Consider the following 107,025-nt stretch of genomic DNA (forward strand, 5'->3'; position numbering starts at 1 on the left):
CGCGCTGACCACCTACATGACCTCCACCACCGACTACGCGGCGGCCCGTACCGCCACCCTCAGCGCGGCCACCGACCTGTACGGTGCGGGCAGCACCGAGTACAACCAGGTCGCCACCGCCTGGGCCGGGGTCAACGTCGGCTCGCTGCCCAGCGGCGGCGTCACCGTCACCAACCCGGGCAACCAGAGCACCGCCCTCAACGGCTCCGCCAACCTGCAGATCAAGGCCACCGGCGGCACCGGCACGCTGACCTACTCGGCCACCGGCCTGCCGACCGGTCTGTCGATCAGCTCCAGCGGTCTGATCACCGGCACCGCGACGGCCGCCGGCACCTACAACGTGACCGTCACCGCCAAGGACTCCTCGGGCAAGAGCGGCGCCGCCAGCTTCACCTGGACGGTCAGCACGGGCGGCGGCGGCAGCTGCACCCCGGCCCAGCTGCTCGGCAACCAGGGCTTCGAGTCCGGCACCGCCCCCTGGACCGCCTCCAGCGGCGTGATCGACAACAGCTCGGGCCAGGCCGCCCACAGCGGCTCGTACAAGGCTTGGCTGGACGGCTACGGCTCCAGCCACACCGACAGCCTCTCGCAGACCGTCACCATCCCGGCGGGCTGCAAGGCCACCCTCAGCTTCTGGCTGCACATCGACACGGCCGAGTCCGGCTCGACCCAGTACGACAAGCTGTCGGTGCAGGTGAACGGCACCACGCTGAAGACCTACTCCAACGTGGACGCCGCCGCCGGCTACCAGCAGCGCACCTTCGACCTCTCGGCCTACGCGGGCCAGACGGTCACCCTGAAGTTCACCGGCACCGAGGACTCCTCGCTGCAGACGAGCTTCGTGATCGACGACACCGCGGTCCAGACCGGCTGATCCTGAACCGGTAGCCAGGTGAGGGCCCGGCGGCTTCGGCCGCCGGGCCCGACTGCGCTGCGCGGGTCAGGAGTTGCCCGGCGAGGGGGTCCCGGGGACGGCGGCGGTCGGCCGGTCGGGCACCTGGAACCGCCAACGGGGGCTGCGGGCCAGGGCGGTGAGCTGGTCGGAGGTGAGCGGCGGCCTGGACCGGACCGAGCGCGACTCCTCGTCACCGGACAGCCCGTGGCGGCCGTTGTAGACGCGGATCAGCAACTCGCTGCCGTCCGGCCGGGTCAGATCGACGGAGTCGGAGTAGAGACCGTTGGCGTCGGCGGTGGAGACCGTCGACCACCCGGTACTGCCGTCGGGGAAGCCGACGGTGTTGCACCTGGCCGGCTCCGCCCCGTACGGCCGCTGTTCGCCGTTCCCGTTCCCGCCCCCGATCCCGGGCCGGCAGGGGGCCGACGCGGCGCCGGTCGCCCTGGCGTGCAGGGACAGCTCGACGGTGACCGGGCTGAGGCCGTCGTCGTAGTCCACCGTGAGGCCCGCGAACTCGCCGGGCTCCTCGCCCTGGGCGGGCACGGGCTGGGAGATCCGCCCGTCGGGCAGCAGCTCGGTGAGGACCGCGAGCAGTCCGGCGCCGGTGACGGGAGTGGGCTCCCGGCTGTCGCTCGGTGCCGGGCGGGGGTCGGCGGCGGGCGGGGCGGCGACCGGGCGCAGGCCGAAGGCGGCGACGGTACCGGCCAGGGCCGCGACGGCGACGGTCGCGGCGGCGATCTGCAGCCGGCGGCGCCGGCGCAGCCTGCGGCCCCGGCGGTCGGCCTCGGCGAGGATGGCGGGGAGCGGGGGTGTCAGGCCGACCACGCTCTCTTCGAGCATGCGGCTCAGGTCGTGCTCAAGGTCCACGGCCGGATTCCTTGGTCTGTCGGTGTCGGGGGACGGGGCTGGGGTCAGCCGCAGAGGAACAGCTCGCGGTCGTTGCCGAGGATCGCCCGCAGCTTGGCCAGCGAACGGGTGTTGAGGCTCTTCACGGCGCTGGTGGAGATGCCGAGCAGCTCGGCCACGGCCTCGGTGCTGTGGTCCTCCAGGTAGCGCAGGACCACCACCGCCCGGTTGCGCGGGGGAAGTTGGGCGAGTGCCGCGACCAGGGTGAGCCGTAGCTCGGAGCCGGTGCCGTGGACGGCCGGTGACTCCGGCAGCTCGTCGGTGACCAGCTCGCTGGAGCGCCGCAGCCGCTGCTGGGAGAGGTAGGTGCGCAGCAGCACCTTCCGGGCGTAGGCGTCCAGGCCGGGTTCGTCCCGGCCGCGCCGCAGGCGGCCCCAGGCGGAGTACATCTTGGCGAGGGTGGTCTGCACCAGGTCCTGTGCCTGGTGCCAGTCCCCGCACATCAGGTACGCGACCTGAAAGAGCCGGCGGGCTCTGCTGCTCGCGAACTCCTCGAAGTCGAGCGCCTTGTCCATCTGGTCGTCCCCCGCGCATCCGGTGCTGCTGTGCGGCACCCGTCGTGGTGCCACCGGTACTAGATGCGCCGACGGGGCGTTAGGTAGCACCCGACCCGTCGGGGATATCGAACTGTTGCTCTCCAGCGCCTTGACGTCCCGTTGACACGCCCATAAATTCGGCGCACTGAAAGTTTCCTGCAAGTTTCACAGTGCTTGCAGCAAAAGCCGCCCGGCCGTCAGCGCCGGGCATCGCAGGCCCCCCACCCTGCCTCTGGAGACACCGTGGTCACCACTTCCCCCACCCGTGCGCGCGCCCGCGCGCTCGGTGCGCTGAGCGCCGCCTGTGTACTGGCCCTCCCGCTCTGCACCGCCCTCACCCTCGCCCCGGCCGCCCAGGCCGCCCCGCCCGGCGGCAAGGACGTCACCGCCACCCTGTTCGAGTGGCGCTTCGACTCGGTCGCCAAGGCGTGTACGGACGCGCTCGGCCCCAAGGGGTACGGCTTCGTCGAGGTCTCCCCGCCCCAGGAGCACATCCAGGGTCCGCAGTGGTGGACCTCCTACCAGCCGGTCAGCTACAAGATCGCCGGACGGCTCGGCGACCGCACCTCGTTCCAGAACATGGTGTCCACCTGCCACGCGGCGGGCGTCAAGGTCATCGCCGACTCGGTGATCAACCACATGTCGGCCGGTTCCGGCACAGGCACCGGCGGCACCGTCTACAGCAAGTACAACTACCCCGGCTACTACCAGGACCAGGACTTCCACACCTGCCGGCAGCCGATCACCAACTACAACGACCGCTCCAACGTGCAGAACTGCGAGCTGGTCAACCTCGCCGACCTGGACACCGGCAGCGCGTACGTCCAGCAGACCATCGCCAGGTACCTCGACGACCTGGCCTCGCTCGGCGTGGACGGCTACCGGATCGACGCCGCCAAGCACATCGCCGCCGCCGACCTCGCCGCCATCAAGGCGAAGACGGCCAACCCCAACGCGTACTGGGTGCAGGAGGTCATCTACGGCGCGGGCGAGCCGATCCAGCCGTCCGAGTACACCGGCACCGGGGACGTGGACGAGTTCCGCTCCGGCACCTGGCTCAAGAGCGCCTTCGACGGCGGCCGGATAGCCGATCTGGCCACCTGGGGCTCCGGCCTGCTGCCGAGCAGCCAGGCCCGCACCTTCGTGGACAACTGGGACACCGAGCGCAACGGCTCCACCCTCACCTACAAGTACGGCAACACCTACACCCTGGCCAACGTCTTCATGCTGGCCTACCCGTACGGCTCGCCCAACGTCTACTCCGGCTACGCCTTCTCCGGCAACGACGACGGCCCGCCGAACGGCGGCACCGTCAACGCCTGCTACCAGGACGGCTGGAACTGCACCCACGCCTGGCAGCAGATCGCCGACATGGTCGGCTTCCGCAACGCCGTCTCCGGCACCGGGCTCAACAACTGGTGGTCCAACGGCAGCAACGCGATCGCCTTCGGCCGGGGCGGCAAGGGCTACGTGGCGATCAACCACGAGAGCGGCCCGGTCACCCAGACCTTCCAGACCTCGCTGCCCGCCGGGACGTACTGCGACGTCGAGCACGGCGACCCGAGCGGCGGCGGCTGCACCGGGCCGACGTACACGGTCGGTTCGGACGGCAGGTTCACCGCCACGGTCGGCGCGGGCGACTCGATCGCGCTCTACGTCGGCGCCCCCGGCTCGGCCGCCCCGGTCGGCAGCGGCACCTCCTTCGCGGTGAACGCGACCACCGTGCCCGGCCAGAACATCTACCTGGCCGGCAGCAACGCCGCCCTCGGCGCCTGGGACACCGGCAAGGCCCTGCCGCTCTCCTCGGCGGGCTACCCGGTCTGGACGGTGAACGTGCCGCTGGCGGCGGGTACTTCGTTCGAGTACAAGTACATCCGCAAGGACGCCGGTGGCGCGGTCACCTGGGAGAGCGGCGCCAACCGCACCGCCACCGTGCCGGCCGGCGGCGGGCTCACCCTGAACGACACCTGGCGCAACTGACCGCCCGTCGGCCGAGGCCGCCCCTCCTCGCCCGGTGGGGCGGTCTCAGCCGCGGCCGATGTACGGCATGGCGGTGGCCAGCACGGTGGCGAACTGGACGTTGGCCTCCAGCGGCAGCTCGGCCATGTGGCGCACGGTCCGGGCGACATCGGCCACGTCCATGGTCGGCTCGGCGGCGATCCGCCCGTCCGCCTGGCGCACGCCGACGCTCATCGCGGCGGTCATGTCGGTGGCCGCGTTCCCGATGTCGATCTGGCCGCAGGCGATCCGGTACGGGCGGCCGTCCAGCGAGAGCGACTTGGTGAGGCCGGTGACCGCGTGCTTGGTCGCGGTGTACGCGATGCTCTGCGGGCGCGGGACGTGGGCGGAGACCGAACCGTTGTTGATGATCCTGCCGCCCTGCGGGTCCTGGCGCTTCATCAGCCGGAAGGCGCCCTGCGCGCACAGGAAGGCGCCGGTCAGGTTGAGGTCCACCACGGCGCGCCAGTCGGCGAGGGCGAGGTCCTCGACGGGGGCGGCGGCACCGAACGTGCCGGCGTTGTTGAAGAGCAGGTCGACCCGGCCGAAGTGCCGCTCGGCGGCGGCGAACAGCGCGTCCACGGCGTCCGGGTCGGTGACGTCGGTCGGCACCGCCAGGGCCGGTGCGCCGGAGCGCCCGGCCAGTTCGGCGGTCCCGTGCAGCGGCTCGGCCCGGCGCCCGGCGAGCACCAGCCGCCACCCGCCCGCCGCGAGCTCCAGCGCCACGGCGCGGCCCACGCCGCTGCCGGCTCCGGTGACGACGGCGATCTGCTCGGGCATGGCGCTACTCCTCGGGGTGCGACGACCCCACGATGATCGCCGATCGCCGGTGCCGCGTCACTGGTGCAAGCGTCCAAGAGCCGGCCGGGAACCGGTGCTCCCGACTGGTGGGACGGCCGGGTTCCGGCGCCTCGCTCCGCACCGGTCGCCGCTGCCGTCCACCGCCCGATCCACGCGCCGGGGCCCGGCGTCGGCGCTCGGGCCCCGTCCAGCCGCCTCACCGCCAGCCGCCCCGATCAGTCGCCTCGACACCGACACGCCGGCCGCTACACCGTCCGGACGGACCTCCGGGCCGGGGTGACCGCCGCCGCCGATCCCTCGGGTGGCCTCGGCCGTTCGGTTCGGCTCACCCGGGGCGCGGCCGCCACCACGGCGGTCGCCCGCTGCACCGCTCGGACGCCGGGACCCGCGAGGCGGGCTCCGGCGGAGTGACGGTGGTCACGGAGGGCACCGAGGGGCCCTCGGCCGCCCCGGCGGCCCGGATGCGGGCCCGGGCGCCGGGTGCGGCGGCTCCGGCGCGCGGCTCCGCGCCGGACGGGATGACCGCCTTTCCGCGCCGCCCGTAGTGCTCGGACCGTCCGGGCCGACGCACTCGCCCGCGCGTCGCGCGGCCGGACCGCGGACGCCGTAACGACCGGTCAGTCTCACGCCGTGACAACTGGTGTACCACCTGGTCACAGTCGGTCCGGGACCCCCGCCGATCGGCGGGGGCGGGTTCGACGAACGGCGGGTAAACGAATGGTATGGCGGTGCCACCGCAACTGCCGACGGCCGAAGTCGCGTCATAGGATCACAGGACGGCGCGCCACTCCGCTCGGAGACAGGGGCGCCGTCCTGAGGTCGGGAGGAGTACGTCCCCGGCAGCCCAGCCGCCGGTACGCCGGAACACCGCTCGCGACCTCCCCTCAGCGGCCCCACCCGGGGGCCACCGCCCGGATCCGTCCGGCCGGGCGTGATATCGGTCGGAGAGATTTCACCGTGCAGCCGCAGCAGCCGCAGTCGCAGTCGCACTCGCAGCCCACCCGCACCCGCGCCGTCCTCGCCGGTATCACCGTGCTCGCCCTGTCCGCCGCCCTGGCGGCCTGCGGCAGCGGCGGCAAGCCGGCCCCCGCCGCCAAGAAGGGGGGCGACGCCGCAGCGGTCGTCCCCGCGGCGGCGAGCAGTGCGCCGCCGAAGGAGAGCAAGGTCTCGATGCCGACCGGCACGCCGGCCGAACTGAAGAAGGTCCGCGACACCGCCGCCGGGCCGATCTTCAAGACCACGCTGGCCGGCAAGAAGTCGGGTGTCACGGCGGACGTCTGGGTCTGGCTGCCGCCGGAGTACAACGACCCGAAGTACGCCAAGTTCGGCTTCCCCGTGCTCACCCTCTACGCGGGCGGTCAGAGCAACGGCTACAACACCTGGACGGACAACCAGCTGCCGATCCAGGAGCAGGACGCCAAGCTCGTCAAGGAGCAGAAGGCGCACCCCTTCATCATGATCATGCCCGTGCAGAACCTGACGAGCGACGAGAAGCGGGCCTTCGACTGCAGCGACATCCCGGGCCAGCCCAAGATGGGCACCTGGATGTCCCAGGACGTCCCGGACTTCGTCCGCACCAACTTCCGCACGCTGAAGGGCCGCGACAGCTGGGGCGTGATGGGCGCCTCCACCGGCGCCTTCTGCAGCGCCAAGCTGGCGATGCAGTACCCGGACGTCTACAAGGTCGCCGTGCCGATCGACGGCTACTGGGACCCGGACTCGCTGCTCTGGAAGGGCCACGAGGCCGAGCGCGAGGCGAACAGCCCCGGCAAGCTGATCGAGACCAGCAAGGCCGACGTCAAGATGCTCGCCACCTCGGGCGGTGCCAACGGCTACGAGGTCAACCTGGTCAAGAAGTGGGTCGCCAAGGCGCAGGCGCCGACCACCGTCGAGTACTACGAGCAGCCCGGCGGCAAGCACCTCACCTCGGACTTCAAGAAGATGATCCCGATGACCCTGGAGTGGCTCACCAAGAACCTGACCGGCCCGCAGAGCGACGGCTGACGGACGGTCGGCCCGAGGGGCATCCCGGCGGAACGCCGGGATGTCAGTGCTCGACTTCATGATGTGAGGGACCTGAACCGCGCGCCGGCCAAGCTGCCGGCGCGCGGGCGTATCCGGCCTCTGACCTGCGCGTCAATCAGACATTGATTCGACTCTGATGAGCTGTCATCACCCTGGAGAACCGGGGTCGGGGCGCAGCCGTCGAAGCGGCGCCACCGGACCGGCCCAGTCTCAGCGAGTCATGAAGAGAGCCCGATGCCCAGCCACCTGCTGCCCGTCGAGTCCCCCCAGATCCCCGCCCAGTCGGGCGGCGAGCACGACGTACAGCCTGCCCCCTCCGGCGTGGAGCTGATGCCCTTCGCCGGTCTGCGGCTGGTGCACGCCGCGCTCCGCCGAGACCTGGCCCGGCTGCCCAACGCGCTGCGACTGCTCCAGCCCGGTGACACCGCCGCCGCCGAGGCGCTCCAGCGGCACTGGGACTTCCTCACCGCCATGCTCACCTGCCACCACGAGCAGCAGGACACCCGGCTGTGGCCGCTGCTCCGCCGCTTCGCGCCCGAACTGCGGCTGCTGCTCAACTGGCTGGAGTCCGACCACCACAACCTCGACCACTCCTTCACCCGGGTCACCACCCTGGTCCGGATCGCCACCCGGGACCCGGCCAGCAGCTGGCCCGTCGCGTACGCGGTGGAGGAGCTGGCCGCCCGGCTGGAGACCCACCTGCGGATCGAGGAGCAGCAGCTGCTGCCCCGGATGTCCGGTGTCTTCCCGGCCGGTTCGCGGATCGGCACCCTGCCCGAGCTGCTCGACCTGCTCCGGCTCGCGGAGGGGCCGGGCAGCTCCGACGCCCTGGTCTGGCTGCTGGAGGGCGTGGACGAGCGGCAGATCGACCGGCTCCTCGCGGACTGCGACGACATGACGGTCCGCCACTGGCCGCACTGGCGAGACACCTACGCCCGGGTCAGCGGCCGGCTCTGGGGCGCCACCACCTCCTGACCGGCCCCCGGTGGACCTGCGGCCTGCGTCCGCGGTGCTTCGCACTCCGACGAACTCACCCCTGCCGGAGGGCCGGTGGGCTGCTCTTTCCCCCGGCGGGCGGCGGTGCCTTGGTACCGTCCCCGGATGTTCTCGCTCTCCGAGCCGCCGCTGCTCACCCGGTTGAAGACCGCCGAACGGATCCTGATCGCCGGGGCCGGCGGCGGCTTCGACGTGTACGCGGGTCTGCCGATCGCCTTCGCGCTGCGCGCGGCGGGCAAGCAGGTGCACCTGGCCAACCTCTCCTTCAGCCACCTCTACGGCCTGCCCGCCGACGTCTGGCTGGCGCCCGAACTCGCCGAGATCCGCCCGGACACCGCCTCCGCGGAACCGTACTTCCCGGAGCGGACGCTGGCCCGCTGGCTCGACCTGCACGGGCAGCCCGGCACCGTCTGGGCCTTCGGCTCGGTCGGCGTCCAGCCGCTGCGCGCCGCCTACCGGGCGCTGGCCGAGCACCTCGCCGTCGACGCGATCCTGTTGGTGGACGGCGGTACCGACATCCTGATGCGCGGCGACGAGGCGGGGCTCGGCACGCCGGAGGAGGACATGGCCAGCCTGGCCGCCGTCGCCGGGATGCCGGAGATACCGCTGCGGCTGGTCGCCTGCCTCGGCTTCGGCATCGACTCCTACCACGGCGTCAACCACTCGCTGGCGCTGGAGAACCTGGCGGCCCTCGACCGGGCCGACGGCTACCTGGGTGCCTTCTCCATTCCGCGCGACTCCCGGGAGGGTGCGCTCTACCTGGATGCCGTGGCCCATGCGCAGGCGGCCTTCCCCGAGCATCCGAGCATCGTCCACGGTTCGGTGGCGGCCGCGCTGCGTGGACAGTTCGGCGACGTTCGCTTCACTGAGCGAACGCGGTACAGTTCGCTGTTCATCAACCCGCTGATGACCCTCTACTTCGCGGCCACGGTCGAGGCGCTCGCCGCCAACCACCTCTACCTGGACCGGCTCGAACAGACGTATCTGATGCGTCAGATCGGCTCGGCCATCGAGGAGTTCCGGGACGAACTGCCCGTCCGCCGCCCGCCTCGGATGTTCCCGCACTGATCCGCCGGTGCACGAGGGGAGCGTGAACGAGCGATCGAGCGCCCCGCGTGTGCGCCGTGTGCGCCGGGCGCCACGGCGAATCGGAGCAACCGTGCGGGGTCTCCGGCAGGTGTGTCGCACAGGGGAGTTGGGCACGCTACGCGCCGATCATGACCAAGTGCGAGAGAGGCGGGGGCGGCTGTGAGCCAACCCTTCGAACTGCCCGATTTCTACCTGGCATACCCGGCGAGGCTGAACCCTCATCTGGAGGAGGCCAGGGAGCACACCAAACGGTGGGCCCGCGGCATGGGGATGCTGGAGGGCTCGGGCGTCTGGGACGAGCACGACCTCGACTCCCACGACTACGCGCTGCTCTGCGCCTACACCCACCCCGACTGCGACGGGCCCGAACTGTCGCTGGTGACCGACTGGTACGTGTGGGTGTTCTTCTTCGACGACCACTTCCTGGAGCTCTTCAAGCGCACCCAGGACCGCCCCGGCGGCAAGGCCTACCTGGACCGGCTCCCGGCGTTCATGCCGATGGACCTCTCCGTCGGCACCCCCGAGCCGACCAACCCGGTCGAGGCGGGGCTCGCCGACCTGTGGGCCAGGACGGTGCCCGCGATGTCGATGGACTGGCGGCGCCGGTTCGCCCTGAACACCGAGCATCTGCTCAACGAGTCGCTCTGGGAACTCTCCAACATCAACATCAACCGGATCCCCAACCCGGTCGAGTACATCGAGATGCGCCGCAAGGTCGGCGGCGCGCCCTGGTCGGCCGGTCTGGTGGAGCACGCCGTCGGCGCCGAAATCCCGCCCTCGGTCGCCGGGTCCCGCCCGCTGCGGGTGCTCAAGGACGCCTTCTCCGACGGCGTCCACCTGCGCAACGACCTGTTCTCGTACGAGCGGGAGACCCAGGAGGAGGGTGAGCTGAGCAACGGGGTGCTCGTTCTGGAGACCTTCTTCGGCTGCTCCACCCAGGAGGCCGCCGACTCGGTCAACGACCTGCTCACCTCGCGGATCCAGCAGTTCGAGAACACCGCCCTCACCGAACTCCCGCCGCTCTTCGCCGAGAAGGGGCTAACCCCGGACGAGTGCGCCGCCGTCCTCGCCTACGTCAAGGGCCTGCAGGACTGGCAGTCGGGCGGCCACGAGTGGCACATGCGCTCCAGCCGGTACATGAACGGTGCGAGCGCCGGCAGCGCGCCGAGCCCGTTCTCCCTCCGGCCGCAGGGCCTCGGCACCTCGGCGGCGGACCTCAGGGCGCTCGCCGGGCTGATCGGCGCGGGCCGGGCGCGCAGCTTCACCCATGTCCCGTACCAGCGGGTCGGCCCGTCCCGGATCCCCGAGTTCACCATGCCGTTCACCACCACGCTCAGCCCGCACCTGGCGAACGCCCGGCGCAACAACGTCGAATGGGCCCGCCGGGTCCGCCTGCTCGAAGCCGACCCCGGTCTGCCCGGATCCGACGTCTGGGACGAGCCGCGGCTGATCGACATCGACCTGCCGCTCTGCGCGGCCGGTATCGACCCGGACGCCACCCCGGAGGAACTCGACCTGTCCTCGGGCTGGTTGACCTGGGGCACCTATGCGGACGACTACTACCCGGTGGTCTACGGACGCACCCGGAACCTCGCCGGTGCCAAGCAGGCCAACGAGCGGCTCTCGCTCTTCATGCCGATCGACGGCGAGCCCGTGCCCGCACCCGCCACCGGCCTCGAACGGGCGCTGGCCGACCTCTGGCAGCGCACCGCGGGCCCGCTGGACATCGAGGCGCGCCGCGACTTCCGCACCGCCGTCGAGGTCATGACCGAGAGCTGGCTATGGGAGCTCGCCAACCAGCTGCAGAACCGGATCCCCGACCCGGTCGACTACCTGGAGATGCGCCGCACCACCTTCGGCTCCGAGCTCACCCTCAGCCTGAGCCGGATCTCGCACGGCCGGCAGATCCCGGCGGAGATCTACCGCAGCGGCCCGATGCAGTCCCTGGAGAACGCCGCCATGGACTACGCCGCGCTGATGAACGACGTCTTCTCGTACCAGAAGGAGGTCGAGTTCGAGGGCGAGGTCCACAACGGCGTGCTGGTGGTGCAGAACTTCTTCGACTGCGACTACCCGACCGCGCTCGGCATCGTCAACGACCTGATGACCTCCCGGATCAACCAGTTCGAGCACGTCGCCGAGCACGAACTGCCGATCCTGTACGACGACTTCGGCCTCGACGGGAAGACCCGCCAGGCCCTCGACCACTACGTGCAGGACTTCCGGTACTGGCTGGCCGGGATCAAGACCTGGCACGAGGACTGCGTCCGCTACCGCGAGGCGGACATCCTGCGGCACAGCGGCCGAGGCGGCCGGCACGCCACCGCGGCACGGCAGTTCGCCGGACCGAGCGGGCTGGGGACGTCGGCGGCGCGGGTCCTGGCGACCTCCCTGCGGCCTACTTCCGTGCGGCGTTGAGGATCTTCACCGTGGTGTGGAAGAACCGCGAAGTGCCCTGACCGCGGTACGACTTGGGGAAGGCGGTGGCCGGGTTCCCGCCCAGCCGCCCCTTCCGCAGGTGCATCACCACGAAGGCGGCGCCCGGCACCGCCCCGACGATCTCCCAGTCGCCCCTGGGGCCACGGAGGGGGAGGGCGAACTCCTCGGGCAGCGGCTCGGAGAGGAAGACCACGCACAGCCGCAGCTCCGGTGTCACCTCGATGCCGGCGAACGGGTCGGCGGCGACCAGCTCCGCCACCTCGTCCACCGTGCGCAGCATGACCGGCACCTGGTAGCCGAGCGCGGCCGCCAGGTGCTGCTCGATCCGCGCGGTCAGTGCGGCCCGGTCGCTCTCCTCGGTGCTGAAGAAGACGTTCCCGCTCTGGATGTACGAACGGACCTCGCGCAGGCCCAGCTCGGTGAAGTGCCCGCGCAGCCGCTCCATGGTGACCGTCCGCCCACCGACGTTGATCGCGCGGAGAAATGCAATGTAGGTCGTCTGTGCCATCGGGCCAGTCTGGCAGCGGGCACCGACAGCGCCCGCCGGTCACCGCACCGGGCCGCTGTCGGTGCCCGCTGCCAGACTGGGCACCATGGCTACCTGGCAGGATTTCGAGCATGAGGCACCCGACCTGGCCCCGGCCGTCCGGGCCCGATTCGAGGCCCACCGGCACCATGTGCTGGCCACCCTGCGCAAGGACGGCTCGCCCCGGGTGAGCGGTACGGAGGTCTAGTTCATCGGCGCCGACCTGACCATCGGCTCGATGCCGGGCGCGGTGAAGGCCCGTGACCTCCAGCGCGACGGCCGCTTCTCGCTGCACAGCAACCCCGCCGACGAGACCATGACGGACGGCGACGCCAAGGTCTCCGGCACCGCGGCGGAGATCCTCGACGAGATCGAGCTCTCCGCCCACGTGTCCGATCTTCCCCAGCCCCCGCCCGGCCCGTTCCACGCCTTCCGGCTGGAGCTCACCGAGGCCGTCCTGACCACGGTGGAGGGCGACTGCCTGGTCATCCGCTCCTGGCGCCCGGGCGAGCCCGAACGCACCATCCGCCGCCCCTGACCTGCCGTGCGGTGCGCCGGTTCAGCCCGGGAGTACCGAGCGCAGCGCCTCCGGCGTCCGCGCCACCACCGCGTGCCCGTCGTCCGCCGTGATGATCGGCCGCTGGATCAGGATCGGGTGCTCGGCCAGCGCGGCGATCCACCGCGCCCGGTCGGCCTCCGTCCTGCTCCACTCCTTGAGCCCCAGCTCCTTGCCCACCGCCTCGTCCACCCGGGCGATGTCCCACGGCTCCAGTGCCAGCCGCTCCAGCACCCGCTCGATCTCGGCGGCGGTCGGCGGGTCCTCCAGGTAGCGGCGGACGGTGTACTCGGCTCCGACGGCCTCAAGCTCGCTGATCGCCGTACGGCACTTCCCGCAGCGCGGGTTGATCCAGATCTCCACGGCGTAAGGGTAGCGAGCCGACCCCCGGATCCGCCCCCCCGCCCCGGCGTGCCGGCCGGGGCAGTTCCGACCACCGGCGTACCGGCCGAAATTCCCGCCGGCCGGGAACTCGGCGAGCCTACCGGTCAGTTGACCCGCCAGTAGCCCAGTCGAAGGGAGCGTTCATGGACGGCGCGGCGATCATGGAGCAGCTGATGTCGGCGGAGGGCCGGGCCGACCCGTACCCGCTGTACGAGCTCGCCCGCAAGCTCGGTCCGGTCGTCCCCGGCGGTGACGGACTGGGCATGGTCGTGGGGTACCGCGAGGTGCACCAGGCACTGCGCAACCCGGGCCTCGAAGTGGCCGACGCACAGCTGTGGGAGCGCTGGGCGCCCGACTACGCCGAGCACCCGGCCAAGCTCCTGTTCTCCCGCTCGATCCTGGAGGCCAACGCCCCGCACCACCACCGGATGCGCTCGCTGATCGCCTCGGTCTTCACCGCCCGCCGGGTCGCCGCCCTGGCGGAGCCCGTCACCGCCGCCGTGCACCGGCTGCTCGACGAGATGGCCGAGCAGGGCGCCGACGGCTCACCGGTGGACTTCATGGACGCCTTCGCCTACCGGCTCCCGGTCGGCGTGATCTGCGAGCTGTTGGGCGTCCCGGAGGCCGACCGGGCCCGGTTCCGGCCGCTCGCGGCCGACCTCACGGCCGCGCTGGAACTGTTCGCCGACGAGTCCGAACTGGCCGCCGCCGACCGGGCGGCCGAGGAACTCACCCAGTACTTCGCGCACCTCGCCGCCAAGCGCCGGGCCGACCCGCAGCCCGACCTGGTCAGCGCCCTGGTCGAGATCGCCGACGCCGACCCCGCCCGGCTCTCCGGCCGGGAACTGCTCGCCAACCTCGTCCTGCTGCTCGGCGCGGGCTTCGAGACCACCACCAACCTGCTCGGCAACGGCCTCGCCCTGCTCTTCGGCCACCCCGAGATCCTGGCCGCCGTCCGTGCGGGCAGCGTGGATCCCGCCCTGCTGACCGACGAGGTGCTGCGCCACGACTCGCCCGTCCAGCTCACCGTCCGGGTCGCGACCGCTCAGGGCCTGCGCATCGGCGACAGCGCCATCCCCAGGGACGGCGGAGTGTTCCTGCTGATCGGCGCCGCCAACCGCGACCCGCTCCGCTACCCGGACCCGGCCCGCTTCGACCCCACTAGAGCGGACAGCCAGCCCCTGAGCTTCGGCGGCGGCCCGCACTACTGCCTCGGCGCCCAACTCGCCCGGCTCGAATCCGCCGTCGCCCTGCCCGCCCTGCTCACCCGCTTCCCGGCCCTCGCCCCCGCCCCCGGCGCCACCCGCCGCGACCGGCTCGTCCTGCGCGGCTTCCGCACCCTCCCGGTCACCCTCCGCTAGCAGGCGGGCCCCGGGCCCCGGGCCGGAAACGGAGTCCTTGGTCCCGGTGCACCGGGACCTCCGGGCGCGCGTTCCGGACACCGTCTCGGCGACCATGGAAGGAGTTGTACGCCGCCTCGCCCGGCACGGCACGCGAGGCGGCTCCTCGGCCGAGGAGGTCAGTCTTGACCGTGCCCATCCGCCCCCGGTCCGGCGCACGGCAGCAGAGCACAGCCGGCATCGCCGCCCGCTGGAACCTCGCCATGGCCGAGGCCGCCAAGGCGCCGGGCACCCACTCGCCGACCGGCTGGCCGCGCTGCGCACCATCACCCCCGAGGCCGTCGTCGCCTTCCTCGACCAGGACGTCCGCGCCTACGCGGGCCCGCTCACCGACGACCTGGCCGTCCTCGCCCTCAGCCCGACCGCCCTCCCGTCCTGACCGGATCCTGCGAGCGGCGGACAGCGTCTTCACGTCCAGACACGCCAAGCGCCCGAACAGGCGACCGGGTTTCCGCGACACTGGGAGGCGTGTCCGATCCAGCCCTGATCCCGCCCCCGCCGTCCCGCCTCCCCACCCGCATCCGCTGCCGCCGGTGCGGTCGCCTGCTCCATGACCCGGAGTCCCGCATGCTCCGCCTCGGACGCGAGTGCCGAGCCCCCGAGGCCCCGGTCCACGTAGTCCCCGGCGAACAGGACCCACTACCGGGCCTCTGACGGACACCCGCACGCCGGCGCAGCGGAGGACGGCGCACGACTGCGCCATCCGGCCGTGCCGACGACGGCCGTGGGCCGCTGCTCCGAGATACGGAGCAGCGGCCCACCCGGGTGATCGGGCGACGCCGGGAACATCGCCGCGGGCGGTCGCCGCGGTGGCGCGGAACAGCGAGGCCGAGGTGGAGAATCCGACGATTGAACTCGCGCCGCTGTGACCGGGCCAAGAGCCGGTGCCCAGTCGCTTTGGCGGTGCGGGTACATGGTCCGAACCTGTTGGCATCCCGCTCCGTGTTCAACCAGCGAAGGCTCCCCAGGGCTGGTCGGATGGTGTCCCGGGGCGAACTGACGGGCGATAATCTTGGCGGCCGGGGGAGTGAGCAGGCCGGCCAACCCCGGGGAGTAACGAGAGTGGCGGAAGAGAGACAGAGCCCGGCCCTGGTCGGGCGGCAGCGTGAGACGGAGCTGCTGGCCTCGGCCGTGGCGCAGGCCGAGGGCAACGGGGTCGGCTCCGCGTTGTTGCTGCGTGGCGAGGCCGGGGTCGGCAAGAGCACGCTGCTGGCCTGGGCGGAGCGGGCGGCCCGCGAGCGGGGGTTCACCGTGCTGCGGGCGGTCGGTGCCGAGGCGGAGACCGACTTCTCGTTCGGCTCGCTGCACCAGGCACTCTGGTCGCTGCTCCAGCGGTCGAAGGTCCTGTCGGCCCACCAGCGCGAGGCGCTGGAGAGTGCGTTCGGGGCCCGGGCCGGGACGCCCAGCGGCTTCGCGGTGGGGGCCGCCACGCTGGCGCTGCTGGCCGAGGCCGCCCAGGCCGCCCCCGTCCTGCTGGCCTTGGACGACCTGCACTGGATCGACTCCTCCAGTGCGACCGTCTTCGCCTTCCTGCGCCGGCGCTGCGCCGAGCTGCCCCTGGTGATCGTCGGCGCCGGTCGCCCCGACGGGCCGGCCGCGCAGACCTGGTCGGCGGACCCGGTCGATGTGGCGGGCCTGCCCCCGGCGGACGCGACCGCGCTGCTGGCGGCCTGCTACCCCGAGCTGGCGGCGGCCACCACGGACCGGGTGCTGGCGGAGGCGGCCGGGAACCCGCTGGCGCTGGTGGAGCTGCCCCGGCAGCTGGCCGACGCCCAGCGGCGGGGGATCGCACCGCTGCCGGACCGCCTGCCGTTGGGGCGCAACCTGGAGCGGATGTTCGCCGAGCGGCTGGGGGCGGTGACGCCGGCGGCCGCCCGGCTGCTGCTGATGGGCGCGCTGGCGACCGGTACGGACTTCAGCAGCCGGGTGCCGCAGCTGGGCGCGGGGTTCGCGGACGCCCTGGAGCGGATCGAGGCGGACGGGCTGGCCCGGCTCGATGCCGGCGGGCGGCTGGTGTTCCGGCACCCGCTGGTCCGTACCGCCGTGATCTCGGCGGCCTCGGACGCCGAGCGGCGGGCGGCCCACCGGGCGCTGGCCGGTTCCCTCCCGCAGCAGGACCCCCGGCGGCTGGTGCACGAGGCCGCCGCCGCGCAGCTCCCGGAGGAGGGCCTGGCACACCGCCTCCAGGAAGTCGGGCGTGGCCTGGCCGCCCGTGGCGGTGACGCGGAGGGGGCCCTGCTGCTCGAACGCGCCGCCGCACTCAGCCCCGACCCGGCCGACCGGGCCCGGCGGCTCACCTGGGCCGCCGTGATGGCGGCCCGCGGCGGGCAGCTGCGGCACACCGCCGCCCTGGTGGAGGAGTTGAAGGCCGCCCCGGTGCCGACGGACGTCGCGCCGCTGTTCGCGTATGCGGTGGTCTACGCAGACCAGAGCCACCACATCGACTTCGCCTCCTCCGCCACCCTGCTGCCCGGCGTCCTCGACCGGCTGACCGCGCCCGGCGCCGACACCTTCGGGTTGGTCGAGCAGGCCTTCTTCAAGCTGCTGCTGGCCGCCACCTACACCGACGACCCGTGGGCCTGGCGGGCGCTGGAGCGCCACCGGGAGCACGTCTCCGAGGCGGGCCGGCTCTGCCTGCGGGCCTGGACCGATCCGGGCCCGGGCGTCGCCGAGGCGCTGCGGGCGGTGACCGCCGGCATGACGCAGGAACAGGAGGCGGGCGCGGCCTGGCTGCTGCTGTGGACCGCTTCGGCGCTCGACAGCCCCGAGGGCGACCTGTGGCGGCGCTCCACCGGGCTGCACAGCTACGCCACCCAGGGCTCGGTGGCCAAGGCCAAGTGCCACCAGGACTACCTGCTCGGGCACTGGGACCAGGCCGAGGTCTGCCGGCGCGAGGCCGAGATCGCGGACGAGCTCGGCTACCACTGCAACGCCCTGATGTTCCGCCAGTACCACGCCCACTTCCTGGCCGGGCGGGGCGACGAGGCAGGGCTTCGCGAGGTCGAACGGATCATCAGACCGGCCGCCACCCGGGCCCGGATGCGGTTCGTCCTCGACCGGCTGGCCCACCTGCGCGGCCTGGCCGCGCTGGCCCACGGGCGGTACGAGGAGGCGTACGCGCTCTTCGGCGAGCTCACCCCGCCCGGCCGCCTGGCCGGCGGCCCGCCCTGGCACCACGCGTTGGTGTTCGACCTGGTGACGGCCGCCGTGTACACCGGCCGCCGCGAGGAGGCGCGGGCCCACGTGGCGGCCGGGGCGGCGGCGGGTTCGGCGGAGATCTCCGGCCGGCACGCCTTCCTGCTGGCGGCCGCCGCCGCGCTGGCCGCCGAGGACGAGGAGGCCGAGGCCGCCTACCAGCGGGCCTACGCCGTGCCGGGGGCCGAGCGTTGGGTGTTCGACCTCGCCCGGCTGCGGCTGGCTCACGGCTCGTGGCTGCGCCGGCGCCACCGGCCCGGGGCCCGGGAGGTGCTGCGCGCCGCGCACCACGCGTTCCGCCGGCTGCGGGCCGAGCCCTGGGCGCGGCGGTGCGAGGAGGAACTGCGCGCCGCGGGCGACTCCGTGGCACCGCCGACCTCCCCGGAGGCGGCCGGGCTGACCGGCCAGGAACTGCGGATCGCCCGGCTGGCCGCCACCGGCCTGAGCAACAAGGAGATCGGCCAGCTGCTCCAGCTGTCGCCCCGGACGGTCGGGGCGCACCTGTACAAGGTCTTCCCGAAGCTCGGCATCACCTCGCGGGCCGCCCTCGGCCACGCCCTCGGCGGCGACTGACCGTGCTCCCGGCGCAGCCGGGCAGTCAGATGACCTAACAGGCTCAGCGGCCGACCACTCAGGCTGACCGCGCGGGGTTGCGAGGGAAGGACGGTCCGATGGGTGTGCGGGTGACGACCGCGTCGGTGCCGGAGGAGGAGCGGGCGGCGTACTGGGGCGGCGCGGTGTCGCGGGCCCTGGTGCCGGTGGAGGTGGTCCCGAGGGTCGGGCAGCCGTTCGACGGACGGCTGGAGGCGCACCGCCTCGGGTACGTCCGGATCTCGACCCTGGAGGCGGACCCGGCGCGGGTGTCCAGGACGGCGGCGCTGATCGCCCGGGCCCCGCAGGCCGAGCCGCAGGTGGGGGTCGCGGTGCAGGTCTTGGGCCGGGCCGTGCTGGAGCAGGACGGGCGCCGGGCGGAGGTGCCACCGGGCGGGCTCGTCCTGTACGACACGGCGCGGCCGTACCGGGTGGACTTCCCCGAGCGCTTCCGCACCCACCTGTTCCACCTGCCGCGTCGGCTGCTCGGCGTGCCCGAGCGCGAGCTGCGGCAGGCGGCGGGGACGGCCGTCGGCCCGGCACAGGGGTGCGGGCCGGTGCTGCTGCCGTTCCTCGGCACCCTCGCCGCCTCCGCGCACGAGTACCCCGCCCCGGTCGGCGACCGGCTGGCGGGCAGTGTCGCCGACCTGGTGAGCACCCTGGTCGCCCAGCTGACGGCCGCGCACCCGGACGACGGGCCCGGTGCCCCGAACGACCACCTGGTCCGCCGGGTGCGGGAGCACATCGACCGCCACCTCGGCGAGCCGGAGCTGTCGCCCGAGACGATCGCCCAGGCCCACCACATCTCCGTGCGCTACCTGCACCGGCTGTTCGAGGGCGAGGGGGTGACGGTGGGCCGGCTCGTCCAGCAGCGCCGGCTGGAAGCCTGCGCCCGGGAGCTGGGGCGGCGCGGCCGGACCGCCCCGACGGTGTCGGCGGTCGCGCAGCGGTGGGGCTTCGTCAACCCGGCCCACTTCAGCCGGGTGTTCCGGGCCGCCTACGGCGTCTCCCCGCGCGAGTGGCGCGAGCTCAGGACGGCCGACGCGGGCTGACCGTCCGTGTACACCCGGTCGGAAACCGTGCACGGAGAGAGCACTGCGGCCGCTGCCCGGCCGGTACGGTCGAGCGGCGTGTGCACGGTGCGGGACGGCGTGCCCGGCGGGCGCCGGGCCCCGGTGCGGCCCGGCCCGCGCCGCTGTGACCGCCGATCACGCCAGGAGCGATGCGTTGTCCCACACCACTGACGAGCACGGCCGCCGGCCGGTGCTCGACCGGCCGCTCCAGGAGTTCCTGGACACGGCCGCCGGCCGGGCGGCGGAGCTCCCGGACCTTTCCCTGCTGGCCGGGCCCGCGGAGCCGGGCCCGGACGGCCCGGACGACCCCTCCGCCACCACGGCGGAGTGGCTCGCCCTGCCCTGCGGGCCGACCGGACGGGTGCACGTCCAGGTGATCCGGCCGGTCGGCGCCGCCGTACCGAGCCCCGTGGTGCTGTTCCTGCCCGGCCTCGGCTGGTCGCTCGGCGACGCCGCCGCCTACGCCCGGCTGGTCCGGGAGTTCGCCCTGGGGACGGACGCGGCCGTGGTGTACGTCGACTACGCGCGGGCCCCCGGGGCCCGCTACCCGGTGGCCGTCGAGCAGTGCTACGAGGTGGCCCGCTGGCTCGGCGCGCACGGCCACGAGCTCGGCCTGGCGGGGGACCGGATCGCCGCCGTCGGCGACTGCGCCGGGGGCAACCTGGTGGCGGCGCTGACCCTGCTCGCCCGCGAGCGCGGCGACGTCCACCTGGTGCACCAGGTGCTGCTGTGCCCGGTGACCGACGCCGACTTCGACACCCCGTCCTACCGGCGCTTCGCGACCGGCTACTTCCTGCACCGGGAGCACATGCGCCGGTTCTGGGACGACTACCTGCCCGAGGAGGACCGGCGGCGGGAGGCCACCGCCGCGCCGCTGCGCGCCGCCCCGGAGCAGCTCGTCGGACTGCCCCCGGCGCTCGTGGTCACCGCCGAGGCCGACGTGCTGCGGGACGAGGGCGAGGCGTACGCGGCCCGGCTCCGGGCGGCGGGCGTCCCGGTGGTGGCCACGCGCTACCAGGGCGCCGTGCACGGCTTCCTGCTGCTCGACGCGCTCCACCCCACCGGCACCGCGCGGGCCGCGCTGATCCAGGCCGTCGACACCGTGCACCTGGCCCTGCACCGCCGCCCCTGGTGAGGGGGCGTCCGGTTTCTGCCTGCGGTTCTTCCTGGTCCGGGGCGGTGGCCGCAGGTGTGATGGTCGGGACCGTCCGACCGCGCGCCGAGGAGTACCCATGCCCGTCGTTCTCGACACCGCCCCGGTGCCGACCGTCGAACGAGCCGAGTACTGGCACGAGGCGGTCTCGCACACCTTCATCCCGCTGGACGTCTCCCTGCTGGAGGCCGCCCCCGCCGCCGCGACCATCACCAGCCGGCAGGTGGGCGCCCTGCAGGTCTCCCGGGTGCAGGCCGGACCGCAGCGGGTGGTGCGCAGCGCGGAGCTGATCGCCCGGGGCGGCGAGGACCACCTCACGCTCGCGCTCCAGCACCGGGGGACCGCGCGGCTGGAGCAGGACGGGCACCAGGTGCTGCTGCGGCCGGGCAGCTTCGCGATCTCGGACGCCGGGCGGCCGTTCGCCAAGGAGCTGGCGGAGCCCTTCGAGTTCACGGCCTTCCACTGGCCGCGCGCCGCCGTGGGCGTCCGTGACGAGGACCTGCGGCTGCTCACCGCGACGGCCTTCGGGACCGGCGGCGGCACCGCCGCGCTGGCCGCCGCCTACCTGGAGCGCCTGGCCCGCTCGGCCGACTCGCTGGAACCGGCCGTGGCAGGGCGCCTGGCCACCACCGCCCTGGACCTGCTCGCGGTGCTCGCCCACGAACTGCGCGGCCGGTCGGTGCCGGACGCGCCCGAGGCGGCCGGGGCCACGCTGGCCCGGGTGAAGGACCACATCCTGCGCCACCTCGGCGACCCCGGGCTGTCACCCGAGCGGATCGCGGCGGCCCACCACCTGTCGGTGCGCTACCTGCACAAGCTGTTCCACTTCGAGGGCGTGACGGTGGCCCGCTGGATCCAGCGCCAGCGGCTGGACATGGCTCGGCGGGACCTGGCCCGCCCGACGGCGGGTCACCTGACGGTGGCGGCGGTCGCGGGCCGCTGGGGCTTCGTGAGCGCCAGTCACTTCAGCCGGGCGTTCCGGTCCGCGTACGGGGTCTCCCCGAGCGAGTGGCGCGAGGGCATCGGGTACGCGGTGGCGGCCTGACGCGGGTCAGCTGAAGCTGGTGGGCGGTGCGGGCGTTCCGGCGGCCAGGTCGGCGAGCGCCGTCCGGGCCAGCCCGACCAGCTCGGCGGGGACCTGCTCGGCCAGGGTGAGCACGGTGCCGTACTCGGCGGCCGCCGCCTCGTGCTCCCCGAGGTGGACGAGCGCGTCCGCCAGGTGCAGGTATGCCTTGGCCGCCACCCGGTGGTAGCCGAGGGGCTCGAACCGTCCCCGGACCGGGCGCAGCGTCTCGACGGCCTCGGCCCAGTGGCCCTGGTTGAGGTGGACCAGGGACAGGTAGTAGGCGGCGATCAGGCCGGTGAGGGTGCGCATGTTCTCCGGTATCCGGCCGGCGTAGGCCGGATCGGCGAGTACTGCCAGGACCTCCCGGTGGGTCTCGACCGCCTCCTCGAAGCGGCCGGCCATCTCCAGCAGCCGCAGGTTCATGTTGCAGGCGGGCAGGTAGCCGTTGACGTCGTCCACCGCCATGAACAGGTCCATCGCCCGGCGGCAGTGGTCGGCGGCCGAGGAGGGCTCGCCGGCGGCGGCGTCCAGCACGCAGAACCGGTTGTGCGCCCTGGCCTGCTGGGCCAGGTCCCCGCAGGAGCGGGCCAGGTCGAGGGCGGAGGTCGTGGCGGCGACCGCGTCCTCGTGCCGGGCCTCGCAGACCCAGTACGCCCAGGCGAGGTCGTTCAGGTGGGCGGCCTGGCGCGCCGGGTCGCCGAGCGCGGCCGCGGCCCGGGCAGCGGCGGTGAAGACCTCGATCCAGTGGTCGGCGGAGACCCAGCTGTCGGAGACCTGGCGCATGGCCCCGCCCACCGCGTCCACCTGGGCGTGCTCGCCGAGCCGGGCGGCCTCCCGGAAGGCGGCCAGCCAGTTGTCGCGCTCCGCCTTGAGCCAGCCCATGGCCTGCTCGGGGCTCGTCAGGGTGACCAGCCGCGCGCCGTCCCGGGCCGCCGGGCGGTGGTCCGGTTCGTGCCACCGGCCGGCCAGCACGGCGGTGTCGAGCAGCCAGGTGCGCAGCCGGGCCCGGGAGCCGGCCGACTGCGGCTCGCCGTCCTCCTGGCGCAGCTGCGCCCTGGCGTACAGGCGCAGCAGGTCGTGCAGGCCGTACCGGTCCTCCCTGTGGGTGGTCAGCAGGCCCGCCTCCAGCAGCTCCTCCAGCAGGTCCTCGGCGTCGAACAGGGGGACCTGCGCGAGGACGGCGGCCAGCGGGATGCTGAAGTCTGGCCCGGGTATCAGCGAGAGCAGCCGGAACATCCGGGCGGTCGCCGGGGCGAGGCGTGAGTAGGACAGCGAGAAGGCCGAGTTGACGCGCAGGTCGCCCGCGCTGAGCGAGTCCAGCCGGCGGTCCTCGTCGGTGAGCCGGGTGGCCAGCCGTTGCAGGCTCCAGTTCGTCCGGGTGGCGGCCCAGTTGGCGGCGACGCGGACGGCGAGCGGCAGGTGGCCGCACAGCTCGGCGATGGTGCGGGCCGCGTCCGGCTCGGCGTCCACCCGGGCGGCCCCGACCACCGCGCGCAGCAGGGAGCCGGACTCCTGCGGGTCCAGGGTGGGCAGCTCCACTCGCTGCACCCCTTCGAGACCGGCCATGGTGTGACGGCTGGTCACCACGACCAGCAGCCGCCCCGAGCGCGGCAGCAGGGGCCGCACCTGGGCCTCCTGCCCGGCATTGTCCAGGATCAGGACCCCGTGCAGCCGGGCCGCGGCCTCCTGGTAGCGGGCCAGCCGTTCATCGGCGCTCAGCCGGACCAGGTCCTGGTCACCCGCGCCCCAGGCCGCCAGCAGCCGCAGTACCGCCTCCTGCGGGGAGAGCGGCTGCTCGTCCAGCCCCTGCATGTCCAGCAGGAACGCCCCGTCCGGAAGCTCCGGGGCGAGCTGTTCGGCCAGCCGGACGGCCAGCGAGGTCTTGCCGCTGCCCGGTGCGCCGAACACCACCGCCACCGGCGGGGCCCCGGCGCCTTCCTCCGCCGCGCTCCGGTGGGCGAGGTCGCGCAGCGCGGCGAGCTCGGCCTCCCGCCCGACGAAGTCCCGGACGCCCCGGGGCAGTGCGCAGGGCGAGACCTTGGCGACGGCCGCCGGGCCGCTGCCCGGGCGGCCGGCGCGGGCGAGGGCCAGCAGCTCGGCGTGCACGGCCTCGTCGAGCCCGAGGCCCTGCGCGAGCGCGGTGACGGTGCCGCGCTGCGGGCGCAGGCTCCGCCCCCGCTCCATGTCGCCGATCGCCCGCCCGGAGACTCCGGAGACCTCCGCCAGCTCCTCGATCGTCAGCCCACGGGCCTGCCGCAGCTCCCGCAACAGCCGGCCGAACCGCGTCCCGCCCGTGTCACCCATCGCACTCCAGTCCGTCCTGCCGAGGTCATCCGCACCATTCATACCGTCCGGGAGGACGTGGACGAAATGTACGAGTGCGCGGATCGGACGGAGGGTGTGCGCCGAGGGGACAGTGCGCCGCCCACGCATTCCTAGGTTGGTGACCACCACTCAGCACGACCAGAACCAGAGGTGATCACCATGTCCGAGTCGAAGCTCGCCGGCCCGACCCTGGAGCCCGAGGCCCGTGCCTTCGCCGAGGCCACCGCGAACCCCCCGTACCTCTTCGACCTGGGCCCGGCCAAGGGCCGCGAGGCGGTCGACCAGGTGCAGTCCGGCGGCACGGCCGGCCCGGAGATCGACGAGGAGTGGATCGAGGTGGCGGGCGGTCCGACCGGCTCGGTGCGCGCCCGCATCGTCCGGCCGGCCGGGGTCACCGGCCCGCTGCCCGTCGTGCTGTACATCCACGGCGCGGGCTGGGTGTTCGGCAACGCCCACACCCACGACCGGCTGGTGCGCGAGCTGGCCGTCGGCGCCGGGGCCGCCGTGGTCTTCCCGGAGTACGACCTCTCGCCCGAGGTCCGGTACCCGGTCGCCATCGAGCAGAACTACGCCGTGGCCCGCTGGATCGTCACCGACGGCGCCGGCCGGGGGCTGGACGCCGGCCGCCTCGCCGTTGCCGGTGACTCGGTGGGCGGCAACATGAGCGCGGCGCTCACCCTGATGGCCAAGGAGCGCGGGGACGTCCCGCTGGTGCAGCAGGTGCTGTTCTACCCGGTCACCGACGCCGCGTTCGAGACCGAGTCCTACCACCGGTTCGCGACCGGGTACTTCCTGCGCCGCGACGCCATGCAGTGGTTCTGGGACCAGTACACCACCGACCCCGCCCAGCGCGCCGAGATCACCGCCTCCCCGCTGCGGGCCACCGCCGAGCAGCTCACCGGGCTGCCGCCCGCGCTGGTCATCACCGGCGAGGCCGACGTGCTGCGCGACGAGGGCGAGGCGTACGCCGTGAAGCTGCGCCAGGCCGGTGTGCCGGTGACCGCGGTGCGGTTCCTCGGCACCATCCACGACTTCGTGATGCTCAACGCGCTGCGGCCCTCGCGCTCGGCGCAGGGCGCCATCGCGCTCGCGGTCCAGACGCTGCGGGACGCGCTCCAGGACACCCCGAGGGACGCCGAGTGACGACCAACGACACCCCCACAGTGGTGCTGGTGCACGGCGCCTTCGCCGACGCCTCCAGCTTCGCCCGGGTCGTCCCCGAACTGCTCGCCGACGGGCTGAAGGTGCTGGCCCCACCGGTGCCCAACCGCAGCCTGACCGGTGACGCCGACTACCTGGCCTCGGTGGTCCGGCAGATCCCCGGGCCGGTCGTGCTGGTCGGCCACTCCTACGGCGGTGCCGTGATCACCGTGGCCGGTGCCGAGGAGAACGTCAAGGCGCTGGTGTACCTGGCGGGTTACGCGCTGGAGGAGGGGGAGAGCCTGGGCGAGCTGCAGGCCCGCTTCCCCGCCTCGGAGCTGGCCGACGCGCTGGTGTACGCGCCGTTCCCGCTGCCGGACGGCTCGGGCGAGGGCACCGACGTCTCGGTCGAGGCGGAGCGCTTCCCGGAGATCTTCGCCGCGGACGTGGACCCGGCGCTCGCCCGGGTGCTCGCCCGCTCCCAGCGCCCGCTGGCCGCCGCGGCCTTCGCCGAGGCCGCGCCGGTCGCCGCCTGGCGGACCAAGCCGTCCTGGGGGCTGGTCGCGGCCGCCGACCGGACCATCAACCCCGAGGTCGAGCGGTTCGGCTACCGGCGCGCCGGGATGACCACCGTCGAGGTCGACTCCTCGCACCTGGTGATGCTCTCCCAGCCGGAGCAGGTGGCCGAGCTGATCCGCACCGTCGTCCGCTGCGTGACCGCCTGACCGGGAGTATTCGATGACCAGCCAGCCCCGACTCCACCAGCACGGCCCCGAGGTGCAGGCGTACGGCACCGTCACACAGTTGCCGATCGCGCTCGCCCACGACACCCGGCAGTACTCCTGCCAGCGGCTCAACCGCCTGCTCGCGGACACCCAGTTCCTGTACGCGCTGTACAAGAAGCACCACTGGGGCGCGCACGGCCCGACCTCCTACCAGCTGCACCTGTTGTTCGACAAGCACGCCCAGGAGCAGCTGACCCTGGTCGACGCGCTCGCCGAGCGGGTGCGGATGCTGGGCGGCGTCCCCGTGGGCGACCCCCGGCACGCCGCCGAGATCACCGGTGTGCCGCGCCCGCCGGACGGGGTCGAGGACGTGCCCGCGATGCTCTCGCGGCTCCTCGACGCCCACGAGGCCGTCCTGGCCGAGGCCCGCGACGCGGCCGGCCGCACCGCCCAGCTCGGCGACGACGGCACCCAGGACCTGCTGGTCTCCCAGCTGATCCGCACCGGTGAGGCCCAGGTCTGGTTCCTCGCCGAACACCTCGTGGTCACGCCCCGTCCCGAGGCGTGACCGACCGGGCGGGGCCGGTCCTCGGCGGGCCCCGCCCACTTGCCCGAATCGTCACCACCTCGGAGGTACCCGTGTCCGGCCGCCACCCGATGCACGATCAGGGGCCTGCGGCCGGCGCGGACTCCACTGTGCTCCCGCTGGAAGCACAACTGTATGTAGGAGAGGGACAATTCATCGACCTGCCGGTCCCCTTCCGGTACTGCCGGGACGCGCCGTTCGCCGTCGTCCTGGAGTTCCCCGAGGCGGAGGAGGCCGTCGGGACGTGGGAGTTCTCCCGCGACCTGCTGTGGGAGGGCCTGCACAAGCCGGCAGGGCTCGGCGACGTGCGGATCTGGCCGCCGTGCCAGTGCCACGGCCGCACCCTGCTGCGGATCATGCTCATCGGGCCGGACGGCACGGCCCTGCTCGACCTGCCTCTCAAACCGCTGCGCAGCTGGCTCCGCAAGGAGAGCTACGCCCTGGTGCCGCGCGGTACCGAAGCCGAACTCATCGACTGGGAGGCCGAGTCGGCCCACCTGGCCGGTGATCACTGATTCAGGAGGAACACCCTCATGCGCTCCCGCTTCCCCGTCCGGCTGCGCCTCGCGGCGCTGGCCACCGCACTGCTCGCCCTCGGCCCGGCCACCGGCCTGACCGCTCAGGCGGCCGAACCCACGATCGCGGTGGGCACGCAGTACGACACCACCCACGTGTATGTGACCCCCGGTGCCATGGACGCCTTCGTCACCAGCTGGGAAGCCGTCTTCGGCGGCCACCACACCCAGAAGGCACTGGTCACCGTCACGCCCACGCCCAGCAGGACCTACTCCGAGCTGGTCCTCTCGCCGGTCGGCACCCTCTCGGTCTTCGACTACCAGACGCCCGCGCCCTACCCGTTCGGGGCGGAGCGCACCGGCTGGCTGGTCAAGGACCTCGACCGGGGCGTCCGCAAGGCCGAGCAGGCCGGGGCCGCCGTCGTGGTGGCCCCGTTCGACGACCCGATCGGGCGGGACGCCGTCGTCCAGTTCCCCGGCGGCATCGACGCCCAGCTGTACTGGCACACCACGCCCCCGTCCTACCCGGCGCTGGCGACCGTGCCGGAGAACCGCCTGTACGTCCCGGCCGGCTCGCTGCACGCCTTCCTGCGCAGCTACCTGCGCTTCACCGGCGGCCGGGTGGTCTCGGACGACTCCCGTGCACCCGGCGCCGAGCTGGGCCTGCCCGGCAGCACCTACCACCGGATCAGGATCACCGGCCCGTTCGGGGACACCGCGGTGCTGGCCACCGACGGGCACCTGCCCTACCCCTTCGGTCGGGAGCTGACGGGCTACCAGGTCGACGACCTGACCGCGACGCTGGCCCGGGCCCGGACGGCCGGTGCCCAGGTGCTGTGGGGACCGCAGACGGCCGGTGGCCGTGACTCCGCGCTGGTGCAGTTCCCCGGCGGCTACCTGGCCGAGCTCCACGACCTGCGCCCGGGGCGCTGAACGACGGGAGGGCGGCCGGAGGAATTTCCTCCGGCCGCCCTCCCGTGCGTGGTTCAGCCGATGAAGCTCAGCAGCTCCTCGTTGACCTCCTCGGCGTGCGTCCGGATCAGGCCGTGCGGGCCGCCCGGCACCACGGCCAGCCGGGTGTCGGTGATCAGGGCGGGCAGGCGGGCGGCGGTTGCCGACAGGGGGAGGGTGCGGTCGGCGTCGCCGTGGATGACCAGGATGGGGACGTCGATCTTCGGCAGGTCCGCGCGGAAGTCGGTCAGCCAGGCCGGGACGCAGGCCAGGGTGGCGTGGGCCGAGGCGCCGACGGCGACATTCCAACTCGCCTGGACGGCCTGGGGGCTGATCCGGTCCGGCAGGGCGTCGGCGTTGTAGAAGTCCTGCAGGAAGGCGCTCAGGAAGGCCGGGCGGTCCGCCGCGATGGCCGCCTGGATGCCCTCGAACACGGCGCCGTCGACGCCCTCCGGGTTGTCCTCGGTCTTCAGCAGGAACGGCGGGACGCCGCTGATGAGCACGGCCTTGGCGACCCGGGCGGACCCGTAGCGGCCGAGGTAGCGGGTCACCTCGCCGCTGCCCATCGAGAAGCCGACCAGTGTCACGCCCTGGAGGTCAAGGTCGGTCAGCAGCCGGTCGAGGTCAGCCGCGAAGGTGTCGTAGTCGTAGCCGGTCGTCGGCCGGTCCGAGCGGCCGAAGCCGCGGCGGTCGTAGGTGATGACGCGGTGGCCGGCCGCCAGCAGGGCGGCCGTCTGCCGCTCCCAGGACGCGCCGTCCAGCGGCCAGCCGTGGATCAGCACCACCGGTCGGCCGCTGCCGTGGTCCTCGTAGTACAGCTCCACATCGGCCGAGTTCTCCCGGTCCACCGTGAGGAAAGGCATGGTGTGTCGTCTTTCTGACGTGGGGTCATGGTACGGCTCACGCTAGGAGGCGGTGGGGCGGCGGAATTGTCCGCCGACGTACCGGAGCTGTTCCGTGCGTGCGCCGCTCAGCCCCGGTAGGTCTCCAGCAGGCGCAGCCAGACCTCGCTGACGGTCGGGTAGGCGGGGACGGCGTGCCAGAGGCGGTCGAGCGGCACCTCGCCGGCGACCGCGACCGTCGCGGAGTGGAGCAGCTCGGCGACCCCGGCGCCGACGAAGGTCACCCCGAGGACGGTCTCCCGGTCCAGGTCGATGAGGGCCCTGGCCTGCCCCCGGTACCCGTCGGCGAAGAGCGCGGCCCCCGCCACGTCGCCGATCCGGTAGTCCACGGCCCGCACGCGCCGGCCGCTCGCGGTGGCCTCGGCGAGGGTGAGCCCGACCGAGGCGACCTCCGGGTCGGTGAAGACCACTTGCGGCACGGCCACCCGGTCGGCGGTCGCCACGCTGCGCCCCCAGGGCGCGAGGTCGAGCTCGCGGCCGGCCGCCCGGTCGGCGATCACCGTGCCGAACACCCGGCCCTGGTACTTGCCCTGATGGGTCAGCAGCGCGCGGCGGTTGACGTCACCGGCCGCGTAGAGCCAGCCGCCGGGCACGCCCACGGCCAGCCCGGTGTCGTCCACCTCGATCCAGCCGCCGGGCTCCAGCCCGACCGTCTCCAGCCCGAGCTCGCCGGTGGCGGGCCGTCGCCCGGTGGCGAACAGCACCTCCTCGGCGCGCAGTTCACCGTGCTCGCCGAGATCCAGCACGAGCTCGCCGCTGCGGGTGAGACCCTCGACCGACACGCCGAACCTGAGGTCCACTCCGGCCTCGCGCAGCGCCTCGGCGACCAGCTCGCCCGCGAAGGGTTCCAGCTTCGGCAGCAGGGCCTGGCCCCGGACCAGCAGGGTGACCCGGCTGCCGAGCGCCTGCCAGGCCGTGGCCAGTTCGACGGCGACCGCGCCGCCGCCGACGATGGCCAGCCGGGGCGGGGCCTCGGCTGCGCCGGTCGCCTCGCGGTTGGTCCACACGCCCGCCTGCTCGATCCCGGGCAGGTCGGGGAGGGCGGCGCGAGTGCCGGTGCACAGCGCTACGGCGTGGCGGGCCGTCAGGGTGCGACGGCCGCCCTCGGGCAGGTCCACCGCCACCCGCCGCTCGCCGTCCAGCCGGCCGTGTCCACGGACCAGGGTGATCCCGGCCGAGTCGAGCCAGGCCACCTGGCCGTCGTCCTGCCAGTGCGCGGCGAAGGCGTCGCGCCGGCGCAGCACGGCGTCGGTGTCGAGCTCGCCGCCGGCCGCCGCCCGGGCGCCGGGCAGCCGCCGGGCCTGCTGCAGGGCGGCCGGGGGCCGGAGCAGTGCCTTGCTCGGCATGCAGGCCCAGTAGGAGCACTCGCCGCCGACGAGCTCCCGCTCGACGATCGCCACGCTCAGGCCGCCGGCCCGCGCGCGATCGGCGAGGTTCTCCCCGGTCGGGCCGGCCCCCAGCACGATCAGGTCGAACGCGTCCGCGTTGCTCATCCGGTCACTGCCTCTCTCGGTGTCCGACGGTCGGGGACCGACGTTAGGCAGTCCGGCGGGGGCGGCCTGTTCCGTGAGTGCCCGGTGTTGTTCCCGGAGAGAACAGGGGACGACAAATGTTGAGTCTTCAACTAAAGTCTCTCCCGTCGGTCCGAGCGGGCCGCCCCGATGTAGGAGGAACCATGGAGCAGTCCGTCGTGGACAACGCCGAGAAGTCGCGCTTCGAGATCCGCGAGGCGGGCGAGCTCGCCGGTTTCGCCGAGTACCACCGCTCGGGCAGCGAGATCGCCTTCATCCACACCGAGATCGACCCGCGCTTCGAGGGCCGGGGCCTGGCGGGCAAGCTGGCTCGCACCGCCCTCGACACGGCGCGCGAGCAGGGGTTGGCCATACTGCCCTACTGCCCCTTCATCCGTGGCTGGATCATCAAGCACCCCGAGTACATCGACCTGGTCCCGGCCTCCCACCACGCCAAGTTCGGTCTGCTGGCCGACTGAGCGCGGGTCAGAGGCCCTGGGGCCGGGCTGCGACGGCGTGGGTCACGACCGGGTCCTCGGCCGCGAACCGGCGGGCCGTGCGCTCGAATTCGTGATCGATCCCGGTGTAGCGGTCGTGGTGCTGGGCGCGGTGCTCGGCCCAGGAGGAGACGGTGAAGACCTCGGTGAACCGCTCCGGGGCGGCCGCGTCCCGGTACAGGCCCCAACCGATGGCGCCGGTGCGGCGGCGCGAGGCTTCGATGGCCGCCATCGCGCGGGTGAAGTCCGGGGCGTCCGGGACGGCGACCCGGTAGGTGGCGGTGACCAGGACCGGGCCGTCCTGCGGGGCGGGCTCGACGGTCAGCCGTGGTTCCGGCCAGGTGTCGGAGAGGGCGGGATCGGCCCGGCCGTTCAGCAGGGGGAGGCCGCGCAGTGAGACCACGCCGAGCAGGAGCAGCCCGGCGGGGACGGCGAGGGCGGCGGTGAGCCCGGCGCGCTGGGCCAACTGGCCCCAGACGAGGGCGCCCAGCGCGTTGCCGCCCTGGAAGACGAGCAGGTAGCAGGCGACCGCCCGTGCCCGGACCCAGTTGGGGACTTCGAGCTGCAGGGCGGCGCTGAGGGTGGACAGTCCCCAGATCCAGGCCGCGCCCGCCACCGCGAGGGCCGCACCGGCCGAGGTGGCGTCCCTGCTGACGGCGACGACGAGGAGCGCGCCCGCCGTCAGGGTACCGGCCAGGGCCAGCATGCCGGTGGCCCCGAGGCGGGCACCCAGTCGGGGCAGTGCGGCGGCGCCCAGGACGGCCCCCAGCCCGACGGCGCCGAGCAGCACGCCGTACCCGGAGGGGCCGAGGCCCAGCCGCTGGACGGCGGCCACCGGCAGCAGCGCCCAGAGGGCGGCGGCCCCGGGGACGAACAGCGCGCTGCGCAGCAGGATCCGCCGGACGCTCGGCGCATTGCGTACGTACCGCCCGCCCGCGCGCAGTGCCGCGAGGGCGTGTTCGCGTTCCTGGCCCCGGCGTGGCGTCTGGGCGGTGGGCCGCCACCGCAGCAGGACCAGCAGGATGCCGAGGAACGAGACGGCGTTGACGGCGAAGGTCCAGTCGACCCCGGCGGCCGCGACCAGGGCGCCGCCGAGGGCGGGCCCGGCCGCCCGGGCCAGGTTCATGTTGACCGCCCCGAGGGCCGATGCCTGCCGCAGCTGCTCGCGCGGGACCAGGCTGGGCTGGAGGGCCTGCCAGGCCGGGCCGCCCAGGGCGGTCAGGCAGCCGAGCAGGAAGGTGAGCAGGAGCAGCGACCACACGCCGAGGGTGCCGAGCAGGGCGAGTGCGGTGAGGACGGCCGCCGCTGCGGCCATCGCCGCCTGCAGGCCGAGCAGCAGACGGCGGCGGTCCACCAGGTCGGCGAGAACGCCGGCCGGCAGGGCGAGGAGCAGCACGGGCAGCCCGGCCGCGACCTGTACCAGCGAGACCAGCGCCGGCCCGTGGCCGACCAGCAGCCACTGCGCGCCGACGGTCTGCACCCAGCCGCCCACGTTGGACACGAACTGGGCCAGCCAGAGTGCCCGGAAGACCTTCTCCCGCAGCGGGCTCCAGGCAGGGCCGGCGGCTGCCGGGGTGGCACGGGGCTGCATCGGATTGCCTCCGGGAGGTGCGTGGGGCGGGCTCTTCGGATCACGGTCGGCTGAGACATCGGCCGCCGGTGCCGGTGGGCCCGTCCTGCCCGCTGGCGGGAGGGGCGTGCATCGGTGGCGGCTGGTCGGGGTGGTCGGGAGGAGCTGTCCTGGCGGGGGCGGACGGGTGTGGGCCCCGAGGCGGGGGTGCCTTGGGGCCCACGGGGGGTGCCTGGGGTGTCAGTTCCGGTGCAGGGCGAGCCGGGTAGCCAGGCCGCCGCCGACGCCGAGGGCCACGGCCACCGGCAGCCACCACAGTGGCCAGTGGGCCAGGCCGAGTGCGCCGTCCAGCGACCACTGGCCGGGGCCGGTGGCGGTGAGCACCGCGCCGATGACGATCAGGACGAGCGGGTACTCGAACCCGTCGTGCTGCACCCAGAGGCCGTGCGGCCACTTGACGGTGAGCGCGACGGTCATCACGCCCATCGCGCCCGCGCCGGCCAGCGGGGTGAGCAGGCCGAGCGCCAGCATCAGCCCGGCGCCGAGCTGGGTGCCGCCCGCGGCGAGGGCGGTGAGCACCCCGCCGCGGAAGCCGTCGCCGCGGAACTCCGCGGTGCCGCCGGCCAGTCCGCTGCCGCCGAGGTGGTAGCTGATCTTCTGGATGCCGTGACCCGCGATCAGCAGTCCGGCGACCAGACGCAGCAGGAGAAGGCCCGTGTTCATGAGGGAGCTCCGGTCAGGGTCGCGGCCGGTCAGCCGGCGGCGTGCGGGTCGATCATCGACTGGGCGTAGACGATGCCCATGCCGTAGGCGCCGGCGTGCTCCTTGACCAGGTCCGTGACGGCCACGTAGGTCTCGGTCCGGGCCCAGTCGCGCTGCAGCTCAAGGAGCACCTGCACCCAGGTGACCGGCACGGCACCGGCCGCGGTCATCCGCTGCAGGGCGTGCTCGTGCGCCTGCGGGCTGACGCCCCCGGAGGCGTCCGCGACCACGTACACCTCGTAGCCCTGCTCCAGCGCCGACAGGGCGGGCAGGACCAGGCAGACCTCGGTCCACAGGCCGGAGAGGATGATCTTGCTGCGGCCGGTGGCCTTGACCGCCTCGACCAGGGCCTCGTCCTCCCAGGCGTTCATGCTGGTGCGGTCGACGACCTCCTGCTTGGGGAACACCGCCTGCAGCTGCGGGAGGATCGGACCGGAGAAGGACTCCGCCGCCACGGTGGAGAGCACCACCGGCACGTCGAAGATCTTCGCGGCCTTCGCCAGACCGACGGTCGCGTTGATGATGGCGGTGCGGTCGCCGCTGCCGGTGCCGAAGAACATCTGCGGCTGGTGGTCGACGAACAGCATCATCGCGTTGTCCGGGGTGAGCAGGTCAGGGCTCGGGGCGGCGTGGACGGCTGCGAGGTCAACCATGGTTCTTCTCCTTTGTGCATACGGAAGTTGACGGAACATCAGCGCACCCGGCCGGATCGGCGGGGCGCCACGTCCGGTGACGTTAGTGCGGGTTCTCCGCTCCGGCTGCTCGCTCCGTGCCCGACCCTGTTCCGACACTGCACCGTGCTCGGGTGCCGGGCGGGCTGTGCACTGCGGGGCAACCGGCGGTGCGCTGCGGAGGCACTCCGGGAGCGGTCGGCGGCCTAGCTTCGCCGGGTGGCCCCATCGGGCCCGTTGTCAGTGGAAAGGCGGAACTCCCGTGCAGTTCGGGATCTTCAGCGTCGGCGATGTGACCGTCGACCCCACCACCGGACGCGCGCCGTCCGAGCAGGAGCGGATCAAGGCGATCCTGGCCATCGCGCTCAAGGCGGAGGAGGTCGGACTCGACGTCTTCGCGACGGGTGAGCACCACAACCCGCCGTTCGTGCCGTCCTCGCCCACCACCATGCTCGGCTGGATCGCCGCGCGCACCGAGCGGATCGTGCTGTCCACCGCGACCACGCTGATCACCACCAACGACCCGGTGAAGATCGCCGAGGACTACGCGATGCTGCAGCATGTCGCGGACGGCCGGGTGGACCTGATGCTCGGCCGCGGCAACACCGGCCCGGTGTACCCGTGGTTCGGCCAGGACATCCGCCAGGGCATCCCGCTCGCGCTGGAGAACTACGCGCTGCTGCGCCGGCTGTGGCGGGAGGAGGTGGTGGACTGGGAGGGCCGCTTCCGTACCCCGCTGCAGTCCTTCACCGCCACCCCGCGCCCGCTGGACGGGGTACCCCCGTTCGTCTGGCACGGCTCGATCCGCAGTCCCGAGATCGCCGAGCAGGCCGCGTACTACGGCGACGGCTTCTTCCACAACAACATCTTCTGGCCGCAGGAGCACACCCGGCAGATGGTCGCGCTGTACCGCGACCGCTTCGCGCACCATGGCCACGGCACGCCCGAGGAGGCGATCGTCGGGCTCGGCGGGCAGGTCTTCATGCGCCCCAACTCCCAGGACGCGGTACGCGAGTTCCGTCCGTACTTCGACAACGCGCCGGTCTACGGCCACGGCCCCTCGCTGGAGGAGTTCACCGAGCAGACGCCGCTGACCGTGGGCAGCCCCCAGCAGGTCATCGAGCGCACCCTGGCCTTCCGGGAGGTGGTCGGGGACTACCAGCGCCAGCTGTTCCTGATGGACCACGCCGGGCTGCCGCTGAAGACGGTGCTGGAGCAGCTGGACATCCTCGGCGAAGAAGTGGTGCCCGTGCTCCGCAAGGAGTTCGCCGTCGGACGGCCGGTGACCGTGCCCGACGCCCCCACCCACGCCGCGCTGCGGGACCGCACCCCCGACGCCTCCTGACCCCGACGGAGCCCCACGATGGCAACCACCTCGCCGCTCACCCTGGCCGTGGTCTCGGCCGGGCTGAGCCAGCCCTCCTCCACCCGCCTGCTCGCCGACCGGCTCGCCGCCGCCACCTCCGCGCACCTCGCCGAGGCAGGCCGTGAAGTACAGGTACAGCGCCACGAGTTGCGGCCGTTGGCCACCCTGATCTCGCACCACCTGCTGTCCGGCTTCCCCGCGCCCGCGCTGGCCCAGGCACTGGAGCAGGTGAGCGGGGCGGACGCGCTCATCGCCGTGTCACCGGTCTTCTCGGCCTCCTACAGCGGTCTGTTCAAGTCCTTCTTCGACCTGTTCGAGCCGGGCGCGCTGGCCGGCAAGCCGGTGCTGATCGCCGCCACGGGCGGAACGGCCCGCCACTCCCTGGCACTTGAGCACGCACTGCGTCCGCTCTTCGCCTACCAGCGCGCACTGCTCGCCCCGACCGCCGTCTTCGCCGCCTCCGAGGACTGGGGCGGGACGGGCGACGCGCTCACCGACACCCTGCCGGTACGGATCGAGCGGGCCGGGGCCGAGCTCGCGGCCCTGGCCGTCGCCGCCGCGTCGGCCCCGCTATCCGCCGCCCCGGCGCTGCCGTTCGCCCCGCCGCCGGCCGCGCTCAGCCCGCACTGAGCGCCCGCACCGACCCGTCCGCCGTCCTCGATCGAAGGAGAACTCCGTTGTCCAGCACGCCCGTTGCCGGAATCCGCCCCGGCAGCCCGGACCAGCCCGCCGACCTGGTCCTGCGCAACGCCAAGGTGTACACAGGCGACCCCCGGCGCCCGCAGGCGAGCGCTCTGGCCGTCCTGGACGGGCTGATCAGCGCCGTCGGTGACGACGCGGACGTCGCCGCGCTGGTCGGCCCGGACACCCGGGTGGTCGATGCGTTCGGCCGCCGGGCCGTGCCCGGGCTCAACGACGCGCACCTGCACGTGATCCGGGGCGGCCTCAACTACGTGCTGGAGCTGCGCTGGGACGGCGTACCGACGCTGCGCCAGGCGCTGGCCATGCTGCGGGAGCAGGCGGAGCGCACCCCGCCGGGCCAGTGGGTGCGGGTGGTCGGCGGCTGGTCGGCCGACCAGTTCGCCGAGCGGCGGCTGCCCACCCTGGCGGAGCTCAACGCGGCGGCGCCCGACACCCCCGTCTTCGTGCTGCACCTCTACCAGTCGGCACTGCTCAACCGGGCCGCGCTGCGCGCCGCAGGGTTCACCCGGGACACCCTGGACCCGGCCGGCGGCCAGATCGTGCGCGGCCACGACGGTGAGCCGACCGGCATGCTGATCGCCGCGCCCGGCGCACTGCTGCTCTACTCCACCCTGGCCAAGGCGCCGATCCTGGACGAGGCCGACCGGGCCGGCTCCACCCGGCACTTCCTGCGCGAGCTGAACCGCTTCGGCCTCACCTCCGCGATCGACGCCGCCGGCGGCTTCCAGAGCTTCCCGGAGAACTACGGCACCGTCATGGCGCTGGCCGAGCGCGGCGAGCTGACGCTCCGGATCGCCTACCACCTCTTCCCGCAGACCGCGGGGCAGGAGCTGGACGACCTCAACCGCTGGGTCTCCACGGTGCGCCCCGGCGGGGGAGACGCCTGGCTGCGGCTGAACGGCGCCGGGGAGAACCTCACCTGGGCGGCGGCCGACTTCGAGAACTTCACCGAGCCAAGGCCGCAACTCGGCGCGTACGAGAGCGAGTTCGAGAAGGCCGTCCGGCTGCTGACCGAGCACGGCTGGGGCTTCCGGCTGCACGCCACCTACGACGAGACCATCCGCCGCGACCTCGCGGTGTTCGAGAAGCTCGCCGCCGAGGGCCTCTTCCCGCAGGGCAGCCGCTGGCTCTTCGACCACGCGGAGACGGTGAGCCCGGAGAGCCTGGACCGGATCGCGGCGCTGGGCGGCGCCGTCTCGGTGCAGAACCGGATGTCCTTCCAGGGCGAGGCGTTCGTCAACCGCTACGGGGCGGCCGCCGCCGCCGAGGCCCCGCCGCTGCGCGCCATGCTGGACCGCGGCCTGACCGTCGCGGGCGGCACCGATGCCACCCGGGTCTCCTCCTACAACCCGTGGGTCGCCCTGCACTGGCTGGTCTCCGGCCGCGCCGTCAGCGGGCGGCGCCTCGCCGCCGAGCGCAACCGGCTCAGCCGCGAACAGGCCCTGGAGCTCTACACCCTGGGCGGCGCCCGCCTGACCGGCGAGGAGGAGGTCAAGGGCCGCCTGAAGGTGGGTAGTTACGCCGACTTCGCGGTGCTGAGCGCCGACTACTTCAGTGTGCCGGAGCCGGACATCGCGCACATCGAGGCCGTCCTCACCGTGGTCGGCGGCCGGATCGTGCACGGCTCCCAGGAGCACGAGGGGCTGGCCCCCGAGCTGCCCGCGATCGCGCCCGCCTGGAGTCCGGTCACCCGCTTCGGCGGTTACCACGCCACCCCCGCCCCGAGTCTGGCCGGCTTCCGGCAGGCCGAGCGGGTGGTGGAGGCCGCGGCGGCCTCCGAGGAGCAGCGCGCCTGGCGCGAGGCGCGCGGTCTCGTTCGGCCCGGCCAGGGCGAGGAGCCGCTGGACCCATGCTTCGCCTGACCTCCCGTCACCCCTGAGAGGACCCCACCGTGACCACGCCCGCAGCCGACCGGCCGAAGCCGATTCCCGGCCCGCAGGTCCGCGACCGCCATCCGCTGGCCCTGGCCCTGTTCACCCTCACCGTCGTCAGCGGGCTGATCGACGCCGTGAGTTACCTCGGCCTCGGCCACGTATTCACGGCGAACATGACCGGCAACGTCGTCGTCATCGGCTTCGCCCTGGCCGGGGCACCCGGGTTCTCCGTCCTCGGCTCGGTGACCTCGCTGGCTGCCTTCCTGCTCGGCGCGGGGGTGGCGGGGCGGCTGGCCAGCCCGCAGCCCGACTCCGGCCGCGGGCGGCGGCTGCGCTCCGCACTGGTGCTCGAGGTGGTGCTGCACGGTGCGGCCGCCGCGGTCGTCCTCGCCTGGGGCACGGCCGGGGCGGTGCAGTACGCCGTCATCGCGGTGCTCGCGCTCGCGATGGGCATCCGCAACGGCACCGTGCGCGGCCTCGGCGTGCCGGACCTGACCACCACCGTGCTCACCCTCACGCTGGCCGGCCTGGCGGCCGACTCCCGCCCGGCCGGCGGCGCGGCGCCGCGCCAGCGCCGCCGGCTGCTCGCGGTCGCCACCATGCTGGCCGGCGCCGCGCCGGGCGCCGTCCTGGTACTGCACGGGCAGATCGCCTGGGCGCTGGTGGCCAGCGCCGTGCTGGCCGGCGCCACCGTCCTGCTCTACCGGGAGTAGCCCTCACCCGCCCCCCGTTTCACACCTTTCCACCGGAGACCTCATGGCCTCACCGGCTGCCATAGAACTGTCGAGATGGCAGTTCGCCATCACGGCGATCTTCCACATGTCCTTCCCGGCCCTCACGGTCGGCCTCTCCGTGCTGCTCGCCGTCGTCCAGACCGCGTACGTACGCACGGGCAACCCGCTCTACCAGCAGATCTTCCGGTTCTGGAAGAAGATCTTCGCGGTCGGCTTCGGTCTCGGCGTCGTCGCGGGCACCGTGATGACCTTCGAGTTCGGCCTCAACTGGGGTGTCTTCGCCCACGCCGTCGGACCCGTCATCGGGGTCACCATCGGGATGGAGGTCATCACGGCCTTCTTCCTGGAGGCCGGCTTCATCGGCGTCATGCTCTACGGCGAGGGCCGGGTCAAGCCCCGGACCATGGCGCTGGCCGCCTGGATGGTGGCGCTGGGCACGCTGCTGTCCACCACCTGGATCCTGTCCGCCAACAGCTGGATGCAGGACCCGGTCGGCTACACCGAGACGGCCGGCCAGTTCCACCCGAGCGACTGGACCAAGGTCCTGCTCAACCCGGCCTTCACCTACCGGTTCCCGCACATGCTGCTGGCCGTGCTGATCAGCGCGAGCTGGTTCGTCGGCGGCATCTCCGCCTGGTACCTGGTCAAGCGCCGCCGGGCCGCCCTGCCGCTGGCCCGGCGCTGCCTGTCCATCGCGCTCGGCGTGCTCGCCGTGCTGATGCCGGTCCAGTTGTACCTCGGTGACGCCACGGCCATCTTCATGGCCCAGCACCAGCCCGCGAAGCTGCAGGCCTTCGAGGGCAACTGGCGTACCGACAACAACGGGTACAACCTGGTCGTCGTCCCCGACACCGACCGGGGTGAGAACTCCTTGCGCATCACGGTGCCGCACCTGGGCGCGGTGATCGGCCACGACCTGTCCGGCCGGGCCGAGGTGCCCGGCCTGTTGCAGACCCCGCCCGATGAGCGGCCGAACATGTGGAGTGCCTTCTACGGCTTCCGCGCCATGTACTTCACCGCGCTGGCCATGTTCGCCACCGCCCTCGCCGGGCTGGTGCTGCGCCTGCGCAGACGGCTGTTCGACTCACCGCGCTTCCTGCGCTGGCTGGTCTGGATGACCCCGGCCGGTGTCATCGCCATCACCGGCGGCTGGATCACCGCCGAGACCGGGCGCCAGCCCTGGGTGGTCTACGGCAAGCTGCGCACCGCCGACGCCCTCTCGCACCTGACCACCGCCGAGGCCGCCACCTCGCTGGCCGCCTTCGTGCTGCTCTACTCGGCCCTGCTGGTCATCTGGGTCCGCTACATCGTCCGCACCGTCAAGGCCGGCCCCGAGGTGCCGGAGCCGGGGGTCTCCGTTGCTTGAGTACGCCACCTACGCGCTCGTCCTGCTCTCGCTCGGCATGTACGTCGTCCTGGACGGCTACGACCTGGGCGTCGGCATGCTCAGCCTGTTCGCCAAGGGGGAGCGCCGACGCGAGTACAGCGAGCTGATCGCCACCGCCTGGGACGCCAACGAGAGCTGGCTGGTGCTGGCCGGGGTCGCCCTGTGGGCCGGGCTGCCGGGCGTCTACGCGACGGTGCTGCCGGGGGTCTACCTGCCGCTGATCGGCCTGCTGCTCTCGGTCATCCTGCGCGGCATGGGGCTGGAGTTCCAGAGCGCCGCCGAGGGCTACCGACGGGGCTGGGCCCTGCTGTTCGGCGGCTCCTCGGTCGCCGCGACGCTCTGCCAGGGCCTGGTGCTCGGCGGGGTGCTCTCCGGCCTGCGGCAGCAGGGCGGTTCGTTCACCGGTGGCGCCTTCGACTGGCTCACCCCGTACAGCGTGCTGTGCGCGCTCGGGGTGACGGTGCTGTACCTGCTGGCCGGTGCCGCCTGGCTGCAGGACAAGACCGAGGGCGAGGCCCGGGAGCGGGCGGGGCTGGCCGGGCGTCCGCTGCTGGTGGCGACGGCCGTGGCCGCGCTGGTGCTCGGCTTCGGGCTGGAGGTCGCCGACCCGGCGAGGTTCCACTTCGACGAGCCCGTGCGGGCGGCGCTGTACTGGAGTGCGGTGGCCGGGGCGGTGGCCGCGGGAGCCGTGACCTGGCACGGCTTCGGGCGGCGGCCGGACTGGCGGCCCTTCGCGGGCGTGGTCGCGGCCCAGGTCTGCGGGCTCCTCGCGCTGGTGGCCGCGACCGCTCCGGTGGTCGTGCCGCCGGGGCTGACCCTCCAGCAGGCCGCCAGCCCGCACGGCTCGCAGACCTTCCTGGTGGTCGGCGTGGGGCTGTGCATGCCGGTGGTATTCGCCTACAACGCGTACGCCTGGTGGGCGTTCCGGGGCAAGTTCACGCAGCCGCCTCAGGCTCCGCTCGGCCCGCTGCGGGTCCGGGAGGGGGAGGTGGTCCGGGCCCGGCCCGAGCGGGGTGGCGCGGTGGTGCTCGTGCGGCGGGCGGTGCTCACCGTGCTGGGCATCGGTCTGGCGGCCGTGTCGCAGGACGTGTTCGGCGGTGTGGCCGACTGGATCGACCCGGTGGGTGTCGCGCTGCTGTCGGCGGCGGCGCTGGCCGCGTGGATCGCCGGGGACCGGCGCGACCACCGGGACGGGGTCTTCGACCTGGACCCCGCGGGAGGCGAGGGGTGAGTACCTCGACGGTGCTGTTGGCGGAGCTCGGCGAGCAGAGTGACGAGGTGTCGGACCGGTTGGCGGAGTGGGCCGGGCCGGGGTTGTGGGAGTTGCGGCGGGCCGGGCTGCTGCGGGGGGTGGCGCCGCTCGGCACCGTGCTCTGGGCGGCCGGGCTGGCCTGGGCCGCGCAGCGGGGGCTCGACGGGCGGCCCGGGGAGGTGCTGCCCGGCGCGGGATTGGTGCTGGCGGGGGTCGCCGTACGGTCCGGCCTGCTGGCGGCCGCCGACGCGGCTGCCGCGCGGGGGGCCCGCCGGGTGCGGGCGGTGCTGCGCGGGCGGCTGCTTGCGGCGGCGCTGCCCGCGCACGGCCCCGCCCGGCCGGGGCCCGGTGACGCGGGGTTCGGCGAGTCGGTGACGGGCGAGGTGGCCCGGCTGACCGAGTGGCTCACCGAGTACCTGCCGGCCCGTACCACCATGCTGCTAGGCAGCGGTCTGGTGCTGGCCGCGATCGCCGTCCGCAGCTGGTTCGTGGCCCTGGTGCTGGTGGCCGCCACCCCGCTGCTGCCCGCCAACCTCAAGGTCATCGGCCTGGGCACGCAGGCCGCCGTCCACGCGCAGCTCACGGCGGTGCGCCGGCACGGCGAACGGCTACTCGACCACCTGCGCGGCCTGCCCACCCTGATCGGCCTGGGCGCCCGGGAGGCCACGGTGCTCACCGTGCGCGAGGACGACGAGGAGCTGGCCCGCCGGACCCAGGCGGTGCTGCGGGTCGCCTTCCTGGCCACGGCCTGGATCGAGCTGCTGATCACCGGCACCCTCGCCGTGGTGGCGACGTACTGCGGCCTGGCGCTGCTCGGGTACCTCGAACTTCCTCTGGTGCCCGGACAGTTGAGCCTGGGTACTGCGCTGTTCGTGCTGGTGCTGACCCCCGCCTACTTCGCCCCCGCCCGCGACCTGGCCCGGGGCTACCACGCCCGCGCCGAGGCCCGGGCGGCAGCCGAGCTGATCGCGCCCCTCCTCGAGGGCGGGGAGCCGGGCCCGTCGGCGGATCCCCGCCGCAGCTGCGGCGCGCTCGGGGTACGGCTGGCCCAGGTGACGGTCCGCCACCCGGGCCGGGCGGCTCCGGCCCTGGACGGGGTGAGCCTCCGGCTCGCCCCCGGCGCCTTCCTGGCCGTCACCGGGCCTAGCGGCGCGGGCAAGTCGACCCTGCTCGCCCTCGCCGCCGGGCTGGCCGAGCCCACTGGCGGGGTCGTCACCCACGAGCGGGACGGCCTTGGCGGTCCGCCCTCCCCAGCCTCGGCGGCCTGGGTCGGCCAGCCCGCCCACCTGCTGCCCGGCACCGTCCGGGACAACCTGCTGCTGGCCCGGCCCGAGGCCACCGACGCGGAACTCACCGCCGCCTTCGGCACGCTCGGTTTCGGCGAGCTGCTCGCCGACCTGCCGGGCGGGCTCGACACTCCTGTCGGCGAGCGCGGCAGCGGGCTCTCCTCCGGCCAGTCCCAGCAGCTCGCCCTGGTGCGGGCCCTGGTGCGGGACGCCTCGCTGCTCTGCCTGGACGAGCCCACCGCCCACCTCGACCCGGTGGCGGAGGCCCGCGTGGTCGCTGCCCTGCGCATGCTGACCCGGGGCCGGACCGTGCTGCTCGCGACCCACAGCCCCGTACTGCTCCCGCTCGCGGACCAGGTGATCCGCCTGGACCACGGAAGGCTCCGTTGAACGCCCGACACCTGCTCCGCCGCACCATGCCCCGCCGGGACCTGGCCCTCGGCATCGCCACGGCCGCCGTTGCCGAGCTGAGCGCGGCGGCGCTGCTCGGCCTGTCCGGCTGGTTCCTGACGACCTGTGCGCTGGTGACCCTGCTGGCGAACACGACCTGGTCGTGGCTGTACCCCTCGGGCGCGGTCCGCGCCCTCGCGCTGCTGCGCACCTCGCTGCGCTACCTCGAACGGCTGGTCAGCCACCGGGTCGTCCTCGCCACTACGGTTAACCTGCGGAGCCGCCTGATCCGAGGCGCGGGCGAGCTGAGCGCGCGTGACCTGCGCGCCCGGCGCGACGGTGCCCTGCTCGCCCGGCTGACCACCGACGTGGAGTCGGTGGCCGGGCTGCCCGCCCAGGTGATCGCGCCGGTGGCCGGCTGCGGGGTGACCGCCGTGCTGGTGGTGGCGCTGCTGGTGCGGGCGAGCCCGCTGCTCGGCGCGGCCGAGCTCGGCGTGTTCGCGGTCGGCGCCTGGTGGACGGTCCGTACCGGCCGCCGGGCCCGGCGGCACCTCGCGGTCGGCGCCGCCGCGCGGGCCTGCGCACGGACGGAGCTGCTCGCGGCCCGGGCCGCCTTCGACGAACTGCGCTGGCTGGACGCGGTGCCGCAGGCCCGGAACGCCGTGGCGGCGGCGCTGGAGCGGGCGGAGGCGGCCGACGCCGCTGCGGCGGCGGAGCAGCGACGGGGGCGGCTGGGCCTGCGGCTGCTCGCCGCCCTCGGTCAGGGGCTTGCCCCGCTGCTCGCGCTGCAGCCGGGTGGCTGGTCGCAGCCGGTGCCCGACGCCGTCGGTGAGGTGCTGCTGCTCGCGGCGGTGTGGGAGCTGCTGGAGCGCCTGCCGCAGCTGCACCAGGAGCTGGCCGCGGCCCAGGACGCCGCCGCGCGGCTCGGCCCGCTCGCCGGGGACGGGGGCACGCCCGCGCCGGCGCGGCGGGATCGGGCGTCGGAGGGGGCGGGCCTGGCGGACGGGTCGGAGCGAAGCGGGTCGGCGTGCGTGGTGGTGGAGTCGGCTGGTTGGTGGTCGGGTGCGGGGGAGGCCGGGGCAGACCCGGTCGGTGGGCGGCGGTCCCGGGCGGGCTGTGGTGGTCCTGAGCTGAGCGTGGTAGGCGTGCGAGGGGTCGGCGGGCGGGTGCTCTCGTTCACCCTTCGTGCGCCCGGGCTGGCCGTGGTCACCGGCCCGAACGGCAGCGGGAAGTCCACCCTGCTCGCCCAGCTGGCCGGCCGGGTGCCGGCGGGCTCCGGAGCGGTACGGCTGGGCGCGGCCCCCGTCGCGGAACTGCCCGCCGACGCCGTCGCCGAGGTGCTCACCCTGGTCGAGGCCGACGACTGGCTCGCCGACACGACCGTCTCGGCCAACCTGTGCCTGGCCGCCCCGCTCGCGACCTCGGCGCAGGTACGGGCGGCCCTGGCCGTAGTTGGGCTCGGTGCCCTGCCGTTGGACGCCCCGGTCGGCCCGGGCGGCCGCGCGCTGTCCCAGGGGCAGCGCCGTCGGCTCGCCGTCGCCCGCGCCGTCCTGCGCCGCCCGCGCATCCTGCTGCTGGACGAACCCACCGCCGGGCTGGACCAGCTGACCGCCGAGGCGCTGCTGCGCGAGCTGCGCCGGGCGCTGCCGGACACGGCGCTGGTCCTGGCCCTGCAGGACCAGGACCTCGCACTGCTCCCGTGGCGTCCGGACGTCACCGTCGAGCTCAGCAGCCTGACGTCGGCTCAGCTCACCTGATGCCGGCTCAGCCGGACTGCGCCGCCGGGGGGTTGCCGCGTGGTGTGAGGGTGGTGTGCGGCAGGACGGGGGCCGGGAGGCGGTCGCCGGGGTAGCCGGTGACGCTGCCGAAGCGGTCGGCGGCGCTCTGCCAGGCCTCGCGGGCCTCGACGATCTCCTGGTGGTCGCGGCCGATGAAGTTCCACCACATCACGATCCGCTCCTCGAACGGGGTGCCGCCGAGCAGGATCAGCCGGGCCGGGGTGGGGCCGGTGTTGGCGATGGTCAGTGTGGTGGGGCCGGGGGCGAGGTAGCCGAGTTCGGCCGGCTTCAGCGGGGTGCCCGCCATGGTGACCTCTCCCTGGTCCACCAGCAGACCGTGCTCGAAGGCGGGGTCGACCGAGAGGGTGGTGCTCGCGCCCGGGCGGAGGGTGAGTTCGGCGCCGAGCAGCGGCGTGAAGGTGGGGACGGGGGAGGTGTCGCCCGCGAGGGTGCCGAGGAAGACCCGCGCCTCGCCGCCGTCCAGTGCGACGGGCGAGGGGACGTGGTGTCGGAAGTCGCGAGAGGTGTGCCGGTGCTCCTCCGGCAGGGCCACCCAGAGCTGGACGCCGTGCAGCACGGTGGTCCCGGGGGTGGACACCTCCGAGTGGCAGATGCCGTACCCGCTGGTCATCAGGTTCACCTCGCCCGGCCGGACGAAGGCGTGCACGCCGAGGCTGTCGCGGTGCTCGATCTCGCCGCTGAACAGCCAGCTCACCGTCTGCAGCCCGATGTGCGGGTGCGGGGCGACGTCCATCCCGCCGGTGGCGGCGACGTCGTCCGGGCCGTAGTGGTCGACGAAGCACCACGCGCCGATCAGCGTCCGGGCCCGCTGCGGCAGGGTGCGCCGGACGGTCATCGCGCGCGGGCCGCCGAGCGGGACGTCCCGGGCGGAGAGGAGCTCCACCTGCGGGTCGACGGGGTGGGTCTCGATGGTGCTCATGGTGGTGCACGCTCCCGCTCTGCCACTTGGCCACTTGCCAAGGTGGTTTTAGTTTCAACTATCATGGCACGGCGAAGTGACGGGCGAAAGCGATGGGCCGGAGGATTCCAGGTGAGCGCAGTGACCAGCGAGTCGGCAGAGGCCTCGGCGCACCGGCGGGTGTACGTCGACAAGCAGAGCCCCCAGGCCTACCGCGCGCTGCTCGCGACCGCCGAGACGGTCCGCGCGGTCGCGGCGGAGGCCGGACTGGACCGCAGGCTGGTGGAGCTGGTCAACCTGCGCGTCTCCCAGCTCAACGGCTGCGCCTACTGCCTTGACGCGCACACCAGGGCCGCCCTCAAGGCCGGTGACACCGCGCAGCGCCTGGGCGTGCTCGCGGCCTGGCGTGACACCGAGCTGTTCACCCCGCAGGAGCGCGCTGCCCTCGCCTTGGCGGAGGCGACCACCACCCCGGCCGACGCCACCGCGCAGGACAGCGCCTACGCCGTCGCCCGCGAGGCCCTGACGGACGACCAGATCTCGGCGGTGGTCTGGGTGGCGGTCACCATCAACGCCTTCAATCGGGTGTCCATTCTGAGCAAGCACCCGGTGCGGCCGGCCTAGAGATCGTCTTCAAGGGGTCAGACATCGTGCAGGGCGCGCTGTTCCTCGAGGCTGCCCCAGTCCTGCGGCACCTGCTGCCGGGCCGGCTGAGCCTGGTCTTCCTGGTCCTGGCGGTGGTCCCTCGGGGTGGGGATCATCCTGGTCGGCCTGGTGCACAGTTCCCCGGCGGCGGACCGGGCCGTCCGGTGACCTCGGTCCCGCCCCAACCCGGTGCGCGCTGCCCGCTCCATCCGGACAGCTGCCGAGGCCGTCAGCTGATCGGCAGTCCCGGTCGGCCGGGGCCACTCATCGCTGATCCGTTCGCGCATTCCGCAGGGCAGCGCGGTGCTGACCTGCGGAATGCGCGGCAGCGGACGCCCCGCAACTCGATGGCCCGGGGAAGCCGAGGAGGGAATGGCCCGGCCCTGGCGGTGTCAGCTGACCGCCCTGGCGGCGTCGTCGATGAGGTCGGCGACGACCCTGGGGTGGCTGAGCATCACGACGTGGGAGGAGGTCGGCACTTCGACGACCTTGCGTGCGTTGGCGCGGCTGTACATCCAGCGCTCGCACGCCGGCGGGACCGCCTTGTCCCGGCCGGCGACCAGGCCCCAGGTCGGAATCGTCTTCCAGGCCGCGGCCGTCGTCGGGAAGGTGAACGAGTCGGCGTCGAAAGGCCGTTGCGTGGCCTGGAGGATCTGGAAGTCGGCGGTGGAGAGGTCGGCGGCGAAGGCCGCCTGGCCGTTCTTGCCCAGGTAGAGGTCGGTCCCGGTGGTGCCGTCGGCCTTGGTGTACGGCAGCGGCACGCTCACCGGGCCGACCTCGCTGCCGGGGAACTTGGTGATGAGCTCGCCCTGCGTCTCGCCCACGTCGGGCACGAACGCGGCGACGTACACCAGGGCCTTGACGTTCGCCTTCCCGGCGGCGGCGTTGGTGATGACCGTTCCGCCCATGGAGTGGGCGACCAGCACCACCGGTCCGGCGATGCTGTCCAGCAGGCTGGCGATGTAGGGGGCGTCGGTCGGGATGCCGCGCAGCGGATTGGACCCGCAGATCGTGGTGTAGCCCTTGCACTGCAGCTCGCCGATGGTGGCGTTCCAGCAGGACGAGTCGGCGTAGCCGCCGTGCACCAGGACGACGGTGGGCTTCACTCTCGGGTTCCTCTCGCCGGTACCGCTCGGGGCCGCGGCGGCGGCCGTTCCTCCGACACCTGCCGCGAGCGCGGCCGACCCGGCCAGCACCGCTCCCGCGGCCAGCACCTTGCGGCGGGTAACTTCCGTACTCATGGGGCTCCTCATGGCTTGAGACCGGGGAGACCGCCGGGCTGGGGTCAGCCGCGCGCGGCCTGCTTGATCAGATCGGCGGTGGCGGCGACCTGGGAGAGGTACACCGAGTGGCTGCCGGGTGCCTCGACGGTGGTGGCACCGATCCGCTCGGCCATCGCGCGCTGGGCCGGCGGCGGGATCATGCGGTCGTCGGCGGCGACGAGGTACCAGGACGGCTTGAAGCGCCAGGCCGGCTGCGACACCGCGCCGTTGAGGGCGTCCAGGCCCCAGGGGACCTGGGAGTCGGCCATGAACCGGGCCTGTGCCGTCGGCAGGTCGCCGGCGAAGGACTCGGGGAACTTGTCCCGGTCCAGGAACAGGAAGCCGTCGACCGGCGGCAGGATCGGCGGCACCGGCGCACCCGGCGGCGGGTCGGCGATCAGGGTGGCCACCGACTCGCCCTTGTCAGGGGCGAAAGCGGCGATGTAGACCAGCGCCTTGACCTTCTCGTGGGTGCCGGCCTCGGTGATGACCGCGCCGCCGTAGGAGTGGCCGACCAGGGTGACCGGACCGGGCATACCCTCGATCACCTGGTGGGTGGTGGCCACGTCGCCTTCCAGGGAGAAGGTGGGATTCTGCACGACGGCCACGTTGTAGCTGTCGGCCTTCAGCGCGTCGTAGACACCTTGCCACCCGGAGCCGTCCACGAAGCCTCCGTGGACGAGTACGACACTGTCGCGTGCCTGGTCCATCTCTCCTCCAGTCATGTGCGGGGCCGGATGCCCGGCCTGCCAGTGACGGTAGGAGCGCCGACGGAAGGCCCGCTCCCGTCATATGACGTAGTGGCACCTCGCGGTCGGCCCGAACCAGCACTTTTGCACGTCGTTTTGCCTGGCTCGCGGACTCGCCCGGCGACTTCAATGAGGGCATCTCGAACGCCTGAGTCGGAGGCACGGCAGCATGCTCGACGAATCGCCCCCGGACACGACACCGGACACCCCGCACGGGTCGCTGGTCGGCCGGTCCGAGGACCTGGCGCGGTTCGACGACTTCGTCGCCGGTATCCCGGACGCGGGTGGATCCGTGGTGCTCCTCGGCGAGCCCGGCGTGGGCAAGACGGCACTGCTGGGCGCTGCGGCCGCCAGGGCGACGGCCGGCGGGCTGCGGGTGCTGCAGGCCACCGGCGTCCAATACCGCGCCCAGGCCAGCTACTCGGCCCTGTTACAACTGCTGACGGCCACGCCCGAGCTCCGCGGCGCCGCGGCCGAGGTGCTTGTCCTGGCCACGGCGCTGGGCATCGAGCCGGGGATCGCCCCCGGCCCCGACGCGGTCGCCGAGGCCGTGGTCCTTCTGCTCAAGAACCTGTCCGACAGCCTGCCCGTCCTGCTGGTGCTCGATGACGTGCAGTGGCTGGACCGCTCCAGCGCCGCGGTCCTGGAACGTGTCGCCCGCCGACTCGCCGGGACCGGCGCAGGGCTGGTGTGCGCTGCGAGGCCGGGGGAAGAGAGCTACTTCGACCACAGCGGCCTGCCGGTCCACGAACTGCGCCCGCTGAGCCCGGCAGACTCCGAGGCACTCCTCACCCGCCGATTCCCGGCGCTGGCCGCGCGGGTCCGCCGCCGGCTGGTCGCCGACGCCGAGGGCAATGCGCTGGCGCTGCTGGAACTGCCCGCAGCCCTCACCGACCCGCAGCGCACTGCGGCCGCGCCGATGCCGCGGCGCATCCCGCTGACCCAGCGGCTGCAGGCGGCCTTCGCCGCCCGGATCAAGGCCTTGCCGGCCCCGACCCGGCACCTGCTGCTGGTCGCAGCGCTGGAAGGCAGCGGCAACATGCAGGTGGTGCGGCGCGCCGTGGTCGGCCGGTGCAGCCTGAAACACCTGGCGCCGGCCGAGCGTGTGCAACTGGTCCACGTCGACGACGCCACCGGCCGACTGGGCTTCCGGCACTCGCTCATCCGCTCGGCCGTGGTCGACCTGGCCGCCAGTGATCAGCGACGTGGCGTGCACCGCGCGCTGGCCGAGGCGTGGATCGGAGTACCCGAGCAGCGGGCCTGGCACCTGGCGCAAGCCTCGATCGAACCCGATGCAGAGATCGCGGCCCTGCTGGAGGAGGCCGCCGAGGTCAGCGCTCATCGCGGCGACGGGCCGAACGCGGTGGGGGCCCTGGTCCGTGCGGCCGAACTGAGCCCGACCGGGGCGGAACGGGCCCGCCTGCTGGCCAAGGCGGCCTACGTCGGCGCCAACCTGACCGGGAGTCTGCGAGAGGTTCCCCGCCTGCTGGAGGACGCCCGCAGGGCCGACCCCGACGCCGACTCCCTGCCCGCGGCGATGGCCGCCTCGGTGTTCCTGCTCAACAGCTACGGCGACGTCGACACGGCCTTTCGGCTGCTCAGCGGGGCCATCACCCAGCAGCGGCAGTCGGCCCGGACCCCGGACGCGGCGGTGCCAGAGGCGCTCGCGGCGTTGCTCATGGTCTGTGTGTACGGAGGGCGTCCCGAACTGTGGGCGGATTTCGACGCGCTGGCGGCCGGACTCGACACGGTGCCGGACACCCTTCACTTCATGCGGACCGTCTTCGGGGACCCGGTGCGGGCCCGGCTGTCGGACTGGGAACGGCTCGACGCCGCAGCCGCGGCGCTGACCAGGGAGCGGGACCCGGGCCGGATCTTGAAGGTGGGTACCGCCTGCGCCTACGGCGACCGCCTGGGCCTGGTCGACGAGCCGCTGCGGCGCATGGCGGCCGGGGGCAGCGGGGGCGAGAACATCCTCCCGGCGATCCAGGCTCTGTCCCTGCTGAGCAGCCGTGCCTGGTTCTCCGGGCAGTGGCCGGAGGCGCGACGCCTGTGCCGGGAGGCGTTGGACCTGTGCGAGGAGTTCGACTATCCGCTGCGATCGTGGACGGCGAAGTTCACCCTCGGCTGCGTGTCCGCGGCCTGCGGCGACTTCGACGCCGCCCGCGTCTTCGCCGACCAGATGGACCAGTGGGCCGGCTCTCGTCGGGCCGAGGCGGTTCGCCGGTACGCCGCACAGGTCAGGGCCACGATCGCCTTGGCGCAGGGCGAATTCGAGCAGGCATACCGGCACTTGTGCGTCATCTCCGCGCCGGGAACGCTGGCCCCCTTCGTCGGGCAGGCCCTGTGGGTCTTCCTGGACGCCGCCGAGGCCGCGGTACGCACCGGGCGACACGACCAGGCGCTGAAGCACGTGGCCGCCGCGCGGGCCGCAGGCCTGGACACGGTCTCGCCGCGGCTGAAGATGGTCATGCTCGCCGCGGCCGGCCTCGCCGCCTCGGACGACGGCGAAGCCGTGACGCGGTATCAGGAAGCGCTGACGGTCGGGGACTCTGAGCGCTGGCCGTTCGAACAAGCCCGGATCCGCCTCTACTGCGGTGAACGCCTGCGCCGTACCAGAGCCCCTGCCCAGGCCCGGAGCCACCTCACCGCCGCGATCGAGGCCTTCGGCTGGCTCGGCGCCGCACCCTGGGCCGAGCGCGCTGGCACGGAACTGCGTGCCTGCGGCGCCCCGGCCCACGGCGTCGGCGACCGCGGCCTTCTGACTCCTCAACAGTGGGAGATCGCGCGCCTCGCCGCCCAGGGACTGTCCAACAAGGAGATCGGCGCCAAGCTCTACCTTTCGCCCCGCACCGTCTCCACCCACCTCTACCAGGTCTTCCCCAAACTCGGCATCACCAGCCGAGCCGCCCTCCGCGACGCACTGGGGCAGGTGGAACCTCCGGTGCGCTAGGTCCTCGTCGTGCTCATCACGGGTCGCTCAGCTGCCGTCGGTGCCGCTCCACGCCTTCAGCAGCTCCTCCGTCGCCGTGATCTCCTCGGTGGCATTCACTTCCCTGAACCGTTCTCGCGCCAGCTCCAAGGTCGACGTGGCTTCAACAAGCCGGCCCTGTTGGTGCTGGAGCTGGGCCAGCTTCAGCTCGACGCGGCCCTGGTGGAGTGTCATGCCGGTGCGGCCGGCGTTGTCGGCGGCGACCCGGTAGGCCGATTCGGCCAGCTCGTACTCCTGCACCGCCTGGTGTGCCGTGGCCAGGTAGAAGTGGCCGGAGGTCAGCAGAACGTCGGCGATGGTCTGCCATGCCTCACCCGCCGGCGGGCGGGCGATCTCCAGGCCCGAATGAAGCTTCTCGATCGCGGCACCGGGCTCGCCGAGGCTCAGCAGCGTGACGGCAACCGACATCAGGACGGTGGTCCGGCCCGTCCAGTCGCCGACCTGGGCGAAGAGCTGCTCCGACTGCTGGGAGTAGGGCAGCGATGCCGCAGGATCGGTGGTCATCATCGCCCGCGCCGCGAAATGCAGGGCCCAGGCCTGCTGACGTGCCGCGCCGGCCTGCTCGGCGATCCGTGCCGCCTCCAGAGCCGAGGCGACGGCCTCCTCTGTCTCGCCACGCTGGGCCTTCGCCCAGGAGAGGTTGTACAGCTGCGTCGCCTGCGCGACCGGGTCGCCGACTCGCTGCGCCGCCGCAGCGGACAGTGTGAACAGCTCGTGCCAGTGGGCCCACAGCATCCAGTGATTGGAGAACCAGTGCACCGCGTCCGCGGTCTCGACGACGATGCGATCCCAGCCCCGCGCGGCGGCGATGCGTACCGCGCCGAACCAGTTGTCCGACTCGGCCCGCAACCAGGCGGAGGCCGCCTCGGAGGTGGACAGGTCGACCGGATGCCGCCAGGCCGGCGGCTCGGCGCCGTGATCCGGGTCGAACCACAGACCGGCGGCCACCGTCACCTGCAGCAGCCACTCGACCGTCGTCCGCATCAGGGTCGTGCGCTCGGCCGGGTCCTCCTCGGCCGCGAGGCGTTCGGCGGCGAACAGCCGGATCAGGTCGTGGAAGCTGTAGCGGCCGTCGTCGGACTGGGACAGCAGTCCCAGCTCGTGCAACTCGTCCAACACCTCCTCGGTGTCCAGCACGTCCGCGGTCCGCGGCGACGGTGACCCGCCGACCACCGCGGCCAACGCCACGTCGAAGTCCGGGCCCGGCACCAACGACAACCGTCGGCACAGGCGCCTGGCCGGCGGGCTCAGCTGGTCGTACGACATCCGGAACGCTGCCGTGATCTGCAGGTCGCCGGCGCGGATCTGCTCCAGACTCCGCCCGGAGTCGGCCAGCCGGTGCGCCAGCTCCCTCGCGGTCCACGCCGGGCGGGTGGCCAGCCGGTTGCCGACGATGCGCAGCGCCAGCGGCAGCCCGCCGCACACCGCGGCCAGTTCGCCAAGCCCCTCGCCGCGCCGGCCTTCGACGTCACCGATGATCGACCCCAGCAACCGCAGTCCCTCCGCGTCCTCCAGCGTCGGCACGGGCATGCGGTGGACGCCCTCCAAACCGGTCAGCAGTCTGCGACTGGTCACCAGCACAAGCCCCGTCCCCGCACCGGGCAGCAACGGACGCACCTGCTCCTCGTCGCGGGCGTTGTCCAGGATCAGGACGGCAGGATGCTGCTCGAACAGCGTACGGAACTGCCCGGACCGGCCGTCGATGTCATCGTGGACGTCCCGGTCTGCGACTCCCAGCGCCTTGAGAAGGCGGAACAGCGCCGCGTGTGCGTCCAACGGCTCGGAATCCAGCCCGCGCAGGTTGACGTGGAACACTTCGAGGCCGCGCGAGTCGGCGATCAGCTGCGCGGCCCGCACCGCGAGCGTGGTCTTGCCGATGCCACCCGGGCCGGACAGCACCGCGACCGGTGCCCCGGAGCCCGCCGCCGACACCGTCGCAAGGCGCGCGAGCTCAGCCTCCCGCCCTGCGAAATCCGCGACAGGTCGAGGAGGAACACACCAGCCGACCGGCGCCGTCACCGGCCGCGGACGTCCGGCCTCCGCAAGCTGCTCCAGGCGGACCCGGTCCGTGTCACCCAGTCCCAGCCCGTCCGCCAACGCAGTCACCGTCCTGCGCTGCGGCCCTAAGCTGCGCCCCCGCTCCAGCCCGCCGATCGCCCTCACGCTGATTCCAGAGGACTCCGCGAGTGCCTCCAGCGTCAGCTGAGACCGCTGCCGCAGTCGCCGAAGCTCCGCAGCGAACGTGTTCCCGGAGTGCTCCTCGCGTCTGCCAGCACTTGCCATCCCGGGCAGCCCCCTCCAGCACAAGATCAGTGGCCCGACTGTAGCCGAGGTCGCTGAACTGCGAAGGTCGAACAGCCTGCCAGGTATCTGCGCTTCGAGGTGGGCCAGCAGGATCCGGCCGTATTCGGCAGGTGGTCGCGGACGGCGTACAGGCGCGGGTGTTCGTCGGCAGGCACGGTGCCGTGGACGTCCTGCCAGGCCCTGGCCTCGTCGGCCCCGAGCGCGCGCAGATCGAACTCAGTGCACTCCCATTTCACATCACGAGTCCCAGAGCCCTCGACGTGAGTTGGCCGCACAGCGTTTCCGCAGGTCACAGACGTGCCGACCTGCGGAAACGACAAGAGATCGAACTGCGTTTCCGCAGGTCAGAGGCACTCCTACAGGTCGAAGTTCTGATCGAACATGCCCCTGACCTGCGGAAACAGAGGGCTCGTGGAAGATCATTTCACAATCAGTGCACATGCGGCGGCCTCAACGGATGAGAGGCGCCGAGATGTGTCGGGTGGTGCTGGCAGGTCGTGCTGGTGGCCCGTTGCACGGCACTACGGAGTGCTACGAGGTTCGAACCCCACTTGATCTTGTCAAGTGCAGACCGTTGCTCCTTCTGGCGATCTTGACGGCGCGTGAGGTTGTGCGGCGACTCTGCGATGTAGGTCTTGTTCTGCCGGGATCATCCTCGCGGGTGTGGGGACTGGAGCCGACGCCGCGAGTTCTCATCACGGACCGCTGGGGGCGGTGTACGTGATCCCGAGGTCTCCGGCGGAGGCCGCGGCCAAGGCCACGACCTTCCAGATGGCGATGGGGATGTTTGCTCGGGGACCGTCGTACGTTCCGTTGAGTAGGTCTACGGTCAGGGCTTTGGGCTTGCCGTCCGTCCCCTTGGCCGAGAACGTGACCTGCTGCGCCGACCACGGAGCCTGCTGCACGCCGGCGAACGCCACCGAAGCATGGTAGGGCTCATAGGCCCTGCCTCCGCAGGTGAGGGCGAGTGTGCCGGGTCGTAGGTCGATTCCGATCTGAACCTGGGTGTCTTCCCGGGTAATGACCGGCTCGCCGGTGGCGCTCAGGTCCATGGATTGATCCTCTCGTTGATGGTCGCGGTCTGACCGGCGCTGCGCAGCTCGTGCAACGCTCTCAGGCGACGTCGCTCGGTTGCCAGCCGGGCGGGAGCTTTGGTAGTCCGATCAGGGCGTCGATGCCGAGGTGTTCGAGGAGCAGGGCTTTCAGGTTCCGGCCGTCGATCAGGTCCAGGCGCTGGCCATTGCGGTGCACGGTCTCCCAACTGGATTTGCCGTACCAGGAGGTGGTGACGAGGACGCCTCGGGCGGCCTGCTTGTCCTGGAGCGTTCCGAGCAGGGCCCGGACGACTTCGGGGCTGACGACGTTCTTGGTCCGCTTTGCCTGGACGGCGATCACGGTGACGCCCACCGGATCGCGTCTGACCGCGACGGCGTCGAGGCCGTCGTCGCGGGAGTTCTGGGTGCGCCAGGTCTCGTAGCCCATGGCGGTGAACAGTTCGCGGACCAGGTGCTCGAACGCGAACGGGTCCATCTGCAGGAGGTCGGGTCGGCTGTCGAGCGGGCCGACGACGGCAGTGTCCGCCGCGATCTTGAACCGGGCCGGGTCGAAGTCGACGATCGGCGGTACGGGTTCCAGGTCGTGCGGGTGTCGGGAGACCACCGCGCCGAGGTTGCGTAGGCAGCGCTGCGGGTCCAACTTCGGCTCGTCCAAGACGAGTTCGGCGAAGTCCGCGCGCTCGACCACCATGCTTACCACGCACGGGCGCACGGCCCGCCCAGTGGCGGGGTCGGTTGTGGAGACGTGCCCGTTGATGACGACCGTGTCCACCAGCCCGATCGGTGTCACAGAGAACGCCTCGTCCAGCGCCCGCAGGGCCAGCCGCGCCAGGAGCCGCCGGTAGGTCTCCTGGAGGTCGGCCTCCTTGACCGGCTGCGGGACGACCTCCCCGCGCTGGGTGACGAGCCGGTACCCGGAAACGGCGGGCACCACGTCCTGCGAGGGGAGCGCCACATCGACGAGCAACTGCCCGGCCTCCGGCACGTACCCGACAGCGGCATCCTCGCGGCACCCGGCGGGCACCGGCGAGCGGCGCAGCAGGTCCTCCACCACCTCCGCCACCCCGGCGGCCCCGTCGTGCGCCAACGCGCGCTCGACCAACGGGTGCCAGTCCTCCAGGCCGTCCGGCCGGTCGCGCAGCACCGCCTCCAGTTCGTCGAGCACGGCCGCGACCTCACGGCTGCGCCGCTCGGCCTCCTCCTTCAACCGCTGCTTCAACGCATCGCGTTCGGCCCGCTGTCGCTCCCGCAGCGCACGCTCCTGTTCCCGCTGCCGCTGCTGCGCCTCGCGTTCGCGCGCGCTCTGCCGCTTGGCGAGGTCGGCCTCGATCCGGGCGGCCTCCTTGGCCTTCGCGGCGTCCTCCTTGGCGAGGAGCTTCTCCCCGGCGGCCAGCAGCCGGGCGTGCTCGGCGGCCGGATCGGGCCGGCGCGGCGTGAGCGGCCGTCTCGCCGGAGCGGGCTTCGACGCGGCCGCCTGCCCGGCCCCAGCCTGTGCGAGCTTGGCCTGCTGCTTGGCCAGGAGCGCTTCCGCGAGCAGCTCCGGCACCGTCTTGCGCCGCGCCAACGCGACCCTCCCCACCCCCGGCCGCCCGACGACGGCACCCACCCGACCTCCGCGAGGCCTACCCACCCGCGCCCGCACCGAACCTGTGGCATTCGGCCAGCGGGCTGGCCGTCCGTACCACGGCGAATGCAAGACCTTGTCGGCGGCGCCGTGTCCGTCAGGCCGTCTACAGTTCCGCCTCGCGCGGATTGGGAACCGGTCGGCGGTCACGATGATTCCGGCGGAGGCCGCCGTTATCAACACCAGCCCTGGAGGGGATGAGAGCTTCGACCTGGCTTCTCATCAGGCACGGTGATACTCCACTCTGCTATTCCTCCTGGACAGGTCTCGCGCTGAACCGTACGTCCGCTCAGAGGCTGACTATGGACCAACCGTCGTGCACCAAGGCGTCGAGGTGGGGGTTTGCGCGGTCTTCGTGGACGGCGAGTGCGAGCAGGTGCTTGGCGCGTGTGGCCGCGACGAAGGTGGTCATCGCGGCGTGCCGACCGGTGGCATTGAGTTTGCCCACGGGAGTCTCTCCGGTGATCACCGGGAGGAGGCTGCCGAGATCGTGGCTCCTCCCGTGCCTGGTGGCGCATTCGAGGACGAGGGTCGCGCAGTGCGTCTCGCCCTTCGCGCTCGCGACGGTGGCTGTGAGTATCGGTGGCAGAGCTTCTTCCGAGGCCTGCGGCAGTGGCGTGTGGGATAGCCAGAAGGCATAAGTGGCTCTGTCCACCGGGACGGGTGCGCCGATGGCCTCCCGTACCAGCCTCCCGAGGCGGTTGACGAAGTCCTCCCAGGCGGCAGGGGTGTCGCAGTCGTTGTGCAGTGCCTTGACCAGGAGCACTCGCAGGTGGTGGCCTGGCATGCCTGGTCTGCGGTCGAGCTGAGGGAACGGCGGCAGACTCTCCGGGAGGACAGGGGCCGTGGTCGGTGCCTGCAACTCCCAGAGCAGAGCGCGGACGGCTCCCCACAGAACAGTGACCGCAGAGCCGACCTGGCCTGTGTGCAGCAGAACCGCCCTGGCGCGCCGGTAGGCCTGCAGTAGCCGACTCACTTCCACCGCCGCCCCGATACCCGGCTGGGGCAGGTAGCAGCCGACTGCGCGGGGGAAGAGCTGTGAGGTTCCAGGGCTCTCGCGAGCGCCGAGGACCTTCGGCGGGTGCGCGGCGACGGCTTCGGGTGGCACTGTTCGTCGGACGAGTTCGTCGAAAGCGGGCAGGACCCGGACGATGCTGTCCTTGGTGAAGGTGATGAGGGCGAGAGCGCTCTCGGGTCCGTGGCCGCGGATCTCCTGCGGGCGGTGAACCGCGAGTCTGCTCGCCACTCTCGCGGGCCCCGCGCCGAAGCGCAGGCTCACCGGGAGCTCCATCGCCTCCTCGTCCAGGAAGCTCCCTGCCGCAGGTCCGACACCATCTGCACTGAGGATGCGCTGGTTGACGTCTCCTACACACTGCACGACGGTGCCGTCCTTGAACACCGCTTCCAACAGGCGGCGCTGTTCCTCACCGGTGTCCTGCATCTCGTCGATCAGGACGAACGGGAACCGGGAGCGCAGGCCGGCGGCCAGGCGGGGGTGCTGGTGCAGGTGCCGGGTGGCGATCGCGTACATGTCGGCGTAGCGGAAGACACCGCGCAGGAAGAGGTGCTCCTTCAGTTTCATCAGCTGCTTGTAGCTGGCGGTGCCGCGCTTGAGGTTGTCGACCCGGACCTGCAGTTCCGGCTCGGCGGGGTCGAAGACGTACGTGGCTTCGGTGACCATCTTCAGCCCGTCGGCCCGTTGCCGCGTGAAGGCCTTCAGGGTCTTGAACGGGCCCAGATCCAGAAGTCTGCGGGCCTGGGCGGCGAAGGCCTGGTCGTCGACGGCTCGGGTGGCGACCTTCAGCGAACGCAGGGCCGGCAGAGCGAGGAAGGTGTGGACGAAGCTCTGGAACGTCCCGACGAAGTGCGGGTAGTGCTCCAACCGCCGTGCCCGTCCGGTCAGTCGGCTCGCGATCTCCTGGGTGGCTGTGTTGGTGTGGGACAGGACGCAGATGCCCTGGCGGTCGGACGACCAGCCGTCTGCCACCAGTGCGAGTTTCAGAGCGACGAGGGTGGTCTTGCCCGAGCCTGGGGCTGCCTGCAGGTGCAGTGGGCCGCGGGCTTCCAAGAACGCGAACTGCTCGGGAGACGTCAAGGCGAGGCCCATGCTCCGGGCCTTGGCTTCGATGCTTTCACGGTCCAGGGCGGTGGGGGACAGGGGCAGCGTCACGACCGGGCACTCCCGCGCAGGTAGCCGATCGCCTCCACCAGGTAGCCCGGCAAGTCCTCGGGAGCGATACCGGATGTCTCCAGCAGGCGGGCAGCGTGCTGGGCCGCGATCGGCTTACTGGTGTTTCCCACGCGCAGCGGACGGTAAATCCTGAGCGCGCACTCCTCCAGCGAGAGGCGATCGTCCTCCCGCCACTTCTTCACCTCCATAGCCGCGATCTCCTCGATTCCCACAAGATCCTCCGCCTTCGGCCACTTGGAGCGCTTGGCCGCGCTGATCGCCTGGTGCATCAGCGTCGCCATCGGCCACGAGGAGCGAGCCAAGTCGTATTCGAGGGTCCACCAGTTCGACACGAAGGTCCGGACGGCCCCGCCATCGCGCTTCTGCTTATTGACGACGCGTTCGCTCCGCTCCTCCGCAGTGAGGCTGCTCCACCGCGTGAGCTCCTTGGTCATTTCCTTGTCGGCTCCATCGGGAGCCAGGTCCATGTCCGTGATGCAGGCCACGCGTACCGGCGGCAGGGTGGAGTCCTTGCGCTGGAAGATCCGGGAATAGCGGAACAGACCGGTACTGCCGACATTCACGATGCTGACTCCGTTCTCGGCGAACGAGTGGCCGGTGACACGGGCGAGTGCGGGGAGGAGCAGGACCTCCGCATCTCCCTCGACCATGGCGACGGCCCGGGCGAAGAAGAGGTTCGCCTTGGTGGCGTCCAGGAACCGGCTGAGGAACGCGTAGTCCGAGGAGTCGAGTTGGGTGCATTCCGGCCGAAGAGGGAACGTCCGGCCCCGCGCCACGAGGGTCAGGTGCTCCACCGGCACACTGGAGGCGACGTGCGGGCTGTGCGTGGTGGCGATGATCTGGACGGGGGACTCGCCCCGGCTGCGGTCCTGGAGCAGCTCGACGACGCGGGTCTGCAGCTGCGGGTGCATGTGGGCCTCGGGCTCCTCGATGAGGAGGATGGGGGAGGTGCTTTCCCGGCCCAGCAGGAGGAGTTCGGCGGCCATGAACAGGGCGTTGTTGTAGCCGAGGCCGTGACGGGTCGACTCGGTGAGGCCGGGGTCGGGTGCGAAGGCCAGCTCGAGGCGCTCAAGAACGCTTTGGAGCGATGCGGTCGTGGCGATGCTGATCGCGCCGGAGAGGGTGTCCTGGCCGATGGCGAACCTGTTCAGGTATCCGCTGTTGAGCTCGTCCCGGGCTTTCTGCACCAGGGCGTTGGCGTTGATGTGGTGGTCGGCGCGCTGCAGGATGCCCACCAAGGTGCCGGCGCTGTCCTCGGCGGAGTCGAAGTCGTCCTCCCGCTGCTCGTGCATGCCGGGGTACTGGGTGAGGATCTGCGACAGCCGGGAGTTGCGGCCGGCCCGCATCTCTCCTTCGGCGTCGCGCAGCGGCCGAAGGTATGTCGCACGCAGACGCTCGCGGGCTTCGCCGTCGAGCGGGGTCTCGCCCGCACGCACCCTGACGGACATGCGGTGGGGCACATCCGGGTCGAACGGCTCTGCCCGCAGGGTCACGGTCAGCCGGGAGGCCTCTCCCGGAAGCGAGGTCAGGAACTCGCTGAAGGAGCCGAGTTCCTGGTCGTCGAGGCCTTCGAACGTACAGCTGATCTGCAGGTAGTCGGCTCTGCCACCGGCACCGTAGTGGAGGTCGTCCGCTGTGATGCGGGTGAAGTCGGCGCTCGACGTCAGGCACAGCCGGATCGCGTCGACCACCGCGCTCTTGCCGCTGTCGTTCTCTCCAACCAGAACGGTGAGGCCCGGCTGAAGAGTGAGGTCCAGAGCCGACCCCAGATCCGAGTCGGTGGCAGGCCCGCCGAAGATACGGAAGTTCTCGGCTTGCACGCGTGCCAGATACATGAACCCCTCTAATGTCCGCTGGCTGCCGCAGGCAGCCGCCACTCCCCGTACCGGCACGCTAGAGCGGCTGCGCTCCGCGGCGCAGCGAAGTAATCATGATGAGATGAAGACAACCAAACCGCTGACCGGCCCTGTGAGCGCAGCGACCGGCCCCTCGTTCGGTGACGGACTATGAGGGCTTCTCCGCCCCGCAAGGACCTGCTCGGTCAGCGGGGTACCGCGGGGCCCTGGCCCAGTGAGCTCCGTCCTCAACCTTTTGGTTGAGGAGCCGCCGTCGTCAGTTGCGTCCGCGCGGCGGCTCGTTGTGTCGAAGCCGACGTCGCGGATGCACTGGACCTCAGGGCGATCAAACCAGGCTTAGACGCGGCCGCTCGCCGACTGGAGCAGCAAATGAATCCCGGCCGCCTTCTTGCGCTGTGACGATGAGGCCGAATACGAGATCGTTCAAGTCGCCGGTGCGCAGATGAAGCTCGCGGGCGACATCCGGGAATTTGACGCCCTCTTGGCGCATCGCGCTGAACACCTTCGCAAGGACCTGGGATGTCTCGTGCCGCAGCCCGCGAGGCTCGGCCTTGCGGTAACCGAGCCGGCCGAGGTCGACGCAGTGGGTGCGGTACTGCCAGTCGGTGGTACGACCAAGTTCGTGAAGGCGGTGGGCGAGGGCCATCGCGGCGACCCGCCAGTGCTGTTTGGCGGTGAGGATCCAATCGGTGGTCGCGTTCTTCGGCGCTCGGGCGAGGATGTCGGGGGCCGGCATAAGCAGGGCCGCGGCGAAGCGGTGCGCTTCCGCCTCCGCGTCCGGGCCGTGCGGGATCTGTTCTTCGCCATGAAGGACCAGGTGACCAAGTTCGTGAGCGGCGTCGAAGCGGCTGCGCTCGGCAGTCTTCGTGGTGTTCAGCAGCACAAAGGGCGTGCCGCGATTCCAGAACGAGAACGCGTCCACGTCCTTGCAGTCGCGGGACAGCGAGAACACGCGGGTTCCGTGCGCTTCGAGAAGATGCAGCATGTTCCCGATCGGGGCGTTCCCGAGGCCCCACCGAGCCCGGACCAGGTTTGCTGCTTCCTCGGCCGGCGGTAGGCCCTCGGAGGCCTGTCCTGGCATCGGGATGTCGGCGACGTCAGTACGGCAGCGGCTGAAGGAGGTCAGCGACGGCAGGTCGTGATCGAGGAGGCGAAACCGTTCGCCGATCCAATTCTGGAGTTCCCACGCCATGCGCCCGTTACTGAGAGCGATGTCTCGCTGAGAGGCAGTCATCTTGCTGGGCGCACGGAAACTCACCGCGTCCGGGGGAAGGTCGGCGACCTCGTCCGCGTGGAAGAACGACTCAGGGAAGTCCAGAGTCTGGGCGAGAGAGGCGAGCGACGCCGCGGAGGGTGTGGCCTTGCCGCTCTCGAAGTCGCCCAGCCGCCGGGTGGTGATCCCGGCGAGCTGGGAGAGGCGGGTGACGGTCAGGCCCCGGCGCTTGCGCGCCAGGACGAGCCGGGATGCGGTAATCATGGGAGGAGCACGTTTCGGGGGAGAGGGCGGACGGGTACTTCGCTCAGCCCAGTCGTTCGACCGGAATGTCGAACCCGCTGTTCGGGTCGATAGCGTCCTCGAACGGGGTGAAGCCGTCGAAGTCGATCTCGGGAAGGATAATCCGCTCGTTCCACACATCGATCTTTCCGTGCTCGCCAGCGCCCTCCGGGAGAGACAGCTCAGCGTGCAGACGGACACCGGACTTCGTGCTCACGTGCTGATATAGCAAGAACCACGTCGGAATCCCGTCGCCGACCTCCACGTCCTCCTCGCCGAAGCCGACACCGGGGATCAGGAGCTGGCGGTTCGTCGCTACCCGTCCCATCACGGCCGTGCCCTTGGAGTAGCGGGTCGTTGGCTTCAGGGCGCCGAAACCTGTCTCGCGGCTCCCGCTGGAGACGGTGATTGCGAACTCTTCGGACGGGGCGACGAGCAGTGGGACGTTGCGCGGACTCGCGGCGGTCCAGCCATGCGGCAGATAGGTCTCGCGGAGGAACCGTACAGTGCGACCCCAGAAGATGTTGCCGGGCAGAGAGATGGGGTCCAGGCCGGTGCAGAAGTTTCGTTCGGCCTCGGCACGCTGCAGCGCGGTGTCGATGTTCTCGACAGCCGATGGCGTGCCCTCGGGCGACAGGCCGAGCTTCTTGAGGCGTTCCTCGACCTCGTGCACGTCTGTCCACACCACGGTCATTTTTGCGCCGCCCCTCTGGATCACCGCCAACTTCCGGATACTCTCCCTCATGTGAGGTAGAAAATCAAGAAGTGGTGCTTGTGGGGGCGGGTGTCGACGAGGTCAGGTGCATCCCGGAAGTGAGGGTCGCCCGCTGATCGAGGCGGTGAGGTGCGTGGAGTATGGCCGAGGCCAGGCGGTGTTGGCGACGCGTCCGACGACAGCGCGAGCGTGTTAGGGACACCACCCCTCGGGGGTCCGACGGTCCTGGACACCCATGGAGAGGTCTCCGAGTCGGTCGCGCAGGACCATGAGGGCCGGGATAACAGTGATGAACTGAGCTGTCTGGTCCTGAAGGTCGCTGTAAGCCGCCGGCTCCCTCCGGGCCTGAGACGTCTGTGAAGCCCTTGATCACGAATTCCTGCCGAACAAGGTCGAACACGCCCGTGCCAAGCTGAAACGCCTCGTCAAGCTAGACGCCCTCTAAGAGTTCTCCATGCCGCTGTCCTGCATCACACGGCCCACCAGGTGGTCCGCCCAGGCGACCACCGTCGCGTTCTCGGCGGCGCTGCTGACCTCCGCGCTGGCCGGAATCCCGATCGGCCGCCTGCTGGACCGGCGGCCCGAGGGCGGTGATGACGGCCAGATCCGCTCTTGGCGAGCATGGGTGACGCTTTGCCCGAGAGAGCGGCAGGGCTGGCAAAGGATCGAACCAGTTGAGTCGGTAGCCCACGAGCGATGACTACTGAAAGTAGCGAGATGGCGTATTGCCCAGTGCTGGCAAGGGCAACGGGGTGATCATCGCGAGTTCGATCTACGCGTGCTCATTTCACACTCATTTCACATCGCGAGCCCCAGAGGTAGTGCAGCCGCCCCCTCTCCAGGCGTTTCCGCAGGTCAGGGCCTTGCCTGACCTGCGGAAACGATGAGAGATCGAACTGCATTTCCGCAGGTCAGATGGGGTCCTACAGGTCGAAGTTCTGATCGAACATGCCCCTGATCTGCGGAAACGGCGGTCGCATAGAAGATCATTTCACAACCAGTGCACACGCGGAGTCCTTGGCGATGAGACACAGCGAGAGGCGCTGAGCAGCGCCGAGTAGGCCGCCAGCGCTGTCCAAGTCGGTCGCTACGCAGTGCCACCGGCGGGAGCGGCGTGAGGACGGCGTCGCCCTCGGATAGTGCTGTGACCGGAAACGTGCACCGGGTTGGTGGGTTGGCTTCGGAGTGCCTGGCACCGGTTGGATGGCTGTAACGTCCACCGAGTGTTTGGGGGTCGGGTGTCGCTGAGCCATCGCAAATGGTCGCAACCTTTGCCACGGGCAGTCACCGAATGGTCTACTTGGCCGATCCTGCAGTGGATCGATCAAAGGGGTGGTGTTGGTGAATCAGCGGCCAACGCAGCCGTCAGACAGCTCTTCGCGGCCCTGCAGGCGGTTGAAGGATCGAGGTCCCTTTGTCGCTGGCGCCAGCTGACGGTGGGCGCCGCAGTCGACGCGGCTTCGCCTACCAGGACGCGGTCACTCTTCTCGACTGCCTCGATATGCACGAGGGTATGTGGACAAGGGTCTCTTGGGAGGATCTAGAGGACATCGTCTGCACTGACGGCGACGTTCCCGTTTATCGCCAGGTGAAGACCATTGAAGAGGCCGGGAAGCGCCACAGCGTCGCTGATGTTTGTCGCCCGGACATCGCCAAGAAGCCTGAAAGCAGTCATCTGGGCAAGTTATTCCTCGGCAAGCCCCTCCCGGATGACACCCGCTTCACCTTCATTGTCAACGAGAGTCCTCAATCAGACCTTCACGCGTTCGTCGTCGAACGGGGACAGGCGCGCGGTGTTATCCCTCCGCTGATCACCACCGACATTGTCAACAGGCTCAAGGGAGTGGCTCTACCGGACGGCCGCGATATCGGCTGGTGTGTGGACCGCCTGGAGGTCCTTGTGGAGGGCCGCACAATCGATCAGGTCGAAGACAGGGCACTACGCCGGCTCGGGCCGATAGTAGGCAAGAGCTTGGGACAGCCGCCTCTCATCACTGAGGTCGAGGAAGTCTTGGTCTGGCTGGGGGTTCGGATCGCGCGGGACGCGTTAGCGCCTCAGCCGCGCGCAGTGGACGCTGCGGAATTCCACCAGATGCTCCAGGAAGCCATCGCCAAGGCCACGGGTCGGCGACCCGATCGCAGTACTGCCCCTTTGACCAGGCTGACGGACAAGCTCGCGCTTACGGGCATCGTTGGCTCCCTCGATCTGCCACGACCGCTGGCTGGCTGGCGGCCCGAGCGGCTCGGCGTGCACGCGGCGATCGCCGATCCGTTGCGAAAGGCTGCGACGGGCTTCGTGCTCCCGGCATACGTCGCCCGCCGCCACGACCACGAGCTGCGGGACCTGCTGACGGATGCGGCGTCCGGAGAGGGGCCCGTGCTGCTCGTTCTGAGCGGGCACAGCTGCACTGGCAAGACCCGCACTGCATACGAGGCGGTCGCAGCCTGCCTCGCCGACTGGGAGTTGGCGTATCCGAAGGATGCCGACAGTCTGTGCCGACTGCTAGCCGCCGACGTCCTTGGCCCGCGCACCGTGCTGTGGCTCAACGAGGCCCAGGAACTGCTCGGCGGCCATGGCGGTGAGGCCGCCGCTGCCGCACTGCGCCGACGGTTGGAACAGCCGGGGCCGTTGGTGGTTATCGCCACCCTTTGGCCAGGCCATCGACACGAACTGACCGATCGTCCGATTGGCGTCCGGGACCGCCACCCTCAGGCCAGAGCACTGCTCGCGGCGGCGCGCGTGATCACCGTTCCTACGGTTTTCGACGGCTCGGTATTGAGGAGGCTGCACGAGACGGACGACGGGTCGCTGGCCGTCGCCGCGCGAACCGCTCCGGACGGATCCATCACCCAGACCCTGGCGGGCGGCCCAGCCCTGGTCCAGTGGTACGAGCAGGCGGACGGAGCTCAGGACTGCTACGGCAAGGCCGTTGTCTCGGCCGCGATGGACGCGCGCCGACTTGGTCACACCTCCCCGATCCCGCTCGCGCTGCTGGAAATGGCCGCGCCTGGCTACCTGACGGACGCCCAGCGCGCCGCCGCGCCAGCAGACTGGTTCGAGACCGCGCTGGCCTTCGCCCGGACCAGGATCAAAGACGTGGTGGCGGCGCTTGGCGATGTCGCCCACGATCACGGGATGGGGGCTCAACGAGGAGTGTGTCGACTCGCGGACTACCTTGACCACTATGCCCGGACGGCTCGTCATGCGTTCTTCCCACCCGCCTCGTTCTGGCACGCCGTTGAGCACCACGCGGCGACCGCTGCTGATCTGTATGAACTGGCCCGCTCCGCAGAGCACAGGGGCCGCTTGCATCTGGCCGCCACATTGCTGCGCCGCGCGGCTGATGGCGGGCACGGTCCAGCCTGGACGGCGATCGTGTCGATGATGGCGTACCGGGATCTGACCGATGAAGCCGAGGTTCTGGCGCGGTCCGTCCTCCAGAAGGGAGACCCGGAGCCGATTCTGAACCTGGCCTGGACGCTCGATGAATTCGGTCACCCTGATGAGACCGAACGGCTGGTCCGCGAGGCGGTGGCAGCTGGGCATGCCTCCGCGCTGATCTCCCTGGCCACGGTGCTGTCTGACGGCCCGGAGGCAGAAGAGGCGTTGACAGTGGCCGTGGCACTTGGAAGTCCTGAAGCTCCCTTTCTCTTGGCTGAGTTGCGTCGGAACGCGGGTGACCTCGTGGAGTACGAACGGCTCCTGTGGTTGGGTGCGTCGGCAGGTGACGGCAATGCCAGAGGCGAACTGGTGTCGCTCAAGTGTCAGGCCGACGAGTGGGAAGAGGCGGAACGCCTGGCCCGATCATTCGCGGAAGGCGGCGACGGGTTCGAACTGGCGATGATGGCGGTGAAACGGATCGATGACCGGCCCGAGGCCGAACGGCTGGCTTGGGCGGTCGTCGAGCTGGCCGACCGGAACGTCCTCGACGCAGGGGCACAGCGTTGGCAGGGCGGGACGTTCGCGGCAGCCATGACACTGGTGGGACACGCGGATGACGAGGCTGGTGCGGAGGCCGTTCTGCATCGCCTGGCAGAGTTTCGGAACCCGCAGACCTGGGCGGTGGCGGCCTGGCAGCTGGAGGGGCACAACCCGGGCTGGGCTGAGGCTCTGCACCGGCGTGCGGCAGAGCGGGGGAACCTCTACGCGCTGGAGCGGCTAGCCATGATGGAACGTCACGGCAACGCAGTCGGTGCCGAGCGCACGCACCGGGCCGCAGTCGATGCCGGCTGTGGCCTTGGCCCGCTCGCTGCTCTCTGGGAGGCTGAGGGCAGAACGGAGGTGGCCAAGCAGGCTCGTTGCTACGGCCTGGAGATTGACGGTTCGATCGCCGAACCCTGGATGTTCTAGCCGCCGTGGCCCGGCACTGGTTCCTGTCACCAAACGGCGCAGGCTGTCCGTGGAAGTGGCCGCCGGAGGGCCTGGTACGAGTTCGATCTCCGCGTGCTCATTGCACACTGATTTCACATCGCGAGTCGGCCACGGGCCCTCAGCGGGTGTTTCCACAGGTCAGAGGCCCTCTGCAGGTCGTAGTTCTGATCGAACATGCCTCTGATCTGTTCGTGCGGTTGGGGTCAGCGCAGATCCTGCGCGGCGTACAGCGGACCGACGCCGCAGTGCCAGGAGCCGAGCAGCAGGCGCAGGGCCGTCTCCGGCGGGTGCGGCCGCAGGTGGCACCGACGCAGCCGCCGACCAAGCCGCCCTGCGCACGGCGGCCACTGCCGGCACGGCACCCCTGCCGACCCGCGCATCCGCCTGCTCGGCCACAGCGGTTGGACCGGACCCGCCTCCACCACCATCACCGGCGTCGGCCGCACCGCCGTAGCCGAGATCGCGGTGGACCCCGGCGACGGCGTCCCACGTTCGGGGCGGTGGCACAGCTCTGGAGCAGGGGCACGGCCGTCGGCACCGGTCGCTATCGTGAGCGGATGGTCGAAGTCCCGTGGGGCAAGCTGGGCTCGCAGCCCAAGGTTTCCGAAGCCCTCATCGCCATGCTGGTCCTCCGGCTGCGTCCGCAGGCGTTCCCAGTTGACGGGGCCGGAGGCGACGGAGGTCGCGATCTCTTCGAGTACACGGAGCGCTCCGAGCTCATCAACTACGAGGCCAAGTCGTTCGCTGGCCGCATGACGAAGGGCCGGCGCAGGCAGGTGGTCGACTCCCTGGTCTCCACCGCCCGCCACCAACCCGACCACTGGGACCTCCTGGTACCGATCGACGCCAACCCGTCCGAACAGCAGTGGTTCGACGGCCTCCGCAGCGAGTTCCCCTTCGTCCGGCACTGGCGAGGGCTCAGCTGGCTGAACACCCAGATCGCCGCCTTTCCCGACCTGGTGCGCTACAGCCTGCACAGCACCAGCGACGAGATCCTGCGACACATCGCCGAGTCCAGAGCCGAACGCGACACCCTGATGCGCGGGGTGCCGGACTTCGCGCTGCGCTACGCCGCGCTGGCTGCCCGCGCTCAGGAACTCTCCCCCCACTACGGCCTGCACGCCACCACCGCCCCGGACGGGGCACCGGTCGTCGAAATCGTCCCAAAGACCTGGCACATCCCGACGGAAGAACTGATCAGCTTCAGCGGCCAGGTCTTCTTCAAAGAGAACGACGCCGAGCACACCCGCCTCCGACACCGCTTCGAACGGGTCATCCGGTTCGGAGGCGACGACGTTCACTTGCCCGGAGAACACCTGCGGGACATCACCGTGAACGCGCCGGCCGCACTCGGCATCAGTGGTCCCGTGGCACAGGGTGAACTCCACATCTCCGCGCCACGCGTACCTCTCGACCCTCCGACCGTCGCCTCCATCATCGTGCGGGCGGAGAGCGGCCTTCCGGCCGCCTCCCTGCAGGTCAGGTTCACCCAGCGGTCCACAGGCACCAGCGGAGGGTGCCTCTACGGGGCCGACTCGACCGGTGTTTTCGAAACCAGGCTGAGGCTGGATGCGTCCTCCCAGCGCATGCAGTTCCGGATGACCTTCGTCCCACCCAACCTAGCTATGCCCTCTGCCTACGTACCCGCGCTGCGGCTGATGGCGCAGATGCTTCCCGGCCGCTTGATGGAACTGGCCATGGGAGACCGGGACAGACCCGAACTCAGTGAACCGATTCCGGACTCGGTCTGCCTGATGCCTCCCGAAGAGGCACGGCGGTGGGCCGACGCATTCGACGGCCTCGCACGCCTCCAGAGCCTCACCGGCCACTTCTTCCCGATCCCCGACGGCTTCACCCTGCGCGACGCACTTGACGTCGAGGACGCGCTCACGCTCCTCAACGGCGGCCGGACCCGGTCCTACGGCGGCACGGCATCCCTCGTGGTCGTCAGGCGCGAAGCCCTCGACCGCTTCTCGGCCGCGGCCGGGCCGCTGCGCATGGCGGCTGTCTACGAATGCATCACCTACGACTTCGGCGGCAACCGGATCGACCTGGGACCGATGGTCGAGGAGATCCGCGTGGAGCGCTTCCTCAACCTGCCACAGGCCCTGCGCCAGTTCGACGAGGAGGGCGAGGCCACCGTCCAGATCCAACTCGCCCAGGACGACTCGGTGGTCCGGTACCTGGGCAGCAAGCCGCCGGACTGAGGGCCTCGGCGGGCCCTGGGTCAGCCGACCACCGCACTGCGGCGCTCGATCAGCAGGACGTCCCGCCACACGCCCGAGGGAGAGGCAGAGCTGGCAAAAGATCGAACCTGTTGAGTCGGCAGCCCGCGAGCGATGATTACTGAAAGTAGCGAGATGGTGCACTGCCCAGTGCTGGCAAGGGCAACGGGGTGATCATCACGAGTTCGATCTACGTGTGCTCATTTCACACTCATTTCACATCGCGAGTCCCAGAGGGGTTGCAGTCGACTCCTCTCCAGGCGTTTCCGCAGGTCAGATGGGGTCCTACAGGTCGAAGTAGTGATCGAACATGCCTCTGACCTGCGGAAATGATGCCCTCACGGAAGATCATTTCACGGCTAGTGCACATGCAGCACTGATGACGATGAGCTGCGGTGAGAAATGCCGAGCGGTGATGAACACGCCATGGCGACTGCTCCTGTCAGCCGCTACACAGGGTTGCCGGGGGATACTCGTGGTGGCCCGCGTGGACGGGGCTCAGCGTCCAGGGCGAGGAGGGCGCTGACGAGTCTGGCGTCGTACGGGTGGGGGCGGTACCCCCGCCGCCCGGTTCTACGCCGCACACCGCTACCTCGCCGCCCTGCTCGAGGGCTTGCGCCCGACACCACCGAGCGCGTAAGCGACCCGCACCATGGTCTATCGGAAGCCTCCACCCCCACCCAGCTACGCAAGATCGATCGTGACCCCCCCCGGGGAATCCTGACCGCACGGGGGAAATTCCGTGACGCGGAACCGATCGAAGATAGGGAATTACGTGATCGCCGACATGGCCATGGCGGACCCTAACGAGTGCATGTCAGTGGTCATCTGTACCCTCCCCCAGTGCACATTGATCGATCCCTCTCCGTACTTCCCACCCGCTATGCCAACCGCAACCTACGGCGGTGGATGGGCGCCCAGATCGCCGTTGCGGATCACGCCGCCCTCCTCGCAACGTGGCTGTGGAACGAAGAGGGATACTTCCTTCTCGATGCGCATGACGCGCTGAACGAGCATCACCGCACGGTGGAGGCTCTACTGCAGGACGCGCTACGCAGGAAGCAAGCAGAGGGCTACGGTCTCGGCCCGCACTATGGCCCAGTACCGGCGGCTGTCGCGGAGGGCATCCAGGCTGCAGAGCTCAAGCTGATGGTGTCGCTGAGGGAAGCCAAGACCTCGGGCAGGCAGGCTGCCGATCTCGCGGAGAGGCTGTGGAATGAACGAGGCACCCTCTTCGGCTACGACGTCCGTGATCAATATCAGCGCGACAGCCGCTCCTCACAGTGGACACGCCGTCTTGAGGGAGTAGCAGACCTCTACTTCGGGCTGCCGAGAGCGCGGGAGCAACTCAGGCAGATCCTCAGAGAACACTGCGACGCAGTTCACGCCGTAGCTCTCGCGGAGGCCGCCCGCCAGGCCCACCTGGACTCTGCCATGGGCATCAGCACTGAAGGACGGTATCTGCGCAGCATCTATGACGCTCTGCGGCTTCACTGGTCCACGGTGGTGAGTGAGGTTGATGACGCGAGCCGCCGTGCAGCAGCGAGATTCCGGTGCCCAGCAGGCGACCAGGTGCCGTCGGAAACCGTGGAGGCCTTTGACACGGCAACCAAGGCCTTGCGCACCAGCCTCTTCGAGGAACGCGAACAGGCCGATCTAGCGGTCCGGGAGTGTTCCGAGCTCTGGAGCGGCGCTGCGAGCGCGTTTGGTCTGATTCCTGGAACGGACTCATCCGCCCCGTCCCACGGGCCAGCAACAATGGAAGCAGTGGCTGGCCTCTCGTACCGGCTATACGCGGCCCAAGTCCGCCTCGCGGAGCTCCTGACGAACCACGCAATCGCCTGCCAGGGCATCACGCTGACTGAAGACCGGCGCATCGGCTACGTCAGGTCAGGTGCTGGCACCAAGTGGTGGGACCTGACGAGGATGCACCACCGCGACTTTGAGGATCTCGTAGCCACACTCTTCGAGCGGGACGGCTTTACGATCATCCAGCGGCGGGGCGGGCCAGGAGACCTCGGCGCCGACGTCATAGCGGTGAGCCCGTCCGGACAGCGGTGCGTAGTGCAGTGCAAGTTGAGTTCCAAGCTGCACAAGGTCGACACCGGAGCGCTCCAACGCTTCAACGGGACCGCCAAACCCCAACACGGTGCCGACGTAGCGATCCTGGTAACGAACGCGGGGTTCACGAAGCCGGCCCTGCGCTTCGCGCGTGCGCACAGCATCAAACTGATGGGTGGCTGGGAAGTCCAGCGATGGGCCCAATGGGGCATCCCAGCACCCCAGCTACTTCATCTGCCATAGCGCCTGCCGCACGAACACGGCGCACCGATTCTTGACACCGGCGCTGCGCCAGCCTGTCCCCGTGTACGGCTGGCCGCCAGCCACCATGCCGACACAGGGGATGCGGGCCGTTGCGCCCGGCCGCAACTGGCGGCGTTGCACCATGGCTGCTCGTCTGCGGGAGATTCAGGGCTGGGGTCTGTGGTTCGGTGAGCTGAGCTGGGCGGCGGCCTGCTCGGCGTGTGTGGCGATGGCTGCGGGTTCCTTTGGCGGGGTGCCGGTGGTGCCATTTGTTCCCCCGCGCCCTCGAGTCATGGTCGGCAAGTGCGACTGTCCCACTGTGGCGTGCTTGCTCCGTCCGCGTCCAGCTCCGAACTGCCGTCGGCGCCTCGGATACAGCGGCTTCATCGGCCGCCTCGGCCAGGGCCTCGACGGCGTCCTCGCGAGCGATGACCGCGCGCCGCGCGGCCTCCTCAACCTCCGCGACAGCGGCTTGAAGCCGTTCCAGCTCGGCCCTCAGCTCCTCCGCCCGAGCCAACGCCACCCATTCACGCCGCTCCCGGACCCCCAGCACCGACGCCATCCGCCACCCCCAGCAAGCCCCGCACCGATACGACGGCCCGAGCATGCCTAACGAGCGACGGCCACCCCCTCACCTGGGCAAACGTGACCCTACCTCCGGTTAGGGAGTCGCTTCTCATCTCCTGCGGCCCACAGCCGGGCTTGGCTAGTGGCCTAGGCTGTTGCCCTGTCACCTCGACCGCCGCTACCGTCCAGGCGTGATCGGAAAGCTGGTGGGCGCAGTCCTCGGGTTGGTGGCTGCCGGGGTGGCGGCGCAGCGGCGCACGGCGGCCCGCAGGCCGGGACCGACCCCCCGCATTCGGATGTGGTACTACTGGCGCTGCGTGTGCGGCGGGCATTCTCGTGGCGGCTTCACCACCCGAGACGAGGCGTGGTGGGCCGGTGACCGGCACAGGATGCGCAAGGAAGCCGGCCATCCGACGGCGGAGATCTACACGACCGAAGAGGAATAGAACTACCCCGATGACTGAGGGGTAGGCCAGCAGCTCATGCGCCCCCATGGTTGGCATGCCGCCCGGCGCAACCTCCCTTTCCGGGCGGGCTCTTGGCGTACTGCTGATAGCATCAACGGCCAACCGGGCACCTTCCGGCGCATCAATCGCAGGAGGCACTGTGCTGCACCAGCCGGTCCAGTCCACCAATGTCCTGTCCGTCGGCTACGACGACTGCTCCAGCACCCTGCAGATCGCCTTCCACAGCGGATCCCTCTACGAGTACACGCGCGTGCCTGCGGAGGTGCACACCGCACTGCTGGCCGCAGCGAGCAAGGGCGGGTTTGTGGCCCGGCATATCAAGGGGCGCTACCCGACTCGCAAGCTTGCGGGCTGATCCGGTCCCTTTGAGTCCCACCCGTTCCTGGCCAAGTCGAGGCGTGCGTGCAGATTTGTGATGTGTCGGTCGAGGGTTTCCGCTGCCTCGCGGAGATCAAGCAGGTGCCGGTCTTGCGGCAGACTGTACTGACCGGCCAGAACGAGGGCGGGAAGACGGCGCTGTTGGATGCCCTCGCGTTCTTGTTGGAGGGCACAGCACTAAGTGAGCGTGACCTGACCTACCTCGGCGAGGGCGAAGCCGAGGACGCCGACGCGCCGGCGCGCTTGGCACAGGCGGTGGTCGAGGGCTCCTTCGCGCTGCGTCCCCACGAGCAGGAAGTCCTGGGCCTGCCCGAGCATGTGCGGATCCGGCGCCGCTACCGGCCGGAGGCGGGCTCGTTCCTGGAGGTGCGGCGCCGCGTGTGCGAGGAGGCGGCGCTGCAGGACCTCGCGTCACTCAAGCTCCCTGCCTTGAAGGCGACCGCGAGCTCCTATGGCGTACTCCCGGTCGGCCCGGCCACCGCGCGCGACAGCTGGGAGCAGCCGCTGCGGCAGCTTGCCGACACCATGCCGCAGGTCGACGCGTGGGTAGCAGCGGACTCTTCCGTGGAGGCCGCATTGCCGTCGCTCGTGTACTTCCGCGGCGATGCGGTCCAGGCGCCTGAGACGGTGATCCATACCTTGCTGGGGTCTCGCCTGCGGGAATACAGCCGATCCGATGACGCCGCCAAACGGGTCGAGGAGCTTGAGGAGTACCTCGCGAACTCGCTGACTGCGGACATCGACCGCATCCGCGAGCACATCGCGGACCGCTGCGAACTGCCGTCGGTCGAGCTCGACCCGAAGGTGCAGGTCAAGCCCGCCCTGACTGGCGTGGAACTGACCATCGTGGACGCGGGCGGACGTCGCATCCCGCTGTCCTCGGCCGGAACGGGCCGCTCCCGCCGTATCTCCCTGGCTCTCTGGGAGAGCAGCAATGAGCTGACCCAGAACGACGACGGCACCACGAGCGACGTCGTGTTCGTCTACGACGAGCCGGACACCCATCTGGACTACACCCGCCAGCGGCGGATCATGTCGCTCATCCAGGGGCAGTCGGCGCAGCCGAACGCCCGGGTGATCGTGGCCACCCACTCGCTCAACCTGATCGACGGGGTCGACATCTCCTCCGTGGTGCACCTGCGCACCCACCAGGGACGGGTCTGCGTGGAGGTCCTCGATGAAGGCGGCGCCGACGTGGACGTGCGCCGCCACCTATCGACCATCGCGACGACACTCGGGTTCCGCAACAGCGTCCTGCTGCACGAGCGGTTCTTCGTCGCTGTGGAGGGCGTATCGGAGACGTCCGCGTTCCCGATCCTGTTCCGCAAGCACGCCGGCGTACCTATCCAGTCCGCAGGCGTGTGTTTGATGGCCGGCGGCAGCAACGAGGGCGCGCTGCGCTTCGCGCAGTTCCTGGCCGACCACCGTCGGGCCGTGGCATTCGTGGTCGACAAGGACAGCCGCACGAACCAGAAGCAGGTCTTCCGCGACGACAAGCTCAAGCAGTATGGCTTCACTCCCGACGAGCACTGCTTCTACCTGGGCGCGCCCAACGAACTGGAGGATGTGTTCCAGAACGCGGACTGGGCTGACACGGCCAACGCCCTGTGGCCGCGAACCGACGGCTCGGGGCCGTGGCAGCCCGGCGACGTAGCCGAGCTGCGGTCGGGCAAGAAGTTCAGCTCCGCGCTGCTGGCCATGTTCAAGACCGGTTCCCTGGAGGGGCCTCAGTCCAAGGAGGACTTGATGGTCGGGATCGCCGCCCACCTGCCCAAGGAGCGCATTCCTGAGGACCTCACCAAGCTCTTCGACGATCTGGTCATCCGCGCCCGGAACGCGGGGCCGCATCTGTGGTGACTGCCGCGGACGCGGCCTGCCGGGCCGCCCGCCGCGCCTGCATGCGGCGAAGCCGCTGCTCGGTCGTCGGCTCCGCCCAAGTGTGCTGACCGACCGAGGCCACCCACTGAGTGCCGTGGTGGCCTCGGGCGTCGCCGCACCACCGACAGCCGTTCGGATCGGGTGGTAGGACTCTGTTCGTGCGTATCACCCGTGCGCCGCCCATGAGACACCGTCCGTGTGTATTGGGGCACCTTCGTTGGGAGTAGTTACCCCGGAGCGTCATGTTCAAAGAGTCCCACACACCACCGACAAGCGGATTTATGCAGTCCGAATAGTCACGCTACTGACCGCGCGCTACTTCAGTCCGATGCTGGCCACCTGGGCCCTCGGACTGGGCGGCCGGGGGCAGACGCTGGGACGCATCCGGTACACACCGCTCGCTGCCCGGGCGCGCGCCAGCGTACTGATCGCCGCCAGCAGGGCCACTACCTTCGCCCTCGCCGCGACGCCTGGTCTCGCCGCCCTGCTGATCACCCTGCCCATACTGGCCGGCGCCGTCGGGGGCAACCGGAACTCCTCCAAGCCACCGTGGGGTACCGCTTGCTACCGGACGACTGAGCGCCCTCCTGGGAGGCCCTGGCCACCCTGGTCGCTGCCCTCGCCCCATGGGCAGGCGCAGTCCTGATCGGCCCGCTCGGCACTTGGTCTCAACTGTTCGTGCTGTCTGCCATCGTCTCCGTGGCCGCCGCAGGGCTTGCTGTTGCCTGAGCCGACTGATTCTCGACGGACTCTGCCTGTCGAGGTCCGGCGTACTCCCTGCCTTCTCGGATGTCCTCTTTATCGGTGGGAACTGGCGAGCGTGGGTGACGCTTCGCCTGCGGGAGCGGCAGTGCTGGCAACAGATCGAACCTGTTGAGTCGGCAGCCTATGAGCGATGACTACTGAAAGTAGCGAGATGGCGTACTGCCCAGTGTTGGCAAGGACGACGGGGTGATCATCGCGAGTTCGATCTATGCGTGCTCATTTCACACTCATTTCACATCGCGAGCCCCAGGGGTGTCGCGGCCGCCCCCTCCCCAGGCGTTTCCGCAGGTCAGAAGGGTGTCTGACCTGCGGAAACGATGAGAGATCAAACTGCGTTTCCGCAGGTCGGAGGTACCCCTACAGGTCGAAGTAGAGCTCGAACTCGTGCGGGTGCGGACGCAGCGCGATCGGAGCGATCTCGTTGGTGCGCTTGAAGTCGATCCAGGTCTCGATCAGGTCCGGGGTGAAGACGCCACCCGCGAGGAGGTACTCGTGGTCGGCCTCCAGGGCTTCGAGGACCGCGGGGAGCGAGGCGGGGACCTGGGGCACGGAGGCGTGCTCGTCGGGGGCGAGCTCGTAGAGGTCCTTGTCGACCGGCTCCAGCGGCTCGATCTTGTTCTTGATGCCGTCCAGGCCGGCCATCAGCATGGCGGAGAAGGCCAGGTAGGGGTTGGACGAGGGGTCGGGCGCGCGGAACTCGATGCGCTTGGCCTTGGCGTTGGAGCCGGTGATCGGGATGCGGATCGCGGCCGAACGGTTGCGCTGCGAGTACACCAGGTTGACCGGGGCCTCGAAGCCGGGGACCAGCCGGTGGTAGGAGTTCACCGAGGGGTTGGTGAAGGCGAGCAGCGAGGGCGCGTGCTTCAGCAGACCGCCGATGTAGTACCGGGCGGTGTCGGAGAGACCGGCGTAGCCCTGCTCGTCGTAGAAGAGCGGCGAGCCGTCGGTCCACAGCGACTGGTGGACGTGCATGCCGGAGCCGTTGTCCCCGAAGATCGGCTTGGGCATGAAGGTGGCGGTCTTGCCGTTCCGCCAGGCGACGTTCTTGATGATGTACTTGAACAGCATCAGGTCGTCGGCGGCGTGCAGCAGGGTGTTGAACTTGTAGTTGATCTCGGCCTGTCCTGCGGTGCCCACCTCGTGGTGCTGCCGCTCGACCTGGAGGCCGGAGGCGGCCAGTTCGAGGGACATCTCGGCGCGCAGGTCGGCGAAGTGGTCGACCGGCGGGATCGGGAAGTAGCCGCCCTTGTACTTGACCTTGTAGCCGCGGACGTCGCCCTCGGCGGACCCGGTGTTCCAGGCACCCGCCTCGGAGTCGATGTGGTAGTACGAGGCGTTGGCGCTGGTCTCGAAGCGGACCGAGTCGAAGACGTAGAACTCGGCCTCGGGCCCGAAGTAGGCGGTGTCGGCGATGCCGGACGAGGCGAGGTACGCCTCGGCCTTCTTGGCGACGTTGCGCGGGTCGCGGCTGTAGGCCTCACCCGTGATCGGGTCCTGGATGAAGAAGTTGATGTTGAGGTGCTTGTCGGCGCGGAACGGGTCGAGGCGGGCCGTGCTGAGGTCCGGCGCCAGTGCCATGTCCGACTCGTGGATGGCCTGGAAGCCCCGGATCGACGAGCCGTCGAACATCAGGGTCTCGTCCGGGTCGAACGTCGAGGCGGGCACCGAGAAGTGCTGCATGACACCCGGCAGGTCGCAGAACCGGACGTCGATGAACTTGATGTCGTTGTCCGAGATGTACTGCTTCACTTCGGCGGCGTTGTTGAACATCCATCCTCCTCAGCGTGCGGATTGGTGGCTCACCATAGGGAGAGGCCGTTTCCGGCCGGTGACTCCACCGTTTCCTGAATGTTAACCACCCGCGTGCCGCGGGCGGCAAAGTCGTACGGTTCTGGGCAAAACGCTTCTCCGGTGCGGCCCCCGTCTGCCAAGTGGTCTGGACCACTGAACGGGCCCGGCGGTGTGCGATTCACCCACACGGGTTGCCGACGGGGGAGGGGGCCGAAGATCGGCCGCCCTGCCCGGATAGTGTGGATTCGTGGACACCAGAGAAGCGTTGGGATCGTGGATCGACGGCCCGAAGGCCGCCGCCGAGAAGATGGGCGCCGACTTCGGGTACCGCGGCGAGCGCCTCGGCCTGCCCGAGGAGGGCCCGGGATCGCTGGCCCGCCCCGGCCGCCGGATCGGCGCGCTGTTCGTCGACGGCTGGCTCTGCAGTCTGATCGCCTACGGGCTGCTCGCGCGCGGCGACCAGTCCGAGGCCAACCTGTGGACCACGCCGCTGTTCTACGTCGTGACCGTGCTGCTGCTGGCCACCGCGGGGACCACGGTCGGCAAGCGGCTGTTCGGCCTGCGGGTGGTCCGCCTCGACGGCAGCCGCGCGACCATCCCCCAGGTACTGCTGCGCACCCTGCTGCTCTGCCTGGTGGTGCCGGCGCTGGTCTGGGACCGCGACACCCGGGGGCTGCACGACAAGGCGGTCGGCACCGTCGAAGTCCGGGTCTGACCCGTCGGGGTCCGGCCACCAGGCGCTGGTCCCGTCGACGGTCCGGCCGCTTCGGGAGAAGTCAAACGGCCCCGCCGCGAGAAGCGCTCGCGGCGGGGCCGTGGTGTGTCGAGGGGGGAGCGGCGGCTCAGCGGGCCTGGCCGCCCTTGGGCATCCGGGCGCCCTTGGGCATCGGGCCCTTGGGGATCGGTGCCTTGGAGAGCAGGTCGCCCAGCGCGCGCAGCCGGTCATTGGTCTCGGTGACCTGCGCCGGGGTGATCGAGCGCGGCATCCGCATCAGGTGGATCTGCAGCTTCTTGAGCGGGATCTCGCCCTCGCCGTCGCCGACCATGATGTCGTGCACCGGGATGTCGCCGACGACCTTGGCCATCTTCCGCTTCTCGGCGGCCAGCAGGGGGCGGACCCGGTTCGGGTTGCCCTCGCCGATCAGCGCGATGCCGGGACGGCCCACGGCGCGGTAGACCGCGTCCTGGTTGCGGGTGACGGCAACCGGGGTCGGGTTGGCGCTCCAGCCGCGCTTGATGTTGTTCAGCACGGCCGCCACCGCGCCCGGCTGGCCCTCCATCTGCCCGAACGCGGCCCGCTCGGCGCGGCGTCCGAAGACGATCGCCATCGCCAGGAAGCCGACGATGAAGCCGAGGATGCCCAGGTAGATGGGGTGGTCGATCGCAAAGCCGATGGCGAGGAACACGCCGAAGGTGATGAGGCCGACGCCTGCGATGATCAGGCCGATCTTGGTGTCGACCTTCTTGGTCATTTGGTACGCCAGGCGGATCTGCTTGAGTCGCCCAGGGTTGCCGGATGTTTCCGTCGCCATAACGCTCATGGTACGTGGCAGGGCCGGAGGATATCCAAGGGGCGCCCCCCACCGGATCACCGCGCTCGGGCCCGGCCGGTGGCATTCAGCGGTATCCGACGGCATTCGATGGCATTCGGGCCGCTCGGCCCACTCGGGCCTCGGGCAGCTCGGCTCACTCAGACCGGGCGGCGGGAGCCTTCGGCGGCACCGCCGGAACCACCGGGCAGCGGGGCGTCGCTCTCCCGGTCCGCCGCGTACCGGCGGTTCTCGCAGACGGCCGCCCAGGCGTTCAGCCGGGCCTGCTGCCGCCCGCCCGCGAGCAGCACGCTCTCGGCGAGGCGCAGCGCGCCGCCGACCGAGCGGACCTCGCGCACTTGGGTGAGCTTTCCGATGCGTACCTGCATGCCGAGCACTTCCCTCGTCGCGATACGGATTGGACGGTCCCATCCTGACCGGCCGGTGTTACCGTCCGGTGAGCTGACCGTCAATGTCAGATGAAAGCAGAGTCCGGCGGCGGCGGCGCCGTGGACACCGCGGCGGGGTGAGCGTGTCGCTCACCCCGCCGGTGTCCGGATCACTGCGGGAGGTCAGACGGCCGCCTGCGCGCGGTGCTCCAGCGCCTGGCGGTAGAGCCGTCCGGCCCGGTAGGAGGAACGCACCAGCGGGCCCGACATGACGCCGGCGAAGCCGAGCTCCTCGGCCTCCTCCTGGAGCTCCACGAACTCCTGCGGCTTCACCCAGCGCTCCACGGGGTGGTGGCGCAGCGAGGGACGCAGGTACTGGGTGATGGTGATCAGTTCGCAGCCGGCGCCCACCAGGTCGGCCAGCGCCTGGCTGACCTCCTCGCGGGTCTCGCCCATGCCCAGGATCAGGTTGGACTTGGTCACCAGACCGGCCGCACGGGCCTGGGTAATGACGTCCAGCGAGCGCTCGTAGCGGAAGGCCGGGCGGATCCGCTTGAAGATCCGGGGGACCGTCTCGACGTTGTGCGCCAGCACCTCGGGGCGGGAGGAGAAGACCTCGGCCAGCTGCTCGGGCACCGCGTTGAAGTCCGGGATCAGCAGCTCGACGCCGGTCCGGCCGCTCTCGCGCCCGGCGGTCATCGCGTGCACCTGGCGCACCGTCTCGGCGTACAGCCAGGCGCCGCCGTCCTCCAGGTCGTCACGGGCGACACCGGTGATGGTGGCGTAGTTGAGGTCCATGGTCACGATGGACTCGGCGACCCGGCGCGGCTCGTCCCGGTCGAACTCGGCGGGCTTGCCGGTGTCGATCTGGCAGAAGTCGCAGCGGCGGGTGCACTGGTCACCACCGATGAGGAAGGTCGCCTCGCGGTCCTCCCAGCACTCGAAGATGTTCGGGCAGCCGGCCTCCTGGCAGACCGTGTGCAGCCCTTCCTTCTTCACCAGCGACTGAAGGGCGTTGTACTCCGGGCCCATCTTCGCCCGGGTCTTGATCCACTCGGGCTTCCGCTCGATGGGGGTCTCGCTGTTGCGGACCTCCAGGCGGAGGAGCTTCCTGCCGTCGGGCGCGACAGCGGACACGTGCGACTCCTAGAACTAGACGGGTACCACCAGGGTACGCCTGTGCTTGTAGGGCTTGTGCCGAGCCTGTGCCCCGCATTCGCAGGGCAACAGCGGACGGACCGGGGAGATTCCCAACGCAGCAGCCGGGACTCGGCCGGTCGGCGACCGCAAGTCGGCCCGCAAGTCGGCCGGGCTCGGCCGGGTTCAGCGGGCGAACGCGGGCTCCGGGAGCTCCGCGAAGACCTCCCCGAGATGCTTCTCGACCACCGGCAGCGCCTCGCCGACCCCGAAGTCCCGGCCCAGCTCGGAGGTGACCGAGGCCACCCCGGCGTCCCGGATCCCGCACGGCACGATGCGGTCGAACCATGTCATGTCGGGGTTGCAGTTGAGCGCGAAGCCGTGCATCGTCACGCCCCGCGCGACCCGCACCCCGATCGCCGCCAGCTTGCGGTCGTCGCCGCGCTGACCGGCGTTGGACGGCGCGTACTCGGGACCGGCCAGCCGGGGGTCGATCCCCAGCGGCAGCCCCATCCGCAGCGTCAGCTTGCCGATCTCGACCACCTGCGACGGATCCACCACCGCGTCCGGGATCGTCTCGCCCAGCACCCACACCCCGCTGCGGCCCTCGACCCGGGTGGTCTCCAGGCCGAAGTCGGCGCAGGAGCGGATCAGCGCCTCCTCCAGCCGGCGCACGTACGCGACCACGTCGATCGGGTCCGGCAGCTTGACGATCGGGTAGCCGATCAGCTGCCCGGGACCGTGCCAGGTGATCTCGCCGCCGCGGTTGACCTCGACCACCGGGGTGCCGTCCAGCGGGCGGTCCTCCGGATTGGTGCGCTTGCCCGCGGTGTACACCGGCAGGTGCTCCAGCAGCAGCACGGTGTCCGGGATCTCGTCCGCGACCCGAAGAGCGTGCAGGCGCTGCTGCTCGGCCCACGCCTCCTCGTACGGCACCGAGCCCTCGCCGATGCCCATCCGCACGAACCGTACGTTCTCGCTCACCGCTGCTCCTTGCCAGGCGTTCGAGACCAACCCGGCTAGCGTACGCCTGACCGGGTGATACCCGGCTGCTCGGGGTGAGCCACCAGAGGGGGCGCGGAACCGCGCGTACCGGGGGGCGGGCGCAGCTGCCGCACCTCCTGGCTGAACGGTTTGGCGGAACAGCCTCCCGAGCACCGTCAGCTCTCGGCGAGGAGCTGCAGGCGCAGCGCGAGCTGCAGCTCCAGCGCCCGCTCGGGGCGGTCCCAGCCGTGGCCGAGCAGCACCCCGATCCGGTCCAGGCGCTGCACCACGGTGTTCACATGGACGTGCAGCTCGCCCTTGGCCCTGGTCAGGCTGCCGCCGCAGTCGAAGTACGCGCGCAGGGTGCGGACCAGCTCGGTGCCGCGCTGGGCGTCGTAGTCGAGCAGGGGCCCGAGCGTGCTCGCCACGAACCCGTCGACCCGGTGGCCGTCACCCAGCAGGACGCCGAGGAACCCCAGGTCGGCGGCCGAGGCGCCGTCGCCGACCCGCCCGAGCACCCGCAGCGCCCGTACGCACCGCACCCCCTCCGCGTACGAGGCGGCCAGTGCGACGGGCCCGGTGGCGACCCGTCCCGCACCGACCGTGACCGGCGCGCCGAGCAGCCCGGCCAGCCGGTCGGCGGCCTGCGCCGCCCGGTGTCCGGGGGAGTGCGCGCCGTCCTCGGGAAGCAGCAGGACCACCGACTCGCCGTGCTCGGCGCTGACGCCCCTGGTCCCGAAGAGGTGGCGGACGGCGGCACCGGCCAGCTTGGCGCGCTCCTCGGGGGCGGCCTCGGCGACCAGCACCAGGTGCGGGCGGCCGAGGTCGACGCCCAGGCGGCGACCGCGCGCGGTGAGCCCGGCCGGGTCGCGGTCCGGTGCGGTGAGCAGGTCGGCGAGGAGTTCACCGCGGACCCGGTTCTCGGTCTCGGCGACCGAGCGGCGCAGCAGCAGGAGCAGGGCGGTGACCACGGCGGCCCGCTCGAACAGGCGGCGGTCGGCGTGGTCCAGGTCGGGTCTGCCGTGCAGCAGCAGGCTGCCGAGCGGCTCCTGGCCGGCCAGTACGGCGCAGACCCAGTCCGCCCCGTGCGGCACCGCGCGGCCCTCGGCCCGGGAGGCCGCCACCGCCTCGGCCGGTCCCTCATCGGCCCGGCCGCGCCCCGCCAGCCGGTTGCCCTCGGCGTCGCGCACGGTGACCTCGCCGCCCAGCAGGGCGGCCACCTCGGCGGCCACGTCGGGCACTTCGGCCCCGCGCAGGACCAGGTCGGTGAGCCGGTCGTGGGCCCGCTCGGCTCGCTGGACGGCGGCGGCGTGGGCCTGGATGACGGCATTGGCGGCGTTCAGCCCGGCCAGCGCCGCCCTGGTGTCGGCGAGCGCCTTCGCGGTGTCCAGGGCGATGGCGGCATGCGCGGCGAGCGAGCACAGCAGCGCGACCTCGTCGGGGGAGAAGGCGCGCGGGGTGCGGTCGGCGGCGAACAGCACCCCGATCACCTGGCCGCCGAGCAGCAGCGGCACCCCGATGATCGCCACCAGGCCCTCGTCGAGCACGCCCGCGTCGATCCGGCCGGTGTGGTGGAAGCGCTCGTCGGTGCGGTAGTCGGGCGTCGCGTAGGGGCGGGCCGTCTGCGCGACCAGTCCGCCCAGGCCGTCGCCGAGGCTCAGCCGCAGGGTCTGGAAGAGGACCGAGACCGACCCGTCGGTGACCCGCATGTACGTGTCCCCGGCGGCGGGGTCGGGCAGCGTCAGGTAGGCGGTGTCGGTGCCGAGCAGCATCCGGGCCCTGCGGACGATCGCCTGCAGGACCGAGTCCAGGTCCCGGGAGGCGGCCAGATCGCCGGCGGTGTCGAAGAGCGCGGTCAGTTCGGCCTCCCGGCGCCGGTGCTGACGCAGGGTCCGGTGGACGCGCACGGCCTGCCAGGTGGCCTCGTCGATCTCGGCCAGCACGTCGGCGGGCGCGTCCTGCCGCCGGGCCTCGGCCAGGACTTCGGCGAAGTCCTCGGTGGCGGCGCCGGACGCGAGCAGGTCGAGCAGCCTGCGCAGCGCCGGGGCCGGACCGGTGTGGGGGTCGTCCATGGTGCGGGCCATCGTGCCAGTTCCACCTCTGACGGGAAACGCTCGAATCCGATTCGGCCGGACGGCTCCGCCACGGGTCGCAGCGGCTCCTATGTGCTCGAACACCACGGAACCCGACCGATGAGTGGTGCTGAGCGCCATGGGACAGAAATGGACACAGTCACGCTTTCACCCAAACACGTTCAGTCCCATCTTCCTCACAACGGGCGCCACTGAGTCACCCGTTCGGAGCATTGCCCGCCCAGATCCACCCATAGCGGCAAAATGCTCGCTACATTCACGCCGACTCCTGACAGGGGGCGCCGCTCCGGGCACCGGGGTACCGGTGGGGCGCTAGAGAGGTGTTGAGACCGACATGCCCCAGAGGCCTGCAACCGACCGCCCGACCACGTACGGACAGCTCGACCCGCACCACGTGCCGGCCGGGACGCCACCGCACGCCACCGACCATGGTCAGACCGACGCCTTTCCGCCCACCGACGCTTTCCCGCCCGCTGACGCCTTCCCGCCCACCGGGGCTGCCCAGGTCGCCGTCCAGGCCGCCCAAGGAGCGCACAGCGCCCACGGCGCCGACCGCACCCAGAACCCGCGCCTCGCCGCCCTGATCGAGGAGGCCGGTTTCTCGCACGCCGGCCTCGCCCGCCGGGTCGACCAACTGGGCCTGGAGCACGGGCTGGACCTGCGCTACGACAAGACCTCCGTGACCCGCTGGCTCCGCGGCCAGCAGCCGCGCGGAGCCACCCCCGCGCTGATCGCCGAGGTCTTCACCCGCCGCCTCGGCCGCCGCTTCTCCGCACAGGACATCGGCCTGGACGCCTGCGCCCCCGTCTACGCCGGGCTCGAGTTCGCCGAGACCCCGCAGGAGGCCGTGGACATCGTCGCCAGCATGTGGCGCAAGGACAACGGCCCGCAGTCCGAGCTGCGCCGGATCGCCTTCACCCCGGCCGGCCTGGTGGTCCCGAGCCGGGACTGGCTGATCGGCCGCACCGACGAGCGGGTCGCCCGGGACGGCTCCGTGCCGAGCGCCGATCCCGCCACCCGGCCGGTGGGCTCCGGAGCCCGTCCGGGGGTATCGGCCATCTCGTCCCAACCCGCGATCCCGGCCCAGCTGTTGACCCAGGCGCCGCTGGTCCGGGTGCCGGCCCAGAGCCGCGGGTCGGCCGGCCTGGCCCGGGTGTCCGGCGCCGAGCCCGGCGAGTCGGCCGCCCGCGAGCAGCGCCCGGCGCTGCGGGTCGGCCGGGGCGACATCGCCGCGATCCGCGCCGTCGGCGACCTCTTCCGCGCCCTGGACCAGGCGTACGGCGGCGGCCACGCCCGGCAGGCGTTGGTCCGGTACCTGGAGAGCGAGGCCGAGCCGATGCTGCGCGGCCGGTACGGCGAGCAGATCGGCCGGGCCCTGTTCGGCGCGGTCGCCGATCTCACCCGGCTGGCCGGCTGGACGTCCTTCGACATCGCCGCTCACGGCCTCGCCCAGCGCTACTTCGTCCAGGCGCTGCGCCTCTCGCAGGCGGCGGGGGACCGCGTGCTCGGCGGCCATGTCCTTACCACCATGAGCCAGCAGGCCGTCCACCTGGGCCACAGCCGGGAGGCCATCCAGCTCGCCAGGGTCGCCCAGCAGGGCGTCGGCACCGCCGCGCCACCGACGGTCCAGGCACTGATGCACGCGGCCGAGGCGCGCGGCCACGCCCTGGTCGGGGACGTCCGTTCCTGCACCACCGCCATGGTCCGCTGCGAGCGCGCCCTGGGCACCGCCCGTCCCGGCGACGACCTGCCCTCCTGGGCCCGCTACTTCGACGAGGCCCAACTGGCCGACGAGTTCGCCCACTGCTACCGGGACCTCCAGCAGTGGCGCCCGGCCGCCCAGAACGCCGAGAAGTCCCTCCGGCTGCGGGCCCCGGCCTTCGCCCGCAGCCGGATCTTCTGCCGGATGGTCCTCGCCACCGCCCGCCTCGGCATGGGCGACGTGGACGACGCCTGCGGCATCGCCGGCGAATCCCTGCGCGCGGCAGGCGAGATGCGCTCGGCCCGCACGGTCGAGTACCTCCGCGACTTCCACCGCCGTCTGGCCCCCTACCGGGTCAGCCAGGCCGCCCGATCCTTCGAGGAGGCCGCCCGCCAGGCCGGCGTCATCTGACCACCCTGATCCGGGCAGGCAGCGTACGGCCGCACGGCGGCGGGCCGGGTGAAGTCGATCTCGCACCCGGCCATCGCAGACCTGGCCCACGCCGCCGCCGCGGACCTGGCCCACGCCGCCGCCGCGGACCTGGCCTACGCCGCCGCCTCGGCCGGCTGCGAGGTCATCGGTACCCGCAGGTCCCGCAGCACGGCCTGGGCCGCCCGCCGCCCCGAGACCAGCGCGCCCTGCACGGTGCTGGTGTCCCGGTGGTCACCGCAGGCGTACAGCCCGGCCAGCAGGCGCACCGGCCGCCGGAAGTTGTGCGGCGGCGGCATCGCCGGTACGGCGTCCTGGATGTGACGGACGCTCAGGAACTCCCAGCCCGAGGTGGACGTCCCGTACAGCTCCGCGAGCCGGCGCCGCACCAGGGGCTCGTACCCGGCGGGGCCGCCGGGCTCGAAGCTGCGCCGGCCGAGCACGGTGGTGGCGATCAGCGCGCGTCCGAGCGGCGCGTACGAGGGGTCCACCTCGCTCAGGACCAGTGAGTGCGAGAGCACCGGCCGGCCGCCGGGCCGGTCGGCGTCGAGCAGTAGGACGGCTTCGCCCAGGGGCGAGCGGTCGGCGGCGTGGTAGTAGGTGGTCACCGGGTGGAAGTCCGGCAGCCGCAGGCCGGGCAGCAGGGTGGCCGCCGACTGGGCGTCGGTGGCGAGCACCACCGCGCGGGCGGCGATGCGTCCGTGACCGGCGGTGTCGACGCCGTCGGCGGCGATCGCGGTGACCCGGACGCCGAGCCGGACGGTCCCGACCGGGAGCCGCTCGGCCAGCTGTGCGGGCACCGCGCCGATACCGGCGGCGGGCAGACAGAGCCGCCCGCGCGCATAGGAGCGCAGGACCAGATCGGCGACCCGGCTGCTGGTGCCGAGGGCGGGGTCGCTGAGCAGGGCGCCGAGCAGCGGCCGCAGGAAGCCGTCCACCGTGCGGGGGGCCAGGCCCCGGTCGGCCAGCGCCCGGGCGGTGGTGGTCTCCGGCCTGGCCAGCAGGCGCGGCACGGGCGTGACGGCGAGCCGGCCGAGGGTGGCGCCGAGCCTGGCCTTGTCGAGCGGACTGCCCAGCGGGCCCCGGGCGGCGGCCTGCCGGGCAGCGGTCTGCTGCGGGTCGCCGACTCGGTAGCGGCGGGCTCCGCTGTGCACCAGGACGCCGGGGGCGAGCGGGCGCAGCTCCAGGCGGTCCAGGTCGAGGCGGCGGCGCGGCTCGGGGAAGTCGGTGTTCAGCAGGTGGCCGCCGTTGTCCAGCCGGAAGCCGTCGAGCTCTCGGGTGGCCGTCCGGCCGCCGATCCGCTCGGTCGCCTCCAGTACCTGGACGGTCAGGCCCCGGCCGGTGAGCGCGTGCGCGGCGGCCAGTCCCGCGAGCCCGGCGCCCACGACGACGACGTCCGGGTCGGACTGCCGGCGGGTGCGGCGGGTGAAGTCATGTGCGGGCACGAGTGTGCTCCCTCCCTGGTTCCGGGGGGACCGGCCGACGCGGGCAGCGGGCTGCCGGGACACGGTCCGACGATGTGATGCCCCGTCAGTGCGGCGATCAGGCAGAGAAATTCGTTCGAATCGGGGGCCCCGGCGGGCATCGGCGGCATGATGCGGGGCACGGTCACGGACTGTGCGCCGGAACGGAGCGTTCCCCGGCTCGGCGGGCGCGCACGGTCACCAGGGGCGTACAGCGCGCCGTCCGGATGCCACCGTGCGCCCCCTCCATCCGCCCCGACCGCCGCCCGGCGTACGCCCCGCCGACCGCCCCCGTGCGGTAGGCCCGCCAGGCGGTGCAGGGGCCCGGCGGTCGACCACACGCCTCCGCAGTGCCTGGAGCCCCGCCGGCCACATGGCCCCCCGACCGTTGCACGGCTGGCGCCGGACTCCCGGCTCTCCCGGTTCTCCTCGGAGACCTGAGCCGGCTGCCCGGGGTGCCGCCTGACAGCCGAGTCCGACGGCCGAGTCCGGCGGCCGAGCTCTGCCCGGGTGTCTAGAGCGCCGCCCGCACGGCCGAGTCCACGTCCGGGTGCTGGAAGTGGAACCCGGCGTCGAGGAGGCGCTTGGGCAGCACGCGGTGGCTGCCGACGACCTCCACCGCCATGTCGCCGAGGGCCAGCCGCAGCGCGGCCTCCGGGACCGGGAACGGCGTCGGCCGCCCGAGTGCCCGTCCCATCGCCTCGGTCAGCTGCCGGTTGGTGACCGGCTCCGGTCCGGTCAGGTTGAACGGGCCGCTCAGGTCCTCCCCGTCGATCAGGAACCGCAGCGCCGCGACCTCGTCCGCCAGCGAGATCACCGCCCAGTACTGGTCGCCCGAGCCCAGCCGTCCGCCGAGCCCGAGCCGGAAGAGCGGGAACAGCCGTCCGCCCGCGCCGCCCTTCGCCGAGAGGACGAGTCCGGTGCGGGCGTAGGCCACCCGGATCCCGGCGTCCTCGGCGGGCCTGGCGGACGCCTCCCACTCGACGCAGACCTCGGACAGGAAGTCCTCCCCGGGGGGTGCGTCCTCGTCGATGACCCGGTCGCCGGTCTGGCCGTAGTAGCCGACGGCGGAGGCGTTCACCAGGACCCGGGGCGGCTGCTTCGCCTCGACGAGAGCGGCGGCGATGGTCTCGGTCCCGAGTACCCGGCTCTCCCGGATCTCCTGCCGGTAGCCCTCCGTCCAGCGGCGGTCGCCGACCCCGGCACCGGCCAGGTTGACCACTGCCTCGACGCCGTCGAGGCCGGCCCGGTCGATCTGCATCAGGTGCGGATTCCAGCCGACCCCGACCGTGCCGTCCGACTGCCTGCCGGTCCTCGCCCGGTGGCGGACCAGCCGTACCACCTCGTGCCCGTCCGCCAGCAGGGAGCGGACGAGAGCCGAACCGATCAGACCCGTGGAACCTGTCACCGCGATACGCATGGGGCCATCGTGCCAGGTCGCAAATCCGTGGTCGGGGAGCCACCCGCTGAATAGCATGTCGGCCATGCGACCTGACGGTGTGACCATACGGCGAGCACTGACCGAGGACGGGGCGCAGCTCGCCGCGATCGACCACGCGGCCTGGTCCTGGATCAGCGACGTCTCGCCACAGCCCGCCGAGGACGCGGGGTTCTTCCACGAGCGCCGCACTCCCGGGCAGTGCCTGGTCGCCGAGTCCGACGGCGTCGTCGTCGGCTACATCCGGCAGGTGCCGCCCACGCCGCTGGCCACCAACCGGCACATCCGCCAGATCCAGGGTTTCGGCGTACTGCCGGCATTCCGGGGGCGGGGCATCGGTGCGCTGCTGATCGACGCCGCGATCGACGCCGCCCGCACCGACGGGATCCGCCGGATGACCCTGCGCGTGCTCGGCCGGAACACCTCCGCCCGGCGGCTCTACGAACGGGCCGGTTTCACCGTGGACGGCATCCTGCCGGAGGAGTTCCACCTCGACGGCGAGTACGTGGACGACGTGCTGATGGGGCGCAGCCTGCTCGGCCACGACCACGACCGCGATCACGGCTGAGCCACTGGCCCGCGCCGGGTCCGGTCATCGCGACAAGTACACGGCACATGGTGCCGCTTGATGGCAGGTCAGTCCGTGTCGCGACAAGTACACGGCACATGGTGCCGCTTGATGGCAGGTCAGTCCGTGTGCCGCAGGGCATCTGCCGGGTCCGGGCGCCGACGGGTACGGTACGGTACGTGAGCGACTCGACTCCTCCGGGCCGGCCTCCGGAGTCCGGGCCCGGTCCGTGCGGCGGCGCACCGGAGCCCCAGCAGGACGGCGGCGCCCGGATCGGTGCCCGGTCCGCAACGCCCGCGTCCCCGTCGGCTCCACCGCCCTCCGATGACGGCGGAACGCGACAACCACCTCATGCTGCAACGGCGTTCAGCGCCCCGGTGGATCCGACTCTGCCGGGTCGATCGCATTCGCAGCCCGAGTCCGTTCGGAAGCTCCACGGCGGGTTGATCATCGGCCTGGTGGTCGCCGTCTTCGCGGCCGTGGCCGTCACCGGACTGGTCTGGATCGGTCTGGACTCGGACGAGGACGACGACAGCGCCGCCGCTCCGCCACCCGGTGCCACCGTGCGGGACGGCGGACCTGGCCGGCAGGAGGCAGATGCCGGTCCGACCGCCGTCGCGCCCGTCGGACCGGACGGTGCCGCAAGGGACTTGGCGCACGGCTGGCGCGTCCCACTGCCCGCCGGCTGGACCTCCGGCCGGCACGACCGGGACGTCGCCGTCTATCTCTCCACGGCCCGGTACTCCTGTGCGGACCCGGCGGGCTGCGTGCGCGGCAGCTTCGGCATCGACGCGGTCGCGGTGGACGGCACCGATGCGATGACGGTCGCCCGTTCGGTGATGGCGGACACCGCACCCGAGCTCTTCGGCGACCTCGCCGCACACGAGGAACTCCCCTCCGGGCCGGTCACGGTGGCGGGCGGGCGAGGCTTCGCCGAGCGCTGGCACGTGGTCCCGAAGCAGGGCGTCCAGGGGTACGTCCTGGTCGTGACCGTCCCGGCCCGGGGCGGCGGCTTCACCGTGCTGACCGGGTCGGTGGACGACCACCCGCAGGCGCCGAGGCCGGCCGTGCTCGACCGGATCGTCCAGGGCATCAGGGGCGGCCAGGGTATCGGGGGCGGCGCGGGCGTCTGACCCGGTCCCGCCGTGCTCAACGTCCGTACTGCTCCCACAACTTGGGGAACCGTTTCGCCATGAGAGCGGAGTCCTCGAAGTCGAACGGGGTGCCCTCGGGCCGGCGCGGCTGTTCGACCCCGAGCTCGGGCAGCGGCAGACCGGTGAGCTGCTCGTGCGCCTCGTCGGCGGCGTAGCCGAGGTCCTCGGCCTCGCCGTCCTCCTCCTCGTCGAAGTCCGGCACCAGCTCCGCCAGATCGTCCGGCTGGTGCAGCGCGCCCTCGAACACCTCCCGGCCCTGGCCGATCAGCCAGCACCGGAAGTAGTCGAAGGTGTCCTCCGAGGCGCCGCCGAGCATCAGGTGCGCGGCGGCCCACACATCGGTGCGGTAGGCGCGTTGGAAGCGGGCCTCGAAGAGCCGCGCGAAGTCGAGCACATCGTCGGGTGTCAGCTGCACGAGCCGCTCGACCAGCGCCTCGGCCTGGTCGTCGGGGTCGCCGTCGGCCGCGTCCCGGGTCTCGTCGATGAGCTGCCAGAAGTCCGTCTCGTACATCACCGCTCCAGCATCGCCGGTCGCCAGGGCGAATGCATGCGTTGACGCCTGTGCGGAGTGGCGCGGGCCACCGGCGGAGCCCGGACGGCCCACGGGCCTCGCCGCTGACCGCCCGTACCGGCCCGCCCGGCGGTTCCCCGCGCCACCGTCAGCCCGCGCCACCGCCCCCTGCCGCTCGAAGCCGCGTGCCCTGAGCCCTGCGCACAAAGGGCTGTGCCCCGTCCCGTACGCGGCGAACGCGACGGAACGGGGCACAGCCCTTTGCAGCAGACAGCCGATCAGAGACTGATCAGAGGCCGAGGTCGCCCTCGAAGGCGCCCTCTTCCAGGCGGGCCTTGACCGTGGCCAGGAAGCGGGCGGCGTCGGCGCCGTCCACGATCCGGTGGTCGTAGGACAGGGCCAGGTAGACCATGTCGCGGATCGCGATGGTCTCGCCGAGGTCCGGGTGGTTGATGACCACCGGGCGGCGCACGGTGGCGCCGATGCCCAGCATGCCGACCTGCGGCTGGTTCAGGATCGGGGTGTCGAACAGCGCACCGCGCGAACCGGTGTTGGTCACCGTGAAGGTGCCGTTGGCCAGCTCGTCCGGCTTCAGGCCGCCGTCGCGGGTGCGGGTGGCGAGGTCGGCCACCTTCTTCGCGATACCGGCGATGTTGAGGTCACCGGCGCCGTGGATGACCGGGACGAACAGACCCTTCTCGGTGTCCACCGCGATGCCGACGTTCTCGACGTCGTGGTAGGTGATCGAGTCGTCGTCGTTGACCCGGGCGTTGACGACCGGGTGCACCTTGAGCGCCTCGGTGGCGGCCTTGACGAAGAACGGCATCGGCGAGAGCTTGACGCCCTCACGCTGCAGGAAGCTGTTCTTGGCCTTGGCGCGCAGCTGCATGATGCGCGTGACGTCGACCTCGACCACGGTGGTCAGCTGGGCCGAGACCTTCAGCGACTCGACCATGTGCTTGGCGATCGCCTTGCGCACGCGGGTCATCGGAACGGTCTGGCCACGCAGCGGGGACGGCGCGGCGGCAGCGGCCTTCGGAGCAGCCGGAGCGGCGGCAGCGGCGACCGGAGCCTTGGCGGCCTCGGCGGCGGCCAGGACGTCCTGCTTGCGGATACGGCCGCCGACACCGGTGCCGGTGACGGAGGAGAGGGCCACACCGTGCTCGGCCGCGAGCTTGCGGACCAGCGGGGTGACGTAGGCGTCCGAGCTGTCGGCAGCCGGGGCAGCCGGGGCAGCCGGAGCGACCGGAGCAGCGACCGGAGCGGCAACGGGGGCCGGAGCGGCCGGAGCAGCGGCGACCGGGGCCGGAGCCGGGGCGGCAACGGGGGCCGGGGCGGGCGCAGCCGGGGCGGCGGGCGCGACCGGAGCAGCCGGAGCGGCGACCGGGGCAGGAGCGGCCGGAGCAGCAGCGGCCGGGGCGGCACCCGCGACACCGATCAGCGCGAGCTGGGCGCCGACCTCGGCGGTCTCGTCCTCGCCGACCAGGATCTTCACCACGACACCGGCGACCGGCGACGGGATCTCGGTGTCGACCTTGTCGGTCGAGACCTCCAGCAGCGGCTCGTCGACCTCGACGGTGTCGCCCTCGGCCTTCAGCCAACGGGTGACGGTGCCCTCGGTGACCGACTCACCCAGCGCGGGGAGCAGCACCGGGGTGCCCGCAGCGGCGGCGGGCGCGGCCGGAGCAGCCGGAGCGGCAACCGGCGCCGGAGCGGCCGGAGCCTCGGCAACGGGGGCCGGGGCGGCGGCCGGAGCGGCCTCCGCGACCGGGGCGGCGGCGGCAACCGGGGCGCCGGAGCCGTCGTCGATGATGGCCAGCTCGGCGCCGACCTCGACCGTCTCGTCCTCGGCGACCTTGATCGAGGCCAGGATGCCGGAGGCCGGAGCGGGGATCTCGGTGTCGACCTTGTCGGTCGAGACCTCCAGCAGCGGCTCGTCGGCCTCCACGCGCTCACCCTCGGCCTTCAGCCAACGGGTGACAGTACCCTCGGAAACGCTCTCGCCCAGCGCGGGCAGTGTTACTGAGACCGCCATGGTTTCAGCGACTCCTATCAAGTCTTGCGTACGGGAATGGGGGAAGTAAGAGCCGAGATCAGTCGTGCGCGTGCAGCGGCTTGCCGGCCAGGGCCAGGTGCGCCTCGCCGAGGGCCTCGGACTGGGTCGGGTGCGCGTGGATGAGCTGCGCGACCTCGGCCGGCAGGGCCTCCCAGTTGTAGATCAGCTGGGCTTCGCCGACCTGCTCGCCCATCCGGGCGCCGACCATGTGGACGCCGACCACAGCGCCGTCCTTGACCTGGACCAGCTTGATCTCACCGGCGGTCTTCAGGATCTTGCTCTTGCCGTTGCCGGCCAGGTTGTACTTGAGGGTGACGACCTTGTCCTTGCCGTACAGCTCCACGGCCTTGGCCTCGGAGATGCCGACGGAGGCGACCTCGGGGTTGGAGTACGTCACCCGCGGCACGCCGTCGTAGTCGAGCGGGACCGGCTTGAGGCCGGCCAGGCGCTCGGCGACCAGGATGCCCTCGGCGAAGCCGACGTGGGCCAGCTGCAGGGTCGGGGCGAGGTCGCCGACGGCCGAGATGGTCGGCACGTTGGTGCGCATGTACTCGTCGACCAGGACGTAGCCGCGGTCCATCGCGACGCCGTTCTCCTCGTAGCCGAGGCCGGCCGAGACCGGGCCGCGGCCGATGGCGACGAGCAGCAGGTCGGCGTCGATCTGCTTGCCGTTCTCGGTGGAGACGCGCACACCGGCCTCGGTGTACTCGACGCCGGAGAAGCGGGCCTTCAGCTCGAACTTGATGCCGCGCTTGCGGAAGGCGCGCTCCAGCAGCTTGGAGGAGTTCTCGTCCTCCAGCGGGACCAGGTGCGGCAGGGCCTCGACGATGGTGACGTCGACACCGAAGGACTTCCAGACCGACGCGAACTCGACGCCGATCACGCCGCCGCCGAGGATGACGGCCGACTTCGGGATGCGGTCGAGCTTGAGGGCGTGGTCCGAGGAGATGACCCGGTTGCCGTCGATCTCCAGGCCCGGGATCGAGCGCGGGACGGAGCCGGTCGCGAGGACGATGTGGCGGCCCTCGATGCGCTGGCCGTTGACGTCCACCGAGGTCTGCGAGGAGAGCCGGCCCGCGCCCTGGATGAAGTGGACCTTGCGGGAGGCCACCAGGCCCTGCAGGCCCTTGTACAGGCCGGCGATGACGTCGTCCTTGTACTTGTGGACGCCGTTGATGTCGATGCCCTGGAAGGTGGCCAGAACGCCGAACTCGGCGGCTTCCTTGGTCTCGTCGGCGATCTCTGCGGCGTGCAGCAGGGCCTTGGTCGGGATGCAGCCGCGGTGCAGGCAGGTGCCGCCCAGCTCACCCTTCTCGATCAGCGCAACGCTCAGTCCGAGCTGAGCGGCGCGGAGCGCCGCGGCGTAACCGCCGCTTCCGCCTCCGAGAATGACTACGTCGAAAACGGTGCTGGCGTCGTTCGCCACGTCACGTCCTCCATGCAAAGGGGTGCGGTTCGCCGGGCCGGTCACGGTCCGGTGGGGAAGCCCTTGTAAGGCGCCCAGTCGTGCCGGAAATACATCTTCGCACTTGTTCGCGGCGGTTGATGTCCGGGGCTGCCCCGGCCGGGTCCGGCGATCTCGAACAGATGGGTGGAATGTACCGATCTTCTAAGTATTGTCGCAGCTCACAGCGGTGCTGCCGACCGGCCGGGGGTGGGTGTGGCCGATCGTGGACCTGGGCGGTTCCGTCTTGCGGAAGAAAGTTTCGCCCCGAGCGAACACGGTCCCACAATGTGACGAACTGTATTACCGGCAGGTAGCCCGGAAAGGCGACGAGGGTCCGACGCCAGTGGCGTCGGACCCTCGGTCGGACCTCATGGCGCCGGGCCGAAGGGCCGGTGCCAGGGTGCGGGTCAGGCGTTCGCGGTGTCCTCCGCGAAGCGGACCAGGGTGCGGATCGCGCTGCCGGTGCCACCCTTGGGGGTGTAGCCGAACGGGGCGCCCTCGTGGAACGCCGGCCCGGCGATGTCCAGGTGCGCCCAGTCGATGCCGTCGGCGACGAACTCCTTCAGGAACAGGCCGGCCACCAGGCCGCCGCCCATCCGCTCACCCATGTTGGCCAGGTCGGCGATGGTCGACTCGACCATGCCCTTGCGCAGGTCGGCCGGGAGCGGCATCGGCCAGGACTGCTCACCGGCCGCCTCGGCGGCGGCGTGCAGCTCGCTGCGCAGCTCGTCCTTGTTCGACATCACGCCGAAGGTGCGGTTGCCCAGGGCCAGCACCATGGCGCCGGTCAGGGTGGCGACGTCGACGATCACGTCCGGGTTCTCCTCGCCGGCGCGGACGATCGCGTCGGCGAGCACCAGGCGGCCCTCGGCGTCGGTGTTGAGCACCTCGACGGTCTTGCCGCCGTACATCTTCAGCACGTCACCCGGGCGGGTGGCCGAGCCGGACGGCATGTTCTCCGCCAGGGCGAGCCAGCCGGTGACGTTGACGGCCAGGCCCAGGCGCTTGGCCGCGACCACGGCCGCGAACACGGCGGCGGCGCCGGCCATGTCGCACTTCATGGTCTCGTTGTGGCCGGCCGGCTTCAGCGAGATGCCGCCCGAGTCGTAGGTGATGCCCTTGCCGACGAAGGCGATGGTGGCCTTGGCCTTCGGGTGGGTGTAGGCCACCTTCACCAGCCGGGGCGGGTTCTCCGAGCCGGTGCCGACGCCGAGGATGCCGCCGAAGCCGCCCTTGGCCAGCGCCTTCTCGTCCAGCACCTCGACCTTCAGGCCGTGCTCCTTGCCGGCCGCCTGGGCGATCGCGGCGAAGGACTTCGGGTTGAGGTCGTTCGGAGCGGCGTTGACCAGGTCGCGGGCGCGGTTGATCTCCTCGCCGATCGCCGCGGCGCGCTCGGCGGCGGCCTTGGCCTCCTTGCTGCCCTTGCGGTCGGTCAGCAGGACCAGCTCGCCGACCGGCGTCTTGCCGTTCTCCGAGGCCTTGTAGGTGGTGAAGCTGTACGAGCCGAGCAGGCCGCCGAGCGCGACCGCCTCGACGTCCTCGGCCGAGGCGACCGGGAGGGCCAGCGCGGCCTTCTTGGCGCCGGACAGCGTGCGGGCGGCGACACCGGCCGCACGGCGCAGCGTCTCCGCGGAGTACCCCTCGTCGGAGGCCTCGCCGAGGCCGACGGCCAGCACCAGGGCGGCCTTCAGCCCGGCGGGGGAGGGAAGCTTGACCGACTCGCCCTCGGCACCGGTCGCGCCCAGGGTGCTGAGGACCTCGGCCAGCTTGCCCTCGAACGCCTCGGCCACAGCCTCGGCGCCGGCGGCCACCACGAGGCCCTTCGGGCCCTTGCCCACACCGATCACCAGGGCATCCGCGCGCAGCGAGGCGGCGGAGGAGGTGCTCACAGACAATGCAGTCACGTAAAGAGTCCTGTTCTTTCGCGGTCCACAGCCGGGTGCGGCGCCGGTGCCGCACCGGCATCACCCCGGCGTGCTCCGCTGGAACAGGGCGCAGGGCTACGGTGCTCCCCGCATGGTAGTCCGCATGATGGGATCACGCCGCCCTCGGTACCGGCCCTATCTTCTGCCGAACGGGTGCGCCCGACGGTGCAATTGACCGCCGAATGCCCAATCTCAGCCCCGGCCGGTCGGTATGACGAGCCGTCATGGCCCGGTCAGGGCCAGGGTGAGCAGGGCGGCGGTGGCCGCGGTCTCCGCCATTGAGCCGAGCACGTCGCCCGTGATGCCGCCGAACCGCCGTACGCAGCGCCGCAGCAGCAGACCGGCCGCGCCCAGGCCGACCAGCAGCGCGGCCGGGTAGCGGAGCGCCGCCCAGCCGTCCGCCCACGCCGCCGCGCCGAGGCCCAGGCCGGCGAGCACGGAGACCGCCAGCGCGCCGGCCGGCGGCACCGTGGCCGCGACCATCGCACCCAGACCGCCCGGCCGGGCGGCGGGCACCGGCCGCAGACAGCCCCAGGACAGCGCGCAGCGCGCGGTCACGGCGGCGGTCAGCACCGCCAGTGCGCCGTGCCCGACGGACTCGGCGAACTGTCCGGTCAGGGCGGCGATCTGGGCCAGCAGCACCAGGACGAGGGTCAGCACGCCGAACGGGCCGATGTCCGACTGCTTCATGATCCGCAGGGCGTCCTCGGCCGGCCTGCCGCTGCCCAGGCCGTCCGCGACATCGGCCAGACCGTCCAGATGCAGCCCCCGGGTGAGCCAGGCCGGCACGGCCACGGCGGCCACCGCCGCGAGCAGCCCGCCCGCCCGCCCGGCGACCAGCGCACCCGCGCCCGCGGCGAGCGCCCCGAGCACCACACCGACCAGCGGCGCGCAGAGCATCGCCCGCCCCCCGGCGGCCCGGTCCCACCGCTCGACCCGTACCCGCAGCACCGACAGCGTCCCGAACGCGAACCGCACCCCGTCCCCCCACGAGGACGCCCCCGCGTCGGCCGTACTCCGAGACACCGCTCCAGCCCCTCACTCGCTCAACCGTGCGGGTACCTCCCGGGCACGGGGAACCACGCGCGCACCTCGGTGGAGCGGTGCCCTCGGGAGGGCTGCCTCAGCCCCGGCCGAGCAGCTCCGCCGCGGTGGGCAGGCGCGGCGGCTCCTTCGGCGCGAGGCCCACCCGGGTGATCATCGCCGCGTCGGCCGGATCCGCGAGGGTGTCGGTGGCCGCCTGGAGCAGCGGCAGCGCCAGCAGCGCGCCCACCCCTTCGCCCATCGAGACGCCCAGCTCCTGAAGCGGCGTCAGCGTCAACCGGTCGTACGCCTTGGCCTGGGCTGGCTCACCGGTGGACTGTCCGGCACGCCACCACTCGGGCGCCCGGAACGCGACCCGCTGCGCGACCAGTGCGCAGGCGGCCGAGACCACGCCGTCCAGCACCACCGGCAGCTTGCGCACGGCGGACTGCAGCAGGAACCCGGTGACGGCCGCGAAGTCCGCGCCGCCGACGGCCGCGAGCAGCGCCAGCTGGTCGCCCAGCACGGGACGGGCCCGGCGCAGCGCATCGCGTACGGTCGCGCACTTGACCATCCAGACCCGGTCGTCGATGCCGGAGCCGCGTCCGGTGACCGCGGCCGCGTCGGTGCCGCAGAGCGCGCCGATCAGGACGGCGGCGACGGTGGTCGAGCCGGCGCCGAGGTCGCCGAGCACCACCACGTCGGTCCCGGCGTCGGCCTCCTCGTCGGCGACGGCCATGCCGGTGCGGAACGCGCGTGCGGCCTCGTCCAGGCTGAGCGCGTTCTCGATGTCGATCCGTCCGGAGCCGCGGCGCACCCGCTGGTACTCGACCTCGGCGGGGAACGTCCCGGGGACGGCGTCCACGGCCATGTCCACGACCCGCACCTCGGCGCCGTAGCGGCGTGCCAGCACGGCGACGGGGGCGGTGCCGTCCAGCACCGCCTGCACCCGCTGCGCGGTACCGGGCGAGCCCGGCCGCGAGATGCCGAGCCCGGCCACGCCGTGGTCGCCCGCGAAGAGCAGCACCTTGGCGGCGGTCAGCGGCTGCACCGGCGACCTGCCCTGTACGGAGGCCAGCCAGCTGCCGAGTTCCTCCAGCTGCCCGAGGCCGGCGCGCGGCTTGTCGAGCTGCTGCCAGCGTTCCTCGGCGGCACGGCGGGCGCTCTCGTCGGGGCGCTCGACGAGCGAGGAGAAGGTATCGAGATCCACGGTGGTGTCCATCGAGCGGAAATCTACACGGCACGGGTGTCGTTGCGGTGGCGGCCCTCGCAGTCCGCCGTGGGTTGCCCGACGGCCGGCTTGACGGTCAGTACCTGTCCGGCGACCACCAGCAGAACCCGCTCCGAGGCGTCCGCCACGGCCATGTTGAGCCGGCCCAGGGTGTCCCGGAAGCGCCGCCCGGCGGCGGTCGCGGGGACGACGCCCATCCCGACCTCGTTGCTCACCGCGATCACCTGACGCTCCGTGAGGCGCCAGGCCCCGGCCAGCTCGTCGCAGTGCAGCTGGACCGCGTGCTCGCCGCCGGCGGCCCACGCCGCGTCGTCCCAGGCGTTGCACCGGTCCATGACGGCGGTCAGCCAGAGCGCCAGACAGTCGATCAGCACGGGGGCGCCGTCCGCCCGGTCGGCGAGGACGGCCACCAGGTCGCAGGTCTCCGCCGTCCGCCAGCTCGACGGCCGCCGCTCGCGGTGCAGTTCGACCCGCTGGGCCCACTCCCGGTCGCCGTCGCGGGTGCCGCCGGTGGCCACGTAGAGCACGTCCTCGTACGGCGCGAGCAGCTGTTCGGCCCGGGTGGACTTGCCGGAGCGGGCGCCGCCGAGGATCAGGGTGCGGGGGAGTGCCATGGCCACATCCTGCCCGACAAGGCATCCCGACAAGGCATGAGGGCGATCAGTCCGGGCACGCTAGTGTGCGCAACGGCAGCGCACATCGGCAGCGCACAACGAGGTAGTCCCTAGGCGGGAGGAGCCCGGCATGGTGTTCACGTGGCGGTACGAGAAGGCGGACGGCACCCTGGTGACCCCGGCCGACGGCCAGGAGGAGTTCTCCAGCCAGGGGGATGCGGAGTCCTGGATCGGCGAGGCGTGGAAGCAGCTCGTGGACGACGGCGCCGACCGGGTCGCACTGCTGGACGACGGCCGGGAGATCTACACGATGAGCCTGCACGCCGAGTGACCTTCGCGGGCGCCGGGCACCTCGCCCCGACTCCGTCAGCTCTCGCACCCGCCTGAGCGGTCAGGCGATCAGGGGCGCGAGGACCGTGCAAGCAACCCGGCGCGCTGCAGAGCGCCGCTCGCCCGGTTCCCGCGCCCCCGAACGACCGCACACCCCCGGCGTCCGGACGCCCGCGTCCCGGCGCCTACTTCGACTGCTTCGACCCGATCACGTGCAGCAGTGCCGCCACCCGCCGGTACGGCTCCTCGCGGCCGGCCCGCTCCTCGGCGTCCAGCAGCTGGGCCAGCTGCCGTCCGTCCACCGGCGCGGCGTCCTCGGGTGTGCCGTCGGTGAACACCCGTACCCCGTACCAGTGCCGCAGCGGGACCGACACCCCGGCCAGCGTGGTGGTCAGGTCCGCGAGCCGGTCGGCGCGGGCCGGCAGGCCCAGGTGGTTGGTGTAGCGGGGACTGTCGAAGGCGTGCAGTGCGGCCCGCCAGTCGCCGGTGAGGCCGGGGCGCATGGCCAGCGCGTCCGCGTTGCGGACCAGCAGCGACAGCACGCCGCCGGGGGCGAGGATCCGGGCCAGCGAGGCGAGCATCGGGTCCGGGTCGGGCAGGTACATCAGGACGCCGTGGCAGAGCACCACGTCGAAGCTGCGCGGCCCGAACCAGCGTCCGCACTGGTGTCCGTCCCCGCCCAGCAGCCGGACCCGCTCCCGCACCTCGGGCGGCTCGGCCGCCAGCGCGGCCTGGGCGGCGCCGAGGGTGACCGGGTCCGGGTCGAGCCCGGTGACCAGGTGGCCGGCCCTGGCGAGCCGCAGGGCCTGGGTGCCCTGGCCGCAGCCGACGTCCAGCACGTGCAGTCCGGTCCGTCCGGCGAGCTGCTCGGCGAGCTGCCGGGCCACCAGTTCCTGCCGGACCAGGTTGCGCAGTCCGCCCTGCCGTTCCAGCCAGGACATCCCGGGCTGCCCGGTGGGCCGGGCGACGGGAAGCCGGTCGTGCGCCCCCGCGCCCTGCCCCGGCAGCGCACCGGGCATCGCGTTCGCCAGGGCGCCCGGCGCCGCACCGGGGACGGGCGACAGCCCGGGCCCCTGGGGCCAGGCGGGAGCGGCCCAGTACGACTGCGGCGGAACCGGCTCGGCGGTCAGGGCCGTTCGCCCCGCTTGACCTGCGGCTTCGGCAGTCGCAGCCGCCGCATCTGCAGGGTCCGCATCAGGGCGTAGGCGACCGCGCCGCGGGTGTTCTCGTTCGGGAACCGCTCGGCCAGCGCCTTGCGCAGGCCGAGGCCCAGGCGGACGAAGTCGAGGATGACCAGGACGAAGAACAGCAGGAACAGCAGCGTGGAGAGCAGCTGGAGGGTCGGGTTCCTGAGGATGCTCAGGACCAGCACGACCACCGCGTACGGCAGGAAGAACTCGGCCATCGTCCAGCGCGAGTCCACGTAGGTGCGGGCGAAGCGGCGCACCGGGCCCTTGTCGCGCACCGGCAGGGCGCTCTCGTCGCCGTTCAGCAGCGCCATGCGCTGCTTCTCCCGCTCGGCGCGCATCCGCTCGCGGGACTGGCGGGCGGCGTCCTTGCGGTCCTTGGGCACGGTCACCCGGGTGCGGCGGCTGGCCTCGGCCTCGCTGCGCTTGGGGGTGGGGCGGCCCTTGGGCGCCTCGGGGTGGCGGGTGGTCGTCTCGTCCTGCTCGGCCACCACGGTGGCGGAGGAGGAGGCATCATCTGAGCGGCGTCGGAACACACCACCAGCGTACGTGCTGGCCGTGGCCTTCCGACCGTGCCGTCGGACCCAAACCGGTATCGATCCGGCACCGCCCGCCCGCGCACCGCCCCCGGCGGCCCGTTCGCCGCCCGATTCCGGCACCCGATCCGGCCGACCACCCCTTACGGGATCCCCCGGCTGTGGTGGATCATGAACCAGGGCGGGATCCATCCCTGGGATGAGGTCCGGGCGGTTGCGGCTGTAGCAGTCTTGTAGCAGGCAGGTGGACTGCGTGCAGCAGCCCGCTGCACCTACACTCAAGGTTGTCAGCACGTGACGGAACCGCAGGCCCGAGAAGGGGGCACCCGAGGCCCATGAGCGACGGAATCATGAAGCGTATGGGGCTGATCTTCCGCTCCAAGGCGAACAAGGCCCTGGACCGGGCGGAGGACCCGCGCGAGACGCTCGACTACTCCTACCAGAAGCAGCTCGAACTGCTGCAGAAGGTCCGCCGGGGTGTCGCCGACGTGGCCACCTCCCGCAAGCGCCTGGAGCTCCAGCTGACGCAGCTGCAACAGCAGTCGGCGAAGTACGAGGACCAGGGCCGCAAGGCGCTCTCGCTGGGCCGGGAGGACCTCGCGCGCGAGGCCCTGACCCGCAAGGCCAACCTCCAGTCCCAGATCACCGATCTGGAGACCCAGTACCAGCAGCTGCAGGCCGAGGAGGAGAAGCTCACGCTCGCCTCCCAGCGCCTGCAGGCCAAGGTGGACGCCTTCCGTACCAAGAAGGAGACCATCAAGGCCACCTACACCGCCGCCCAGGCGCAGACCCGGATCGCGGAGTCCTTCTCCGGGATCTCGGAGGAGATGGGCGACGTCGGCCTGGCCATCCAGCGGGCCGAGGACAAGACCGCGCAGATGCAGGCGCGGGCCGGTGCGATCGACGAGCTGCTCGCCTCGGGTGCGCTCGACGACGCCAGCGGTCTGGGCCGCAAGGACGACATCGAGGCCGAGCTGGAGCGGGTGGCCGGCGGCAGCGATGTCGAGCTGGAGCTGGCCCGGATGAAGGCGGAGCTCACCGGTGGCCCGGCCGCGGCTCCGCAGGCGATCGAGCAGGGCAAGCCGGCCGCCACGCCGCAGGACGCGCCGCCCACCATCAACTACAAGAAGTGACCAGCGCGTCCGAAGTGATCTGCACGTTCCAAGAAGTGACCTGATCAAGAAGTGACCTGAGCCGCAACGACCGAGCTGCAACGACACAGGGAGACGCACCGGCATGATCATGAGGGTCATGGGTGAGGGGCAGTTCCAGGTGGGCGACGACCACCTGAACCACCTGAACCAGCTCGACGACGAGCTGCTCACCGCGCTGGAGGCGGGGGACGAGGAACGCTTTCGGGATTCACTGGGCAAGTTGCTCGCCGCGGTGCGGCAGTACGGCACACCGCTGCCGGACGACTCGTTGGAGCCGTCCGATCTCATCCTCCCGAATGTCGAGGCGACGATCACCGAGGTGACCGCGATGCTGCGGGGCGAGGGCGACGGGTTGATCCCCGGGTTTCCGGACTGACGGCTGACACACCGCAAGGGCGGGCCCCCTCCCGGGGGTCCGCCCTTGCGGTTGTGGTGCGACGGCGACTACGGCAGGGCCAGCATCCGGTCCAGCGCGGCCTTGGCGTACTTCTCGGTCTCCGGGTCGACGGTGATCACGTTCGGCACCCGGCCCTCGACCAGCGACTCCAGCGCCCAGACCAGGTGCGGGAGGTCGATCCGGTTCATGGTGGAGCAGAAGCAGACCGTGCGGTCCAGGAAGACGATCTCCTTGTCCGGGTGCGCCTTGGCCAGGCGGCGGACCAGGTTCAGCTCGGTGCCGATGGCCCACTTGGAACCGGGCTCGGCGGCGTCCAGCGCCTTGATGATGTACTCGGTCGAGCCCACCATGTCCGCGGCGGTGACCACCTCGTGCTTGCACTCGGGGTGGACCAGCACGGTCACGCCGGGGATCCGCTCGCGGACCTCGTTCACCGAGTCCAGGCTGAACCGGCCGTGCACCGAGCAGTGCCCGCGCCAGAGGATCATCTTCGCGTTCCGCAGCTGCTCGGCGGTCAGACCGCCGTTCGGCTTGTGCGGGTTGTAGAGCACGCAGTCGTCCAGCGAGAAGCCCATCTCCAGCACGGCGGTGTTGCGGCCGAGGTGCTGGTCGGGCAGGAAGAGCACCTTCTCGCCCTGCTCGAAGGCCCACTCCAGGGCTCGCTTGGCGTTGGACGACGTACAGATGGTGCCGCCGTGCTTGCCGGTGAACGCCTTGATGTCGGCCGAGGAGTTCATGTACGAGACCGGAACGGTCGCGTCCGCTATTCCGGCCTCGGTCAGCACGTCCCAGCACTCGGCGACCTGCTCGGCGGTGGCCATGTCGGCCATCGAGCAGCCGGCCGCGAGGTCGGGGAGCACGACCTGCTGGGCGTCGGTGGTCAGGATGTCCGCCGACTCGGCCATGAAGTGCACGCCGCAGAAGACGATGTACTCGGCCTCGGGGCGGGCGGCGGCGTCACGGGCCAGCTTGAAGGAGTCGCCGGTGACGTCGGCGAACTCGATCACCTCGTCGCGCTGGTAGTGGTGGCCGAGGATGAAGACGCGGTTGCCCAGCGCGGCCTTGGCGGTGCGGGCGCGCTCGACCAGGCCGGGGTCGGAGGCGGCGGGCAGATCGCCGGGGCACTCGACGCCGCGCTCGCTGTTCGGGTCGGCCTGGCGGCCGAGCAGCAGCAGTGCGAGCGGCGTCGGGTCGGGGTCGACGCCGTGGGTCTCTGTGGTGGTGGTCACGGGCGGGTGCCCTCCTGTGCGGCCGATCGTTCCGAACAGCCTTCTCGTCTATCTGACGCTATCGATGATAACCGGTTAGCGTCACTCTGACGATGGCCATTGTGTCAATGTGATGAGAACCGCTCGCCGTTATGGCAGCTTCCCGGGGTGCCTCCGGCGTGGCCGGATCGATACCCGGGCCCGATCGCGTTGGCTGGTGCCATGAAGGCAATCGCGATCAGGCAGTACGGCGGCCCCGAGGTCGTCGAGTACACCGAGCTCCCCGATCCCAAGGTAGGTCCCGACTCGGTCCTGGTACGGGTGAGGGCGGCCGGGGTAAACCCCGTGGACTGGAAGATCCGGGAGGGGTACCTGGACGGGCTGCTGGACGTCCACTTCCCGCTGATCATGGGCTGGGACCTGGCCGGGGTGGTGCAGGCCGTGGGCGGTGCGGTGACCGAGTTCAAACCGGGGGACGAGGTGATCGGCTACGTCCGCAAGGACTCGGTCGAGCACGGCACGTACGCCGAACTGGTCTCCGCGCCGGTCCGTACGCTCGCGCTCAAGCCCGCCGCCCTCGACTGGGCCCAGGCGGGCGGCCTCCCGCTGGCCGGGCTCACCGCCTACCAGGGCCTGGTCAAGGCGCTTCGGGTGCGGTCGGGCGAGACCGTGCTGGTCCATGCGGCGGCGGGCGGCGTCGGCAGCCTCGCGGTCCAGATCGCCAAGGCGCTCGGCGCCAGGGTGATCGGCACCGCGAGCGAACGCAACCACGCCTACCTGCGGGGCCTGGGCGCCGAGCCGGTGACGTACGGGGCGGGGCTGGCCGACCGGGTCAGGGCGCTCGCCCCCGGCGGGGTGGACGCGGCCCTGGACCTGGTCGGCGGAACGGCGGTGGCGGTGTCCCTGGAGCTGGTCGCCGACCCGGCCCGGATCGCCTCGATCACCGACTACGGTGTGGTCGCCCAGGGCGGCCACTACGTCTTCGTCCGCCCGGACACCGCCGATCTCACCGAACTCGCCACGCTCGCCGACGCGGGGAAGCTGACCGTGCCGGTGGCCTCGACCTTCCCGCTCGCCCAGGCGGCCAGTGCCCAGGCCCTCAACGCCGAGGGCCGGACCAGGGGCAAGATCGTCCTTCTGGTGGACTGACCAAGACTTTTCGTCAGAATAGGGCGGTGTGACGTTTCTGCGGACACTGCTGCCGTAACGTCCCACCGCCCACCGCCGCCCGCCCGGCACCCCCCCGTCGGCGGCGCTCGTCGCCCATCCGGCGGCGCCCGATCAGAGCAGCACGACACCCGTGGAGCCAGCACCGATGAGCACGCACCGACCGTCAGACCTCGGCGGGGCGTCACTGCTGGACGAGACCGACCGGCTGCTCCTCGAACACCTCAGCCGGGACGGCCGCGCCTCCTACGCCGAGATCGGCCTGCTCGCCAACCTCTCCGCCACCGCCGTCCGCCGCCGGATCGACCGGCTGCGGGCCCGCGGGGTGGTCCGCGGCTTCACCGTGGTCCTCGACCCCGCCCTGCTCGGCTGGCGCACCGAGGCCTTCGTCGAGATCTACTGCCGCGCCCGCACCTCGCCGGAGGAGCTGCTCGCCAGCCTGCGGCAGTTCCCCGAGGTGGTCGCCGCCTGGACGGTCACCGGTGACCCGGACGCCCTGGTGCACCTGAGAGCCGCCGACACCCGCCACCTGGAAGCCGTCATCGAACGCATCCGCAAGGAGCCCGGAGTCCAGCGCAGCCGCAGCTCGGTGGTGCTCTCCCAGCTCATCGGCTAGCGCTCCGCGTCAGGCCCGCACCCGGCGCGCACCCGGTCCCCACCCGGCCGCTGGACCGTTCCGGAGAACACCGCGCAGGAATCCTGCGTGGCGCGTTCTCAACACGCCCGAATCCTGCCTGACCGGCCCCTTTCCGACGCGCGCGACAACCGGGCCGCTGCCTACGCTGATCAAGTCCGGACGGCCCCACATGCCCCGGGCCTCCCTGGCACCCCACAGCGAAGGGGACACTCGTGTCCGCAGCCCCGAACCGCATGCACCGGCCCGACGCACAGCTGGTCGACCTGGTATTCGACTACATGCGCGAGCGGCTGCAGTACGACCCGGTGCCGCTCGACCACCCCGGTGACGGCGAGCACCTGCGCACCCAGCTGGCCGGCCTGCTCAACGAGCACGGCAACAACGCGGCCGACGTGCTCAAGCTCTACGACCACGAGCTCTCCCGCGCCGTCATCTCCGCCGACAGCCCGCGCTACCTGTCCTTCATACCGTGCGCCCCGACCAAGGCCGCGCTGCTCTTCGACATGGTGGTCTCCTGCGCCTCCCTGCAGGGCATCTCCTGGCTGGAGGCGGCCGGCGCCATCGCCGCCGAGAACCAGGTGCTGCGCCTGATCGCCGACCGGGCCGGCCTGCCCGAGACGGCCGGTGGCACCTTCGTCTCCGGCGGCTCGGCGGGCAACCTCTCCGCCCTGGTGGTCGCCCGCGACACCGCCCGCCGCAAGCTGGGTGTCGGCCCGGAGGCGCGGCTGCGGATCGCCGTCGCGGACCAGGTGCACTCCTCGGTCAAGAACACCTTCAACATCATCGGCGTCGAGGCCTTCAAGGTCCCGACCGTGGACCGCCGCTTCACCGGCGAGGCGCTGCGCGCGGCCCTGGCCGCCGACCCCAACCCCGAGACCGTGATCGCCGTGGTCGGTACCGCCGGTACCACCAACGAGGGCATCGTCGACGACCTGCAGGGCCTCTCCGAGGTCGCCCGCCAGCGCGGCATGTGGTTCCACGTGGACGGCGCGTACGGCGGCGCGGGCCTGTTCGCCCCCTCGGTCCGTGAGCGCTACAACGGCATCGAGCACGCCGACTCCTTCGTGGTCGACCCGCACAAGTGGCTGTTCGCGCCGTTCGACTGCGCCGCGCTGCTCTACCGCAACCCCCAGCTGGCCCGCGCGGTGCACACCCAGGACGCCTCCTACCTGGACGTCCTGCACACCGAGGGCGACGAGTGGAACCCCACCGACTACGCCTACCACCTGACCCGGCGCGCCCGCGGCCTGCCGCTCTGGTTCTCGCTCGCGGTGCACGGCACCCAGGCGTACACCGACGCGATCGAGGAGGGCCTGAAACTGGCCCAGGAGACCGCCCGGGTGATCCGCGGGACCGAGCACCTGGAACTGCTGCACGACCCGCAGCTCTCCGCCGTCTGCTTCCGCCGCAAGGGCTGGACCAACGAGGACTACTACCGCTGGTCCCAGCAGCTGCTGGCCGACCAGATCGGCTTCGTCACCCCGACCGGCTGGGACGGCGAGACCGTCGCCCGCTTCGCCTTCCTGCACCCGGGCACCACCATGGAGATGGTCCAGGAGATCCTGGACACCATGGCGTAACCGCGCACCCCTCGGCACGACCGGGCACG

At 71.8% G+C, this 107,025-nt stretch carries 85 protein-coding genes and 1 pseudogene; 47 read left to right on the top strand and 39 right to left on the bottom strand.

The features are described 5' to 3' along the window. Positions 1-874, top strand: an 874-nt coding sequence (locus UK12_RS05905) for a putative Ig domain-containing protein (RefSeq protein WP_045300336.1), incomplete at its 5' end; no start/stop codon positions are given. A gap of 66 nt (positions 875-940) precedes the next feature. On the opposite strand, the gene UK12_RS05910 is transcribed toward UK12_RS05905, so the two are convergent. Further along, positions 941-1,762: a hypothetical protein gene (locus tag UK12_RS05910; protein WP_045300338.1), complete on the bottom strand. Its 822-nt coding sequence runs from the start codon at positions 1,760-1,762 to the stop codon at positions 941-943. A 44-nt stretch (positions 1,763-1,806) separates the two neighbouring features. Further along, a complete protein-coding gene (locus tag UK12_RS05915; RefSeq protein WP_045300340.1) occupies positions 1,807-2,316 on the bottom strand; it encodes a SigE family RNA polymerase sigma factor in 510 nt (169 codons plus the stop codon). 264 nt (positions 2,317-2,580) lie between these two features. Between UK12_RS05915 and UK12_RS05920 the strand changes: the two genes are divergently transcribed. Then, on the top strand, positions 2,581-4,317 hold the full coding sequence (locus UK12_RS05920; RefSeq protein ID WP_052681613.1) for a carbohydrate-binding module family 20 domain-containing protein: 1,737 nt from the start codon (positions 2,581-2,583) through the stop codon (positions 4,315-4,317). Between the two features lie 45 nt (positions 4,318-4,362). On the opposite strand, the gene UK12_RS05925 is transcribed toward UK12_RS05920, so the two are convergent. Further along, on the bottom strand, positions 4,363-5,115 hold the full coding sequence (locus UK12_RS05925; protein ID WP_045300344.1) for an SDR family oxidoreductase: 753 nt from the start codon (positions 5,113-5,115) through the stop codon (positions 4,363-4,365). A 978-nt stretch (positions 5,116-6,093) separates the two neighbouring features. On the opposite strand from UK12_RS05925, the gene UK12_RS05930 reads away from it, so the two are divergent. From UK12_RS05930 to UK12_RS05945, 4 genes are all read left to right on the top strand, one after another. Continuing rightward, on the top strand, positions 6,094-7,140 hold the full coding sequence (locus UK12_RS05930; protein WP_045300346.1) for an alpha/beta hydrolase: 1,047 nt from the start codon (positions 6,094-6,096) through the stop codon (positions 7,138-7,140). Positions 7,141-7,395: 255 nt separating this feature from the next. After that, entirely contained in the window at positions 7,396-8,136 is a 741-nt protein-coding gene (locus tag UK12_RS05935) for a hemerythrin domain-containing protein (protein WP_045300348.1), read from the top strand. A 126-nt stretch (positions 8,137-8,262) separates the two neighbouring features. Further along, complete coding sequence (locus tag UK12_RS05940) at positions 8,263-9,225, top strand: DUF1152 domain-containing protein (RefSeq protein WP_045300351.1); 963 nt, start codon at positions 8,263-8,265, stop codon at positions 9,223-9,225. 180 nt (positions 9,226-9,405) lie between these two features. Further along, positions 9,406-11,664, top strand: a complete 2,259-nt coding sequence (locus UK12_RS05945) for a family 2 encapsulin nanocompartment cargo protein terpene cyclase (RefSeq protein WP_045300353.1) — start codon at positions 9,406-9,408, stop codon at positions 11,662-11,664. Here the strand turns inward: UK12_RS05945 and UK12_RS05950 are convergent. Continuing rightward, a complete protein-coding gene (locus UK12_RS05950) occupies positions 11,645-12,193 on the bottom strand; it encodes a DUF1697 domain-containing protein (protein WP_045300355.1) in 549 nt (182 codons plus the stop codon). The genes UK12_RS05945 and UK12_RS05950 overlap by 20 nt on opposite strands. An 85-nt stretch (positions 12,194-12,278) precedes the next feature. On the opposite strand from UK12_RS05950, the gene UK12_RS43020 reads away from it, so the two are divergent. Both UK12_RS43020 and UK12_RS43025 read left to right on the top strand, forming a co-directional pair. Beyond that, the gene (locus UK12_RS43020) at positions 12,279-12,419 is read left to right on the top strand and encodes a hypothetical protein (protein ID WP_231591057.1); all 141 of its coding nucleotides are present in this window, start codon (positions 12,279-12,281) and stop codon (positions 12,417-12,419) included. A 30-nt stretch (positions 12,420-12,449) separates the two neighbouring features. Continuing rightward, positions 12,450-12,749, top strand: coding sequence for a hypothetical protein (locus UK12_RS43025; RefSeq protein ID WP_231591058.1), 300 nt, complete (start codon positions 12,450-12,452; stop codon positions 12,747-12,749). A gap of 21 nt (positions 12,750-12,770) precedes the next feature. Here the strand turns inward: UK12_RS43025 and UK12_RS05960 are convergent, their stop codons facing one another. Further along, complete coding sequence (locus UK12_RS05960) at positions 12,771-13,130, bottom strand: ArsC/Spx/MgsR family protein (RefSeq protein ID WP_045300358.1); 360 nt, start codon at positions 13,128-13,130, stop codon at positions 12,771-12,773. A gap of 164 nt (positions 13,131-13,294) precedes the next feature. Between UK12_RS05960 and UK12_RS05965 the strand changes: the two genes are divergently transcribed. The 7 genes from UK12_RS05965 (at position 13,295) to UK12_RS05990 (ending at position 21,608) form a co-directional block, all read left to right on the top strand. After that, a complete protein-coding gene (locus tag UK12_RS05965) occupies positions 13,295-14,512 on the top strand; it encodes a cytochrome P450 (RefSeq protein ID WP_045300359.1) in 1,218 nt (405 codons plus the stop codon). A gap of 94 nt (positions 14,513-14,606) precedes the next feature. After that, positions 14,607-14,930 (top strand): hypothetical protein, encoded by a 324-nt coding sequence (locus tag UK12_RS05970; RefSeq protein ID WP_156178561.1) that lies wholly within the window; start codon positions 14,607-14,609, stop codon positions 14,928-14,930. Positions 14,931-15,019: 89 nt separating this feature from the next. Further along, entirely contained in the window at positions 15,020-15,205 is a 186-nt protein-coding gene (locus tag UK12_RS44955) for a DUF6011 domain-containing protein (RefSeq protein WP_442973773.1), read from the top strand. 408 nt (positions 15,206-15,613) lie between these two features. Next, positions 15,614-18,319 carry a helix-turn-helix transcriptional regulator gene (locus UK12_RS05975; protein ID WP_045300363.1) on the top strand — a complete coding sequence of 902 codons (2,706 nt, stop codon included), beginning with the start codon at positions 15,614-15,616 and terminating at the stop codon, positions 18,317-18,319. 98 nt (positions 18,320-18,417) lie between these two features. Continuing rightward, on the top strand, positions 18,418-19,389 hold the full coding sequence (locus UK12_RS05980; protein ID WP_045300365.1) for a helix-turn-helix domain-containing protein: 972 nt from the start codon (positions 18,418-18,420) through the stop codon (positions 19,387-19,389). A gap of 175 nt (positions 19,390-19,564) precedes the next feature. After that, the gene (locus tag UK12_RS05985) at positions 19,565-20,545 is read left to right on the top strand and encodes an alpha/beta hydrolase (RefSeq protein WP_197084601.1); all 981 of its coding nucleotides are present in this window, start codon (positions 19,565-19,567) and stop codon (positions 20,543-20,545) included. Between the two features lie 97 nt (positions 20,546-20,642). Next, positions 20,643-21,608 (top strand): helix-turn-helix domain-containing protein, encoded by a 966-nt coding sequence (locus UK12_RS05990; protein WP_045300367.1) that lies wholly within the window; start codon positions 20,643-20,645, stop codon positions 21,606-21,608. A 6-nt stretch (positions 21,609-21,614) separates the two neighbouring features. Here the strand turns inward: UK12_RS05990 and UK12_RS05995 are convergent, their stop codons facing one another. Then, positions 21,615-23,933 carry a helix-turn-helix domain-containing protein gene (locus UK12_RS05995; RefSeq protein WP_052681617.1) on the bottom strand — a complete coding sequence of 773 codons (2,319 nt, stop codon included), beginning with the start codon at positions 23,931-23,933 and terminating at the stop codon, positions 21,615-21,617. Positions 23,934-24,113: 180 nt separating this feature from the next. Between UK12_RS05995 and UK12_RS06000 the strand changes: the two genes are divergently transcribed. From UK12_RS06000 to UK12_RS06020, 5 genes are all read left to right on the top strand, one after another. Next, entirely contained in the window at positions 24,114-25,097 is a 984-nt protein-coding gene (locus tag UK12_RS06000) for an alpha/beta hydrolase (protein WP_045300369.1), read from the top strand. Then, complete coding sequence (locus UK12_RS06005; RefSeq protein ID WP_045300371.1) at positions 25,094-25,819, top strand: alpha/beta fold hydrolase; 726 nt, start codon at positions 25,094-25,096, stop codon at positions 25,817-25,819. The genes UK12_RS06000 and UK12_RS06005 overlap by 4 nt, the downstream gene beginning before the upstream one ends. Positions 25,820-25,832: 13 nt before the next feature. Further along, entirely contained in the window at positions 25,833-26,387 is a 555-nt protein-coding gene (locus tag UK12_RS06010; RefSeq protein ID WP_045300373.1) for a Dps family protein, read from the top strand. Between the two features lie 71 nt (positions 26,388-26,458). Next, positions 26,459-26,920, top strand: coding sequence for an SsgA family sporulation/cell division regulator (locus UK12_RS06015; RefSeq protein ID WP_052681619.1), 462 nt, complete (start codon positions 26,459-26,461; stop codon positions 26,918-26,920). Between the two features lie 18 nt (positions 26,921-26,938). Then, entirely contained in the window at positions 26,939-27,853 is a 915-nt protein-coding gene (locus tag UK12_RS06020) for a glyoxalase (protein WP_045300375.1), read from the top strand. A gap of 53 nt (positions 27,854-27,906) precedes the next feature. Here UK12_RS06020 and UK12_RS06025 read toward each other — a convergent pair whose 3' ends face one another. Together UK12_RS06025 and UK12_RS06030 are read right to left on the bottom strand one after the other, a co-directional pair. Continuing rightward, positions 27,907-28,734, bottom strand: a complete 828-nt coding sequence (locus tag UK12_RS06025) for an alpha/beta fold hydrolase (RefSeq protein ID WP_045300377.1) — start codon at positions 28,732-28,734, stop codon at positions 27,907-27,909. Positions 28,735-28,841: 107 nt separating this feature from the next. Further along, positions 28,842-30,266, bottom strand: coding sequence for a dihydrolipoyl dehydrogenase family protein (locus tag UK12_RS06030; protein WP_045300379.1), 1,425 nt, complete (start codon positions 30,264-30,266; stop codon positions 28,842-28,844). Between the two features lie 182 nt (positions 30,267-30,448). Between UK12_RS06030 and UK12_RS06035 the strand changes: the two genes are divergently transcribed. After that, a complete protein-coding gene (locus tag UK12_RS06035) occupies positions 30,449-30,763 on the top strand; it encodes a GNAT family N-acetyltransferase (protein ID WP_045300381.1) in 315 nt (104 codons plus the stop codon). Positions 30,764-30,770: 7 nt separating this feature from the next. Here UK12_RS06035 and UK12_RS06040 read toward each other — a convergent pair whose 3' ends face one another. The 3 genes from UK12_RS06040 to UK12_RS06050 form a co-directional block, all read right to left on the bottom strand. After that, complete coding sequence (locus tag UK12_RS06040) at positions 30,771-32,372, bottom strand: MFS transporter (RefSeq protein WP_045300383.1); 1,602 nt, start codon at positions 32,370-32,372, stop codon at positions 30,771-30,773. A gap of 219 nt (positions 32,373-32,591) precedes the next feature. Next, on the bottom strand, positions 32,592-33,074 hold the full coding sequence (locus UK12_RS06045) for a DoxX family protein (protein ID WP_045300385.1): 483 nt from the start codon (positions 33,072-33,074) through the stop codon (positions 32,592-32,594). A gap of 29 nt (positions 33,075-33,103) precedes the next feature. Further along, positions 33,104-33,766, bottom strand: a complete 663-nt coding sequence (locus UK12_RS06050; protein ID WP_045300387.1) for a hydrolase — start codon at positions 33,764-33,766, stop codon at positions 33,104-33,106. A gap of 280 nt (positions 33,767-34,046) precedes the next feature. Between UK12_RS06050 and UK12_RS06055 the strand changes: the two genes are divergently transcribed. The 8 genes from UK12_RS06055 to UK12_RS06090 are packed head-to-tail and all read left to right on the top strand — an operon-like array spanning position 34,047 to position 44,532. Further along, on the top strand, positions 34,047-35,129 hold the full coding sequence (locus UK12_RS06055) for an LLM class flavin-dependent oxidoreductase (protein ID WP_045300388.1): 1,083 nt from the start codon (positions 34,047-34,049) through the stop codon (positions 35,127-35,129). Positions 35,130-35,147: 18 nt separating this feature from the next. After that, complete coding sequence (locus UK12_RS06060) at positions 35,148-35,780, top strand: CE1759 family FMN reductase (RefSeq protein ID WP_045300390.1); 633 nt, start codon at positions 35,148-35,150, stop codon at positions 35,778-35,780. Positions 35,781-35,827: 47 nt separating this feature from the next. Continuing rightward, positions 35,828-37,714 (top strand): amidohydrolase, encoded by a 1,887-nt coding sequence (locus UK12_RS06065; RefSeq protein WP_045300391.1) that lies wholly within the window; start codon positions 35,828-35,830, stop codon positions 37,712-37,714. A gap of 29 nt (positions 37,715-37,743) precedes the next feature. Beyond that, positions 37,744-38,439, top strand: coding sequence for a YoaK family protein (locus UK12_RS06070; protein ID WP_231591059.1), 696 nt, complete (start codon positions 37,744-37,746; stop codon positions 38,437-38,439). Between the two features lie 43 nt (positions 38,440-38,482). Further along, the gene (locus tag UK12_RS06075) at positions 38,483-39,826 is read left to right on the top strand and encodes a cytochrome ubiquinol oxidase subunit I (protein ID WP_045300393.1); all 1,344 of its coding nucleotides are present in this window, start codon (positions 38,483-38,485) and stop codon (positions 39,824-39,826) included. Next, the gene (locus UK12_RS06080) at positions 39,819-41,078 is read left to right on the top strand and encodes a cytochrome d ubiquinol oxidase subunit II (RefSeq protein WP_045300395.1); all 1,260 of its coding nucleotides are present in this window, start codon (positions 39,819-39,821) and stop codon (positions 41,076-41,078) included. The genes UK12_RS06075 and UK12_RS06080 overlap by 8 nt, the downstream gene beginning before the upstream one ends. Beyond that, a complete protein-coding gene (locus UK12_RS06085) occupies positions 41,075-42,775 on the top strand; it encodes an ABC transporter ATP-binding protein/permease (RefSeq protein ID WP_045300397.1) in 1,701 nt (566 codons plus the stop codon). Before UK12_RS06080 ends, UK12_RS06085 begins: the two co-directional genes overlap by 4 nt. After that, positions 42,772-44,532 carry an ATP-binding cassette domain-containing protein gene (locus UK12_RS06090; protein WP_052681621.1) on the top strand — a complete coding sequence of 587 codons (1,761 nt, stop codon included), beginning with the start codon at positions 42,772-42,774 and terminating at the stop codon, positions 44,530-44,532. The genes UK12_RS06085 and UK12_RS06090 overlap by 4 nt, the downstream gene beginning before the upstream one ends. Before the next feature lie 7 nt (positions 44,533-44,539). On the opposite strand, the gene UK12_RS06095 is transcribed toward UK12_RS06090, so the two are convergent. Then, the gene (locus tag UK12_RS06095; RefSeq protein WP_045300399.1) at positions 44,540-45,493 is read right to left on the bottom strand and encodes a pirin family protein; all 954 of its coding nucleotides are present in this window, start codon (positions 45,491-45,493) and stop codon (positions 44,540-44,542) included. A 111-nt stretch (positions 45,494-45,604) separates the two neighbouring features. On the opposite strand from UK12_RS06095, the gene UK12_RS06100 reads away from it, so the two are divergent. Beyond that, positions 45,605-46,096, top strand: a complete 492-nt coding sequence (locus UK12_RS06100) for a carboxymuconolactone decarboxylase family protein (protein ID WP_231591060.1) — start codon at positions 45,605-45,607, stop codon at positions 46,094-46,096. Positions 46,097-46,509: 413 nt separating this feature from the next. Here UK12_RS06100 and UK12_RS06110 read toward each other — a convergent pair whose 3' ends face one another. Both UK12_RS06110 and UK12_RS06115 read right to left on the bottom strand, forming a co-directional pair. After that, the gene (locus tag UK12_RS06110) at positions 46,510-47,358 is read right to left on the bottom strand and encodes an alpha/beta fold hydrolase (RefSeq protein WP_045300406.1); all 849 of its coding nucleotides are present in this window, start codon (positions 47,356-47,358) and stop codon (positions 46,510-46,512) included. A gap of 44 nt (positions 47,359-47,402) precedes the next feature. Next, the gene (locus UK12_RS06115; protein ID WP_045300408.1) at positions 47,403-48,089 is read right to left on the bottom strand and encodes an alpha/beta fold hydrolase; all 687 of its coding nucleotides are present in this window, start codon (positions 48,087-48,089) and stop codon (positions 47,403-47,405) included. A gap of 208 nt (positions 48,090-48,297) precedes the next feature. Between UK12_RS06115 and UK12_RS06120 the strand changes: the two genes are divergently transcribed. After that, positions 48,298-51,081: a helix-turn-helix transcriptional regulator gene (locus UK12_RS06120; RefSeq protein WP_045300410.1), complete on the top strand. Its 2,784-nt coding sequence runs from the start codon at positions 48,298-48,300 to the stop codon at positions 51,079-51,081. A 27-nt stretch (positions 51,082-51,108) separates the two neighbouring features. Here UK12_RS06120 and UK12_RS06125 read toward each other — a convergent pair whose 3' ends face one another. The 7 genes from UK12_RS06125 to UK12_RS06155 form a co-directional block, all read right to left on the bottom strand. Beyond that, the gene (locus UK12_RS06125) at positions 51,109-53,403 is read right to left on the bottom strand and encodes an ATP-binding protein (protein ID WP_082119350.1); all 2,295 of its coding nucleotides are present in this window, start codon (positions 53,401-53,403) and stop codon (positions 51,109-51,111) included. 716 nt (positions 53,404-54,119) lie between these two features. Next, the gene (locus tag UK12_RS06130) at positions 54,120-54,476 is read right to left on the bottom strand and encodes a hypothetical protein (protein WP_045300412.1); all 357 of its coding nucleotides are present in this window, start codon (positions 54,474-54,476) and stop codon (positions 54,120-54,122) included. Positions 54,477-54,537: 61 nt separating this feature from the next. After that, positions 54,538-56,043, bottom strand: a complete 1,506-nt coding sequence (locus UK12_RS06135; protein WP_156178563.1) for a restriction endonuclease — start codon at positions 56,041-56,043, stop codon at positions 54,538-54,540. A gap of 349 nt (positions 56,044-56,392) precedes the next feature. Continuing rightward, entirely contained in the window at positions 56,393-58,273 is a 1,881-nt protein-coding gene (locus tag UK12_RS36340; protein WP_052681627.1) for a UvrD-helicase domain-containing protein, read from the bottom strand. Beyond that, positions 58,270-60,171, bottom strand: a complete 1,902-nt coding sequence (locus UK12_RS06145) for an ATP-dependent nuclease (protein WP_156178564.1) — start codon at positions 60,169-60,171, stop codon at positions 58,270-58,272. The genes UK12_RS36340 and UK12_RS06145 overlap by 4 nt, the downstream gene beginning before the upstream one ends. Before the next feature lie 304 nt (positions 60,172-60,475). After that, positions 60,476-61,627 (bottom strand): helix-turn-helix domain-containing protein, encoded by a 1,152-nt coding sequence (locus tag UK12_RS06150; protein ID WP_045300416.1) that lies wholly within the window; start codon positions 61,625-61,627, stop codon positions 60,476-60,478. Positions 61,628-61,670: 43 nt separating this feature from the next. Next, on the bottom strand, positions 61,671-62,369 hold the full coding sequence (locus tag UK12_RS06155) for a hypothetical protein (protein WP_156178565.1): 699 nt from the start codon (positions 62,367-62,369) through the stop codon (positions 61,671-61,673). A 1,405-nt stretch (positions 62,370-63,774) separates the two neighbouring features. On the opposite strand from UK12_RS06155, the gene UK12_RS06160 reads away from it, so the two are divergent. From UK12_RS06160 to UK12_RS06185, 6 genes are all read left to right on the top strand, one after another. Then, a complete protein-coding gene (locus tag UK12_RS06160; protein ID WP_082119351.1) occupies positions 63,775-66,711 on the top strand; it encodes a dsDNA nuclease domain-containing protein in 2,937 nt (978 codons plus the stop codon). Between the two features lie 578 nt (positions 66,712-67,289). Next, complete coding sequence (locus UK12_RS06165) at positions 67,290-68,939, top strand: hypothetical protein (RefSeq protein WP_045300422.1); 1,650 nt, start codon at positions 67,290-67,292, stop codon at positions 68,937-68,939. Between the two features lie 927 nt (positions 68,940-69,866). After that, the gene (locus tag UK12_RS36345) at positions 69,867-71,261 is read left to right on the top strand and encodes a restriction endonuclease (RefSeq protein ID WP_052681629.1); all 1,395 of its coding nucleotides are present in this window, start codon (positions 69,867-69,869) and stop codon (positions 71,259-71,261) included. A gap of 758 nt (positions 71,262-72,019) precedes the next feature. Then, positions 72,020-72,274, top strand: a complete 255-nt coding sequence (locus tag UK12_RS06175) for a hypothetical protein (RefSeq protein ID WP_156178566.1) — start codon at positions 72,020-72,022, stop codon at positions 72,272-72,274. 160 nt (positions 72,275-72,434) lie between these two features. Next, positions 72,435-72,650: a KTSC domain-containing protein gene (locus tag UK12_RS06180; RefSeq protein ID WP_045300426.1), complete on the top strand. Its 216-nt coding sequence runs from the start codon at positions 72,435-72,437 to the stop codon at positions 72,648-72,650. A 62-nt stretch (positions 72,651-72,712) separates the two neighbouring features. Beyond that, positions 72,713-74,530: an ATP-dependent nuclease gene (locus UK12_RS06185; protein WP_052681631.1), complete on the top strand. Its 1,818-nt coding sequence runs from the start codon at positions 72,713-72,715 to the stop codon at positions 74,528-74,530. Positions 74,531-75,673: 1,143 nt separating this feature from the next. Here UK12_RS06185 and glnA read toward each other — a convergent pair. Continuing rightward, the gene (gene glnA, locus UK12_RS06190) at positions 75,674-77,086 is read right to left on the bottom strand and encodes a type I glutamate--ammonia ligase (RefSeq protein WP_045300430.1); all 1,413 of its coding nucleotides are present in this window, start codon (positions 77,084-77,086) and stop codon (positions 75,674-75,676) included. Between the two features lie 268 nt (positions 77,087-77,354). Between glnA and UK12_RS06195 the strand changes: the two genes are divergently transcribed. After that, a complete protein-coding gene (locus UK12_RS06195; protein ID WP_045300432.1) occupies positions 77,355-77,822 on the top strand; it encodes an RDD family protein in 468 nt (155 codons plus the stop codon). Positions 77,823-77,949: 127 nt separating this feature from the next. Here the strand turns inward: UK12_RS06195 and UK12_RS06200 are convergent, their stop codons facing one another. From UK12_RS06200 to UK12_RS06220, 5 genes and pseudogenes are all read right to left on the bottom strand, one after another. After that, positions 77,950-78,639, bottom strand: a complete 690-nt coding sequence (locus UK12_RS06200; RefSeq protein WP_045300434.1) for a DUF4191 domain-containing protein — start codon at positions 78,637-78,639, stop codon at positions 77,950-77,952. 158 nt (positions 78,640-78,797) lie between these two features. Next, positions 78,798-79,025: a hypothetical protein gene (locus UK12_RS06205; RefSeq protein ID WP_156178568.1), complete on the bottom strand. Its 228-nt coding sequence runs from the start codon at positions 79,023-79,025 to the stop codon at positions 78,798-78,800. A 201-nt stretch (positions 79,026-79,226) separates the two neighbouring features. Beyond that, positions 79,227-80,162: pseudogene (lipA, locus tag UK12_RS06210) on the bottom strand (lipoyl synthase); the annotation flags it as partial. A 186-nt stretch (positions 80,163-80,348) separates the two neighbouring features. Next, positions 80,349-81,146, bottom strand: a complete 798-nt coding sequence (gene lipB, locus UK12_RS06215; RefSeq protein ID WP_269431991.1) for a lipoyl(octanoyl) transferase LipB — start codon at positions 81,144-81,146, stop codon at positions 80,349-80,351. A gap of 176 nt (positions 81,147-81,322) precedes the next feature. After that, on the bottom strand, positions 81,323-83,218 hold the full coding sequence (locus UK12_RS06220; RefSeq protein ID WP_045300494.1) for a helix-turn-helix domain-containing protein: 1,896 nt from the start codon (positions 83,216-83,218) through the stop codon (positions 81,323-81,325). Positions 83,219-83,573: 355 nt separating this feature from the next. Here UK12_RS06220 and UK12_RS06225 point away from each other — a divergent pair, with 355 nt between their 5' ends. Further along, positions 83,574-85,352, top strand: coding sequence for a hypothetical protein (locus UK12_RS06225; RefSeq protein ID WP_231591062.1), 1,779 nt, complete (start codon positions 83,574-83,576; stop codon positions 85,350-85,352). A gap of 134 nt (positions 85,353-85,486) precedes the next feature. Here UK12_RS06225 and UK12_RS06230 read toward each other — a convergent pair whose 3' ends face one another. Next, positions 85,487-86,815 carry an NAD(P)/FAD-dependent oxidoreductase gene (locus UK12_RS06230; protein ID WP_045300440.1) on the bottom strand — a complete coding sequence of 443 codons (1,329 nt, stop codon included), beginning with the start codon at positions 86,813-86,815 and terminating at the stop codon, positions 85,487-85,489. A gap of 532 nt (positions 86,816-87,347) precedes the next feature. After that, positions 87,348-88,253 (bottom strand): TIGR01777 family oxidoreductase, encoded by a 906-nt coding sequence (locus tag UK12_RS06235; RefSeq protein ID WP_045300442.1) that lies wholly within the window; start codon positions 88,251-88,253, stop codon positions 87,348-87,350. A gap of 64 nt (positions 88,254-88,317) precedes the next feature. Here UK12_RS06235 and UK12_RS06240 point away from each other — a divergent pair, with 64 nt between their 5' ends. Beyond that, positions 88,318-88,839 carry a GNAT family N-acetyltransferase gene (locus tag UK12_RS06240; RefSeq protein WP_045300498.1) on the top strand — a complete coding sequence of 174 codons (522 nt, stop codon included), beginning with the start codon at positions 88,318-88,320 and terminating at the stop codon, positions 88,837-88,839. A gap of 443 nt (positions 88,840-89,282) precedes the next feature. After that, positions 89,283-89,972, top strand: coding sequence for a hypothetical protein (locus UK12_RS36350; RefSeq protein WP_052681633.1), 690 nt, complete (start codon positions 89,283-89,285; stop codon positions 89,970-89,972). Positions 89,973-89,988: 16 nt separating this feature from the next. On the opposite strand, the gene UK12_RS06250 is transcribed toward UK12_RS36350, so the two are convergent. The 7 genes from UK12_RS06250 to cobU all read right to left on the bottom strand — a co-directional run bounded on the left by UK12_RS06250 (position 89,989) and on the right by cobU (position 98,800). After that, entirely contained in the window at positions 89,989-90,504 is a 516-nt protein-coding gene (locus UK12_RS06250) for a DUF4240 domain-containing protein (protein WP_045300444.1), read from the bottom strand. Positions 90,505-90,793: 289 nt separating this feature from the next. Beyond that, positions 90,794-92,539 carry a 2-oxoglutarate dehydrogenase, E2 component, dihydrolipoamide succinyltransferase gene (sucB, locus tag UK12_RS06255; protein WP_045300446.1) on the bottom strand — a complete coding sequence of 582 codons (1,746 nt, stop codon included), beginning with the start codon at positions 92,537-92,539 and terminating at the stop codon, positions 90,794-90,796. Positions 92,540-92,597: 58 nt separating this feature from the next. Continuing rightward, positions 92,598-93,986, bottom strand: coding sequence for a dihydrolipoyl dehydrogenase (lpdA, locus tag UK12_RS06260; protein ID WP_045300448.1), 1,389 nt, complete (start codon positions 93,984-93,986; stop codon positions 92,598-92,600). Positions 93,987-94,414: 428 nt separating this feature from the next. Further along, on the bottom strand, positions 94,415-95,911 hold the full coding sequence (locus UK12_RS06265) for a leucyl aminopeptidase (RefSeq protein WP_045300450.1): 1,497 nt from the start codon (positions 95,909-95,911) through the stop codon (positions 94,415-94,417). 243 nt (positions 95,912-96,154) lie between these two features. Then, the gene (locus tag UK12_RS06270) at positions 96,155-96,958 is read right to left on the bottom strand and encodes an adenosylcobinamide-GDP ribazoletransferase (RefSeq protein WP_045300452.1); all 804 of its coding nucleotides are present in this window, start codon (positions 96,956-96,958) and stop codon (positions 96,155-96,157) included. 97 nt (positions 96,959-97,055) lie between these two features. After that, the gene (locus UK12_RS06275; protein WP_045300454.1) at positions 97,056-98,177 is read right to left on the bottom strand and encodes a nicotinate-nucleotide--dimethylbenzimidazole phosphoribosyltransferase; all 1,122 of its coding nucleotides are present in this window, start codon (positions 98,175-98,177) and stop codon (positions 97,056-97,058) included. Between the two features lie 11 nt (positions 98,178-98,188). Beyond that, positions 98,189-98,800, bottom strand: a complete 612-nt coding sequence (gene cobU, locus UK12_RS06280) for a bifunctional adenosylcobinamide kinase/adenosylcobinamide-phosphate guanylyltransferase (protein ID WP_082119355.1) — start codon at positions 98,798-98,800, stop codon at positions 98,189-98,191. 130 nt (positions 98,801-98,930) lie between these two features. Between cobU and UK12_RS06285 the strand changes: the two genes are divergently transcribed. Beyond that, positions 98,931-99,131 carry a hypothetical protein gene (locus UK12_RS06285; protein WP_045300456.1) on the top strand — a complete coding sequence of 67 codons (201 nt, stop codon included), beginning with the start codon at positions 98,931-98,933 and terminating at the stop codon, positions 99,129-99,131. 184 nt (positions 99,132-99,315) lie between these two features. Here the strand turns inward: UK12_RS06285 and UK12_RS06290 are convergent, their stop codons facing one another. Continuing rightward, positions 99,316-100,149, bottom strand: a complete 834-nt coding sequence (locus UK12_RS06290) for a class I SAM-dependent methyltransferase (RefSeq protein WP_231591063.1) — start codon at positions 100,147-100,149, stop codon at positions 99,316-99,318. 107 nt (positions 100,150-100,256) lie between these two features. Further along, entirely contained in the window at positions 100,257-100,853 is a 597-nt protein-coding gene (locus UK12_RS06295) for a DUF3043 domain-containing protein (protein WP_231591064.1), read from the bottom strand. A 335-nt stretch (positions 100,854-101,188) separates the two neighbouring features. On the opposite strand from UK12_RS06295, the gene UK12_RS06300 reads away from it, so the two are divergent. Further along, positions 101,189-101,986, top strand: a complete 798-nt coding sequence (locus UK12_RS06300; RefSeq protein WP_082119357.1) for a PspA/IM30 family protein — start codon at positions 101,189-101,191, stop codon at positions 101,984-101,986. A 103-nt stretch (positions 101,987-102,089) separates the two neighbouring features. After that, entirely contained in the window at positions 102,090-102,383 is a 294-nt protein-coding gene (pspAA, locus tag UK12_RS06305) for a PspA-associated protein PspAA (protein WP_045300458.1), read from the top strand. A gap of 68 nt (positions 102,384-102,451) precedes the next feature. Here pspAA and nadA read toward each other — a convergent pair whose 3' ends face one another. Further along, positions 102,452-103,633 (bottom strand): quinolinate synthase NadA, encoded by a 1,182-nt coding sequence (gene nadA, locus UK12_RS06310; RefSeq protein WP_045300461.1) that lies wholly within the window; start codon positions 103,631-103,633, stop codon positions 102,452-102,454. Positions 103,634-103,834: 201 nt separating this feature from the next. Here nadA and UK12_RS06315 point away from each other — a divergent pair, with 201 nt between their 5' ends. The 3 genes from UK12_RS06315 to UK12_RS06325 all read left to right on the top strand — a co-directional run bounded on the left by UK12_RS06315 (position 103,835) and on the right by UK12_RS06325 (position 106,996). Continuing rightward, the gene (locus tag UK12_RS06315; RefSeq protein WP_045300463.1) at positions 103,835-104,761 is read left to right on the top strand and encodes an NADP-dependent oxidoreductase; all 927 of its coding nucleotides are present in this window, start codon (positions 103,835-103,837) and stop codon (positions 104,759-104,761) included. A gap of 166 nt (positions 104,762-104,927) precedes the next feature. Next, the gene (locus tag UK12_RS06320) at positions 104,928-105,395 is read left to right on the top strand and encodes an Lrp/AsnC family transcriptional regulator (RefSeq protein WP_045300465.1); all 468 of its coding nucleotides are present in this window, start codon (positions 104,928-104,930) and stop codon (positions 105,393-105,395) included. Between the two features lie 233 nt (positions 105,396-105,628). After that, on the top strand, positions 105,629-106,996 hold the full coding sequence (locus tag UK12_RS06325; RefSeq protein ID WP_231591066.1) for a pyridoxal phosphate-dependent decarboxylase family protein: 1,368 nt from the start codon (positions 105,629-105,631) through the stop codon (positions 106,994-106,996). The last annotated feature ends 29 nt before the right edge of the window (positions 106,997-107,025 follow it).

The organism is Saccharothrix sp. ST-888 (assembly GCF_000955975.1).
Classification (GTDB): Bacteria; Actinomycetota; Actinomycetes; order Streptomycetales; family Streptomycetaceae; genus Kitasatospora.

What these genes read in the sequence shown, in the direction of transcription:
- UK12_RS05925 (WP_045300344.1), bottom strand. Translation starts at nt 5,115, where the DNA reads ATGCCCGAGCAGATCGCCGTCGTCACCGGAGCCGGCAGCGGCGTGGGC.
- UK12_RS06300 (WP_082119357.1), top strand. Translation starts at nt 101,189, where the DNA reads ATGAGCGACGGAATCATGAAGCGTATGGGGCTGATCTTCCGCTCCAAG.
- UK12_RS05935 (WP_045300348.1), top strand. Translation starts at nt 7,396, where the DNA reads ATGCCCAGCCACCTGCTGCCCGTCGAGTCCCCCCAGATCCCCGCCCAG.
- UK12_RS05970 (WP_156178561.1), top strand. Translation starts at nt 14,607, where the DNA reads ATGGAAGGAGTTGTACGCCGCCTCGCCCGGCACGGCACGCGAGGCGGC.
- UK12_RS05980 (WP_045300365.1), top strand. Translation starts at nt 18,418, where the DNA reads ATGGGTGTGCGGGTGACGACCGCGTCGGTGCCGGAGGAGGAGCGGGCG.
- UK12_RS06275 (WP_045300454.1), bottom strand. Translation starts at nt 98,177, where the DNA reads ATGGACACCACCGTGGATCTCGATACCTTCTCCTCGCTCGTCGAGCGC.
- UK12_RS06250 (WP_045300444.1), bottom strand. Translation starts at nt 90,504, where the DNA reads ATGTACGAGACGGACTTCTGGCAGCTCATCGACGAGACCCGGGACGCG.
- UK12_RS05950 (WP_045300355.1), bottom strand. Translation starts at nt 12,193, where the DNA reads ATGGCACAGACGACCTACATTGCATTTCTCCGCGCGATCAACGTCGGT.
- UK12_RS05915 (WP_045300340.1), bottom strand. Translation starts at nt 2,316, where the DNA reads ATGGACAAGGCGCTCGACTTCGAGGAGTTCGCGAGCAGCAGAGCCCGC.
- UK12_RS06205 (WP_156178568.1), bottom strand. Translation starts at nt 79,025, where the DNA reads ATGCAGGTACGCATCGGAAAGCTCACCCAAGTGCGCGAGGTCCGCTCG.
- UK12_RS06225 (WP_231591062.1), top strand. Translation starts at nt 83,574, where the DNA reads ATGCCCCAGAGGCCTGCAACCGACCGCCCGACCACGTACGGACAGCTC.
- UK12_RS06165 (WP_045300422.1), top strand. Translation starts at nt 67,290, where the DNA reads ATGGTCGAAGTCCCGTGGGGCAAGCTGGGCTCGCAGCCCAAGGTTTCC.
- UK12_RS06000 (WP_045300369.1), top strand. Translation starts at nt 24,114, where the DNA reads ATGTCCGAGTCGAAGCTCGCCGGCCCGACCCTGGAGCCCGAGGCCCGT.
- UK12_RS06130 (WP_045300412.1), bottom strand. Translation starts at nt 54,476, where the DNA reads ATGGACCTGAGCGCCACCGGCGAGCCGGTCATTACCCGGGAAGACACC.
- UK12_RS43025 (WP_231591058.1), top strand. Translation starts at nt 12,450, where the DNA reads ATGCCGGGCGCGGTGAAGGCCCGTGACCTCCAGCGCGACGGCCGCTTC.
- UK12_RS06220 (WP_045300494.1), bottom strand. Translation starts at nt 83,218, where the DNA reads ATGGACGACCCCCACACCGGTCCGGCCCCGGCGCTGCGCAGGCTGCTC.
- UK12_RS06045 (WP_045300385.1), bottom strand. Translation starts at nt 33,074, where the DNA reads ATGAACACGGGCCTTCTCCTGCTGCGTCTGGTCGCCGGACTGCTGATC.
- UK12_RS05995 (WP_052681617.1), bottom strand. Translation starts at nt 23,933, where the DNA reads ATGGGTGACACGGGCGGGACGCGGTTCGGCCGGCTGTTGCGGGAGCTG.
- UK12_RS05990 (WP_045300367.1), top strand. Translation starts at nt 20,643, where the DNA reads ATGCCCGTCGTTCTCGACACCGCCCCGGTGCCGACCGTCGAACGAGCC.
- UK12_RS06040 (WP_045300383.1), bottom strand. Translation starts at nt 32,372, where the DNA reads ATGCAGCCCCGTGCCACCCCGGCAGCCGCCGGCCCTGCCTGGAGCCCG.
- UK12_RS06075 (WP_045300393.1), top strand. Translation starts at nt 38,483, where the DNA reads ATGGCCTCACCGGCTGCCATAGAACTGTCGAGATGGCAGTTCGCCATC.
- UK12_RS05940 (WP_045300351.1), top strand. Translation starts at nt 8,263, where the DNA reads ATGTTCTCGCTCTCCGAGCCGCCGCTGCTCACCCGGTTGAAGACCGCC.
- UK12_RS06290 (WP_231591063.1), bottom strand. Translation starts at nt 100,149, where the DNA reads ATGCCCGGTGCGCTGCCGGGGCAGGGCGCGGGGGCGCACGACCGGCTT.
- UK12_RS06035 (WP_045300381.1), top strand. Translation starts at nt 30,449, where the DNA reads ATGGAGCAGTCCGTCGTGGACAACGCCGAGAAGTCGCGCTTCGAGATC.
- UK12_RS06020 (WP_045300375.1), top strand. Translation starts at nt 26,939, where the DNA reads ATGCGCTCCCGCTTCCCCGTCCGGCTGCGCCTCGCGGCGCTGGCCACC.
- sucB (WP_045300446.1), bottom strand. Translation starts at nt 92,539, where the DNA reads ATGGCGGTCTCAGTAACACTGCCCGCGCTGGGCGAGAGCGTTTCCGAG.
- pspAA (WP_045300458.1), top strand. Translation starts at nt 102,090, where the DNA reads ATGATCATGAGGGTCATGGGTGAGGGGCAGTTCCAGGTGGGCGACGAC.
- UK12_RS06030 (WP_045300379.1), bottom strand. Translation starts at nt 30,266, where the DNA reads ATGAGCAACGCGGACGCGTTCGACCTGATCGTGCTGGGGGCCGGCCCG.
- UK12_RS06315 (WP_045300463.1), top strand. Translation starts at nt 103,835, where the DNA reads ATGAAGGCAATCGCGATCAGGCAGTACGGCGGCCCCGAGGTCGTCGAG.
- UK12_RS06115 (WP_045300408.1), bottom strand. Translation starts at nt 48,089, where the DNA reads ATGGACCAGGCACGCGACAGTGTCGTACTCGTCCACGGAGGCTTCGTG.
- UK12_RS06010 (WP_045300373.1), top strand. Translation starts at nt 25,833, where the DNA reads ATGACCAGCCAGCCCCGACTCCACCAGCACGGCCCCGAGGTGCAGGCG.
- UK12_RS06240 (WP_045300498.1), top strand. Translation starts at nt 88,318, where the DNA reads ATGCGACCTGACGGTGTGACCATACGGCGAGCACTGACCGAGGACGGG.
- UK12_RS06320 (WP_045300465.1), top strand. Translation starts at nt 104,928, where the DNA reads ATGAGCACGCACCGACCGTCAGACCTCGGCGGGGCGTCACTGCTGGAC.
- glnA (WP_045300430.1), bottom strand. Translation starts at nt 77,086, where the DNA reads ATGTTCAACAACGCCGCCGAAGTGAAGCAGTACATCTCGGACAACGAC.
- UK12_RS06235 (WP_045300442.1), bottom strand. Translation starts at nt 88,253, where the DNA reads ATGCGTATCGCGGTGACAGGTTCCACGGGTCTGATCGGTTCGGCTCTC.
- UK12_RS06050 (WP_045300387.1), bottom strand. Translation starts at nt 33,766, where the DNA reads ATGGTTGACCTCGCAGCCGTCCACGCCGCCCCGAGCCCTGACCTGCTC.
- UK12_RS06285 (WP_045300456.1), top strand. Translation starts at nt 98,931, where the DNA reads ATGGTGTTCACGTGGCGGTACGAGAAGGCGGACGGCACCCTGGTGACC.
- UK12_RS06110 (WP_045300406.1), bottom strand. Translation starts at nt 47,358, where the DNA reads ATGAGTACGGAAGTTACCCGCCGCAAGGTGCTGGCCGCGGGAGCGGTG.
- UK12_RS05965 (WP_045300359.1), top strand. Translation starts at nt 13,295, where the DNA reads ATGGACGGCGCGGCGATCATGGAGCAGCTGATGTCGGCGGAGGGCCGG.
- UK12_RS06095 (WP_045300399.1), bottom strand. Translation starts at nt 45,493, where the DNA reads ATGAGCACCATCGAGACCCACCCCGTCGACCCGCAGGTGGAGCTCCTC.
- UK12_RS06125 (WP_082119350.1), bottom strand. Translation starts at nt 53,403, where the DNA reads ATGGCAAGTGCTGGCAGACGCGAGGAGCACTCCGGGAACACGTTCGCT.
- UK12_RS06120 (WP_045300410.1), top strand. Translation starts at nt 48,298, where the DNA reads ATGCTCGACGAATCGCCCCCGGACACGACACCGGACACCCCGCACGGG.
- UK12_RS36345 (WP_052681629.1), top strand. Translation starts at nt 69,867, where the DNA reads ATGGGCGCCCAGATCGCCGTTGCGGATCACGCCGCCCTCCTCGCAACG.
- cobU (WP_082119355.1), bottom strand. Translation starts at nt 98,800, where the DNA reads ATGGCACTCCCCCGCACCCTGATCCTCGGCGGCGCCCGCTCCGGCAAG.
- UK12_RS43020 (WP_231591057.1), top strand. Translation starts at nt 12,279, where the DNA reads ATGGCTACCTGGCAGGATTTCGAGCATGAGGCACCCGACCTGGCCCCG.
- UK12_RS06060 (WP_045300390.1), top strand. Translation starts at nt 35,148, where the DNA reads ATGGCAACCACCTCGCCGCTCACCCTGGCCGTGGTCTCGGCCGGGCTG.
- UK12_RS06200 (WP_045300434.1), bottom strand. Translation starts at nt 78,639, where the DNA reads ATGGCGACGGAAACATCCGGCAACCCTGGGCGACTCAAGCAGATCCGC.
- UK12_RS06150 (WP_045300416.1), bottom strand. Translation starts at nt 61,627, where the DNA reads ATGATTACCGCATCCCGGCTCGTCCTGGCGCGCAAGCGCCGGGGCCTG.
- UK12_RS06025 (WP_045300377.1), bottom strand. Translation starts at nt 28,734, where the DNA reads ATGCCTTTCCTCACGGTGGACCGGGAGAACTCGGCCGATGTGGAGCTG.